This is a genomic window from Streptomyces sp. Y7 (assembly GCF_043195415.1).
In the GTDB taxonomy this organism is placed as follows: domain Bacteria; phylum Actinomycetota; class Actinomycetes; order Streptomycetales; family Streptomycetaceae; genus Streptomyces.
Map to the genome: position 1 here is coordinate 284244 of NZ_JBIDDQ010000002.1, position 114638 is coordinate 398881.

Annotated in this window: 103 protein-coding genes (1 of these 103 only partly in view); 51 read left to right on the forward strand and 52 right to left on the reverse strand. The window is 69.6% G+C overall.

The window, feature by feature from the left end; genetic code table 11:
• The first annotated feature begins 258 nt into the window (after positions 1-258).
• Positions 259-3033 (forward strand): glycosyl hydrolase, encoded by a 2775-nt coding sequence (locus ACGFW6_RS07240; protein ID WP_393505575.1) that lies wholly within the window; start codon positions 259-261, stop codon positions 3031-3033.
• Positions 3034-3268: 235 nt separating this feature from the next.
• Here ACGFW6_RS07240 and ACGFW6_RS07245 read toward each other — a convergent pair whose 3' ends face one another.
• Positions 3269-5536: a M4 family metallopeptidase gene (locus tag ACGFW6_RS07245; protein WP_393505577.1), complete on the reverse strand. Its 2268-nt coding sequence runs from the start codon at positions 5534-5536 to the stop codon at positions 3269-3271.
• 598 nt (positions 5537-6134) lie between these two features.
• Here ACGFW6_RS07245 and ACGFW6_RS07250 point away from each other — a divergent pair.
• The 8 genes from ACGFW6_RS07250 to ACGFW6_RS07285 all read left to right on the forward strand — a co-directional run bounded on the left by ACGFW6_RS07250 (position 6135) and on the right by ACGFW6_RS07285 (position 15929).
• A complete protein-coding gene (locus ACGFW6_RS07250) occupies positions 6135-6761 on the forward strand; it encodes a GyrI-like domain-containing protein (RefSeq protein WP_393505579.1) in 627 nt (208 codons plus the stop codon).
• A 300-nt stretch (positions 6762-7061) separates the two neighbouring features.
• Positions 7062-7613 (forward strand): RNA polymerase sigma factor, encoded by a 552-nt coding sequence (locus ACGFW6_RS07255; protein WP_393505581.1) that lies wholly within the window; start codon positions 7062-7064, stop codon positions 7611-7613.
• Positions 7610-8452 carry a zf-HC2 domain-containing protein gene (locus ACGFW6_RS07260; protein WP_393505583.1) on the forward strand — a complete coding sequence of 281 codons (843 nt, stop codon included), beginning with the start codon at positions 7610-7612 and terminating at the stop codon, positions 8450-8452. The genes ACGFW6_RS07255 and ACGFW6_RS07260 overlap by 4 nt, the downstream gene beginning before the upstream one ends.
• Complete coding sequence (locus ACGFW6_RS07265) at positions 8449-9282, forward strand: ABC transporter ATP-binding protein (protein WP_393505585.1); 834 nt, start codon at positions 8449-8451, stop codon at positions 9280-9282. Before ACGFW6_RS07260 ends, ACGFW6_RS07265 begins: the two co-directional genes overlap by 4 nt.
• Positions 9279-10676 carry a hypothetical protein gene (locus ACGFW6_RS07270; RefSeq protein WP_393505587.1) on the forward strand — a complete coding sequence of 466 codons (1398 nt, stop codon included), beginning with the start codon at positions 9279-9281 and terminating at the stop codon, positions 10674-10676. Before ACGFW6_RS07265 ends, ACGFW6_RS07270 begins: the two co-directional genes overlap by 4 nt.
• A complete protein-coding gene (locus ACGFW6_RS07275; RefSeq protein WP_393505589.1) occupies positions 10673-11248 on the forward strand; it encodes a hypothetical protein in 576 nt (191 codons plus the stop codon). Before ACGFW6_RS07270 ends, ACGFW6_RS07275 begins: the two co-directional genes overlap by 4 nt.
• Positions 11249-11523: 275 nt before the next feature.
• Positions 11524-11835: a trypco2 family protein gene (locus tag ACGFW6_RS07280; RefSeq protein ID WP_393505591.1), complete on the forward strand. Its 312-nt coding sequence runs from the start codon at positions 11524-11526 to the stop codon at positions 11833-11835.
• A gap of 5 nt (positions 11836-11840) precedes the next feature.
• Positions 11841-15929: a trypsin-like peptidase domain-containing protein gene (locus ACGFW6_RS07285; RefSeq protein ID WP_393505593.1), complete on the forward strand. Its 4089-nt coding sequence runs from the start codon at positions 11841-11843 to the stop codon at positions 15927-15929.
• 68 nt (positions 15930-15997) lie between these two features.
• Here the strand turns inward: ACGFW6_RS07285 and ACGFW6_RS07290 are convergent, their stop codons facing one another.
• Positions 15998-16984, reverse strand: coding sequence for a tetratricopeptide repeat protein (locus ACGFW6_RS07290; RefSeq protein WP_393505595.1), 987 nt, complete (start codon positions 16982-16984; stop codon positions 15998-16000).
• Between the two features lie 422 nt (positions 16985-17406).
• Here ACGFW6_RS07290 and ACGFW6_RS07295 point away from each other — a divergent pair, with 422 nt between their 5' ends.
• On the forward strand, positions 17407-18591 hold the full coding sequence (locus ACGFW6_RS07295) for a type III polyketide synthase (RefSeq protein ID WP_393505597.1): 1185 nt from the start codon (positions 17407-17409) through the stop codon (positions 18589-18591).
• A 74-nt stretch (positions 18592-18665) separates the two neighbouring features.
• Here the strand turns inward: ACGFW6_RS07295 and ACGFW6_RS07300 are convergent, their stop codons facing one another.
• Complete coding sequence (locus tag ACGFW6_RS07300) at positions 18666-20828, reverse strand: SpoIIE family protein phosphatase (protein ID WP_393505599.1); 2163 nt, start codon at positions 20826-20828, stop codon at positions 18666-18668.
• Positions 20829-21277: 449 nt separating this feature from the next.
• On the opposite strand from ACGFW6_RS07300, the gene ACGFW6_RS07305 reads away from it, so the two are divergent.
• Together ACGFW6_RS07305 and ACGFW6_RS07310 are read left to right on the forward strand one after the other, a co-directional pair.
• Positions 21278-23788 (forward strand): flippase-like domain-containing protein, encoded by a 2511-nt coding sequence (locus tag ACGFW6_RS07305; protein WP_393505601.1) that lies wholly within the window; start codon positions 21278-21280, stop codon positions 23786-23788.
• A 272-nt stretch (positions 23789-24060) separates the two neighbouring features.
• Positions 24061-25149 (forward strand): serine hydrolase domain-containing protein, encoded by a 1089-nt coding sequence (locus ACGFW6_RS07310; protein WP_393506948.1) that lies wholly within the window; start codon positions 24061-24063, stop codon positions 25147-25149.
• A gap of 78 nt (positions 25150-25227) precedes the next feature.
• Here ACGFW6_RS07310 and ACGFW6_RS07315 read toward each other — a convergent pair whose 3' ends face one another.
• Positions 25228-25488: a hypothetical protein gene (locus ACGFW6_RS07315; RefSeq protein WP_393505603.1), complete on the reverse strand. Its 261-nt coding sequence runs from the start codon at positions 25486-25488 to the stop codon at positions 25228-25230.
• 467 nt (positions 25489-25955) lie between these two features.
• Entirely contained in the window at positions 25956-27887 is a 1932-nt protein-coding gene (locus ACGFW6_RS07320) for a protein-arginine deiminase domain-containing protein (protein ID WP_393505605.1), read from the reverse strand.
• Positions 27888-28143: 256 nt separating this feature from the next.
• On the opposite strand from ACGFW6_RS07320, the gene ACGFW6_RS07325 reads away from it, so the two are divergent.
• Entirely contained in the window at positions 28144-28464 is a 321-nt protein-coding gene (locus ACGFW6_RS07325) for a hypothetical protein (protein ID WP_393505607.1), read from the forward strand.
• Positions 28465-28532: 68 nt separating this feature from the next.
• On the opposite strand, the gene ACGFW6_RS07330 is transcribed toward ACGFW6_RS07325, so the two are convergent.
• From ACGFW6_RS07330 to ACGFW6_RS07345, 4 genes are all read right to left on the reverse strand, one after another.
• Positions 28533-29504: a glycine betaine ABC transporter substrate-binding protein gene (locus ACGFW6_RS07330; protein ID WP_393505609.1), complete on the reverse strand. Its 972-nt coding sequence runs from the start codon at positions 29502-29504 to the stop codon at positions 28533-28535.
• Between the two features lie 59 nt (positions 29505-29563).
• Positions 29564-30442 carry a formylglycine-generating enzyme family protein gene (locus tag ACGFW6_RS07335; RefSeq protein WP_393505611.1) on the reverse strand — a complete coding sequence of 293 codons (879 nt, stop codon included), beginning with the start codon at positions 30440-30442 and terminating at the stop codon, positions 29564-29566.
• An 8-nt stretch (positions 30443-30450) separates the two neighbouring features.
• Positions 30451-32814, reverse strand: coding sequence for an arylsulfatase (locus ACGFW6_RS07340; protein WP_393505613.1), 2364 nt, complete (start codon positions 32812-32814; stop codon positions 30451-30453).
• 250 nt (positions 32815-33064) lie between these two features.
• The gene (locus ACGFW6_RS07345; RefSeq protein ID WP_393505615.1) at positions 33065-33958 is read right to left on the reverse strand and encodes a LysR family transcriptional regulator; all 894 of its coding nucleotides are present in this window, start codon (positions 33956-33958) and stop codon (positions 33065-33067) included.
• Positions 33959-34282: 324 nt separating this feature from the next.
• Here ACGFW6_RS07345 and ACGFW6_RS07350 point away from each other — a divergent pair, with 324 nt between their 5' ends.
• The 5 genes from ACGFW6_RS07350 (at position 34283) to ACGFW6_RS07370 (ending at position 40932) form a co-directional block, all read left to right on the forward strand.
• On the forward strand, positions 34283-37291 hold the full coding sequence (locus ACGFW6_RS07350; protein WP_393505617.1) for a family 16 glycoside hydrolase: 3009 nt from the start codon (positions 34283-34285) through the stop codon (positions 37289-37291).
• Between the two features lie 108 nt (positions 37292-37399).
• Complete coding sequence (locus tag ACGFW6_RS07355) at positions 37400-38911, forward strand: hypothetical protein (protein ID WP_393505619.1); 1512 nt, start codon at positions 37400-37402, stop codon at positions 38909-38911.
• 223 nt (positions 38912-39134) lie between these two features.
• Positions 39135-39755 (forward strand): hypothetical protein, encoded by a 621-nt coding sequence (locus ACGFW6_RS07360; RefSeq protein ID WP_393505621.1) that lies wholly within the window; start codon positions 39135-39137, stop codon positions 39753-39755.
• A gap of 224 nt (positions 39756-39979) precedes the next feature.
• Complete coding sequence (locus ACGFW6_RS07365; RefSeq protein WP_393505623.1) at positions 39980-40564, forward strand: hypothetical protein; 585 nt, start codon at positions 39980-39982, stop codon at positions 40562-40564.
• Positions 40561-40932: a peptidase inhibitor family I36 protein gene (locus ACGFW6_RS07370; protein ID WP_393505625.1), complete on the forward strand. Its 372-nt coding sequence runs from the start codon at positions 40561-40563 to the stop codon at positions 40930-40932. Before ACGFW6_RS07365 ends, ACGFW6_RS07370 begins: the two co-directional genes overlap by 4 nt.
• Before the next feature lie 326 nt (positions 40933-41258).
• On the opposite strand, the gene ACGFW6_RS07375 is transcribed toward ACGFW6_RS07370, so the two are convergent.
• The 3 genes from ACGFW6_RS07375 to ACGFW6_RS07385 form a co-directional block, all read right to left on the reverse strand.
• On the reverse strand, positions 41259-42179 hold the full coding sequence (locus tag ACGFW6_RS07375) for an NADP-dependent oxidoreductase (protein WP_393505627.1): 921 nt from the start codon (positions 42177-42179) through the stop codon (positions 41259-41261).
• Positions 42180-42506: 327 nt separating this feature from the next.
• Entirely contained in the window at positions 42507-42992 is a 486-nt protein-coding gene (locus ACGFW6_RS07380) for a pyridoxamine 5'-phosphate oxidase family protein (RefSeq protein WP_393505629.1), read from the reverse strand.
• A gap of 272 nt (positions 42993-43264) precedes the next feature.
• The gene (locus ACGFW6_RS07385) at positions 43265-43732 is read right to left on the reverse strand and encodes a hypothetical protein (RefSeq protein WP_393505630.1); all 468 of its coding nucleotides are present in this window, start codon (positions 43730-43732) and stop codon (positions 43265-43267) included.
• 356 nt (positions 43733-44088) lie between these two features.
• Here ACGFW6_RS07385 and ACGFW6_RS07390 point away from each other — a divergent pair, with 356 nt between their 5' ends.
• Positions 44089-44640, forward strand: coding sequence for a 2'-5' RNA ligase family protein (locus tag ACGFW6_RS07390; RefSeq protein ID WP_393505632.1), 552 nt, complete (start codon positions 44089-44091; stop codon positions 44638-44640).
• Between the two features lie 418 nt (positions 44641-45058).
• Here ACGFW6_RS07390 and ACGFW6_RS07395 read toward each other — a convergent pair whose 3' ends face one another.
• The 6 genes from ACGFW6_RS07395 to ACGFW6_RS07420 all read right to left on the reverse strand — a co-directional run bounded on the left by ACGFW6_RS07395 (position 45059) and on the right by ACGFW6_RS07420 (position 50841).
• Positions 45059-45469, reverse strand: a complete 411-nt coding sequence (locus ACGFW6_RS07395; protein ID WP_393505633.1) for a cupin domain-containing protein — start codon at positions 45467-45469, stop codon at positions 45059-45061.
• Positions 45470-45919: 450 nt separating this feature from the next.
• Positions 45920-46597, reverse strand: coding sequence for a hypothetical protein (locus ACGFW6_RS07400; protein ID WP_393505635.1), 678 nt, complete (start codon positions 46595-46597; stop codon positions 45920-45922).
• A 147-nt stretch (positions 46598-46744) separates the two neighbouring features.
• Positions 46745-47242: a DUF1877 family protein gene (locus tag ACGFW6_RS07405; protein ID WP_393505637.1), complete on the reverse strand. Its 498-nt coding sequence runs from the start codon at positions 47240-47242 to the stop codon at positions 46745-46747.
• Between the two features lie 216 nt (positions 47243-47458).
• The gene (locus tag ACGFW6_RS07410) at positions 47459-48340 is read right to left on the reverse strand and encodes a GNAT family N-acetyltransferase (RefSeq protein WP_393505639.1); all 882 of its coding nucleotides are present in this window, start codon (positions 48338-48340) and stop codon (positions 47459-47461) included.
• A 253-nt stretch (positions 48341-48593) separates the two neighbouring features.
• Positions 48594-49739 carry a serine hydrolase domain-containing protein gene (locus ACGFW6_RS07415; protein ID WP_393505641.1) on the reverse strand — a complete coding sequence of 382 codons (1146 nt, stop codon included), beginning with the start codon at positions 49737-49739 and terminating at the stop codon, positions 48594-48596.
• A gap of 58 nt (positions 49740-49797) precedes the next feature.
• Positions 49798-50841 carry a threonine/serine dehydratase gene (locus ACGFW6_RS07420; RefSeq protein WP_393505643.1) on the reverse strand — a complete coding sequence of 348 codons (1044 nt, stop codon included), beginning with the start codon at positions 50839-50841 and terminating at the stop codon, positions 49798-49800.
• A 149-nt stretch (positions 50842-50990) separates the two neighbouring features.
• Between ACGFW6_RS07420 and ACGFW6_RS07425 the strand changes: the two genes are divergently transcribed.
• Positions 50991-51203: a DUF4287 domain-containing protein gene (locus tag ACGFW6_RS07425; protein WP_393505645.1), complete on the forward strand. Its 213-nt coding sequence runs from the start codon at positions 50991-50993 to the stop codon at positions 51201-51203.
• 128 nt (positions 51204-51331) lie between these two features.
• Complete coding sequence (locus ACGFW6_RS07430; protein ID WP_393505647.1) at positions 51332-52072, forward strand: VOC family protein; 741 nt, start codon at positions 51332-51334, stop codon at positions 52070-52072.
• A gap of 18 nt (positions 52073-52090) precedes the next feature.
• Here ACGFW6_RS07430 and ACGFW6_RS07435 read toward each other — a convergent pair whose 3' ends face one another.
• Positions 52091-52402: a WhiB family transcriptional regulator gene (locus ACGFW6_RS07435; RefSeq protein WP_393505649.1), complete on the reverse strand. Its 312-nt coding sequence runs from the start codon at positions 52400-52402 to the stop codon at positions 52091-52093.
• Positions 52403-52782: 380 nt separating this feature from the next.
• Between ACGFW6_RS07435 and ACGFW6_RS07440 the strand changes: the two genes are divergently transcribed.
• Positions 52783-53601 (forward strand): SAM-dependent methyltransferase, encoded by an 819-nt coding sequence (locus tag ACGFW6_RS07440; RefSeq protein ID WP_393505651.1) that lies wholly within the window; start codon positions 52783-52785, stop codon positions 53599-53601.
• Positions 53602-53707: 106 nt separating this feature from the next.
• Here the strand turns inward: ACGFW6_RS07440 and ACGFW6_RS07445 are convergent, their stop codons facing one another.
• Positions 53708-54478 carry a methyltransferase domain-containing protein gene (locus ACGFW6_RS07445; RefSeq protein WP_393505653.1) on the reverse strand — a complete coding sequence of 257 codons (771 nt, stop codon included), beginning with the start codon at positions 54476-54478 and terminating at the stop codon, positions 53708-53710.
• A gap of 672 nt (positions 54479-55150) precedes the next feature.
• On the opposite strand from ACGFW6_RS07445, the gene ACGFW6_RS07450 reads away from it, so the two are divergent.
• Together ACGFW6_RS07450 and ACGFW6_RS07455 are read left to right on the forward strand one after the other, a co-directional pair.
• Complete coding sequence (locus ACGFW6_RS07450) at positions 55151-55372, forward strand: CbtB-domain containing protein (protein WP_030953008.1); 222 nt, start codon at positions 55151-55153, stop codon at positions 55370-55372.
• Positions 55373-55388: 16 nt separating this feature from the next.
• Positions 55389-56144 carry a CbtA family protein gene (locus tag ACGFW6_RS07455; protein WP_393505655.1) on the forward strand — a complete coding sequence of 252 codons (756 nt, stop codon included), beginning with the start codon at positions 55389-55391 and terminating at the stop codon, positions 56142-56144.
• A gap of 76 nt (positions 56145-56220) precedes the next feature.
• On the opposite strand, the gene ACGFW6_RS07460 is transcribed toward ACGFW6_RS07455, so the two are convergent.
• The 10 genes from ACGFW6_RS07460 to ACGFW6_RS07505 all read right to left on the reverse strand — a co-directional run bounded on the left by ACGFW6_RS07460 (position 56221) and on the right by ACGFW6_RS07505 (position 65418).
• A complete protein-coding gene (locus ACGFW6_RS07460) occupies positions 56221-57462 on the reverse strand; it encodes an MFS transporter (RefSeq protein WP_393505657.1) in 1242 nt (413 codons plus the stop codon).
• The gene (locus ACGFW6_RS07465) at positions 57459-58583 is read right to left on the reverse strand and encodes a PLP-dependent cysteine synthase family protein (RefSeq protein ID WP_393505659.1); all 1125 of its coding nucleotides are present in this window, start codon (positions 58581-58583) and stop codon (positions 57459-57461) included. The genes ACGFW6_RS07460 and ACGFW6_RS07465 overlap by 4 nt, the downstream gene beginning before the upstream one ends.
• 128 nt (positions 58584-58711) lie before the next feature.
• Positions 58712-59158 carry a hypothetical protein gene (locus ACGFW6_RS07470; RefSeq protein WP_393505661.1) on the reverse strand — a complete coding sequence of 149 codons (447 nt, stop codon included), beginning with the start codon at positions 59156-59158 and terminating at the stop codon, positions 58712-58714.
• A gap of 488 nt (positions 59159-59646) precedes the next feature.
• The gene (locus ACGFW6_RS07475) at positions 59647-59964 is read right to left on the reverse strand and encodes a hypothetical protein (RefSeq protein WP_393505663.1); all 318 of its coding nucleotides are present in this window, start codon (positions 59962-59964) and stop codon (positions 59647-59649) included.
• A 94-nt stretch (positions 59965-60058) separates the two neighbouring features.
• Positions 60059-60265, reverse strand: coding sequence for an alpha/beta hydrolase (locus ACGFW6_RS07480; RefSeq protein WP_393506951.1), 207 nt, complete (start codon positions 60263-60265; stop codon positions 60059-60061).
• Positions 60166-60717, reverse strand: coding sequence for an RBBP9/YdeN family alpha/beta hydrolase (locus ACGFW6_RS07485; protein WP_393505664.1), 552 nt, complete (start codon positions 60715-60717; stop codon positions 60166-60168). Before ACGFW6_RS07485 ends, ACGFW6_RS07480 begins: the two co-directional genes overlap by 100 nt.
• 255 nt (positions 60718-60972) lie before the next feature.
• Positions 60973-61923 (reverse strand): ThiF family adenylyltransferase, encoded by a 951-nt coding sequence (locus ACGFW6_RS07490; RefSeq protein ID WP_393505666.1) that lies wholly within the window; start codon positions 61921-61923, stop codon positions 60973-60975.
• 40 nt (positions 61924-61963) lie between these two features.
• Complete coding sequence (locus tag ACGFW6_RS07495; protein WP_393505668.1) at positions 61964-63202, reverse strand: ABC transporter substrate-binding protein; 1239 nt, start codon at positions 63200-63202, stop codon at positions 61964-61966.
• A gap of 2 nt (positions 63203-63204) precedes the next feature.
• Positions 63205-65166: a B12-binding domain-containing radical SAM protein gene (locus tag ACGFW6_RS07500; RefSeq protein WP_393505670.1), complete on the reverse strand. Its 1962-nt coding sequence runs from the start codon at positions 65164-65166 to the stop codon at positions 63205-63207.
• 90 nt (positions 65167-65256) lie between these two features.
• Positions 65257-65418, reverse strand: coding sequence for a hypothetical protein (locus ACGFW6_RS07505; RefSeq protein WP_227293201.1), 162 nt, complete (start codon positions 65416-65418; stop codon positions 65257-65259).
• A gap of 778 nt (positions 65419-66196) precedes the next feature.
• Between ACGFW6_RS07505 and ACGFW6_RS07510 the strand changes: the two genes are divergently transcribed.
• From ACGFW6_RS07510 to ACGFW6_RS07530, 5 genes are all read left to right on the forward strand, one after another.
• The gene (locus ACGFW6_RS07510) at positions 66197-67375 is read left to right on the forward strand and encodes a cytochrome P450 (RefSeq protein WP_393506953.1); all 1179 of its coding nucleotides are present in this window, start codon (positions 66197-66199) and stop codon (positions 67373-67375) included.
• Positions 67376-67644: 269 nt separating this feature from the next.
• The gene (locus tag ACGFW6_RS07515; protein ID WP_393505672.1) at positions 67645-68913 is read left to right on the forward strand and encodes an MFS transporter; all 1269 of its coding nucleotides are present in this window, start codon (positions 67645-67647) and stop codon (positions 68911-68913) included.
• A 34-nt stretch (positions 68914-68947) separates the two neighbouring features.
• Positions 68948-70864 (forward strand): RiPP maturation radical SAM C-methyltransferase, encoded by a 1917-nt coding sequence (locus ACGFW6_RS07520; protein WP_393506955.1) that lies wholly within the window; start codon positions 68948-68950, stop codon positions 70862-70864.
• Positions 70861-71433 carry a DUF5825 family protein gene (locus ACGFW6_RS07525; RefSeq protein ID WP_393505674.1) on the forward strand — a complete coding sequence of 191 codons (573 nt, stop codon included), beginning with the start codon at positions 70861-70863 and terminating at the stop codon, positions 71431-71433. The genes ACGFW6_RS07520 and ACGFW6_RS07525 overlap by 4 nt, the downstream gene beginning before the upstream one ends.
• Positions 71426-72607: a cytochrome P450 gene (locus tag ACGFW6_RS07530; RefSeq protein ID WP_393505676.1), complete on the forward strand. Its 1182-nt coding sequence runs from the start codon at positions 71426-71428 to the stop codon at positions 72605-72607. Before ACGFW6_RS07525 ends, ACGFW6_RS07530 begins: the two co-directional genes overlap by 8 nt.
• Positions 72608-72636: 29 nt before the next feature.
• Here the strand turns inward: ACGFW6_RS07530 and ACGFW6_RS07535 are convergent, their stop codons facing one another.
• The 9 genes from ACGFW6_RS07535 to ACGFW6_RS07575 are packed head-to-tail and all read right to left on the reverse strand — an operon-like array spanning position 72637 to position 76410.
• Complete coding sequence (locus ACGFW6_RS07535) at positions 72637-72918, reverse strand: gas vesicle protein K (protein ID WP_393505678.1); 282 nt, start codon at positions 72916-72918, stop codon at positions 72637-72639.
• A complete protein-coding gene (locus tag ACGFW6_RS07540) occupies positions 72915-73142 on the reverse strand; it encodes a gas vesicle protein (RefSeq protein WP_393505679.1) in 228 nt (75 codons plus the stop codon). The genes ACGFW6_RS07535 and ACGFW6_RS07540 overlap by 4 nt, the downstream gene beginning before the upstream one ends.
• Before the next feature lie 20 nt (positions 73143-73162).
• Positions 73163-74020 carry a GvpL/GvpF family gas vesicle protein gene (locus ACGFW6_RS07545; RefSeq protein ID WP_393505680.1) on the reverse strand — a complete coding sequence of 286 codons (858 nt, stop codon included), beginning with the start codon at positions 74018-74020 and terminating at the stop codon, positions 73163-73165.
• 17 nt (positions 74021-74037) lie between these two features.
• A complete protein-coding gene (locus tag ACGFW6_RS07550; protein ID WP_393505681.1) occupies positions 74038-74412 on the reverse strand; it encodes a gas vesicle protein in 375 nt (124 codons plus the stop codon).
• Positions 74405-74590: a hypothetical protein gene (locus ACGFW6_RS07555; RefSeq protein ID WP_393505682.1), complete on the reverse strand. Its 186-nt coding sequence runs from the start codon at positions 74588-74590 to the stop codon at positions 74405-74407. The genes ACGFW6_RS07550 and ACGFW6_RS07555 overlap by 8 nt, the downstream gene beginning before the upstream one ends.
• Before the next feature lie 7 nt (positions 74591-74597).
• Positions 74598-74855, reverse strand: a complete 258-nt coding sequence (locus ACGFW6_RS07560) for a gas vesicle protein GvpG (protein ID WP_393505683.1) — start codon at positions 74853-74855, stop codon at positions 74598-74600.
• A 1-nt stretch (position 74856) separates the two neighbouring features.
• Positions 74857-75606 (reverse strand): GvpL/GvpF family gas vesicle protein, encoded by a 750-nt coding sequence (locus ACGFW6_RS07565; protein ID WP_393505684.1) that lies wholly within the window; start codon positions 75604-75606, stop codon positions 74857-74859.
• Positions 75607-75609: 3 nt separating this feature from the next.
• Positions 75610-76056, reverse strand: a complete 447-nt coding sequence (gene gvpJ / locus ACGFW6_RS07570; RefSeq protein WP_393505685.1) for a gas vesicle protein GvpJ — start codon at positions 76054-76056, stop codon at positions 75610-75612.
• A gap of 33 nt (positions 76057-76089) precedes the next feature.
• Positions 76090-76410 (reverse strand): gas vesicle protein, encoded by a 321-nt coding sequence (locus ACGFW6_RS07575; RefSeq protein ID WP_393505686.1) that lies wholly within the window; start codon positions 76408-76410, stop codon positions 76090-76092.
• 456 nt (positions 76411-76866) lie between these two features.
• On the opposite strand from ACGFW6_RS07575, the gene ACGFW6_RS07580 reads away from it, so the two are divergent.
• Entirely contained in the window at positions 76867-77529 is a 663-nt protein-coding gene (locus tag ACGFW6_RS07580) for an NADPH-dependent F420 reductase (protein WP_393505687.1), read from the forward strand.
• Between the two features lie 78 nt (positions 77530-77607).
• On the opposite strand, the gene ACGFW6_RS07585 is transcribed toward ACGFW6_RS07580, so the two are convergent.
• Positions 77608-78633 carry a LacI family DNA-binding transcriptional regulator gene (locus tag ACGFW6_RS07585; RefSeq protein ID WP_393505688.1) on the reverse strand — a complete coding sequence of 342 codons (1026 nt, stop codon included), beginning with the start codon at positions 78631-78633 and terminating at the stop codon, positions 77608-77610.
• 298 nt (positions 78634-78931) lie between these two features.
• Here ACGFW6_RS07585 and ACGFW6_RS07590 point away from each other — a divergent pair, with 298 nt between their 5' ends.
• The 4 genes from ACGFW6_RS07590 (at position 78932) to ACGFW6_RS07605 (ending at position 83791) form a co-directional block, all read left to right on the forward strand.
• Positions 78932-80242 (forward strand): ABC transporter substrate-binding protein, encoded by a 1311-nt coding sequence (locus ACGFW6_RS07590; protein WP_393505689.1) that lies wholly within the window; start codon positions 78932-78934, stop codon positions 80240-80242.
• 90 nt (positions 80243-80332) lie between these two features.
• Complete coding sequence (locus tag ACGFW6_RS07595) at positions 80333-81328, forward strand: carbohydrate ABC transporter permease (protein WP_393505690.1); 996 nt, start codon at positions 80333-80335, stop codon at positions 81326-81328.
• Between the two features lie 12 nt (positions 81329-81340).
• A complete protein-coding gene (locus ACGFW6_RS07600) occupies positions 81341-82261 on the forward strand; it encodes a carbohydrate ABC transporter permease (protein ID WP_393505691.1) in 921 nt (306 codons plus the stop codon).
• A gap of 90 nt (positions 82262-82351) precedes the next feature.
• Complete coding sequence (locus ACGFW6_RS07605) at positions 82352-83791, forward strand: GH1 family beta-glucosidase (protein WP_393505692.1); 1440 nt, start codon at positions 82352-82354, stop codon at positions 83789-83791.
• Positions 83792-83907: 116 nt separating this feature from the next.
• Here the strand turns inward: ACGFW6_RS07605 and ACGFW6_RS07610 are convergent, their stop codons facing one another.
• From ACGFW6_RS07610 to ACGFW6_RS07620, 3 genes are all read right to left on the reverse strand, one after another.
• Positions 83908-84753, reverse strand: coding sequence for an RNA polymerase sigma factor SigF (locus tag ACGFW6_RS07610; protein WP_393505693.1), 846 nt, complete (start codon positions 84751-84753; stop codon positions 83908-83910).
• Positions 84754-84908: 155 nt separating this feature from the next.
• A complete protein-coding gene (locus tag ACGFW6_RS07615) occupies positions 84909-85079 on the reverse strand; it encodes a hydrophobic protein (RefSeq protein ID WP_393505694.1) in 171 nt (56 codons plus the stop codon).
• A 145-nt stretch (positions 85080-85224) separates the two neighbouring features.
• Positions 85225-86199, reverse strand: a complete 975-nt coding sequence (locus ACGFW6_RS07620) for a GlxA family transcriptional regulator (RefSeq protein ID WP_393505695.1) — start codon at positions 86197-86199, stop codon at positions 85225-85227.
• 135 nt (positions 86200-86334) lie between these two features.
• On the opposite strand from ACGFW6_RS07620, the gene ACGFW6_RS07625 reads away from it, so the two are divergent.
• The 3 genes from ACGFW6_RS07625 (at position 86335) to ACGFW6_RS07635 (ending at position 88879) form a co-directional block, all read left to right on the forward strand.
• Positions 86335-86973: an HD domain-containing protein gene (locus ACGFW6_RS07625; RefSeq protein WP_393505696.1), complete on the forward strand. Its 639-nt coding sequence runs from the start codon at positions 86335-86337 to the stop codon at positions 86971-86973.
• Between the two features lie 132 nt (positions 86974-87105).
• Positions 87106-88026 (forward strand): NADP-dependent oxidoreductase, encoded by a 921-nt coding sequence (locus tag ACGFW6_RS07630; RefSeq protein WP_393505697.1) that lies wholly within the window; start codon positions 87106-87108, stop codon positions 88024-88026.
• Between the two features lie 295 nt (positions 88027-88321).
• Complete coding sequence (locus ACGFW6_RS07635) at positions 88322-88879, forward strand: DUF3291 domain-containing protein (protein WP_393505699.1); 558 nt, start codon at positions 88322-88324, stop codon at positions 88877-88879.
• Between the two features lie 151 nt (positions 88880-89030).
• On the opposite strand, the gene ACGFW6_RS07640 is transcribed toward ACGFW6_RS07635, so the two are convergent.
• Both ACGFW6_RS07640 and ACGFW6_RS07645 read right to left on the reverse strand, forming a co-directional pair.
• Positions 89031-89492, reverse strand: coding sequence for a YncE family protein (locus ACGFW6_RS07640; RefSeq protein WP_393505701.1), 462 nt, complete (start codon positions 89490-89492; stop codon positions 89031-89033).
• Positions 89493-89555: 63 nt separating this feature from the next.
• Positions 89556-89996: a hypothetical protein gene (locus ACGFW6_RS07645; protein ID WP_393505703.1), complete on the reverse strand. Its 441-nt coding sequence runs from the start codon at positions 89994-89996 to the stop codon at positions 89556-89558.
• A 128-nt stretch (positions 89997-90124) separates the two neighbouring features.
• On the opposite strand from ACGFW6_RS07645, the gene ACGFW6_RS07650 reads away from it, so the two are divergent.
• The 6 genes from ACGFW6_RS07650 to ACGFW6_RS07675 all read left to right on the forward strand — a co-directional run bounded on the left by ACGFW6_RS07650 (position 90125) and on the right by ACGFW6_RS07675 (position 96230).
• The gene (locus ACGFW6_RS07650; protein WP_393505705.1) at positions 90125-91081 is read left to right on the forward strand and encodes an ArsR/SmtB family transcription factor; all 957 of its coding nucleotides are present in this window, start codon (positions 90125-90127) and stop codon (positions 91079-91081) included.
• 282 nt (positions 91082-91363) lie between these two features.
• Positions 91364-92617 (forward strand): low temperature requirement protein A, encoded by a 1254-nt coding sequence (locus tag ACGFW6_RS07655; protein ID WP_393505707.1) that lies wholly within the window; start codon positions 91364-91366, stop codon positions 92615-92617.
• A 179-nt stretch (positions 92618-92796) separates the two neighbouring features.
• Positions 92797-93198: an FhaA domain-containing protein gene (locus tag ACGFW6_RS07660; RefSeq protein ID WP_393505709.1), complete on the forward strand. Its 402-nt coding sequence runs from the start codon at positions 92797-92799 to the stop codon at positions 93196-93198.
• Between the two features lie 289 nt (positions 93199-93487).
• Positions 93488-94786 carry a Na+/H+ antiporter NhaA gene (gene nhaA / locus ACGFW6_RS07665; protein WP_393505711.1) on the forward strand — a complete coding sequence of 433 codons (1299 nt, stop codon included), beginning with the start codon at positions 93488-93490 and terminating at the stop codon, positions 94784-94786.
• 18 nt (positions 94787-94804) lie between these two features.
• Entirely contained in the window at positions 94805-95065 is a 261-nt protein-coding gene (locus ACGFW6_RS07670; protein WP_393505712.1) for a hypothetical protein, read from the forward strand.
• 202 nt (positions 95066-95267) lie between these two features.
• On the forward strand, positions 95268-96230 hold the full coding sequence (locus ACGFW6_RS07675; protein ID WP_393505714.1) for a DUF389 domain-containing protein: 963 nt from the start codon (positions 95268-95270) through the stop codon (positions 96228-96230).
• A 231-nt stretch (positions 96231-96461) separates the two neighbouring features.
• Here the strand turns inward: ACGFW6_RS07675 and ACGFW6_RS07680 are convergent, their stop codons facing one another.
• Complete coding sequence (locus tag ACGFW6_RS07680; protein ID WP_393505716.1) at positions 96462-97622, reverse strand: DUF6745 domain-containing protein; 1161 nt, start codon at positions 97620-97622, stop codon at positions 96462-96464.
• A 105-nt stretch (positions 97623-97727) separates the two neighbouring features.
• Positions 97728-98054 carry a hypothetical protein gene (locus ACGFW6_RS07685; RefSeq protein WP_107906371.1) on the reverse strand — a complete coding sequence of 109 codons (327 nt, stop codon included), beginning with the start codon at positions 98052-98054 and terminating at the stop codon, positions 97728-97730.
• 170 nt (positions 98055-98224) lie between these two features.
• Here ACGFW6_RS07685 and ACGFW6_RS07690 point away from each other — a divergent pair, with 170 nt between their 5' ends.
• From ACGFW6_RS07690 to ACGFW6_RS07720, 7 genes are all read left to right on the forward strand, one after another.
• The gene (locus ACGFW6_RS07690) at positions 98225-99184 is read left to right on the forward strand and encodes an STM4015 family protein (RefSeq protein WP_393505717.1); all 960 of its coding nucleotides are present in this window, start codon (positions 98225-98227) and stop codon (positions 99182-99184) included.
• Positions 99181-100350, forward strand: a complete 1170-nt coding sequence (locus ACGFW6_RS07695) for an STM4014 family protein (protein WP_393505719.1) — start codon at positions 99181-99183, stop codon at positions 100348-100350. Before ACGFW6_RS07690 ends, ACGFW6_RS07695 begins: the two co-directional genes overlap by 4 nt.
• Before the next feature lie 67 nt (positions 100351-100417).
• Positions 100418-101233, forward strand: a complete 816-nt coding sequence (locus tag ACGFW6_RS07700; RefSeq protein ID WP_393506957.1) for an STM4013/SEN3800 family hydrolase — start codon at positions 100418-100420, stop codon at positions 101231-101233.
• A complete protein-coding gene (locus tag ACGFW6_RS07705; RefSeq protein WP_393505721.1) occupies positions 101230-102570 on the forward strand; it encodes an STM4012 family radical SAM protein in 1341 nt (446 codons plus the stop codon). The genes ACGFW6_RS07700 and ACGFW6_RS07705 overlap by 4 nt, the downstream gene beginning before the upstream one ends.
• A 10-nt stretch (positions 102571-102580) precedes the next feature.
• On the forward strand, positions 102581-103483 hold the full coding sequence (locus ACGFW6_RS07710; protein ID WP_393505723.1) for an STM4011 family radical SAM protein: 903 nt from the start codon (positions 102581-102583) through the stop codon (positions 103481-103483).
• Between the two features lie 133 nt (positions 103484-103616).
• The gene (locus ACGFW6_RS07715; RefSeq protein WP_393506959.1) at positions 103617-104033 is read left to right on the forward strand and encodes a hypothetical protein; all 417 of its coding nucleotides are present in this window, start codon (positions 103617-103619) and stop codon (positions 104031-104033) included.
• Positions 104034-104228: 195 nt separating this feature from the next.
• Positions 104229-106628: a beta-L-arabinofuranosidase domain-containing protein gene (locus tag ACGFW6_RS07720; RefSeq protein WP_393505725.1), complete on the forward strand. Its 2400-nt coding sequence runs from the start codon at positions 104229-104231 to the stop codon at positions 106626-106628.
• A 30-nt stretch (positions 106629-106658) separates the two neighbouring features.
• On the opposite strand, the gene ACGFW6_RS07725 is transcribed toward ACGFW6_RS07720, so the two are convergent.
• The gene (locus ACGFW6_RS07725) at positions 106659-107180 is read right to left on the reverse strand and encodes a hypothetical protein (RefSeq protein WP_393505727.1); all 522 of its coding nucleotides are present in this window, start codon (positions 107178-107180) and stop codon (positions 106659-106661) included.
• A 440-nt stretch (positions 107181-107620) separates the two neighbouring features.
• Between ACGFW6_RS07725 and ACGFW6_RS07730 the strand changes: the two genes are divergently transcribed.
• A complete protein-coding gene (locus tag ACGFW6_RS07730) occupies positions 107621-108568 on the forward strand; it encodes a PLP-dependent cysteine synthase family protein (protein ID WP_393505729.1) in 948 nt (315 codons plus the stop codon).
• Positions 108569-108634: 66 nt separating this feature from the next.
• Here the strand turns inward: ACGFW6_RS07730 and ACGFW6_RS07735 are convergent, their stop codons facing one another.
• The 4 genes from ACGFW6_RS07735 to ACGFW6_RS07750 form a co-directional block, all read right to left on the reverse strand.
• Entirely contained in the window at positions 108635-109468 is an 834-nt protein-coding gene (locus tag ACGFW6_RS07735) for a MerR family transcriptional regulator (protein ID WP_393505731.1), read from the reverse strand.
• 35 nt (positions 109469-109503) lie between these two features.
• Positions 109504-109833 carry a nuclear transport factor 2 family protein gene (locus ACGFW6_RS07740; RefSeq protein ID WP_393505733.1) on the reverse strand — a complete coding sequence of 110 codons (330 nt, stop codon included), beginning with the start codon at positions 109831-109833 and terminating at the stop codon, positions 109504-109506.
• A gap of 29 nt (positions 109834-109862) precedes the next feature.
• Complete coding sequence (locus tag ACGFW6_RS07745; protein ID WP_393505734.1) at positions 109863-110636, reverse strand: SDR family oxidoreductase; 774 nt, start codon at positions 110634-110636, stop codon at positions 109863-109865.
• A 92-nt stretch (positions 110637-110728) separates the two neighbouring features.
• Positions 110729-114638 carry the 3' portion of a discoidin domain-containing protein gene (locus tag ACGFW6_RS07750; protein WP_393505736.1) on the reverse strand. It continues 176 nt past the right edge of the window, so only the last 3910 of its 4086 coding nucleotides appear in the window; the start codon falls outside the window, past its right edge; its stop codon occupies positions 110729-110731.

Genomic DNA, 114638 nt, shown 5'->3' on the forward strand with positions numbered 1-114638 from the left:
GCACCGCAGGGCCCACCGCGCCGGGGGCCCGCCCGCGCCGGCCTTCGACGAGCACCCAAGCAGCTCCTGAGCGCCGGTGCACGAGTCGGAAACCGACCTCGCCAGCTCGCACCATCAAGGGGCGAAGACATAACGGGCATCACACCTCGCCAACCGCGGGGCAGGTTCAAAGGATTGACACGTGCATTACAGAGGCTTTACGTTCCGGCCATCTGAGAGCGCTCTCAGACTCCCCTCCTGTGCAGACTTGAGGTGCGCATGCCATCCCCACGCAGACCGGCAGTCCTACTGCTTCTCGCCTCAGCGCTCACCATCGTCGGCCTGGTCCCGGCGGCCGTTCCGGCGGCCGCGGCCACCGTTCCCGTAGGCTCCGGCAGCTACTCCGACACCCGGCCTCCCGGCACATCGGGCCCCAGCACCAACACAGGAACACCCGTCACACCCAAGCTGACCACCGCCGCCCGGAACCGGCCCGTGCCCACCAACGACTGGTGGTCCTCCCTCGCCTTCCAGCGCTACGGCGACAATCCATGGTCGACCCCCATGTACGGTCACCCCCTCACCTACCAGGCCACATCCGGCGGGCTCGACGTCGGCTACCCGACGTCACCCGCGATCGTCGGTGACGGCCGACAGTACGAGTACGCCCACAAGCGCGACCTCACCATCGGACTCACCGGCCTCAACTCCCCCGACACCAAGGCCGATGACTGGTCCGACTGGACCGTCACCCCCCTGTGGTCCGACGGTGCCCGCACCCTGCGCACCACCATCGGTCACGGCTCCCCGTTCGTATACGCGAGGGGCTCCGGCGGCAACGCCCAGATCACCACCGCCGCCGCCCCCACCGTCTTCGCGGACCAGACGAACGTCCTCGGCATCACCGTCGGCGGGCACCACTACGCCCTCTTCGCCCCGACCGGCAGCGACTGGACCGTGGCGGGCTCCACCATCACCACCGGCCTCGGCTCCAAGGACTACTTCTCCGTCGCCGTACTGCCCAACACCGACGCGCTCGCGACGTTCAAGAAGTACGCCTACAGCTTCGTCACCGACTCCAAGGTCACCTGGAGCTACACCGGTGGCACCGTGAACGCCACCTACACCCTCACCACAGAGGCGAAGGAAGGCACCGAACGGGGCGCACTCCAGGCGCTCTACCGCCATCAGTGGCTGAACACCACGGACGCCCTCACCTCCTACACCTACGTCTCACCGCGCGGCACCATGAAGGTCCGCGAGTCGACCTCGTTCACCACGACCCAGAAGGCGGCTGCGGTACTGCCCGCCCTGCCGAAGTCGGACGGTGTGGACGCGGCCCGGCTACGCGGGTATCTGAACGAGGTCGTGAGTGCCGCCGACCCCTTCTCCGGGGCCACCGACACGTACTGGACCGGCAAAGCCCTCGGCCGCCTCGCCCAACTCGTACCGGTGGCCGAGCAGATCGGTGAGACCGGTATCCGCGACCGGCTTCTCGGCCTGATCAAGGGCAAGCTGCAGGAATGGTTCACGGCCGGCGGCGCCAACGAGTTCAGCTACGACCAGGACTGGAAGACCCTCACCGGCTATCCCGCGTCCTACGGCAGCGACACCGAGCTCAACGACCACCACTTCCACTACAGCTACTACGTCTACGCGGCGGCGATCGTCGCCCAGTACGACCAGGGATGGGCCGCCGACTCCGCATGGGGCAGCATGGTCAAGACCCTGGTGCGGGACACCGCCAACCCCAGCCGCACCGACAGCGCCTTCCCCTTCCTCCGCGGCTTCGACGTCTACGCCGGCCACAGCTGGGCGTCCGGCCATCAGGGCTTCGCCGCCGGCAACAACCAGGAGTCCTCCTCCGAGTCCACCAACCTCAGCGCGGCCCTCGTCCTGTGGGGCTCGGCCACCGGCGACACCTCGCTGCGTGACCTCGGCACCTACTTGCTGACCACCGAGTCGGAATCGATAGCCCAGTACTGGTTCGACGCCGACGAGCAGGTCTTCCCCTCCTCGTTCGGGCACGACACGGCAGGCATGGTCTGGGGCAGCGGCGCCGCCTACGCCACGTGGTGGACCGCCAACCCCGAGGAGATCCACGGAATCAATGTCCTGCCCGTCACCGGCGGATCACTCCACCTCGGCGGTGAGAAGGCCGCCATACGGCGCAACATCGCGGAGATGGAACGGGAGAACGGGGGCCCGGCCGTCGAATGGCGCGACATTCTCTGGGAGTTCCAGTCCCTGGCCGACCCGGCCACGGCCAAGGCCAAGTGGGACGCGGGTAACGCCGGATACACCCCGGAACAGGGAGAGTCCAAGGCCCATACCTATCACTGGATCAACACCCTCGACGCGCTCGGCGCCCCGGACGCGACGGTGACCGGTGACATACCCACCTCCGCCGTCCTCACCAAGGGGTCGACGCGCACATACGTTGCCCACAACCACGGATCGTCGGCCCGTACCGTCACCTTCTCGGACGGCAAGACCCTTTCCGTGCCGGCTCGTTCCACCGCGACCGGTACCGGTTCGGGGTCGCAGGATCCCGACCCCGACCCCGACCCGCCGACCGGGAACAGCTTCCAGCTGCGCAGCGGTGGCGTCCTGACCACGTCGACCGACGGCACCCTGGGCAGCGACACGATCGCCTCCGCGGGCGGCGCCAACCACGACGGCACCCCGAACCAGCCGCTCGTCTACGAAGTCCGCGGAGTCAACGGCACGCTCACCCAGGGCGTCGGAACCACGTTCCGGCTCCAGGTGGACGCCGGCACCACGGTCGGTCTCGGCCAACAGGCGCGCGTCAGCTACGACCTCACCGGTGACGGCACCTTCGACCGGACCGAGACCTACAACTACTTCGCCACCGACCCGGTCGCAGGATGGGAGGAGTACACGCAGACCCGCGGCCTCAAGGCGTCCACGGGCACCCTGGGCAACCTCAAGGGTGGAACCGTACGCCTCGAAGTCTGGAGCGCCATCGGCAACGGCACCGCCAGACTGCAGACGGGCACGGACAAGTCCGTGCTGGTGATCCCCTTCAGCTGATCCGCGAGAACCGTGCGGCGGGCAACGGCACAAGTCCATTGCCCGCCGCACCGCGACGTCCTCGAGCGGTGATCACTTCTCCCCGGCAACACTGACGTTCAGGAGAGCTCCGCTCCAACGAGCCTCGACTCTCGGACGCCGACTGGGATCCGAAGGGACAAAGCGCCGCCGCCCGGGCCCCGAGGTGGCTGGGTGGCGGCGCTGTCTTCTGTCGCCGTGTCAGGGCGTCAGGGGATCAAGGGGTCAGGGTCCAGTGGGCGATGTATCCGACGTCGATGGATGCCCGGTCCTGCACGCGCAGCTTCCACGTGCCGGTGAGCGGCTGGGCGGAGGCGTCGACCGTGAAGGTCTGGTCGACGTTGTCGGCGGAGCCGCCGGTGCGGTTGAGCAGGGAGTAGACGGTGCCGTTCGGGCCGACGAGGTCGACGGTCAGGTCACCGCGGTAGGTGTGGATGATGTTGACGTGGACCGTGGTGGTCGCCGAGGCGTTGCCGTCGCGGCCTGTGATGGTCACCGGCGATTCGACGGCAGCCCCGTTGTCGGGGATGTCCACGCGGGTGGCGTTGGAGTAGACGTAGGCGATCTGCCAGCTGAAGGCGTCTGTCGCGGTCGCTCCGGTGCTGTCGGTGACGGTGATGGTGACGTCGCTGGTGCCGAGGGTGGTCGGTGTGCCGCTGATCAGCCCGCTGGGGCTGACGCTGAGGCCCTCCGGCAGCCCGGTGGCCTCGTAGGTGAGGGAGGCTCCGGAGTTGGTGGTGTAGGCGTCCAGTTGGAGGTTGACCTCCTGGTTGACGCCGCTGATCTGGTCGGCGGTCGGGGCGAGGTTGACGCCGAGGGCGATGCGGTTGCCGACGTTGATGCCGGCCCAGGCGTCGGCGACGGCGAGGTAGGTCGGGCTGTAGGCGCCGAACAGGTCCGCGGCGGCCGACAGGGTGGCGGTGCGGGCGCCGGCGTAGTTGGTCGTGGAGGTCATGTACGTCGTCAGCGCGCGGTACCAGATCGCGGCGGCGTTCTGGATGCCGATGCCGGTGACGGGCTGTCCGTCGTACGTCGGGCTGTCGTAGGACACGCCGTTGACGGTCTTGGCGCCGCTGCCTTCGGAGAGCAGATAGAAGAAGTGGTTCGCGGGGCCCGAGGAGTAGTGGACGTCGATGCCGCCCAGGGTGGAGCTCCAACTGTCGCGGGAGGCCCCGTCCTTGGAGGGCTTGTCCATGTAGCGCAGCGGGGTGCCGTCACCGTTGATGTCGATCTTCTCGCCGACCAGGTAGTCCGCGGGGTCGGCGGACAGGTCCTCGTAGAACTCCACGGCGGCGGCGAAGATATCGGAGGTGGCCTCGTTGAGTCCGCCGGACTCGCCGGAGTACACCAGGCCCGCGGTGGCGGCGGTGACTCCGTGGCTCATCTCGTGGGCGGCCACGTCGAGTGCGGTCAGCGGGTGCGTGTTGCCCGAGCCGTCGCCGTACGTCATGCAGAAGCAGGAGTCCTGCCAGAAGGCGTTGACGTAGTTGTTTCCGTAGTGGGCGCGGCTGTAGGCGGCGGCACCGTCGTTGCGGATGCCGTTACGGCCGTGGGCCTCCTTGTAGTAGTCCCAGGTCGCCGCGGCGCCGAAGGCCACGTCGACGCCGGCGGTCTGACGGTTCGTGGGCCGGCCGTCACCCCAGACATCGTTGTCGTCCGTGAACAGCGTGCCCGTGCCCGAAGTGCCCTGGTTGAGGTCGTACGTCTTCTGCCCCGCGCGGTCGGGGTCGACGAGCTGGTACGTCGATCCGGACAGGGTGGTGCCGAGCGGGACCTCGCCGGCGTACTGGCCCGTGCCGGAGCCGGTGTGCACCTTCTCGGCGGCCAGGAGCTGCTTGCCGGTGGCGGCGTCGGTGACGACCTGGAGCTCGCTGGGCGTGCCGTCCTCCTGCGTGCCCTCGACGACGGTCTCCCAGGCCAGCACGGGCTTGCCGGAGCCGGCCCACACCACGAGCCGGGGCGCCCGCTCCGTACCGGAACCCTTGACCTCGGCCTTCTTCGACACGTCCAGTGCCTTGTCGGCGGCGCCGGCAGCCGTGATCTTCGGGGTGAGAGAGGACAGCGAGAGGTTGGCCTTGTTCGCCTTGGTGACGGTCGTACGACCGCTCTTGTCATGGACGACGAGGTCGCCGCCGAGGACGGGCAACCCGGCGTAGGTGCGCTCGTAGCGGGTGTGCGTGGTGCCGTCGGCGTCCTTGATGACGTCCTTGACGACGAGCTTCTCGTTGCCCCCGAGGCCGATCCGCTCCGCCGTGCCGGCCGCCGCGGACTGGGCGGTCTTGATCAGGGCGGTGCGGCGGGCGGGTGTCAGGGAAGTCTGGGCGGCGCCTGTGCGGGGTTTCGCGGTGATCTTCGCGGGGGCCTGGTCGGCCGGTACCGCGGCCGCGGGGCCGGGGGCGGCCAGGGCCAGCAGGGCCCCTACGGAGGTGAGGGCGACAGCGGCGGCGCGTCTGCGCCGGTTGGGAGTGCGGTGTCGCAGGGACAACGGGTTCTCCTTCAGTACGGCGGTGGCCCGTGGTGGGGGCCGTGGACGAGAGGGAGCGGCGGGGTACGCCGGTCCGATGCGCTGCACGGCATGCGGGTGGAAGGAGGTGGGGGGTGGAGGGAACGCGGTGGCACCATGTGGTGAACACGTCAAGGAACGGTGAACTTCTGCAGAAGAGTGGCACCATGACCGTCGAGTTGTCATGCGACTGCCAACTGCACGGCTCAAAATGACCAAGCAAGTCAGGCAAACTGGCACTGAGAGCGCAGATTTTCGGCCTCACCCGGACACGGCGGCCCTCCAGGACCGGGCGACTGGAGCGGAACAGGCCCCTCCCCCACGGCCTCGGCGAGCGCCCATCCGCGGGGCCGTATGCGGGAACTGGCCCGACCACGCCGGGGCCCCTCCTGGTACTCCTGCCGAGGGAACCGCCTGACCACCGTCAGCCGGCGGCCCGCATGGAATACTCGCCGACCCGCGAAGCCGTCCAGCAGTGGATGAGGACTTGGGGAAAGCGGGGCAAGCTCGTACGTCGTCATCCTCAACGGCGACTCCACCGATCCGCGAGGACCATCACTCACCAGGAAGACCCCTCGGCATGACCGCAAAGTACGACGTCAAGCGCGAGTTCAAGAAGTGCTATGCGCCCAGGAACACCGACTGGGAACTCGTGGACATTCCCGAGATGCGTTTCCTCGCCATCGACGGGCACGGCGACCCGAACACCAGCGCCACATATCGCCACGCGGTCGAAGCGCTCTACGCGGTCGCCTATACCGTCAAGTTCGCGAGCAAAGGCGACCTCGGCAAGGATTTCGTCGTCGGTCCGCTTGAGGGACTGTGGTGGGCGGACGACATGGACGACTTTCGGGCCAGGATCAAGGACAACTGGCTGTGGAGACTGCTCATCAACATCCCCGACTGGATCACTGGCGAGATGATCCAGGGGGCCAAGCAAGCCGCTATGGCGAAGAAGGCCCTCCCGGCTGTTCCGAAAGTTCGGTCGGAGGCCCTGCACGAAGGCATCAGCGCCCAGCTTCTCCACATCGGCTCGTACGACGACGAGACGCCGAAACTGACGAGGCTGCACCACGAGTTCCTGCCCGCCAACAAGCTCCGGGAGGTGGGGTTGCACCACGAGATCTATCTCAGCGACCCGCGTAGGACCGATCCCGCGAAGCTCAGGACGATTCTTCGGCAACCGGTAGAAGCGAAAACCGACTGAGCGACGTCGGCTGGACCGACCCCCACAACGCGGCGACTCCCTGGCCCCTCCGCCGGAGGGAAGCCCCCAACAGCGTCGTCCCGGCGGGGCGTTGGAGGCGGAGGCTTCGGACACGATGTCCGTGCGCTTGCTGGTGCGTCCCTGCCGGGGTGAAGCCGACAGCCGTGCACAGAGAAGTGCGGGCATCGGCGATACGAGCGCGCCGGCCGGTCGAGACCACAACCCTTCTCCCATGTGACGGGGATCACTGCAGGGCGAAAACCCGCGAGCCGACTCGGGCGTCTAGCGGGTGTGAGATCAGTGAGAGTGGCGCTGCACGAGTTGGACGAGGAGCGTCTTGTCCGGTTGGTGGCCAGGGGCGACCGTGCCGCGTTCGAGGAGTTGTACCGGCGCACGTCGCCCTGGATGGCGGTACGGCTGCGTCGCCGGTGTGGGGACGAGCAGATCGTCGCGGAGGTCATGCAGGAGACCTACCTGGCTGTGTGGCGCGCGGCGGACGCCTTCGCCGGGGCCGCGGTCGGAGGGACGGCCACCGGTTGGCTGTGGACGATCGCGGCACGCCGCATGGTCGACGCGTTCCGGCGCAGGGCCCATCACGCGGAGCCGCCTCCGTCCGCCGCCGTGCTCGACGCGGCGCCCGCCGCCGAGGACGAGGCACTCGCGGCGACGGTCGGCGGTGACGTCGGGGACGCGTTGCGATGCCTCGCGCCGGAACTGAGACAAGTACTGCAGGCCATGGTGCTCGACGGACTGTCCGTCCGGGAGACCGCGGTCCTGCTCGGGCTGCCCGAGGGCACGGTCAAGACCCGTGCGCGCCGGGCCCGGATCGCGATGCGGAGGGCGCTGGCATGAGTATGGAACACGCGTCGAGGCGGATCATCGAGGGGTATGCGCGTGGTGACGCGGGCCTCGCCGCCGACGAAGTGTGGGCCGTGGAGGCCCATTTGGAGACGTGCCGGGTGTGCCGTGACCGGCTGGCCGCCGTTGTCGATTCCGGGGTGCCCGCAGTGGCGGCGCTGGTGGACTCGGTGTGGTCCGGCCTCGAATCCCAGTTGGCGGTCACCGCCACGATGCCGCGCCGACGCCCCTGGTCGGCGCGCCTGTCCCGGTGGATGACGCCCACGATGGTGCCGTGGCTGGCCATGGTCGTGGGCGTGACGCTGCTCGCCCTGCTGCTCGACCTGGTCGCCTCCGATTCCGGTTTCGGTTCCGGTTCCGGTCCCGGCGAGGTGTCGCTGGTGCTGCTGTTCGCACCGGTTCTGCCCGTGCTCGGCGTCGCGGCGTCGTGGTCGCGCGGACTGGACCCGGCGTACGAACTGACGGCCTCGGTTCCCAGGGCCGGGCTCTATCTGGTGCTGCGGCGCACCGCGTCCGTGCTCGCCGTCGTGGTCCCCGCGCTGCTGGTGGGCGGATGGGCGACGGGGGTGATGGTGGCCCAGTGGCTGTTGCCCTGCCTGGCCTTCACTTCGACGACGCTGGCGCTCGGCGGTGTCGTCGGGGTCACCCGTGCCGCCACCGGACTGGCCGCTGTGTGGGCTGCCGTGGTCGTCGCGCCGACCCTGGCCACCAGCCGTACCACCTTCGCCCTGCAGACGGACGGTCTGCCCGTGTGGGCGCTGATTCTCGCGCTCGGCATCGGTGTCGTGATCGCCCGCAGGGGCGCCTACTCCGTGCTGGGAGCCCATCGATGACCATCGGAAAGGAACACCACATGATGCCCGCGGTGACCGCGGCCGACATCGCGCCGACGCCCTACGCCTGGGAGATCCGGGCCACCGGACTCAAGGTCAGGGTCGGCAGGAAACGGATGGCCGTCGACGGCCTCGACCTGTCGCTGGGCACCGGCGTACACGGTCTGCTCGGCCCCAACGGGGCGGGCAAGACCACTCTCATCCGGGCACTGGCCACCGTGCTGCGTCCGACCTCGGGCACCTTGGAGCTGCTCGGCGAGGCCGTCGGCGGCCGGGGCGAGCACCGTGCGCTGCGGCGCCGGATCGGCTATCTGCCGCAGGAGTTCGGCTACTACAAGCGCTTCACGGTACGCGAGTTCGTCGAGTACATGGCGTGGCTGAAGGAGGTGCCGAAGGCGGACATCCCCGCGGCGGTGCAGCGTGCCGTGGAGCGGGTCGGTCTGGCCGACCGTGCCGACGCGCGGATGAAGACCCTGTCCGGCGGGATGATCCGGCGGGCAGGCATCGCCCAGGCCATCGTCAACGACCCGACGATCCTGCTGCTGGACGAGCCGACGGTCGGCCTCGACCCGGCCCAGCGGCTGCGCTTCCGCGAGCTGCTGCAGGAGCTGGGAACGGACACCTGCGTGGTCGTCTCGACCCATCTGGTGGAGGACGTGGCCGCCGCCTGCACCGACGTGGTGCTGTTCGCCGAGGGGCGACTGGTCTTCCAGGGCCCGCCGGACGAACTGGCGTCCGTGGGCGGCCCGGAACACGAGGGCGACAGCCCGTTGGAGCGCGGCTACTCGGCCATGCTGCTCAACCCCCAGCAGGGAAGCGGCTCCTGGTGAACGTCCGTGTCCTGCGCATCGAGCTGCGGCGCTCCGTCGCCCCGTGGGCCGGCGCCGTCGTCCTGACGAGCGCGCTGGCGTTCCTGTACCTCCTGAACGCCGGATGGTGGAACGGCACCACAGCGTGGACAGCCCAGTGGACGTCCCTGGCGATGTGGACCCGCGCCCTGCTGTTCTATCTGTGGCCGCTGGCCGTGGGGTTCGGCGCTCTGCAGGGCCTGCGCGACCACCGTTCGAAGATGTCCGAGCTCCTGACGACCACACCCCGTCCCGCCTGGCACCGCGCGGCGAAGCCGGCGGGCGCGATGGCGATCACGTTGGCGTCGGCCTTCGCGCTGCTCGTCCTCGTGGGCGGGGTCCAGGTGTTCGCGCGCACCGAGTACACGCACCTCGGCTGGCTGCCGATCTCGCTGGTGGGGGCGCTGTTCCTGGTCGCGGGTGCCGTGCTGGGCATGGGCGCGGGACGGGCCCTGCCGTCCGTGCTCACCCCACCGGCGCTGGCCATGGCCGCCTTCGTGTTCACGGCGTTGATGCACATGTCGTTGGGCCGGACGCAGACGACCACGTCCGACGGGATGACGAACACGGATCCGAAGCAGATCTCCCTGCTGTCACCGGAGGTCGAAGAGGTGCGCAACGTGTTCGTCACGCTCTCCACCTCCGTGCACCTCGGGCAGACGATCTGGCTGCTCGGCATGGCCGCGACGGGCTTCGCGCTGCTGATCGCCGCGACGCCGCGCACCCGGCTGATCGCCCTCACGCCCGTCCTCGCGGGAGCGGCACTCGCCCTCCTCGTCCTCCCCTCCGACCCGCGCCGCATGTACGTCGTCGACGAGGCCGCCGCTGAGCTCGTGTGCGACGGCCCGGTGTGCGTGACCAAGACGCACGAAGACCGACTCGCCGACCTGACGGGCCCTGGCAAGGAGGCTCTACGCCTGCTGCACACCGCCCTGGGCGACCGGGCGCCGACCTCGGTCCGGGAGAACACGGCCGTACTGCCGCATGGCGCCACGCCGCAGTGGTCCAGCAAGACCGTGCTCCTCGACTTCGACGACGACATCATCGCCGACGCCGAGGGCGAGGAGCTGACCCGGGCGGTGATCGCCAAGGGCATGGTGCCGGGGTGCACTCCCGTCGGCTGGACCAGCGTGGGAGGGGACCTGTACGCACAGACGGTCGCGGCGAGTTGGGTCCTCGGCGACCTCAAGCCACTCCCCCGCTCTCTCCCGGCAGACCTGCGTCGCGAAGTCGACGCCGAGACCCGCGCGGCGTGGAAGGAATTCAAGGAGCTTCCGCGGACCGGCCAACGCGCGCGAATCGACTCGATGCGCGCAGTGGCGCACTCCTGCAAGGGCGACGCGTTCGACGCGCTGAGCGGCGGTGCGTCGCGGTGAGATGGCTGACGCTGTACGCCCGTTCGCGCCAGGTGCCCGCGTCGCTCGCCGCTGTGGTGATCAGCGCGGTCGCGGTGTGGGCACTCGCCCGGGACGGGTCCGAGGAACCCGTTGATCCCCGGCTGCCCGTACTCGTCCTCGCCGCGGGGGTGATGGCAGCCTCGACCGGCCTCAGCGGGCCGGACCACGCCCTGGACCGGACGGCCGCGATCCGCTGGGTCCCCCGCAGAGCAGCGCACGTGCTGCTCGCCGGCACGGTCGTCGCGGCGGTACTGCTGGCCGTGCAAGCGCTGGGCGAGGACATGGCCCCCACCACGTTCGTCGTCCGCAACAGCGCGGGCCTGACGGGACTTGCCGCCCTGGGCGCGGCACTCGCCGGCGGCCGGCACGCATGGACACTGCCGTTCGCCTGGCTGTCGTTCTCGTTCATCGCGCCACCGGCCACCAGTACGCCGATGCGGGTGGCCGGCTGGATGCTGCTGCCGCCGGACGCCGCAGCGGCCACCTGGACGGCCCTTGTCCTCGCGGCCGCGGGGACCGCCACGTACGCCGTCGCGGGGCCGAGACGCTAGCCGGGACCCCAGGACCTGGTCGAAATCCGATGCATCCGGTTCGCCATCGAGCGAGCCCGTCGACGCAGGTGGTGCACGTATCGACGAGCGGGCCGACGCATCCCGGTGCACGTACCAACGAGCCGGCCGACGCATCCCGGTGCACGTACCAACGAGCCGGCCGACGCAATCCCGTACACGTACGAACAACCCGGCGGACGCATCTCGGTTCGCGTACGAACGAGCCGGTCGCCTGGCAGACTCGTGGACATCGACGTACGTGGAGGCAGCATCTGATGAGCGATCCCGAGGGCGTTCCTCTCGCCGACTACATTCGCGTACTCCGCGATGAGTTGGAGACGGCGCAGCAGGAAGGGACGGGCCGCGGGGTCAAGTTCGGAGTCGGCGCTGTGGAGCTCGAGTTCGAGGTCACGATGACGCGGGAGGCAAGCGGCCGCGGGGGCCTCAAACTGTGGGTGGTCGAGGCGGGCACCGACGGCAAGCGCAGCGGCGGCCGGACACAGCGTGTGCGGATGACGCTGACACCCACCGACGACGCCGGCCGGCCGCTGTCGGTCGGCGACCGGCTACCCGAACTCCCGCGCTGAGGCCGGTGGTGAGGGACCCTCTCACCGGGCGGTGCGCCGAGGTCCTGGTCGAGCAGGACGGCGGCACCGGGTACGGCTCAGGGCTGCGGCTGGCCACGTCCTTGGTGGTGACGGCCCGCCATGTGGTCGAGGGCGGCGGCCCGGTCGGCGTGCGGCTGTCCGGTGGCGCCCCCGGCGAGATCGTCGTCACCGGGCGCACGGTGTGGCGGGGTGCCCGGCTGGACGTCGCGCTCGTCGAACTCCCCGCGGACGACCGCCTCGACGAGATCGCTCCGATGGCCATCGGAGTGGTACCGGACGAAGCTGACGGACGGCTACCGTTCACCGCGATCGGTTTTCCGCGCCATCAGAGCTGGACGGACACGGACAGCGCGACGTGGCGCGACAGCGACCAGATCGACGGGGTGATCCCGCTCGGGTCCAGTGTGAAGCGGGGCCGCCTGCTGCTGCACCGGTCGGATGGCCGCCGCCTGGAAGCGCGCGACTGGAGCGGTTTCTCGGGCGCGGGCGTCGTCTGTGAAGGGGCGGCTGTCGGCGTCGTCGTGGAGTCGGCGCACTCGGGCGGGCTGGAGGCCGTGCGCCTGGCTGCTGTGATCGGTGCGTACGAGCCGCGGGCGGAAGGCGAGCGCGAGCCCGAGCCGAGTGGCGCCGCCGCCCGTGCTCTGCTGGCCTCGCACGGCGTCGTGCCGGAAGCTCTGCACGGGCCGGAGCGGCGTCGCCCGGCCTACGAGGCGATGGTGCACCAGTACGCAGCCCGATGCGCCGAACTGACCGGCCGCGCCCAGGAGCTCGCCGACCTTCTGGCGTTCGCCACGGGCCCGGACCCCTACCTGATGCTCGTCGCCGGTCCTTGGGCCGGAAAGACCTCGCTGGTGACCCACTTCGCCACGAGGCCGCATCCCGGTTTGGACGTGGTGTCGTTCGTCATCTCCCGGCGCGACGGACAGATGCGCGTCCAGCAGTTCCATCGCGCCATGTGTGACCAACTCGCCACCCTGCTCGGCGAGTTCCCGCCCGCCGAACCGGACGCGGCCGCCTTCCTCAGCCTCTGGGACCGGGCGACGCGGATCACCGGCCGTTCCCTGCTGCTGCTCGTCGACGGCCTGGACGAGAACGACCACCGCGAGCTCGCTGAGCCCAGTATCGCCGCGCAGCTACCGACCTCGCTCGGTCCGACGGCCCACGTCCTGGTGACGAGCCGGCATTCCGAGGTGCCACTCGACGTGGACGGCAGCCACCCGCTGCGCACCTGCCGCCGTGAGGTGCTGACGCCGTTCCCCGCGGCGACGAGCCTGCTCCTTCGCGCTCGCCAGGAGCTGGATCACGTCCTCGCCGAGCCTGTGCCGCGCACCGTACTGACCACGATGACGGTCGCCGGCGGCGCGTTGAGCAGCAGAGACATCGCCCAGCTTGTCCACGAATCCCCGCTGGGTGTGCGCAGGACCCTGGAACGGGAGCTCTCCAGGGTCGTGGAGCCGCGTCCCGGTACGCCGACCCGGTACACCCTCGCCCACGACACCCTGGCCGTCGCCGTCCAGGAGGACCTGGAACGCGAGGAGTTCACCGATGCCCGCGCCGCCCTCGACGACTGGGCACTCGGTTTCGCGGCGGCCGGCTGGCCCGATGACTCCCCGGACTACCTGACCGATGCGTACCCGACCCTCCTGCTCACTGAAGGCGCCGGCCGGACGCTGGCAGCCATGTCCTCCGCCGGGCGCCGCGCTCTGCTGCGCCGCCGGACCGACGGCGAGCTGGCCGCCCTGTCCGAACTGTCGCACGCGGCAAGGCTCCTCGAGGCGGACCCCGACTGCGACCTCACTCTGCTGACGCGGGTGTCGCTGCTCCGCAAGCGCATCGAGGACGACAACTTCACCATGCCTGCCACGTATCCACTGTTGCTGGTACGCCTCGGCCGAACCGAGGAGGGCATTCAGTTCGCCCGTACGGCGCAGAACGTCTACGTGCGAGCCGACGCCCTGCTGGCGATCGGCGAGCACCTGCTGGACAGCCGGCGGACCGAGGCGCGGAACCTGATCCACGAAGCCATGGCCGTACCGGGGAGGTTGTCCCTGGAGCGGATGCTGCACACGGTGCGCGCGGCCCTCGCGTTGTCGCGGCACGGAGAACCAGGCGCCGCCGATCTGGCTCGGCAAGCGCTCACCGAGAGCGGCGACGAGCGTGGCTGGTCCCTCACCGACGCCGCCACCTCACTGGCCGAGATCGATCCCGCGCTGACACGGCTCCTGATCGGGGAGGCCATCGAACACGCCGATGCCGAGGACCGCCCCGACTTCGTCGGCCTCCTCGCGCCGGCGTTCGCCGCGCTCGGCGACCTCGACCGCCTCCTCCGGCACCTCGCCGAACTGGACCGGGACAGCAGAAAGCAAGCCCTCCTCACGGCTTGCGGCGTGCACTCCGCCAATGGAGGTCGTCGCAACGTGCCCGAGGTCCTCCTCACGGCTTTGAACCATGAGTTCGCCTTCTCCGAGGTCGTGGAATCGGCCGTCTACCAGGACAAGGACCGGACCCGCCACCTGCTGGCCCTGCCCGCCGCGGCCTCTCCCGATCTCGATCTTGTCGAGCTCGCCTACGCCGCCCTCGCCGCCCACGGCCTCGATCCTCGACAGCCCGGAGCGACCGACGAACTGCTCACCGACCCTCCGCTGCCCGGAGCGACCGACGAACTGCTCGGCGACGCCTCGAAGTCCGCGCGCGCCAACGGCCACCTTTCGCTGGCACTCTCACTGGCCCGGGACATCGCGACCCCCTCCACCCGTGCGGATCACCTCGCGGAGATCTCGCTGGCGCTGCTCGACTCCGACACGCGCCAGGACGCCGCTCCCGTGGTGCGCGAGGTGGAAGCTGCCCTCGACGAGACCAGGAACACTCCGCCACCCACCGTCCTGGCGGCCGTCGCCGAGGCCGCTTTCGCCGCCGGACGGACGGACCTGGCCACGCCGGCCCTGGAACTGGCCGTGCACACGGTGCTGCACGACAGCGACGACAGCGCCGCAACGGAAGCGCAAGCGGTGGCAAGCGCAGCCGCCGGGCTCGGTCACCTCGACCACGCCTTGCGGATCGCGGCTGGGTTCGGGGCGGATCAGCTCGGCCGTGTCGACATCCTGCTGAGCTCCGCCAGGGCTGTCGTCGCGCGCGGCGATCACCGCGCCGCAGATCTCGTTCTGTTCACCGCGCAGGTGGCGGAGGCCATCGAGGAGTCGACGGACGCGGGCGTCGCAGGGTGGCGCACCCGTGTCATGCGCGAACTCGCCTCCGTCCACCTCGACGCCGGACATACCGACGTTGCCCTCGATCTGGCACGCCGGCTCTCCGGGACCGACCTCCCCGGCGGCACACTCGAGCTGCGCGCGCACCTGCTGTCGGGCGACATCCCCTCGGCGATCTCCCTGATCCATGAAACGGCACTGACCACGTCTGCGAGTGCGGCGCAGGACCTTGCCCGCCGGCAGGAACTGGCAGCCTCGATGATCGTCGAAATGTGCGACGCCGGGCACGAGCGTCTGTGCCGCGACGTCACGGCTCAACTCGCCGAAGCCGCGGCCCTGGAGGCGCCCCGGAACAACGGCGTCTGGGCCCTTCCCTGGCTCACGGTGGCCTGCCAGGCCACCGGCCTCACCGAGGATTTCACCCGCCTCCTGGCCACGCTGGAGCAGGCCGCTCTGGTCACGGGCGCTCACTACGGGACCCAGACGGTGCCTCCCGAAGCAGTCGTCCGCCTTGGCCTCTGGGATCGCTACCACGCGGAAGCCCGTCGGCTGGGCGAAGTACTGGCCGAGGTCGTCCTCACCGACATGGTCAAAACCATGCTCGACGCAGGCCACCTGACCGAGGCTCTCCCCCTCATCGACGACCTCCATGAGGACGCCGCCTACTGCCTGGCCCTCGCCGCGGCCACCACCTCCCCGCCACTGGTCGAACTCGTCAAGCGCTCCCTGTCCCACGGCTTCGCCGCGGACGTGATCGCCCCACTTACCGCTCTGGAACCGGCGTGCCTGCAGGAGATCGCGGCCCAGCTCGGGGTGATCCAGCCGCCTGACGGACTGTTGACGCTTCCAGACCTCAGGCTTCGTTGACGTAGCAGAACGACCGCGGGGCGTTGGACTCCTGTCGCGCTCTGGGGCGCCCGCGGGAGACAGAAGCCTCAGGCGTTCTGGATGCGGCGCGCCTCGGTCACGAGTTCTGCGGGCAGGCCGGGGCCGGCACACGCGTGGTCGATCAGCAGGCCGCGGTAGGAGTCGTTCGGCAGATGTGCCGCCAGCTCGATGAGTGCGCGCATTTCGGTGGGCGAGCCGGTGAGGCGGGTCCGGTAGGCGGCGTCGGCCGCGCGGAAGGTGAGTTCGGTCGGGGGCGCGTACCGCCTTCCCCGGTCCATCAGCTGGACCGCCGCTGCGAAGTCGCCCTGCTCGGCGTGCACGTCGGCGAGGTCGAGATGGAGCGACCAGTTGGCGGGCTCCAGAGCAAGAGCGCGCTCGAACGCCGCGACAGTCTGTTCGGGGTCGCCCAGCTTGCGCCACGTTCCCGCGCGTACAACCTCCGTCAGCATGATCCGCTCGACGGAGTCCGCCTGGTCGCAGAGGGCGAAGGACGCGTCGGTGCGGCCGCATGCCCGCAGCAGGATGGCCATCTTGGCCAACGCGTCCGGAACCGGCCGGCGGGCGGAGACCGCGTCGATGGCGTCGAACCAGGGCCGGAACCGTTCGCGCATGCCGTCGGTGTCCAATTCATGGCCGTAGTCCATCGTCCGCATCGCGGCCTCGGCGAGCGCGTCGGCGCTCACCACACCGACGAATCGTTCCTCGCTGAACCAAGGGGCGTTCGCCCAGGCGATGTCGGGGCGCGCACCGGTGACGGATCCCATCGCCAGCGCCGCGTCGTCCATGTTGTTCTCAAGGAACCTGATGTACGCCAGCGCCAATACCGCTCTCAGGGAGTCGGCCCCCTCAACGACCTCGGCCAGTTCCGAAGGCCGGTCCTGCCACCACTCGGCGAGAACCGCATACGGCTCGGGGTCCTCGGGCGCGGAGGCGATGGCACCTGCCAAGTACTGCACGGCCGCCGCCGGGCTGCCCCCGCAGTGCGCCATGACCCGCGCGAGACCTACTCCAGCTGCCACTGCCCGATTCGACATTGTCCGAGCGTACCGCCGATCCGGACGCCTGTTCGGCCGTCCGCTATTGCACGGCGAAGGTGTTCCGTGATCCATCAGGTCGGGTGATCCAGCAAGTGGCATGAACCCACTCGGCGTTCTCCAGGTCCTCCGGAAGGATGCCGAGACCGTACCTCGCCGTCTCCGCGCCGGGCTGACGGCATCTCAGGTCGGCACGGCCACACGTCGGGCTCGAACCACACTGTGCGCCATGTCACGCATGGGAAAAGTTACCCGCGTTGCCCAGGTCACAGCGCAAATGTCCCATTAGCGCCCATGCTCGAACCGGACACAGAAGTCCGAAGTGGAGCGCATAGGCACCGACTTGGTTGCCCCGGGCTGAAGTGATTCAAGACACAGCGTTCGTGATGTTCTTCCTCGTTCCCTGACGAAAGGCGCTAATCATGCCTGCATACCTGTGCCCGCCTGCCGTGATACACGGCGAGCACACCGTGAAGACCAGCGAGATCGTGGCGGACGTACGCGGCCGGCACCCGAACGCGGCCTGGGCGCCGCGGATTGACGGGATCGCGGCCAGTACGGGCATCGAGTCCCGCGGCTGGATGCTGCCGCTGGAGACCGCCGTCGCGCCCGGCAGCGGGAACGGCGTGCCGGCCGCCGGCGTCGGGGCGACCCGGGAGGCAATGGCCGGTGACGGGTTCACCGAGCAGGACGTGGATCGCGTGATCGCGGCCCTTGAGTCGATACCCGCGCCGCAGACCGTCCAGGAACGCACCGCTCCGGCCTGGGCGGCGGTGCAGTCCTACGGTGAGCGCGCGGCGCGCGGGGCCCTGCAGAGCGCCGGGCTGGACGCCTCGGACGTCGACTGCGTGATCACCAGCCACTCCACCACCCCGGCGCTTCCGGGGCTGGACGTCGCCCTGGCCAACAAGCTCTCGCTGCGCAGCGACGTGATGCTGCTGCCGGCCACGCAGTGGGCCTGCATCGCCGGGACCCGCTCCCTGGCGCTGGCGGCGGATCTCGTGGCCGCGGAACCCGACCGGGTGGTCCTGGTCGTGATCGCGGAGGCGCTGAGCACCACCTACCAGCCCGCGGACGACACGCTGGAGTCCTTGATCGTCCGGCTGCTGTTCGCGGACACCGCGGTCGCCACGGTGGTCACGGGCCGCCCGAGGTCCGAGTCCATGCTGCGGCTGGACGCCGCCTGGAACCACACGCTGCCCGGCACCCAGGACCTCCACCGGCTGGAGACCCAGGCGGACGGCACCCACTTCGTGATGGACCGGCGCGGTCCGCGCGCCGTGCAGGAGACGGTCACCGCGATGTGGGAGTGGCTGCACGCCCGCTACCAGGACGACCCCGACGCCTGGCACCCCGACGTCCTGCTCGCGCACCCCGGCGGCACGCGTGTGCTGGAGTACATGGAGCAGACGATGCCCGAGGCCTGGCCCTCAGGGCTGCTGGACTACAGCCGGGACAGCTACACCACCGGCAACCGCGGCGGCGCCGCCGTGTTCGACATCATGCGCCGGGCGCACGACGCGGGGCAGGAACCGGGCAGCCGCGCCGTCCTGTACGCGGCTGCACCGGGCCTCACGGCCACCGCACTGCAAGGAGAGTGGCTGTAGCCACCCGTACCGGCGGTGGCCGCCGTTCCGCCGGTGGCATCACCTGACGAGTGCATGCCTCCCCCACGTGCGGGTCACCTGCCGACCGACGCCCAGACCACCTTGCCGGTGTCCGTCCACCGCACCCCCCACCGGGTCGTGAGTCCGTGCACCACGTGCAGGCCACGACCACCGTCCCCGAGGAGACCGCCGCGGCCCAGCCGCGGCCTGCCATTACCGGTGTCGCCCACTTCGCACAGCAGACCGTCACCGGTCCTGATCAGCCGTACCGTGATGGGGCCTGCCGCGAACCGGATCGCGTTGGCCACCAGCTCGCTGACCACCAGCAGCACGCTGTCGCGGGTGTCGTCCCGGGCGTCCCACCGCACCAGCAGCTCGGAGACGAGCGCGCGGGCCCTGGCCGCCGCGTCGGCGCGGGCGGGCAGACGCCACGTCGCGGTGTCCTCCTTGCGGTAGCCGATCATGCGCGCGAGCAGCAGGGTCATGTCGTCCCGCTGGCGAGCGGGGGCCAGAGCGGAGACTACGCGTCGCGCCGCCTGGTCGAGGTCGTCCCAGGGGTGCACCTTGGACACGGCGTCCGCCAGCCTGCCGATGCCCTCGTCGATCGACAGGGCGGGGTCCTCCACCAGGCCGTCGGTGTAGAGGGCGAGCAGCGAGCCGGGCGGCGCTGCGAACGCGTACACGTCGAACGGCTCCCGCAACGCGAACTCGGCGCCCAGCCCGGGGTGCGGGCGGGCCGCGACCGGGCCGCCGAGCCCGTCCGGGGGGACCAGGATCGGCGGGAGGTGGCCGGCGCTGGACAGCGTCACGCGGTGGCTGACCGGGTCGTACACGGCGATGCAGCAGGTCGACCCGAGGGCGCTGTATCCGGCCGCCAGCCCTGACTCCGCGTCGTCCAGCAGCGTCACCGTCTCGTCCAGGTGCTCCAGCACCTCGTCGGGCGCCAGCCCCGCGGACAGCAGCGCGCGGGCCTCCATGCTCAGCTGCCCCATGGTCGCCGCGGCCCCCAGCCCGTGCCCGACGACATCACCGACCACCAGCGCGGTACGGCCGTCCGGCAGCGGAAAGCTGTTCACCCAGTCACCGCCGACGCCCGCGCTGTCGGGGGTGGCCGGCTGGTAGATGCTGGCGGTCTCGATGGTGTCGCCGCCCGACCGGGGCAGCAGCCGGCGCTGCAACGCCAGCACCTGCGTGTGCTCGCGCTGGTGCTGCCGGGCCAGGTCCACGTGATGGGAGGTCCTGGCCACCAGTTCCTGCAGGTCGAGCAGCTCGCTGTCGTCGAAGGGACGGCCCGAGCGACGCCAGACCTCCGCCACTCCCAGAACCACGGGCGGCGCGCCGTCCAGGACCAGCGGGATGTACGCCACGCCCGCCGCCCGGTCACCGGGCACCAGGGCACGCACCAGCCGCGTACTGCCGAGTACCCGCTCGATCGCCGCCCGGTCGGACAGGACGATGGCCTGCGCGGCGTTGTCACGCCGAATCGCCTGTGACAGCAGACGACTCGCATCGGTGGGAAGATCGTCGCCCGGCGTCACATAGCCGTCCGGCCACGCCCGGTCCGGCACCAGAGCCGCTCGCCGCAGCCGGATCCGCCGCTGCGGCTGCTCGGTGACCACCTCGCCCGTCCACACGGCGAGGTCGAGGTCGATGGCGGCCACGTCTCCCCAGGCCAGCAGGGACTCCGCCAGCGACTGTGCGGTCTCGCCGATGTCCAACGAGGTGCCGATCGCGGTCTCGGCCGCGTACAGATGCAGCCTCCTGGCCATCGCGATCAGCGTGACGGTCAGCCCCTCCTGAGGGGCGGCGGCGGGCAGGATGCTCATCGAGACCACCAGCTCGGACCCGTCACCGCGCCGCAGGCGCTGGACCCGGGCGACGTGCGGCTCACCGGTCTCGAGGACCTGCCGCAACCTCCGGGTCACCGTCGGTACGTCCCAGGGCGGCAGCAGATCGACGAAAGGGCTGCCGGTCACGACCTCCACCCCCGCGAAAACCGGGGCGTCCAGGTTGCTGCGGGTGATCCTCAGTTCGCGGTCCAGATTGACCGCGCCCAGGATCTGCTCCTGACGGCCCGGCGCCGAGCCGGAGTGTGCGGAATTGCGGGATCCGTTGTCTCCCTGCACCTCGCCGGAACGGGCTGCCTTCGCCCCCGCACCGCGCGGGATGTACTGCCCCAGCGCGCCGCTGACCATGTCGAACGGCGACCGAGAGGGACGGGAGGGGGTGGAGTTCATGCGGCTCTCTCAGCTCGCTCGCCGACCTCGGCACAGCGCCGGGGCCGTACCGGAACCCCGGCGACAGGGTCCCGAGATTCCTGACCGCACACTTCATTCAATAACACCCGGCGCTGCTTCGCCTACGCCAGCTGAGCGCACGGCGCGACCCATCAGTGACGGCTGGCTACGTACGGTGACGGGTCGCAGGCGGGGGATCCGGAGCGACGCGGAGTGATTCCGTGACGAACATGGGCCGCTCCGCCCGTCGGAAGCGGCGAGCGCTCACCGGCGCCCGGCCCCCTGTCAGGCGCGATTCTCCGCAGGCGGCCGGGCCGGGAGTCCCACGGTGTCGTCCGGACGAGAGCCGCCGCCGCGTGGAAGCATGGACGCACGTCCGGTCGAGCCGGACCTGTGCAGCGAGGGAGTGAGCGCATGGGTCGTTCTCGCACCTCAGTCGGCGGCCCGACATGACCGAGCACCATCGCTCGCTGCTCCCCTCCGACCTCGTGGGCACCCCGAAGGACGGGGCCACGCCCGACGTCGAGGCTCCCGCGCCGCACGACGTGCGGCGAGCGGCCGACGTCCTGCGGCTGCTGGTGTCGCTGACCGCGCTCACTCTGACGGTCCTGCTCGCGGTCGCCGCCCGTGACTTCGCCCGCAAAGCCCAGCAGGGCCTGCTCTCCGCGGCCACCGCGCTGTCACCGGGGCTGCGTGACGGCCTCGTCGGCACGGTGCAGGTGATCGCCGTGCTGGCGCCGGTCACCGCCCTCGTCGTGCTCATCGTGAAGCGGCGTATGGACGCGGTGCTGCGGGTGCTGCCCGCCGCGGCACTGGGCGCCGGGATCGCCTGGGCGCTCACCCGGCTCGCGCTGGCCGACAGCCGCCCCGAGCAGTGGCCGGAAGTCCTGGTGGGTCGCGGCGGGCTGGTGGACGCGGGATGGCCGTCGGCGGTGTACCTGGCGGGCTGCGCCTCGGCGGTCGTCGCCGCGGGGCCCTGGCTGACCCGCCCGTGGCGGCTGGCCCTGTGGTCCCTGATCCTGGGTTGTGCGGCACTGGGCGCGCTGGCCGCCTCGCTCGTCGCGCTGGACGCGTTCGGCGCCCTCGCCGTGGGCGGTACCGCGGGCTCGGCCGTGCTGCTGATGGCCGGCGGCCCGTCCGACCGCCCTCCGCCCCAGGCCGTCGCGGACGCCCTCGTCGCCTGCGGCATCCCGCTCGCCGCCCTGCGCCAACTCACGCCCGAGCGGCAGCTCCCGGGCGAGGGCATCCTCTACGGCGCCGAGACCACCGAGGGCGCGGGGCTCACCGTGCGCGTCCTCGCCGCCGAGGACCGTAACCGCGACCTCTTCCACCGGCTCTCCCGGCGCCTGCTGCTGCGGCACCCCGCAGGTCCGGGCGAGCAGACGCCGCTCGGCGCGGCCGAGCACGAACTGCTCATGCTGGTGTTCGCCGGCCGCACCGGCGCCCGGGTCGCCGAACCCGTCATCGCCTATCCCGTGACCGGTTCGGGCGCGCTGCTGGTGACCGTCGGGCAGGACACCCGGCCGCTGGCGGGGCTCCGCGACGAGGAGTGGACCGACGCGCTCCTCGGCGCGGTGTGGACGTCGGTGGCACGCCTGCAGGAACATCGGCTGGCGCACCGGGCGTTGCGCCCCGAGCACATCATGGTCGACCCGGACGGCAAACCACGGTTGACCGCGTTCGCGCGGGCGCAGCTCAATGCGCCGCCCGAAGCCCTCGGGGCCGATCTGGCCGAACTCCTCGCCACGATCGCCGTACGACTCGGCCCGAGCCGCGCCGCGGCCTGCGCGCTGGCCGGTCTCGGCCCGAAGACTCTGGCGACGGCACTGCCGTATCTGCAACCGCTCGCCCTGGTCGGCCCCTCGAGGGGCGAGGTGGCCCGCTACGACCGGGGCCGCGCCCATGAGGCCGCGAAGAGCGGCCGGCGGCGCATCCTGCGTCCGGGCGGCCGACCGAACCTGATGCACGACCTCGCCGAGGAGGTGCGTACGGCGTGCGACGCGCCGGCGGCCAAGCCGGCCCAGCTCGCGCGATTCACCTGGAAGAGCGTCTTCGGGCTGGTGGGCGCGTTCCTGGTGCTCCACCTCGTGCTGCCGCAACTCGCCAACGCCCCCGCCGCGCTCGATGCCCTGCGCGACGCCGACTGGCGGTGGCTGCTCGCGGTCGTGCCCGTCACGTTCATCTCGCAGGGGTTCTCGACCTGTCTGCAGTTGGGCAGCGTCCCCGGGCGGCTGCCTTTCCGGCCCACGTATCAGGTGCAGTTCGCGAGCAGTTTCCTGAACCGGATCACCCCCGGCAACGTCGGAGGCATGGCACTGAACCTGCGCTATCTGCAGAAGACCGGGATCGAGACCGGCGCGGCCACCGCCTCCATCGGGGTGCAGAGCCTGGCCGGGGCGGTCTCCAACACCGTGATGGCCGCCGTGTTCTTCACTGCTGCCGGGCACCACGGCGGGGTGCATCTGGATGTGCCAGCCGGCAAGTACGTCCTGCCGGTGATCGCCCTCGTCCTGGCCGCCGGGGGGCTGCTCGCCCTCACCCCGCCGGGGCGCCGTTTCCTGCGCGAGAAGGTCTGGCCGTTCTTGCGCGCGGCCGGCTCCACGCTGACGAGCATCGCCACCAACCCCACCAAGCTCGCCCTGGGAGTCGTCGGCGCGCTCGGACTGCCGTTCATCCAGATCGTCGGCCTCGCGCTGAGCCTTCATGCGCTCGGCGGCGACCTCCCCTTCGTGCAGGTGGGCGCCGCCTACATGGCGGCCCGTCTGCTCGCCAACGCGGCCCCTGTTCCCGGCGGCCTCGGAGCCTTCGAGGCCGCCCTCATCGCCGCCCTGACGGCCCTCGGTGTCCCGGCCGGCCCGGCCACGTCCGCGGTCCTGGTCTACCGGCTGCTCACCTTCTGGCTGAACGTTCCACTGGGCGGCATCGCGCTGGGATTCGTACAGCGACGCGGGTACGTGTGAGACGTGCCGATGAAGTCCTGGGAGCGCGGTCACGGGCGGTGATCAGCCGCGTCCCGGGCCGGGACGACACGGCATGGCATGGCATGGCACCGACCGCGGCAACGGCCTGCCGGTCCGCGAGCGGACCGATGAGTTTCCCGGCGAGGTCGGGTCAGCACCAGGACGGCGCGTATCGCCCAACGCAAGGCCGGAGGAGATCCATGTCAGACGGGGAGCGACCGGCGCGGAATCTGCCGGAGGACTCACTGCACGAGGCCGAGCCGGTGACGACGATGCCGTCCCTGCAGCGGGAGGTCCAAGGTGTCCTCGACGAGCTCGTCGGCACCGGAGCGGAGACCGGCTTGCAGGTCGCCGTCCACCATCACGGTGTTCTTGTCGTCGACGCCGTCGCAGGAGTGGCCGACGGCCGGACGGGGCGCAGGGTGAGCCCGGAGACCCCGTTCTTCAGCTTCTCCGCAGGCAAGGCCGTGACGTCGCTGATCGCTCATCTGCTCGTCAGGAACGGTGCGGTCGCGTACGACACACCGGTGGTCGATCTCTGGCCGGAGTTCGGGACCCACGGCAAGGAGTCCGCGACCCTGCGCCACGTGCTGACCCACTCGGTCGGCGTGCCGGCGATGCCTCGTGACATCGGGCCCGCCGACCTGCCCGACCGGGCGCGGGTCTGCACAGCGATCGCCGCCGCCGAACCGCGGTGGCGACCCGGGACCGAGACGGGGTACCACTCGTTCACGTACGGCTTCCTCGTCGGCGAGATCGCACGCCGGGCCACAGGCAAGCCGATGCGGCAGCTCTTGCGCGAGTGGATCACCGAGCCTCTCGGCATCGAGGGTGACCTGTACTTCGGCGTGCCCCGTACCGACCTGGCCCGGCTGGCACGACTCGAAGACGCGGCACCCCGACCGGTCGCCCCACCCGACGGCGACGCCATCCTCGCGCCCTGGGAAATGCAGCCGACCGCCGCCCTGGGAAACAGTCCCGAGATCCTGCGGGCGGACATCCCCTCGGTGGGCACCTTCACCGCGCGGGCCGTCGCATCGATGAATGCCGCCGTGCTCGACGGTCGGCTGATCGATGCACACCAGCTCGAGGAGCTGACGGCAGTGGCCTTCGAGGGCACCGACCAAGTCTTCGGCAACCCTGCGCGCCTGGCTCTCGGCTATCCACTCGGCCGCCTCGGCTCCGACCCGGACGAGTCAGCCACCACGTTCGGCTGGGTCGGTGGCGGCGGTAGCTACGTCTACGCCGACCTCGCCACCGGCACGTCGTTCGCCATGACCAAGACCCGCCTGACCCCCCACTTCGATACAGCTCAACGGCTCGCGGACCTGACCACAGCCGCGATCGCCCGAGGTGCCTGAACATCGCCTACGGACATGCCCCTGCCCCGCAGCCAGAGCATGACAGTGCGGGGCAGGGAGTGAGAGCGCACCCAGTGGTCAGCCGAGGTCGAAGTCAGACCCACCTTCACCGAAACCGGACGCGTCCTGACCGAACCCGGACGCTTCCTCGCCGGTACCGGTCGCACCCTGGCCGGAGCCGAAGGCGCCCTCGTCGAACGTGGGCGCGGCCGGGGCGCTGTTGGAGAATCCAGCTCCGCCATTCGCCATCTCGTCATCGTCGGCGAGGGCCTGGCCCGCGCCCCCAAACAGAACGGTCCCGGCGAGCGCGACGGCGGCCAGCATGGATGGTGCACGCATGAGCGTCTCCTTCGGTCGTTGTGAGTTCGCCTCAGGTATGCCGCCGGCCCTCGGGTGAGAAGCGCCGATGCGCTGACAAGCACCCGAATAGGGGTGCAGATGGCGCCACCGGCAGCAGGCCCTCTGGTCCGATTGACAGCAGTTCCCGCAGCTGACCGCGGACCTCCTGGAGCGCTGCGTGCGGATGCTGACGCCACGTCAGGCAATGGGCAGCGCCGGTGCACACGAGCCGTGCCTGTGAACCGGCGCTGCCCAAGGCGCCGTGGGGTGAATGGGGTCGAACAGCGGGCACCGGCCCCGCAAGCCGTCGTAGCTGCCGCAACTCACCGCCCGTTCCCGCCACATACACGCCCCGTCGGCCGCTGGTCGTGCCGGCCGCCGTGTCACCCGGTCCCGCACTGAGGCGGTTGCGGGTGACACGGTCGGAATGACCTGGGTGGGCGCAGGCCGTTCCGAGGCTCGGACTGCTACGGAGTCGCGGTTGCGGCCGGCTTCCACCAGGCGGCGGACGCGTCCCGCAGGGTGTTGGTGCCGCAGTGCACTTCGCCCATGCCGAGGTGGTAGGTGTACCAGTCGTCGATGTAGGACACCTTCATGCCGGCCCGCGCATAGGCCGCCGTGACGGCCTGGGTGAAGATGTCCTTGCCGCCGATGACAGGGCCCCACTGACGGGGAGCGAGGTAGCGGTCGCGGCTGAGAAGGATGCCGTTGACCGCTCCGGGCACGTACGCGCTCGTCGCGACGGTCGCCGGTGCGGCCGCGGCGGGGCCGTTCCCGTCCCCGGCCAGCCACCTCTGCTGCCCGTGCTGCTTCACCGCGTCCGGCACGGGCGCGTTCCCGCCCATCCGGGTCAGTCGCGGGACGCGGACGTCCTCCCCGCTCTCCGTCCGGGCCATCGAGCCGCGGGTGTAGAGAGCCGGCACGCGCACGATCTCGTCGTCGGTCACGCCGGTCTCGCGCTTGAGAGTCTCAAGGTTGGCCGCGATCCGCTCGGCCGCCAGCTTGTTGTCGTCGACCAGGTGTCGCGAGGCGAGGGCCTGGTCGATGGTGTCCTCGAGCGGCGGGGATCCCCCCAGGCCCGGGACCGAGAACATCCTGGTGTTCCCGTGGCCCGCGCGCTGGGCGTCACGCAGAAGTTGCAGGCCCGCCTCCGGATCGGCGACGCCGATCCGCCAGCCGCGGGGGGTGTCGGCGGGCAGGAACTGCACGAACTCGTCGACGTGTCCGACTTCCAGCCAGGACGTGTCCAGCAGCAACGGGTCCTGCAGCCCTTGGGACTTCAGCAGCGTGCGCATCGTCGCCGAGGGGCGCTGGCCGCTGTCCTTGCGCCATCCCATGATGATCCGTCCGCCCGGGAAGGAGCGGCCGTTGTGCGCGTACGGCGGGATGGTCTCCAGGTTTCCCATGGAGTTGAGCGACCAGTCCGCCGGTGCCGAACTGTCGAAGGCCTGCACGACTCCGATGTCCCGTCCCCTGACCTTCTCGAACAGCTCCCGGCCGGCCTCCCGGTCGGGTTGCGCCGAGCGCAGCATCACGCGCATCACGTGACGGCGGCCGTCGGTACCGGTCATGCTGACGTAGGCAGGCTCGACGAAGTCCTGTGCCCAGGGGTCCTGGTACTTGTCGAACGTCACCAGCGGCCGGGTGATGCCGGCCCTCTCCGCTTCCTTCTTCAGATCGGTGACGAACTTGCCCTGAAGGCCGCTCCAGTCCGCGTCGCGGTTCAGCTTGGTGACCATCATCTGCTGGGTCTTCTGGAGATGGTGGTGGGTCAGGAGGGGAGCCACGCGCAAGGTGACCGAGTCGGACGTGCTCCGGCCGCCCGCGGTCACGGTCAGCCGGATGACCATCCTGCCGTCCCACTTCCTGGTGTCCCTGATGACGTCGGTGGCCTCGACGCCGAATTCCACGCCGGAGCGCAGCTCAGCGGCCGACAGGCTCGTACGCGTCGTGATCAGGACCCAGTCGCTCCCCCGCTTGAGATACACGCGGCTGTGGTCGGCACCGGTGGTCACCTTGACGCTGCCCTTGGCTCCCGCCGGCAGGTTCCGCATCGGCACGGAGCGGATACGGGCAAGGTCGGCGGCGTCGGCCGAACCGTTGACGCGGGTGTCGGAGGCGTCGTTGCACGCGGCCAACTTGGCGTCGGACAGCGGCCTGCCGCCGGGTCCGGTGACCGGGCAGCGCTTGGTGTCGTCGTCGATGTTGGGCAGGTAGACCGCACCCCTGCCCACGGACCAGGTGTCCTCGCCCGATGCGTCGGTGCCGCCACCGACGTCGACGCGTCCGTCGCGGTTCACATCGGCGCGCAGGTCGGCCCGTGCGGCCGGCTCGGCGGCCGAGGCAGGTGAGAGCGGCGCGGCCAGGGCGGTTCCGACCGCGGCGAGCGCGAGAGCCACGGGTCCGGCAGGGACCGTACGTATACGTCTGTGTGAACGCACAGGCGTTCCTCCTCAGTTGGGGGGTGCACCGTGCAAGAGATGAAAAGTGCGCATGTGCGTTCACTGTTCTGGGAGAAAGTCCTGCCGAGGTTGCGGTGAGGGGGTCCGTCCCGCGAACGCGATCGCGGGAGTTGCCCCTCCGTTTACGCAACCCGCTTGGATCTCTCAGCGTCCAACTTCACGACAGACAGCTGTCGATCAACCGGGAGAGCACGTGGCGAAGAAGGACCGGACGACGGACGCGGCACAGGACAAGGACCGCGAGAAGTGGATGGCACGGTTCCAGGTACGACTGGCCATGCAGCCCGGTGTGGACCGGGCGATCGTGCTCCAGGCCGTCAAGGAGGTCACCGCACACTGCGCCGAGACGGGAGAGCACCCACGGACCGCTTTCGGCGACCCTGACGCCTACGCCGTACAGGTCGCCGCGCAGCTGGTACCGGAGGACCGAGCGGCACGCGCGAGGCGGAAGAACGCCGTGGTGGACGCGTTCGACTCCGTACGTGACGCGGTCGGCAAGATCGGCGGCCTGTGACCCGTTGAACGGGCCCCGCACCGCGGGTCACGAAGTCGGCGGCCAACCGCAGCGTCAACCACCTTGCTCTACCCGAGCCAGGCCTTCACCTTGTCAGGGTGGGCCTCGATCCACTTCTTCGCTGCTGCCTGCGGTGTCATCTTGTCGAGGGCGATGTATTTGGCGACGGTGTTCTGGTCTTCGTTGGTCCAGGTGAAGTTCTTCACGAGGTCGTAGGCAGGACTGCCGGATTTGGCGAAGCGGGTGCTGACGATCTTGTCGAGGGCGAATACCGGGTAGTCGCAGTCGACCTTCGCGGGATCGGCGTCGCAGCCGGCCGTGTGCTTGGGCAGGTCGATGTGGACCAGCGGCACTTCGGAGAAGAGCCACTGTGGCTCGTAGAAGTAGCCGATCACCCACTTCTTGTTCTTCTCCGCGTCCCGGAACGCCTGGATCAGAGCGGTCTCACTGCCCGCGTAGACGACCTTGAAGTCCAGTCCCAGGTTCTTGACCAGGGCCTCGTCGTTGGTCTGGTACGACGGGTCGCCGTCGAGGAGTTGGCCCTTGCTGCCCGACTCGGAGGTCTTGAACTTCGTGGCGTACTTGTCGAGGTTCTGCCAGTCGGTGATGTCCGGGTGCTTCTTCGCGATCCACGGGGGGATGTACCAGCCGATGATGCCCTTGTTGCCGGTCGGGCCGAGGTTGACGGCGGTCTTCTGCTCGGTGATGTATTTCTTCTTCAGGTCGTCGTGACCCCAGTTCTCCACGATGGCGTCGACCTCGCCGGTCTCGAAGCCCTGCCAGCCGATCTCTGCCTTCAGATCCTTCTGGACGACGTTGCAGCCGAGTTCCTTCTCCGCGACGTGGGTGATGACCGCGGCGTTCGCCTCGTAGCCGACCCACGGGCTGACCGCGAGGTTGAGGGTGCCGCAGTCGCCCGGCCCACCGCCCGCCGCCGAGGTGTCCTCGCCGACCTTCGCCCCGCCGCACGCGGCCAGGGTGAGGCCGAGGACGGCCGTGGCCGCGGCGCCCGAGCGCCACCGTCGTGCTGGTTGTGCCATGGTCCTGCTCCTTGTGGGCCGGGCGTCTCACGCCGTGCGGATGGTGGGGTGAAGGGAGGTCAGGTCATGTCCAGGGCGCAGCGGAACCCGACGTTGCCGGTTGCCGAGTCCGTGAAGAGTCCCTGCCGCGCGGCGACCCGGTAGCGGCGGCAGTAGGAGGCGTGGCACAGGTAGGAGCCGCCCTTGGTGACGCGCTGTTGTCCGGTGTGGGCGGCGGAGAACGGGTCCGCACACCACTCCCAGACGTTGCCGGTGGTGTTGTACAAGCCGAAGGCGTTGGGCTCGAAGGCGTCGACGGGGCACGTGCCGTACCAGCCGTCGGCCGTGGGGTGCCGGTTCGGGAAGTCGCCCTGCCACACGTTCATCCGGGGGCGTCCGCCGGGCTCCAGCTCGTCGCCCCAGGGGAACACCTTCGCGTGCAGGCCGCCTCGGGCGGCGCGTTCCCACTCGGCCTCGGTGGGCAGGCGCTTGCCGGCCCAGGCGCAGTAGGCGCGGGCGTCGTCCCAGTCGACGTGGACGACCGGATGATCCGGCCGGGTCTCCCAGGCGGAGTGCGGTCCGTCGGGCCTACGCCAGTCGGCGCCCTCGACCTGGCGCCACCAGGGGGCGGCCGCCACCGCCCGGGTGGGCGGGAAGTCGTCCGGGAGCAGCCCGGCGAAGACGAACGACCAGCCGATGCGTTCGGCGGAGGTGCGGTACCCGGTCTCGGCGGCGAACTCGGCGAACCGCGCGTTGGACACCGTGCAGGCGTCGATCCAGAAGGCGTCGACGGACACCGTACGCACCGGGCCCTCCCCGTCGGCCGGGTAAGCGAGTTCGTCCTGGCTGCCCATGAGGAACGGGCCGGCGGGGACAGCCACCATGCCCTCGGGCGTCGCCTGCCGGACCGCGGACAGCGGCGGACGCGCTCGGTCCGTGTCGCCGCCGCCGGACGGCATGCAGCAGCTCACTGCGCCCCCATCACACGCCGGTGCAGTCCTCCGTCGAACTCGGACGCCGTGGCGGTGTTCCGGTCGTCCAGGTCGATGCGGACGGTGTGGATGGTGCCGGTGAACTCGTTGTCGAGGGCGGGGTAGTCGTCGGTGACCGGGGTGCTCAGGTCGACACCGATGTCGAGGGTCTCGTCGAAGGAGAAGTAGTACGGGATGGTGCGTGCGACCCGTCCCCTCGCGTGCTTCTCGCCGTCCACCAGGAGTACGGCGGTTCCGCCCTGGCCGAACCCGCCGCCGTCGTAGCCGAACTCGAGCCGGATCTCGTGCCGTCCCGGCGTCAGAGGCTTCTCGCCGCACACGGTGTACAGGCTCATGCCGAAGTAGTTGTAGGCGTAGGCCGGCCTGCCTCCGGTGAGGTACAGGCTCCAGCCGCCGAACCGTCCGCCCTGCGAGATGATCACGCCGTCGGCGTCCGTGCCCGGCAGGTCGACGTCCGCGGTGATGCTGTGCGAGCGGTTCTTGACGTTGAGGGTGGTCTCCTCGGTGAATCGCCGCATCCCCGCCCGGTAGGTGATGGACGTCCGCGCCCCGAGCAGATCGATGCGGCCCGCCACGGCGGGGTTCTCCCGTTCCGTGACCCGGTCGTCGAGCGGGAAGACCTGGTACTTCGCCGCCTCGATCAGGAACAGGTCCCGCAACCGGCGCAGTTGCTCGGGATGTTCGGCGGCGAGGTCGCGCGCCTGGCTCCAGTCGTGGTCGATGTCGTAGAGCTCCCAGACGTCGTCGGCGAACCGCCGGTCCTTGTCCGGGACCATCTCCCAGGGGACGCCGTGCCGGGTGACCGCCATCCAGCCGTGGTGGTAGATGCCCCGGTTGCCGCACATCTCGAAGTACTGGGTGCGGCGGTGCTCGCTCGCGTCGGGATCGGTGAGCGTGCGCCGCATGCTCGTGCCCTCGATGGGCTGCTGCGGCACACCGTCCACGCTGTACGGCGCCGGGATGCCCGCGCAGTCCAGGATCGTCGGCAGGATGTCGATGACGTGTGAGAACTGGTGGCGCAGTCCACCGCGCTCGGGAACTCCGCGCGGCCAGTGCACGATCATGCCGTCGCGGGTGCCGCCGAAGTGCGAGGCCACCTGCTTGGTCCACTGGTAGGGAGTGTTCAGGGCCAGCGCCCACCCCGCCGGTGCGATCGGGTAGCTGAGCGGGCCGCCGATCTCGTCGAGGTGGTCGATCATCTCGTCCGGGTCGTCCACCACGCCGTGACCGAGCCGGTGCTCGACGATCGTCCCTTCGATGCCGCCCTCGCCGGAGGCGCCGTTGTCCCCGAGGATGTACAGGAAGAGGGTGTTGTCGAGTTCGCCGAGTTCCTCCAGCGCCTCGACGAACCTGCCGACCTGGGTGTCGGCGTGTTCGGTGAAGGCGGCGAACGTCTCCATGAACCTGGCCGACAGCCGGCGCTGGTTGTCGCTGAGCTCGTCCCAGTGGGGCACGCCCTCGGCCCAGGGCGCGAGTTCGGCCTCCTGGGGAACGACGCCGAGTTCCCTCTGCCGTTGCAGGGTCAGTTCGCGCTGCCGGTCCCAGCCGTGGTCGAACCGGCCGCGGTACTTCTCCTGCCAGGCACGGCCGACGTGCAGCGGGGCGTGTGCGGCGCCCAGCGCCAGGTAGGTGAAGAAGGGCCGGTCCGGAGTCAGCGTGCGCTGGGTGCGCACCCAGTCGATGGCGTGATCGACCAGGTCCTCCGAGAGGTGGTACCCGTCCTCGGGCCGGCGGTCGGGCTCGACGGGGGTGGTGCCCTGGTACAGCAGCGGGTACCAGTGGTTCATCTCCGCGCCCATGAAGCCGTAGAAGGTGTCGAACCCCTCCCCCGTCGGCCAGCGGTCGAACGGGCCGACCGGGCTGATCTCGCGCGGCGGGGTCTGGTGCCACTTGCCGAAGGCGGCCGTGCTGTAGCCGTTGCCCTGCAGGACCTGGGCCATGGTCGCCGCGCTGCGCGGCCGGAATCCGTTGTATCCGGGGGCGGCGGTCGTCATCTCGGTGGTGCCGCCCATGCCGACCGAGTGGTGGTTGCGTCCGGTCAGCAGGGCCTGGCGGGTCGGCGAGCACAGGGCCGTGACATGGAAGCGGGTGTAGCGCAGTCCGTCGTCCGCGAGTCGCTCCGCGGCCGGCATCTCGCAGGGCCCGCCGAAGGCGCTGGAGGTGCCGAACCCGAGGTCGTCGACGAGCACGATCACCACGTTCGGGGCCTGCTCTGGGGCGGGCAGCGGGCCGACGGGAGTGAAGGCGGTCTCCTGGTCGTGCACGTCCATCGCGGCGGCCGGCGGTCGGCGGGTATCCGGTCGGGGAAGTATGTGCCGCCCCGCGTCGAACTCAGTCATTCAATTCTCCGATTCGATGGCCCGGTGAAAAAATCGCCCCTATTTCCGCGGCCTCAATACCGGAGCCTGACTACTGACTGCCTGAATACCGACAGCCTGAATACCGACGCCGCAGGGTGTTATTGATGGACCTTCAAAATGCCCTGAACTGCGATGCAGTCAAGGTGTCAGCCACTGCGGGGCCGGTCAACGAGCCGGCTTGGATTGACGTGAACCGGTTTTGAATGAAGGCGGTAGAGATTATCTATACCTACTGGACATGTCCGTCGGGGGCGGGCGCGGACGCCAGGTCCACGAACGCCTCCGCGGCCGGGGACAGTTGACCCGAGCGCCAGACCAGCCGGCCGTGACGCAGCAGGCGCGGTCGGTGGGACAGCATCCGGGCCCCGCGCAGAGCGGCGTCCTGGGCCATGGAAGCGGGCAGCACGGCGGCGCCGACGCCGGAGAGGACCAGCGGCACGATCATCGCGCGGTGGGCGGTCTCCACCGCTATGCGCGGTGCGACCCCCAGTGCGGTGCACACGTCGTCGACCGCCGCCCGTGTCTCGGTGCCCGGCGGTGTCACGATCAGGTCCAGCGCCGCCAGTTGACGCGAGGTGATGGTGTTCCCCGCCGGGTGGGGATGGTCGGCGGGCAGCACCACATGCATCTCCTGCTCCGGCAGATCGATCCCGCTGAGGTCCGCCGTCGGCACCGACGCGTCCACCAGTCCCAGTTCGCACTCCCCGGCCCCCACCATCTGCGCCACGGCAGGGCCCCGTTCCGGATCGACCACGCGGACGCTGACCTTCGGATGGGCGCGATGGAAGCGGCCCAGCATGTCGGCCAGCGGGTCCACCGACAGCGTCGTCTGCGACACGATGTCGAGCCGGCCGCCGCTGAGCCCGAGGACCTCCCGCACCAGGGAACCCGCCGTGACGAGGTCGCGCAGGACCTGGCGGGCCGGCCGTACCAGCGCCTCACCGGCCGGGGTGAGAGAGACACCCTGCGCGAGCCGGTGAAACAGCTTCCCGCCGCATTCACGCTCCAGGGACCGGATGGCGTGCGACAGCGAAGGCTGCGCGACATGGAGCGCGTTGGCCGCGGCCGTGAACCCGCCGTGTTCGACGACCGCGATGAAGTACTCCAGTTGTCGTCGTTCCATCGCTTCTCCGTCGGATCCGTGCGCGTCCAGGGGCCACCGCACCCGCCGGCGCGCGAACGGCAGGCACAGTCTGCACCCGGCGACGCTCCGGCGCAGAGCCTCGTCCCCGGCTCCTGGCGACCCTCCGGTGCAGGACCTGCCCCCAAGCGACTTTGAACTCGCTGCAGGGACTTTGAACTCGCTGATGACAAAGTATGGACGGGCTCAACGAAAGTCCCCTACGGTATCGGCGCAACCGCACGAGTAACACCACTGCGCTCCCCGCACAGTGGGTAACTCGACCGGAGTGCGATCCGGCGGCCTCCGGTCCGTTCTGGAGGACCGATGCATCAACGGTGGTTCCGCCATGCCCGAAGACGACTCACCCCCCTGCTTCTCGCAAGCTTCCTCGTCGGAGGCGTGTGGACAGCTCCCCCGTCCGCCGCAGCGCCCGATGACATCCCGCCCCAGGAACCGGGCGTGACCCTGCGGGTGTTCGACACGCAGGTCCCGCTGAGCAAGCTGTGCACGCTCAAGCCGGGTCAGACGCCCAACCACGACAAGCTGATGCCGACCGTGGACTGGTCCACGACCGGCGATTTCGGCGGCTTCGCCGACAACTTCTCGGCCGAAGTGTCCGGCTACCTCGTCATCCCCGACGACGGCTCCTACACCTTTCGCCTGACCAGCGACGACGGCTCCCGTCTGACCATCGACGACCGGACGGTCATCGACCACGACGGGCTGCACGGGGCCGAGCCCAAGGACGGATCCGTCCAACTCACCGCCGGATCACACCCGTTCCGCATCGACTACTTCGAACGCGGCGGTGAGCAGCGCCTCGCGCTGGCCTGGAAGCCGCCGTCCGCGAGCGACTTCACCACCGTGCCGAGCGAGGCGCTGAGCACGGACGCCGGAGTGGTCCGGGTCACCGCTCCGGGGCGCAAGGAGTGCGAGTCGGGAGCGGACAGCCCGGGTGACGGACTGCCGCTGACCGACGTACGTCCCGACCTCACCCTCACCGACCTCCGACCGGACGGCTTCGAGCCCCAGGTCACCGGCATGGACTGGCTGCCCGACGGACGGCTGGCCATCACCACCTGGGGCGGCTCACAGACCACCACCGGCGAGGCGTACCTCCTCGACAACGTCACCGGCGACACCAGCCGCGACAAGGTGACCGTGAAGAAGGTGGCGAGCGGGCTGCGCGAGCCCATGGGCATCAAGTACGTCGACGGCTCCCTGTACGTCTCGCAGAAGCACGAGCTGACCCAACTGGTCGACACGAACCGGGACTTCGTCACGGACGAGTACCGCACCCTCGCCACCTGGCCGTACGGCGGCAACTTCCACGAGTTCGCGTTCGGGCTGCTCTACCGCGACGGCTACTTCTACGTGAACCTGTCCGTCGCCATCAACTACGGCGGCGCGACCACGACTCCGCAGCCGGCGCCCGGCCGCGGGACCACGTACAAGATCAGCAGGAAGTCGGGGAAGATCCAGCCGATCGCGGGCGGCCTGCGCACCCCCAACGGCATCGGCTGGGGCCCCGGCGGCGACATCTTCACCACCGACAACCAGGGCGGCTGGCTGCCCGCCTCCAAGCTCGTCCACATCAAGCAGGACCGCTTCTTCAACCACTACACCGAGCCGTCGGGCCCCTTCGACGACCGCCCGGTGACCGAACCGGTGCTGTGGCTGCCGCAGAACGAGATCGCCAACTCCCCCAGCACACCGCTGTATTTGACCAAGGGCCGGTTCGCCGGGCAGATGCTGCTCGGGGACGTGACCTACGGCGGGCTCCAGCGGGCCTACCTGGAGAAGGTGAAGGGCCAGTACCAGGGCGCCGTGTTCCGCTACACGCAAGGACTCGAAGCCGGCGTCAACCGCATCACGATGGGCCCCGACGGTGCCGTCTACGCGGGCGGGCTCGGCGCCGACGGCAACTGGGGCCAGGAAGGAAAACTGAAGTTCGGCCTCCAGAAGCTGACGCCCAACGGCGGCAACACCTTCGACATCAAGGAGATGCGCGCCGTCCCCGGCGGCTACGACCTCGAGTACACCCAGCCCTTGTCCCAGGCCACCGCGGAGAAGCTGGCCTCCCGCTACCAGGCCGAACAGTGGCGCTACACCCCCACCACGGACTACGGCGGACCCAAGATCGCCGAGGAACGGCTCAACGTCCGCTCGGCGACCCTTGCCGACGACGGCCGCACGGTCGCCCTGCGCCTGGACGGCCTCAAGCCCGGCCGCGTCGTGCACGTCCGCTCACCGCGCCCCTTCGCTTCCACGTCCGGTGAGACGCTGTGGAGCACGGAGGCCTGGTACACCCTCAACGCCGTGCCGGGCCAGCAGCCCCCGCCCGCCACGCTGTACGAGGCCGAGGAAGCCCGGCTGACGGGCACCGCCGGAATCAACAGGGACCACACCGGCTACTCGGGCAGCGGCTTCGTCGATCGCTACGGCACCGAGGGCAAGGCCGCCACCACCTTCGACGTCACCGTCCCGAAGGCCGGCGACTACGACGTGAACCTGCGCTACTCCAACGGCCCCAACCCCTTCCAGGGCACCAAGTCCCTCTCCCTGTACGCCAACGGCCAGAAGCTCGGACAGACCAAGCTCGCCTCGACCGGCGACTGGGACACGTGGTCGACCCAGACCGAACGGGTCACCCTGCGCGAGGGCAGGAACACCCTCGCCTACCGCTTCGACGCCGGTGACACCGGCCACGTCAACCTGGACCTGATCACCGTCCGCCCGCACGGCACCCGCGTCACCCTCTTCGACGGCACCGCCGCGTCACAGAGTCAGTGGCAGCACACGGACGGACGCGCCGTGGAATGGCCGCTGACCGACGAGCAGTCGATGGAGGTGTGCTGCGGCGACCTCCGTACGAAGGACGCCTACCAGGACTTCACACTGCACGTGGAGTTCCGCGTCCCACTCCTGCCGGACGACGTGACGGGCCAGGACCGGGGCAACAGCGGCGTCTACTTCCAGGACCGCTACGAGCTGCAGATCCTCGACTCCTTCGGTGACACGACCCTCGACACGAACGAGGCGGGCGCCATCTATCTCAAGAAGGCTCCGGACACCAACGCGGCCACCGCACCGGAGACCTGGCAGACGTACGACATCACCTTCCGAGCGGCCCGCTTCGACGCCGACGGCAACAAGACGGCCGACGCTCGGCTCACCGTCGTCTGGAACGGCCAGAAGGTCCACGACGACATCACGGTCGACGGCCCGACCGGCGGCGGCCGGCCGGAGGGCCCGTCGGCCGGGGCCATCCGCCTCCAGGACCACGGCAACAAGGTGCGGTTCCGCAACATCTGGGTGGAACCGCTGAGTTGAAGTGAGCCATGACCGCGACGAACGAGGGCGCGCCCACGAGGCTGTGGGCGCGCCTTCGCCGCGGAAAACCCACGAGCCATCTCATCCGAAGCCGACGAGGATGTGCCCGTGAACCCTGTGCTGTGCGGACTCGCCGCCAACCCGTCTCTGCCGCCCGAGCTGCTGGACCGTCTCATCGTGATCGCGGACACCGAACTCAGCGGCGAACTCGCCGCACGCACGGACCTCACACCGGCACAAGTGATCACCCTGGCCGCCCGCGGCGAGGAGATCGCCGTCCAACTGGCGTACGCGGGCCTGCTGACCGCCGACGCCATCGACCTCGCGACGCAGCCGTACGCCGCGCTCGCCCTTCTCGACGAGGGGACCGGCCGGCAGGAGTGGACGCGCCTCCTCGCGGCCCACCCGACCACCCGGTGCCGGGAGAAACTCGCCGCCTGCCCCGACCTCCCGCGCGACGTCGTACAGACACTCGCCGCCGACGAAGACATACAGGTGGTCGCGGAACTCGCGCTGTGGACCGGGCCGGACACGGCCTCCAAGCTCGCGCGACACCCGCACGCCGAGGTCCGGCGCGCGGTGGCAGCCAACGAATCGACGCCACCGGACGTACTGGAGATGCTGATCGCCGGCGCAGGGCTCACGCCGCCGCGGCGCTGCCTGGTGTGCGACGTGGAGGAGACGCCGTTCGTGCACGAGCCGTTCTGTCCACGGCCGCACTGTGACCTGCCCGCGGGCGCCGCCTGCGACGGCTCGCACCAGTCCACCGTGCACGAGATCCAGCGGATGGCGCTGCTCAACCCCGCCACCCCCGTGGACGCCGTCGTCCACTTCGCCGACCACCCTTCGATGCTGCTGCGCAGCGCCCTGGCAGCCCGGCCCGACCTGCCCGCATCCGTGAGCGCACGGCTCGCCGAGGACCCCCTCCCCGGGGTCCGGGCCGACCTCGCCGAGAACCCCGCCATCGACGACACCCTGATCCGGACGCTGGCCACCGATCGTGGCCACGACGTGCAGCGCGGCCTGGCCCACAACCCGAACGTGCCGCTGGAGGTCCTGGCCGACCTGGCGCACGCGACCAAGATCGGCCCCACGTTGGTGCCACGGATCGCCGCAGCCTCCCCGGAGGAGACCGCACAGCTGGCCGCATCGCCGGACCCTGCCGTACGGATGCTGGTGGCCCAACGACGTGACCTGCCGGCCGCGCTCCGCGACACACTGGCCGCCGACCCCGACGCCAAGGTGGCCAAGTCCATCGCGCCCCACCCGGGGCTCTCCGACACCCACCTGCGCGCCATGGTCGACCGTCACAAGGTCCAGGTGATCGCCAAAGTGGCGGCCAATCCGGACGCCTCTCCCGCCCTGCTGGAGGAACTGACGCGACACCAGCCACCAGTACGCCGGGTGTTCCGCGAAGTCGCCCGCCACCCGCACGCCACAGCCACCGCGCTCCTGACCTGCCTGACCGACCAGCGTGCCCGCCCCCTGGCCGCCGCCCACCCGAACCTGCCCCCAACCGTCATCACGGAGCTCCTCACCGATGCCGACGACCACGTGGCGGAGGCGGCAGCCGCGAACGCCTCGCTGCCCGCCGCTGTCATGGCAAAACTGGTGCCCTGAACAGGACGTGCAGCATTTATCCGTGGGACCGCTCGCTTACAGCAGCCATCCGTTGACCGGTCGCTTACAGCAGCCATCCGTTGACCGGTCGCTTACAGCAGCCATCCGTGTGACCGCTCGACGGACCGGATCACCTGCTGGAGCACGCCCAGCGGGCCGTGGCGAAGGGGGTGGGCGCCATGGACGAACCGGGAGTGTCAGTGGCACCCCTTAGGTTCATCCCATGAGTTCTTCCCTGAGTGTCTACCTGCTCGACGTGGCCGCGACGCGCGCCCTGGTCGGATCCCGTGACGATCAACTGCTGGAAGTGATCAGTGACCGCTTCGGGGACGACCTGGCGCGCGACGACGAGTACTTCAGCCACGAGATCGAGCAAGGCGCCCCCACGGCGTACGAGGCACTGCGCGCGGTCGTGCACGGCGGGCCCTTCAGCGACAACGAGGACCACGCCTTTCAGTACGGCTACGCCTACCGGCGCTTGTGCTCCCTCACGGGGTCGTTCCTGGACAACAGCAGCTTCACGCCGCATCGCGGGGACTGGCTGTCGGAGGTCGACCGGGGTCTGAAGGCTCTGGGCATCACCGCTGTCTCCGTGGAGGAGTTCGGCTACAGCGGTCTCCCCTCCCCTCTTCCCTACTCCTTCACGCCGGGCTGCGGTGAGTGGACGCCCTCTCAGATCGCGCAGGCGCTGGAACAGTTCGAGGCCACCAAGCGCGCGGTCGACGCGTCGGGCGAGGCCCCGCCCTTGGACTCGGAAGTCGTGGAGGCCGTCATGCAGTGCCTCGGCTGGATGAGGCACGCCCAGGAGCGACCTGGCTTCGGGGTCATCGGCTTCCGTTTCTGAGGCACCGGGGCGAAGAGCACCATCTGATGCCCGCGCTCAACTGCCATTGGTCCCAGTGGCACTGCACGTCAGGCGCCGACGCGACGCGGGATGGGCATCAACCCGGCACAGCACCGTCTGACCCTTTCGGGTGGTCTGGCGCCCAGCAGCGCAGGGGAGGACTTCCGGGACCGACCGCCGAACACCACGGCGACCGCACATTCACCCTGGAAGTCCCGATCCCCATGCCCTCCGGCACGCGCGTCACCGAGCCGCTCATCGCGGCGGCTGCGGCCCTGGCCTGCTGCCTCATGACCGGTTGCGACGTACCGCGCGCCCCAGACGCGGCGTCCTCAGCCGACGAACCCGACCCGACCGACGAGATCATCAAGGCAGCCACCCAGCACCTCACCGACGGGTGCCTGACACGGCTCGGCCTCACGCCGCCGAGCCCTCGCACCAGCGCGGCCCCGGGCAGCAAAGAGGAACAACAGCGCGTCGACGCAGCCTTGTTCGGCGCCGGCCCGACGGAGCTGTCCCTCGCCCTGCCCACCGGGTACGTCGTACGTGCTCACACCGATGGCTGTCTGGCCGCCGCCCAGCGGCGCCTGTACGGCGACCAACGCCGCTGGTTCGAGGCATCGGTGGTCGTCAACAACCTCGAACCCGAGGCCGCGCACACCCACCGCGACCTCGCGGAGATCCGCGCACGCCACCGCACCGAGATCGCCGACTGGCAACGGCTGCGCGCACGCGCCCTCTCCGAAGCGACCACCTTGCTCGACCGATGGCATCGCACGCCCGATCCGATGGGAGAACCACCCGCATGAAGCGCCTGACCACCGCTCTCGCCGCCGCCCTGCTCAGCGCCGGCACCGTCCTGGGCGGATCGGCCACAGCCGAGGCGGCCGACTGCCGCAGCGGCTACTTCTGCGTCTGGACCGACGCGAACTTCGACGGCCTCAAGATCGAGCACAGTGGCGACGACCACTGGTGGGAGGGCGACATGTCCAACTACGACTCCTCATGGGCCAACCACGGCATCTCCGGCCCCGGGGTCAAGGACCACGTCAAGGTGTACGACGGTCGGGAACTGCTCGGATCAGTGACCCTCTGCCTCGCCCCCGGCCAGGAGGTCGGCCACAACGCGAACGCCAACGACCGGGGCAGCTCACACACCTGGTCCAGCGGCTGCTGACACACCAGGGCTGACCACCGAGACTCATTTCGCTGACGAGCAGGGCCCGCGGGGCCCTGCTCACCTCCGACACCGCAATCGCGGACATCGCCGACGCCTGCGGCTTCGCCGATCAGGGCCACCTCACCCGCACCATGCGCCGCCACCCCGGCCTGCCCCCCCAGCGCCGCGCGTACGGATCGCACGCGACCAGCTACCCCTGGCAACGACGACAACCGCGCATTCGAAGCCTGAGCTGGTCCCCGGTGTTGTGGGGCCTGTCCGACCGCGTGGCACACGAGGCACACACACCTGGATTTGCGTCGCCGCCTTCGGCCCCTTCCGGCTCAGGCTTCTGTGACGCGGATGATCGTCTTGCCGGGGGTGCGCTTGTCCGGCGTGAACGCGGAGGCTGCTTCGGCGAGGGGGCGGACGGCGCCGATGATCGGCTTGAGGCGGCCGTCCCGCAGGCGCTGGGCGAGGTCGGCCAGCCGGGCCCGGTCGGGTTCGACGACGAAGAAGATCGCTCGTCCGTCGTGGGGGTGGACGGTGACCGGTTCGGCGATGGTGACAAGCGTGCCGCCGGGGCGGACCAGTGCGGTGGAACGTTCGAGGATCTCGCCGCCGATCACGTCGAACACCACGTCGACCTCGCCGGTGTCCTCCAGTTTCTCGGCCTGGAGGTCGATGAAGGTGTCCGCGCCCAGGCCGAGGGCGGTCTCGCGGTCGGCGGCCCGGCCGGTGGCGATGACCCGGGCGCCGGCCTCGCGGGCCAGTTGTACGGCGATGGAGCCGACGCCGCCTGCGGCGCCGTGGATGAGCACGCTCTGGCCGGTGGTCAGGTGGGCGTGGTCGAACAGGGCCTGCCAGGCGGTGAGGCCGGAGATCGGCAGTGCGGCGGCCGTGACGTGGTCGACGTCGGCCGGCAGCGGGGTGAGGTTGCGGGCCTCGACCGCGGTGTACTGGGCCAGCGAGCCGTTGCGGGTCCAGTCGGTCAGGCCGAACACGCGCTGCCCGACGGTCAGGCCGGTGGTGCCGTAGCCGAGCTCGGTGACCACGCCGGACAGCTCGTGGCCGGGCACGGACGGGGTACGGTCACGACCGGCCCGGTCGGTCCAGGTGCTGGGCCAGTCCAGCTCGCCGGGGGTGAATCCGGCGGCGTGGACCTCCACGATCACGTCGTTCTCGGCGGCGCGCGGGTGGGGTACCTCGGTGAGAGTCAGGCCGCTGACACCGGCGTCACGGTCTTTGACGGTGATGGCTTGCATGAGGGGTTCCTCTGCATCGGGGGACGTCCAGGGAGCGGGCATCGCGCCTGGGAGGCGCAGGCATCGGCGCATAGAAGCCGGCCGGCCGCCCGCCCGCCATGACCAGTCCCAGCGCCCGTACGCCCCGCTGCCGCAGACCGCTGCGGACACAGCACGGCAAACAGGAGCTGTCGTGATCACGCTTCCGACACTAGGAGGAAAGCAGCCCAAACATCTGGGCCACTTGCATTCACTTCCAGTGGGCCACTTACCCTCAGAGCTGCAGGTGTCGACGCTGGAGGCAGAAGCGGTCTGGGCGAGACCGCACGCCATGCCAAGCCGAAATGGTCAGCTCGACTTCTTGGCGAGTTCGGCGAGGAACTGCGGCATTCGGCCGGCGCCGAAGTCGTAGAACCGCGCCCACTGCGGCTCGAGCGCGATACGCGCCATCTGGTCGTACATGGCCCGGCAGTTCCGCTCGAACTCGGCCGCGTACTCGGCGCCGAAGTTCTTTCGAGCGGCCGCGAGGTATTCCGGCACCACGCCGTCGACGATGGTCAGGTGCACCACGCCGCGCACGGACAGCGCCTTGGCCGTGCCCGGGCTGTCGCCTGCGTCGATGGTCAGGGCGACCTCGGGACGGACGGACAGCGCCTTTACCTTGGGCGCTGTGGCCGCGGTGGACATGACGATCTCCTCGCCGGTCCAGAAGATGGCGATCGGGATGACACGCGGCAACCCGTCGAGTCCGTTGTATGCCAGCCGCGCCATGGACGCCTGGTCCAACAGCTCATGTGCGTCGGCCAGTTCCTGCTCGATCTGCCAGGGATCCATGATCGTCTTCCTTTACTGCGGCGCGGCCCTTCGCGGCCGCTCATGCCCCTGGGACGGAGCCGTCGAGCCGTTCTAGACACGGCACCGGAACACGGCGCTCGCCGCCCCCTGACACCGGGGCGATGGTCAGCCACCTCTTGGTGGTGCACCTCGCTGGTGGAAGACCACAACCTCACCACGGAACGGAACCGGGCATCGGCCGCGGTCCTTGGGCGAACAGCTGCTGGTACTGCTGGCGTAGCGGCGGAGGCAGGCACGGCTTCGGAGCCGGGTCAACCCAGCTGCCCGTGGGCGGCATTGAGGAAGCTGTTCATGGGTTCGCGCACGTGGTCCCACGCGGCTTGGGGCCCGCTGAGTTCCTCCCACAAGACGTGGTTCACCGCACCCGCGTAGTTCCATGCGAGTTGGTGGAGCTCCGGGCCGATGAGGACCAGGATCATCCGCTCGCAGATCCAGAGGCGTTCGATCAGGGCCCGCGCGGAGCTGAGCCACTCAGGCGTGCCGCCGGAGGTCCAGTCAGGTGCCTCGTAGCGGTCCTCGGCGAGGCGTATACCTTCCTGCGTGAGCTGGATGAATTCCCTTATCACGTCGAGTCGTTCGGCACGGCGCGCCTCGGCCAGTTGCGTGGCCTGGCGCTTGTCCTCAGTGCGGGCGGCCTGGCGGGCAGTGGTGAACTGGGCCAGATAGGACATGCCTCCGCCGAGTACGACACCGATCAACGACGCCCAGAGCTGATTCACCCGTTCACGTTAGCCGCAGGACTGTGTCGGACTCGGCACAGGACCGGTGATCTGGTGATGGCCAGGGTGGTGAACAGGTCCGGGACCCCAGGTACATCTCGGACGCTTCCCTGCCGTGGTGCGGCCAAAATCGAAGCAAGTTGCCCTGGAGCCTGCTGCGTCACGAAGCCCCATGGCTTCGGCAACGTGGGTTAGCCCCGTTCGACAGCAAGGTTCGGCGCCACTTGACGATCTGTTGGGCATGATCTGTCACTGTGATGTGGCCGCACCTGTGTGCTCGGGTGATGCCGGTCCTGCTGGGCATGGCGGTGATAATCGGGTCGCTCGCTGTCGTGCCCCGCTGATAGACAGTTGCGATGGAGGACGACGACTCGCACGTGTTCCAGGCAGGGCAGTCGGGGCTGATCGTGAGGATCCCGGAGGCGGAGCCTGCGGTGCGCGCATGGCGTGAGCGGCTCGACCCCTCGGCCCGTGCCGGAGTTCCGGCCCATGTCACCGTGCTCTTCCCGTTCCTCGATGCCAGCCGGATCGACCGAAGGGCCTGCGCCGCGATCGGCGAGGTGGTCGGCCGGCATCGGGCATTTCAGGCCCGGTTCGACCATTGCGGCCGGTTCCCCGGAGTGCTGTATCTCGCCCCCGATCCAGATACCCCCTTCAGGCGTCTCACCGAGGCGATGGCGGAGAGATGGCCGGAGAACCCGCCGTTCGGAGGGCAGTTCGACGACGTCGTCCCGCATCTGACGGTCGCCCAGGGCCAGGACGAGGCTCTCGTGCAGAAGGCCGAGGCCGATTTGCTCACCGCCCTTCCCATCGTCACGCAAGTCTCGACGGTCGACTTGCTGATCCACGATGGGACGCGTTGGCGGCAGCGGGCCTCTTTCCCGCTGGGACAGACCCGGTTGCGGTGATCGGTCAGCCGTTGCCCAGTTGGGTCGTGGAAGCGAGGAGCTCCACTCGCCCGTAACGGGCGCTGGTCGCGGGCGGCCGCAGCGGCGACGTCGGGAAACCGGGCCCGGATCGTGGGCAGCCGCAGCATCCGGCAGAAGGACAGGGCTGCCGCTGCTGGCCTCCGCTCCGCGCTCCCGGGGGTAGCGGGAATTTCGGGAGGACGGCTCCGAGCATCCCGGTCGCCGTCATGTGTGCGGGCGCAGCCGTAGCCGCGCCCGCACACCCGGGATCACGCCGTACCACCGGCAGTCGGCCGGCGGACACGGTGAATCAGGCACCAGCCTGAGCCGGAGAGTCACCGCCGCGCCGACAGGGTCCGTTCCGTACGGCCCGAAAAGACCGCCAGTGGCGAAGAACCATCCGCAGAAGTGCGGATCGTCACGACGAGGCTGCCCGTAGGTGCCGTCGCTCCTCCAACTCCTGTGCGCTCACCACGGTCAGAATCGGTGTACCAGGCGGAGCGAACATGGTGACCACCAACTGCGACTGCGCATCAGGGAGATGGTTGGCGCCCTGGTAGTGGATCACGTCGCCGCCGGGCTCGAACAGAGCGTCACCGGCCTTGAGCACCCGGGGTGCCTGCCCCTCGAGTTCGAAGAGGATCTCGCCCTCGGTGACGTAGCCGAAAACCGGCCCGGGGTGCCGGTGCGGCGGCGCACCGGGGTCGCCCGGCGCCAGAGTGACCCGGATCGTCCTGGCCTCCGCACCGTCCGGAATCCAGGCCGCAGCCTCAGACAGTGTCGCGACCACCTCGACACCCGGCGGCAACTGCACGTGGTCCGTACTCATCTCTCGCCTCCAAAACAGGGACTGTCCACAGCTACGACAAGACAGCCTCCCCGTCTGTGACAGCAGGGCCCGGCAGACCGGCGCGACAGACAGGTCATGACCTCTAGTCGCTCTTCAGGCGGTGGCCGCCCTGACACAAGGGTGTGCTGATGAGCAGCAGACGGCGCCTGTGATTGACCTTGCCGAGCCTCTCGCGGCCTCTGCGCAACGCACACGAACCTCACACTGCTGCAATTGGCCGCGCTGTTCGGGATGCCGAAGCCCGCAGCCGATCCTTGGGGACCCCATACCGCGCGCCCGCGCCGTCCGTGCACCTTGTGGCCACCATCGCCGACCCAGCCGTCCTTCGCCTGACCGGCTGAACTGCCGCGGGCATTGCTCCTCGTCGCCGTCGATCCGGCGCACGCGTCCCCGCTCGGCTGTCCGCACTTGCCCTGGTTCCGTGCCCGGTCATGTGGGTATCCCGCTCGGCGCATAGTGGCGCAAGTAGTCACGCTCCTGCGACGCGAGCCCGGACAGGTCATTCCCGTTGAGGGCATGCCAGAGGCGGTTCTCGATCCAGAACCGATAGGCGAACTCCTCGAACGAGGGCGCGCACCAGAGGATCGCGGCTGCCTGCTCCTCCGGATCGTCGAGGTTGCTCGCCGACTCTTCCCCGTCGCGCCGTGCCTCGTACTCGTATTCGTAGTCGAGAGAGGAATGCACGACGGATACCTCTCCCGACGGACGCAGGTAGAGGTACCAGATGACGCAGTCCTGTTGATCCCGCAGGAATCGCACGAGGAAGGCACCGGGCTCAACCGGACTGGGCAGGGGCTCTGAAATATTGGTCCAACAGCCGGTCGCCGAGACCTCATCCAATGAACTGTGCAGCTTCGAGTCGCTGTGGAAGGTGACGAAGTCCCCAGGCAGCGTCAAGCCCTCGGCCGCAAGGTTCTCTGCCAAGCGACTGAGCGCCGTGACCTTTCGGGGATCGGCTTCACTGGTTCCGCCGAGCCATTGAAAGGCGCCCCTGAACTCGGTGGAGTCGATCGGTGGCAGGCTCTCGCAGGGGTAGTGCTCATAGGTGTAGCGGCAGGGCCGGTATTCACCCAGGTCGGTGGCACACCAAGCGGAGTCGAAGTCCATTGAGGACGCGTCAGACCCTGATCGTTCACTGGACATGGGCCCCCCATTGATCACCGTGAGCGGAGTTGTCGGCGCCAGCATCGCACCGCCCACTGACACTCCCTACGACAGGTGCACAGGCGGGGTCCGCCTGCTGAGGCCGACGTCTCAAGCCCACACCGCCCTGACCACTGCGTGGCCTGCTGTGGCCGCCCGCCCGTAGAACTCTTGGAGGCCCCTGTGATGGTCGAGGAACTCCTGCCTGACCTGTGCCTCGTCCGAGCCGGCCCCTACGAACTTGGCGCCGACGACGTGCCACAACTCGTCGAACGAGACACGTGCGAGGAAGCCTGCGGCCTGTGACACCCCAGGCGGCTCCAGAATCCCGAGGGGAGGGTTGGAGGGGTCGGCATCGGCGCTGTGTGCCACTGGCCGCCCGCCGTAGATCGGCAGCTCCCAAGAGCCGTCGGCAGCCGCATCGAGGACTTCGGTAGCGGCATAGAGGTCATGGACTGACCCCCAGACCTTGTCGATCGACTCGGCAATGCCCGCTGCGTACTCGTCGGGGTGGTTCTCCCAGGCCTCCCACATGAACGCTGCGAGCCAGGTGTGGTCGTCCCGGATCTCGGATTCCGCGACGGCGCGCATGTGCATGTGGATGCTCACGGCGACGAGTCCTCCCCGTTCGGTGGGCCCGCCTGTCGGGCCGAACGGAGAGAACCTACTCGTCGGCACTGACAGCGCGATGCCCGGCTCTGCGAGCGGCGAACCGCTCCCTGGGCTTCGTGGACCGCGACCTCGGCAAGCTTGGCGCGGAGCGCTGCGTCGAAGGCGTTGACGGGCCGGCCAGGTGACGGCCTGGTCCGGCCCGTCCGGCTACCTCTAGAGGTCGAGTTGGTGCTGGTGTGTCGTGTGTGTAGGCGTGTAGCCGAGGCCGTCGTTGATGTGTCTCATGTGGGTGTTGCTGTCGGCGGTGTCGGTCAGGAGGCCGGCGAGGTCCGGATGGTCCCTGCTGGCCCGGCGGATCGATTCGGCCTTCATCCAGCGGCCGAGGTCGTGTCCGCGGTGTTCGGGCAGTACGCCGGTGCCGTAGTGCTGGCCGTCGCCCGTGCCGCTGCCGGGGATGACCAGTTCGGTGAATCCGGCGATGGAGCCGTCGGAGGTGTCGATGGCGACGACGGTGTGCAGCAGGTCGCCGCGCTGTTCGACGGCCTTGGCAGCGGCTCGGACCCGGTCCACGTCCCAGGTCACGGTGCCGTAGTCGGTGTCGTCCATGGGCATGTCGTCCATGGCACGGCGTGAGGCGGCGAAGGTGTGGGCGAGGTCGTCGGGAACGGTTCCCTGCCAGTGCGCCAGCCTGTACCCGGGATGTGGCTGCTCGATGATCTCGGTGAGGGCGTCGGTGTCGACGCCGGCCAGGGACAGGCGGACGTACCGCAGCGTGAGGACCTTGCGGAAACCGCGCGCCGTCAGGAAGCCGTCGCCGGGCGAGCCGGCCTCGCTCTGGGCCACGACACAGCGCCGCGTGTTGTCCCGAGCGGCGGCCACCGCAGCATCGAGGAGTCGGGAGCCGACACCCTTGCGTCGCTCCGTGGGATGGACGTGCACGGTCAGTTCGGCCAGGTGCTGCTGTCCGGGATCCGTGAACAGCCGCAGGAAGGCCGTCCCCAGCGGGATGGAAGCGGCGTCGGACGCCAGCCAGACAAGGGACCGGCTGCGTGGTCCGTGCTCGGGGTCGGTCAGAGGGGTGATGCGAAGCGACAAGGTGTCTCCGTCGTGAGGAGGTGGGAAAGGTGACTACGCGCGCTCAACACCTGGGCACTCCTGCGCATGTGCTCCACACCTCCTCGTCGACAGCCCGTCCGGATCAAGGCGGACGGCTCGGAGAATCTAGTGGGCCCGTCCTTCCTCGGCAACGTATTTAGCGGCAGGCCAACGCGGGCGTGCGGTCACAGCCACGCGCTGAGGCCGTAATCAGCCGTGTCCCGCACGGGACCGCCTCACGCGAACAGCGTCCCTAGTTCCCTGCCGTAGTCCGCCAGAAGTCCCGCATGAGCGGCGTCGGCGTAGGGCTCGTCATTCCCACCTGCGTCAACAGGATCGAGATCGTTCCGGTGGTCGGGACGATGTGTGCCGTCGTGCCCGTGCCGCCGACCCAGCCGTAGCGGCCCGGCACGTTCCACGGGTCGGCCGGGGTGACGTCGACCTGGCCGCCGTAGCCCCAGCCCTGGCCCTCCAGGAACAGGGTGGCGTCGGCGCGCTGTTCGGCCGTGAGGTGGTTGGTGGTCATGCGGCTGACCGAGGTGGGGGTGAGCAGGCGCTGGCCGTTGCTCTCGCCGCCGTTCAGGAGCATGCGAGCGAAGGCCAGCCAGTCGTCGGCGGTGGAGACGAGGCCTCCGCCGCCCGAGTGGAAGCGCGGGACGCGGCTCCACAGCCCATCGGGTGTGTCGGTCAGTTCCGGAGCGCCGTCCGGGGTCGGGGCGTAGAGCGAGGTGAAGCGGTGCCGCTTCGACTCGGGTACCGAGAAGGCCGTGTCCTGCATGCCGAGCGGTTCGAAGATCCGTTCCGCGAGGAAGTCGGGGAAGGTGCGGCCCGAGGCACGGGCGACCAGGATCCCCTGCAGGTCGGACGAAGTGCCGTACAGCCATGCGTCTCCCGGCTGGTGAAGCATCGGTACCTGGGCGAGGAGGCCGAGCCAGGTGTCCGCGTCGGGCCAGTCCTGGAGGGCGCGGCCGTCCTTCTGCACGGTGAACAGGGACTGCACCGCCGGGAGTGAGAAGTCGGAGGGAAAGCCCCAGCCGGTGCGGAAGCTGAGCAGGTCCTCGACGGTGATCGGACGGGCCGCGGGGACGACGTCGTCGACCGGGGCGTCCGGCGTGCGCACCACGCTCGGCTTCGCCAGCTCCGGCAGCCATTCCTCGACCGGTGACTCCAGAGCGAGGCGCCCCTCCTCCACCAGCATCAGCACCGCGGCCGACGTGATCGGCTTGGTGATGGACGCGATGCGGAAGATCGAGTCCCTGGCCATGGGCGCGGTGCCGTCGAGGTCCGCCGCGCCGACGGTCACGACCTCGACCTCGTCGTCGCGGGCCACGAGACCCACGGCGCCGGGCACCGTCCCGTCGTCGACGTACCGGTGCAGGGTGGCGTGCAGCGCGTTCATCGGGCGGCCTTCCGGTCGAGGGGGTCGTAGCGGGTACGACTGCCCGGGCGCCGGAAAGTCATCGGCCGACCCAGCGGTGGTAGGCGTCCATGTCGACGTTGCCGCCGCACACGATGGTGACGACGTGTCGGCCGGCGAAGCGGCCACGGTCTTCGAGGATCGCCGCGATTCCGAGTGCGGCGGATGGTTCGACGACGAGGCCCGCGTGCTCCAGGAGCATCCGCATGCCGGTGATGATCGACGCCTCCTGGACCAGTACGGCGTCGTCGGCGACCACGAGGAGGTCGTCCAGGACGGCCGGAATGGGGTATCGGCCGGCCACGCCGTCGGCGATGGTGTCGGTCGAGTCCGTGGTGACGATCCGTCGGCTGTGCCACGAGAGTGTCATCGCCGGTGCGCCCTGCGGTTGGACGCAGACGACCTCGACTTCGGGTGCCAAAGCCTTCATCACGTGCCCGACGCCGGTGGCCAGCGCCCCGCCGCCGAGAGCGATCAGCACCGTGTCGAAGGACGGCGCGGTGTCCACCAGCTCCAGCCCGATGGTGGCCGCGCCCTCGCAGGTCTCGATGTCCAAGCTGTCCTCGACCAGCCGCATGCCGTCGTGGCGAGCGATGGCCGCCGCCCGCTCGCGGGCCATCTCGTGGTCGCCGTCGACCAGTTCCAGCGTGGCGTCCAGTGCACGAATGCGGTCGAGCTTGGCCGCGGTCGCGAAGCGGGAGGCCACGACGGTGACGTCGAGCCCTCGGCCGCGGCCGGACCAGGCGAGGGCCTGGCCGAGGTTGCCGGCGCTGGCGCACACCACGGATTGCGGGCCCTTGGCGGCGTTGTTGGCGGTTTCGGCGTTGCCGGCGCTCCCGGCGCTCCCGACGCTCCCGACGCTCCCGACGCTCCCGACATTGTCGGCGAGCAGGTTAGCGACCACCTCGGTGCCGCGGCCCTTGAAACTGCGGACCGGATTCGCCGTTTCGAGCTTGATGCTCACCGCACAGCCGAGAACGGGCTCCAGCGCCTCGCAACGGTACAGCGGAGTGTCGAGAAAGACCGGGTCGATCAACCGGCGGGCGGCCCGGATCCGGGCAGTGTTCAGGCGCGTCTCCTGCACGACACAGCAGCCTAGCGCCGCCGGTACACGGGGTTCATGACGTCGGCCGGGGAAGCGTGATCCAGCCCACACCGCAGCCGCGATGACTTCGGCAGTCGGCATCGGTCGAATGATCGGCAGCACATCAACGCACAGGAACGAGGACACCCATGGCAGCCGAAGTGAAGGGTCCCGCCGCCTACTTCCCCTCGATCGAGAAGAAGTACGGCCGCCCGATCGCCGAATGGAAGGAGCTCATCCGGACGTCCCCGCTCACCAAGCACATGGAGCTCGTCGGCTGGCTCAAGTCGGAGCACGATCTCGGCCACGGCCACGCCAACGCCCTCGTCGCCCACACGCTCGCCGAGGACGCCGGCAAGTAGTCGCGCGGTGGGAGCCGCTGTCCGGCCGTCGTCAGACCCTCAGGGTTCCTGGCGGTCGCGAGAACGACGCGCCGTAGCGGATGCGAGGGGCAGCGGGCGGCCGCCGGCGGGCCCATAGGATCGCCCGCATGGCACTGCGAGTCGCTCACGTGAACATCAAGGCACTTGATGCCGCGGCGGTCGGCCGGTTCTGGGCGGAGGCGCTCGGCTGGAGCGCCTACAGCTCCGGCGTCACCACGTACGTCGGACCGGCCGGGGGCCTCGTATGGCCGGACCGGGTCTTCGTCGGCCTCGACGTCGTGCCCGTGCCGGAGCCCAAGACAGCCACGAAGAACCGTGTGCACCTCGATCTCGCCACGACGTCCTCGGCGCATCAGACGGAGCTCGTCGCGCGTTTGCAGGCTCTCGGCGCGACGCCCGTCGACGTGGGGCAGGGCGACGTGCCGTGGACCGTCCTCGCCGACCCCGAGGGCAACGAGTTCTGTGTGCTGGAGCCCCGGGAGGTCTACCGGGACACCGGGCCGATCGCAGCGATCGTGATCGACTGCGCGGACCCGCGGTCCATGGCCCGCTTCTGGAGCGAGGCCATGGACTGGTCCCTGCACGAAGTGAGCGACGATCAGGCGGCGTTGCGCTCCGCCGACGGCGTGGGGCCGTATCTGGAGTTCCTCCGCACGCCCGACGTGAAGACGGTGCCGGACCGCGTCCATCTCGACCTGCTGCCGTACCCCGGTGACGACAAGGCAGCGGAGGTGGCCCGGTTGCGGGCCCTGGGTGCGACGGACCTCGATCTCGGCCAGGGCGACGTTCCATGGACGTGCCTGAACGACCCGGAGGGTCACGAGTTCTGCGTCCTCGCCCCGTCCTGATGCGGAACCCTTCGAGCGTCAGCTCGCCTTGAGGGTGACAGCCGTTGCCCCGGCGGTGCGCTCGTGTGCGGCGCGGGCCGTTTCCAGCAGGCGCCGCCAGGAGCTGACCGTCGGCCGCCGTCGCAGCAGTGCTCGGCGTTCCCGTTCGGTCATGCCACCCCACACGCCGTACTCGATGCGCTCGTCCAAGGCATGGGCGAGGCACTCGGTTCGTACGCCGCAGCCGCCGCAGAGTGCCTTGGCTCGGTTTTGTGCCGCCCCTTCGACGAACAGGTCGTCAGGGTCGGCCGTCCGACACAGTCCACGTTCACTCCAGTCGGTGCCCGCCATCTGTGATGCCGTCCTCTCCCCTGGACTGGTGATGCCGGTTGCCTCTTTGCTGCAGGCAACCGGCATATGACAGTACGCCGTTCAGCGGCTTCTGCCGAGTCTGCCGTACGTTGTCACACCTTCGGGTGAGCAGTGCTTGCCTGGTGCACGCGGTAGCGCTATGGACGCATCTGCGCTGGCGGCACGGCCGAGTCCCGGTGAGGGAAGGGATAACGCTCGGCGTATGGCGCGTGGGCAGTCGCAACGAGAGCGGCTGGCCGATCAGGACGTCATGAGCCGCTCGTCCGGAGGCACCGACGGCCGGCGCGCCCTGACGGCGCGCTCGTTCCCGCTCCCGTTCGGCTGGTCAGGAGGGCCTGTCCCAGGCGAAGATGGTGGTCATGACGGATGAGGGCATCTCGATCGACTCCACCACGCCCAGTATCGCGCGTGTCTACGACTACCTGCTGGGCGGCAAGGACAACTACGCCGTGGACAGGGAGATCGGCGATGTGTTCAAACGGGACCTTCCCGGCTCGGTGGGAATTGCCTTCGCCAACCGCGCGGCGCTGACGCGGGCAGTGAGGGAGATCGTGACGACGACCGACGTGCGGCAGTTCATCGACCTGGGCAGCGGCCTGCCGACGGCCGACAACGTCCACCAGGTAGCGCAGCGCCACGCGCCGGAGTCCCGCATCGTCTACGTCGACATCGATCCCCAAGTGCTGGTCTACGGGCGCGCGTTGCTGGAGCAGAACGACCGGACCCGCGTCGTCGCAGCCGACGTACGCAATCCCGAGGGCGTCTACGAACACCCCGACACCCGAGAGCTGATCGACTTCGACCGGCCGGTGGCCGTGATGTTCAGCGCCATCCTTCACCACGTCAACGACGACGAGGACCCGGCACGGATCGTCCGCTACTGGCGCGACCGTGTGCCGTCCGGGAGTTGCTTCTTCGTCAGTCACTTCCGTTCCGGCGACAACGCGGAGACGCGGGAGGCCGAGAAGGTCCTGCAACAGACCTTCGGCCGCGGCCGGTGGCGCAGCGACGAGGAGATCGAGCACCTGCTGGACGGCCTGGAGATCCTCGACCCCGGCATCGTTCCCGCGCCCCTGTGGCGTCCTGAAGCGGTCGACAACCAGTGGGCCGACGCCGGCGAACGGGAACTCACCGTCTGGGAGCACCTCATCACGGCCGGGCTGGCCCGCAAGCCCTGACACGATCGAGAGACCGACGCGTTCGGGGGACCCCGGGCGCGGAAACCTCCGTCCGGCTTCCTCCGTTCAGTCGTGCGGAGCCTGCCCGCTCATCCGGTGTGAGGGTTCAGTCCCCCTTCCTGAAGACCAACACTTCGGTGGAGGCGACGCCCATGGGAGCAAGGAAGTCGGCCTCGAGGCTGCAGCCGAGTGTCGCGAAGAGGTCCACGCACATCCGGCGAGGCAGGGCCGCCGGGAAGGAGCCGTGCCCCTCGCCGCCCTTCGTCGCCCACGTACGCACCGTGGCCGGATCCAGGCAGGTCTCCGTCATCGCGTCGAAGACGATCCGGCCACCGGGTCGCACGACACGTGCCATCTCGAAGAAGTAGCGGGACGCGCAGAGAAAGGTCACCGTGTTGAAGACCTTGTGAGCCTGAACGAGGTCAACGCTTCCGTCGGGTGTCGGGGCGAGACTGCATCCTGCGGTCGGATGGGCCACTACGCCGAATGTGTCCACGAGGTAGTCGGCCCAGGGCGCCGCGGTCTCGTAGATCTCGTATCGGCCGGGTGAACACTCCTTCAGCGTCTTCTCCAGATAGCGTCCGGATCCGGGGCCGATCTCCAGCACCGTGTTCGGGGCGGCGGCGAAGACGCCCAGCGCGCGCAGTTCGTCGATGGTGGACTGGGTGGCACCTGGCGTCCCGTTCATGACCTCGTCGATGTAGTCACCGACCGACATATCGGCCGCCCGCGCGGCCCTCATCGTCGCCTCGAACGGGATGAAGTCGTCCACTCCACCCTGGATTCTGGTGCTGCGCACGATGTCGAATCCGGCACGTCCCAGGAGCCGCTTGGCCCCTGCCTTCAGTACGGACTTTCCCTTACCTGCTGCGTTCATCAGGCATTCCCCCCAGGGTCGTTGGATCGCGGACGAGCAGTCGTGGCAGCCGCATTCACTGTGCGAGGGTCAGCCCGCGCAAAACATGACGCAACGCCCGGCATGACCCCATTCCCCACGAGACCGGGCGCGTGCACGACGACGCCCATGATTCCTCGATACCGCACGTTCCAACACCAGTTGACTTCATTTGTCGGGAAATCTCCGTATCGGTGGATGTGGCAGGGCACCGACGTGCCCGATCACCGTCAGCCGATGACCACCGTGGTCGTCCGTGTCACCAGGGCCCGCCCCGGGTCCGTCTCGCACCGCCGGCCCACGTTCTCCGTCCTGGCTGTCGCGCGTCATCGGCGAGCGTGTTCTTTCAGACGGTCACCACCGCTGCGGCGGCGCACACCCGCGTGAGCACGGTGGGAATGCGCGCCCCTTCGCCCAATTCACCACGGCTCGCCCACCGTGGGTGGCGTACGCCATGTTGGCTGATCCTTATCCGGCCCTTACCCTTTGGGGCGACAAGGACGACGGCGCCACGGAAGTCCGGTGCAACTCCGGCACGGTCGCGCCACTGTGTGCCACCCCCTCCACCAGGGAGGTGGTGGTGAGTCAGACCCAATGCCGTCGTCGAGTGCTCCACACGATCGCGGGACGCGTTGTTCCCGAGGAGGTCTCGCCATGGCGCAGTCCACTGCCGCCCCTGCCCCCACGACCAAGGTCGCCGTCGCACCCCTGCCGCTGAAGGCGGTCGTCCCGTGGGCGGTGTTCTTCGGCGTGCTGATGCTGGTCCTGCTGTACTTCGTCGGCGCCGAACAGGGCGCCACGGCCGTCGTCTCCGGCGAGGGCGTGCACGAGTGGGTGCACGACGCCCGCCACCTGCTCGGCTTCCCCTGCCACTGAGACGGGCGGAACACCTGTGAATTCCGCCATCGTGCGTGCCCTTCTGGTGCGCGGCATGCTCGCCGGGCTGGGTGCGGGGATACCCGCCCTGCTCTTCGCCTATCTCGTCGGCGAAGGACCTGTGGACGCGGCGATCGCGTTCGAGTCCGCCCACTCCGCCCACTCCGGCGGGCACGCCGAGGAGGAGTTGGTCAGCCGGACGGTGCAGTCGACCGCCGGTCTGGCCACCGGAGTCCTGGTCTTCGGCGTCGCAGTCGGCGGTATCGCCGCCCTCGCCTTCTGCTTCGCCCTGGGCCGCATCGGCCGCTTCTCGGCCCGGGCCACCGCGGTCCTGACCGCACTGGCCGCATTCCTGCTGGCGTACCTGGTCCCGATGCTGAAGTACCCGGCCAGCCCACCGGCGGTCGGCAACCCTGACACCATCGGCAAGCGCACCGCGTTGTTCTTCCTGATGATCGTGCTCACCGTACTGCTGGGCGTGGCGGCCATCCTGCTCGGCCGCCGCCTCGCCCCGCAGTTGGGCAACTGGAACGCCTCCGTCACCGCCGGCCTGGCGTTCGTGGCGGCGGTGACCGTGGCCATGGTGTTCCTGCCGTCCGGGGACAACATCCCGCACGGCTTCCCCGCCACCGACCTGTGGGAGTTCCGGCTCGCGGCGCTCGGCGTACAGGCGGTGCTGTGGACCGGGTTCGGCCTGCTCTTCGGACACCTGGCCGAACGCGTCCTGGAGCCGCAGACGGCGGAACGCCGTGAGTCGGTGCCGGTCGCCTGACCCGCACGAAGCAATGACGGGACCCGCCGGGGGCGCGACCGGCGGGTCCCGTCGTTCATCCGCCAGCCGGGTTCCGTCACCCGGGCACCCGAACCGGCGGAGGCGTCAGATGTCCGGCCCGGTGCAGCCGCACCACCAGCCCCGCGCAGACGAATCCCGTGACGGCCAGCACCGCCCACGGGAGCCACCGCACTCCGGTGTCGAACAGCGCCCCGACCGCCAGGTTCCCCAACGAGATCGCGATGCCGGAAGCGGTGTTGCAGGCGCCGTAGTGCGTCGCGACGAGACGGTCGCCGGACAGCCGTACGACGGTGTCCATCTCGAAGGGGTAGAGCAGCGCCCCGCCCCACGCGAGAAGCGCGGCACACAGCGTCAGGGCGCCCACGCCGGCCACAGTGCCGTACGAGCCGGGCAGCAGCGGCAGGAAGGCCGCGCCCATGAGCGCCAGGCCGTACGCGATCGCCTGCGGCCCGGACAGCTGCCGCTTCGCCCATGCGGTGAGTTTCAGCTGCCCCGACAGGGCCGCGGCCGCGGAGACGGAGAAGATCACGCCGGTCACCAACCCGGTCTGCGCACCGAAGAGTTCACGCGCCTTCAGCGGCAGCGCGAGGTAGACCTGGAAGGCCAGGAGGTACGAGCCGCTCATCGCGGCGGCGAAGAGGAGGAAGGGCCGGTTGGACGCGACGGTGCGCCAGTCGGCGGCGACCGCCCGCCACGCCGGCTCGGTGCCGCGGGCGACCGGCGGGCGTGCGGGCAGGGCGCGGGCCTGGAGGACGGCCAGCGCGCCGAAGATGAGTCCGGCGACCGCACAGACGGCGCTGAAGTCCCAGGCCAGCAGGGCGAGTCCGGCGAGCGGGCCGACCAGGATGCCCGCCTGGTAGAAGACGTTGAACGCGGCGAACGCTTCCACCCGCCGCCCCTCCCCCGCCTCCGCCGCGAGATACGCGCGCACGGCGGGGTTGAACAGCGCACCCGCCAGGCCCGTCAGCGCCGAGGCCACGATCAGCACCGGCAGGCTGCCCGCCAGCGCGAGCAGCCCGAAGGCGACCGTCCGCAGGGCGCACCCCGCCAGGATCATCGGCTTGCAGCCGTAGCGGTCGGCAAGTGTTCCGCCGACGAGGAACATGCCCTGTTGGGAGAGGTTGCGCACGCCCAGCACCAGCCCGACGGCCCAGGCAGCGAGGCCCAGGCCGTGGGCGAGGTGGTCGGCGAGGTAGGGCATCAGCATGTAGAAGCCGAGGTTGATGGCGAACTGGTTCACCATCAGCAGCCGGGCGGGCCGGTCGAAGGACGTCAGCTGGGCTCGCAGCCGCCTCATCGGACGACCTCCTTGGCCGCCTCGCGCCCCAGCGGATCGCGGACCTGGCTGCACCGGGTCCAGCTGGTGACGACGCATTCGTCCTGTTCGGCGATCTCGTCGGGTTCCGTCGGCGGTTCAAGGCCGAGGATCCCGTGCTCCCGGCACCAGGAGTCGTTGTAGACGGTCTCCAGGTAACGGTGCGGCCCGTCGGGGAAGACCGCGGCGATCCGCGTGCCGGCCGGGTACGTCCGGGCCGCCCACCCGGCCACCATCGCGACCGCCCCGACGCTCCAGCCGCCGGACGCGTAGTACCGGCGGGCCAGTTGCCGGCAGACCCACACCGCCTCGGCCGGCGCCACCCAGTGGACCTCGGCGAAGGCGCCGTAGTGGACGTTGGAGGGGTGGATGCTGGAGCCCAGGCCCCGCATGAGGCGTGGCCCGGCGGGCTGACCGAAGATGGTCGAGCCCACCGTGTCGACGCCGATCAGCTTCAGCTCGGGGCAGTGCTCACGCAGTCCCGCCGCGATGCCGGCCGAGTGCCCCCCGGTGCCCACCGCGGCCACCAGGACGTCGATACGGCCCAGTTGGGCGAGGAGTTCGGCGGCCAGTGGGAGGTAGGACGCCGAATTGTCGGGGTTGTGGTACTGGTCGGGGCAGTACGCGCCCGGGGTGCGGGCCAGCAGTTCGGCCACCCGCTCCCGGCGGGCCTCCTGCCAACCACCCTCCGGATGCGGTGCGGTGACCGCATCGACCTGTGCGCCGAGTGCGGTGAGCATCCGCACCATCGACGCCTCCATGCCGGGGTCCGTGACGACGGTGACCGGATGGCCGTACGTCAGTCCGGCCAGGGCCAGTCCGAGGCCGAGGGTGCCGCTGGAGGACTCGACGATCGGCGCACCGGGCGCCAGTTCACCGCGGCGCCGCGCTTCTCGGACCATGTGCAGGCCGGGGCGGTCCTTGATACCGCCCGGGTTGGCCCCTTCGAGCTTGGCGTGGAAGCCACGCCCTGGCGGGGCGAACGGCTCGTCGATCCACAGGACAGGGGTGTTGCCCACCAGATGGGAGGGCCGGCGGGCGAGAAGGGGGACGGGGGCGGCCGCGCCGGCGGACACGAGGGATTCGAGCAGGGAGAGGTGCATGGACGTACGGCTCCTTCGCGCCCGCTGGTCGGGCGGGCGCGGTGCAGGCGGTGCAGGGACGCGTGAGCACGCCGAAGGCCGGTCCGTCGCCGTCGCGGCGTGGACTCGGTGGGGCGTGCGCGTCGTGCCTACTGGCGCCAGACGCAGTGCCGCACGCCGGCGGATCGACCGCCACCTGGGGAGGGACCACCCTCTGCGGGGGCGGCTCTGTCGGCCGACGCGCTCATGACCGGGCGTTCGGCCGCCGGCTCGACGAGCTGTGGTGCCCGGACCGGATGGTCGGACGTGTCCCGGACGCGGTCCACCGCGTGTTCCACGGTGTCCTCGAGGATGTTGTGATCCTGGCCGCGTCCGTGGCCCTGACCGTGGCCGCCATGGTCGGCCCCGAGTGCCGTCGGCTCCGTGGCTGCCGGTGCGGCCATCGCAGTCGTGAAGAGCGGCTGGTGGGGGCCGATGAAGCCCGGCCCGTGGAGGGCGCCCAGCAGGTGGGATCCCACCAGCAGGATCAGACCGATGAGAAGGAGTGACGGCGCGGTACGCCGCTGGATGCGGCTGCCGACCATCGCATGGATCACGCACACAACGTAGTGGATCAGTAACGTACGATCGCTATTCGACGCGGTGCAGTTCGCGCCTCCGTCCCCGACTCAGAGTCTCTGGACACCCCAGAAGGCGGCGTCCAACAGAACAGGCGTCGCCGTCGCCACGACGCGCCCACGGGCTCATGCTCCACCGCTGCCCGGGGGTGGGACCCCGTATCGTGCGGAGGAGGGGCCCTACGGGAGCGGGAAAAGTCCGACAGCCGCGAACGCATCGGCCTCGCTGCACACGCACACCACCACGGCCAGGACGGCAAGCAGCAGCACCGACGGCCGTCGCGAAACGACGTACACGAGGGTGCGCACGGCGAGCCGTACCCTATCGACGACGGAGCCCGACCGGCTCCCCCCGTATTCCCGCTTCTCCACGCCCCTCGTTCCCCACCCTCGGCGCCACTCCGTTGGCCTGGTGGCGGATGCGCGCCCCGCCTGCCTGGGCCGGCACTTGTGTCGGGCCTGACCGCTCAGGGGCAGTCGCAGGACCATGCGTAGGCGACAAGTCCGGCTGCCACGGCGAACGTGGCAGCCGCCGCGCCGGCCAGTCGCCCACGCTTTCCTGGCCGGGAGGGACGAAAGAACTCCCAGGCGCCATAACCCAGGAAGGCCAGCGAGGGACCACCCACAGCCATGGTGACCAGCGAGTTGCGCTCCCATCCCCAGATGAACGCCAGAGCCAGCCCCAGCACAGCGACGCAGGCGAGCAGCGTCAGCACTGCCTCTCCGACAAGCTCCTCCACGAGTTCTTTCAAGAACGAGCCGACACCGCGGATCACACGAACCACACGGCTCCGAGCCACAGGCACACCCACACGCCCCCCAAGGGCCAGTCGCGATGGAACGGACCTTACGAAGTCCCGTTCCGTCGGTAAAGAACGATCAAGGACATCTGTGCGGGAACATGAGCCATGACGACGCGATGGCTTCACGAACGACGGGCAGCGAAGTGACGCCGTCAGAAGCGAGGAAATGCCCCGCTCCGGGGACTACCTGTGCGGAGACTCCGAGCAGGTCGGCAAGGCGGTCGGTGTGACCAGGCGGTACGTACGGGTCTGCGTCTGACCGGATGATCGTGAGTCGATCGATGTGGTCGCTGAGTCCGTCACATCGCAGCCGTGTCCGATGTGGGCGTTCAGGTGCGGGAGCGCGGGCAGTTGGTCGACGAAGCCGGACACCAGCACGAGGGTGCCAAGGCGCCATGGGCTCGGCAGGGAGCCCAGATGGCGCAGCACGGTAAGGCAGCCCAGGCTGTGCGCGACCACCATCGAGTGCTCGTCAAGCGTGCCCAGTTCGGTGCGTACGACGTCCAACCACCGTCCGGGATCTGGGGCTTGTGGAGTCGGAAGGGCCGGGATCGTGGTCGGGATGCCGTCCGCTCGGAGCTGCTCGGCCAGCCAGCCGAACCAGTGGTCCTCGGGGGTCGCTCCGTAGCCGTGGATGATCGAGGCGCGCTGCTGGGTTGTTCCAGGTGTGACGCCGCAGGCTTGGGAGCCTCGGCCATCCAGCGGTATCTTGACTGCGCTCGCGCCGGCGATCACGGCATTTCGCTGGAGATGTGCCCCGATCTGCGGGCTGAGCTGAATTCCCTGGCCGGGCGCCTGAAGGCCAGGCAGGACGAACTCCGCCAGACGCAGCGGCGATTGAGTGAGCTCGCATCAGTCGGCTGAGGTGTGTCTGCGATGTCACGGCTCGCCACACCGAGTGCCCTGGCCTCACCGATTGACGGCATGACATTTCAGCATGGCCTGGGCATCCCATGCGCACTCTCCCTCACGAAACGTCGAGGCGCGTTCTCAGGTCAAACCCGTGCCCAGCAGCTCGACGCGATGCGAAGTCGTTCGGGTGCTCACTCCGAGGATGCCGAAGATGAGATCGCGGCCCATCGTCGCGCCCACCAGCGTATTGACGGGGCCGAACGAGGCGGCCATCGGTGTGACCGCGGCTCCGGCCGTGGCCCTTGCCTGTTGGCGTGACGTGATGAAGGCCGGGACATCGGCGGGCCGGATCAGCGGGCCACTCGACCCTACTCGGAGGCCGCAGCCTCCCGTGATCATCGACGCTCCGCGCTCAAGACAGGCTTGAGCGCACAGTTCCGGCAGGGATGCGGGACGGTCGGCCGCGACCACGAGGAAGCCGCCTTCGCGCAGGTATGGCACCAACGCCTCGCTGGTCGTGATGGTTTCCATGACAGCGGTCGGCTCCGCTTCGGGGAGGCGCTCACGCACCCACTCGCGGGCCACATCGACCTTTGCCCGTCCGACGTCACAACGCCGGTAGAGATACTGGCGGTTCAGGTTCTCCAGCGCGACCCGGTCGCCGTCCACGAGCGTGAGTCCGCCGACGCCCGCACCCACGATCTCAGCCAGCACCGCGCCGCCGATGCCGCCGACGCCGAGCACGGTCACGTGTGCCGCGCGCAGCCGATCCTGTGCCGCGCCGGCGTCCAGGCCCAGGGCAGCGAAGTACTCGACCTGGTTCCTCCAGGCGGACGAGTGCCACGAACGGTCGAACGGTGCGACTACGAGGCGACGCCGAAGCAGCGTACGCACGATGGCGTCCACTGTGCCTCCGCTCGGCGCCGGGAGGCCGGCCGGCTCGTCGGTGACCGCTTCGAGCCATGCGAACATCGATTCGGGGCAGCGTCGGACCAGCAGTACCTCGTCGGAGAAGACGCGCAGCTCGTCGCCGTCGCGGGACCAGGTCGCGGCGGGCGAGAGAACGTAGCGGTCGCTTCCGTCAGCCATCCCTGGCCTTCCTTCGTAGCGAGATCACCGTTGGGGAAGATCATGAGGAATCGGCGGTCCAGCTGAACCGGGGGAAGCGCACGGCGCCCATCGGTGGCCAGGGCAGACCTGCCAGTGCCTCGCGTTGCAGCCAGTGGCCCCGCAGACGCAGGAGCGGCAGGACCGGACACTGCTCGCGGACCGCTCGACGCAGCTCGTCGTACGCCGCATCGTCGTCCGGGACTTCGGACAGCCGGTGCAGCAGCGGCGCGAGGACGGGGTCACGGCGCGCCGGGTCGAGCAGGTCCAGAGCACAGATCGGATCCTCGAAGAGCGGGCCCCGCAGCGCGAGGAGCACGTCGCAGGACTGCGCCGAGCCCGAGACGAAGTCGGTGGGTGTCAGCTCGACCTCGACGCCGAGGTTCTCGGTCAGCTGGGCCGCCACTTCTTCGGCCACGTCCCGGTTGGGGTAGTAGTCCCAGTACCCCAGGCGCAGCCGTACGCCGGAGTCGGCTGTGCTGGGCGGTGCCTCGACGTGGTGGTCGGGCGCTGCCGACTCCACACCGTTCCAGCACCGTGCGACGAGGCGGTCGTAACGGATCGCGCCGAGGAGCCGGCGACGGAATGCCGCGTCGCCCACCGCTGACGGGCTGTCAGGGTTGAACTCCAGAAGCATCTCGATCGCGGTCGGTGCCGTGTGGAACACCTGACTGTCCGCGAAGTCCGGGACGCGGTCGAGCGGAAACGCCGTCGAGCACGTCACATCGACCTCACCCCGCCGGAACCTCTCCGGGGCGTCGTGCGGATCGCGGCGGACGAGCACCCGCACAGGTGGCGTGCCGGCCCTGACGGGTTCGAGCCAGTACTCGTCATCGGCGGTGCGCACGGCACGCTCGTACGGACCGGACGACAGTTGCCCGCACGACGAGATGGGAGCGAGATCGACGCTCCGCAGCAGGCTGGGAAGGTGCGGCGCCTGGCGGCGGAGCTCGATGACGAGAGCGTCCTTCGATGTGCGGACCGCGCGGATGTCGCGCAGGAACCGCTGGAGCGACGGAACGGTGAGCGCGGTCTTGATCGCCCGGGCGTGATCGCGCGCACGCACCGGGCTCCCGTCGGAGAAGGACGCGCCCTGCTGGACGCGGTAGTGCTGGCTCAGCCCGTCGTCCTCGATCCACATGAGGTCGAGCCGGCTGCGTTGGCTCGCCGCGGCGAACCAGCGGCTCAGGTAGTCGCCTCCCGTGGGCCCGTGCCATCGAATCGGGTCGTCGTCCACCTCGACGACTACGGGGCGTGTCACGGTCACGTGGTCACGAGGGTGCTGTCGGCCACCGGAGGAGTCCGTCCGGGGGCGTCCGGCGAGGCGTCGATCTGCGCGCACAGCCCTGCCACCGCCGTCGCGACCTCACGCAACCGCCCTGGGGCGATGTTCGCGAGGAGAGCTTCGCGTTCCTCCCGCCCGCGTGGCATGAGGGCCTTGAACACCTTGGCCTGCGCCGGCGTCAGGCGGAGAGTCGACACCTCCGCCTCACTCGCGCGGTACACGACCACGACGGTCGGACGGTTCAGCTCCGGTTTCCAGGTGATGTCGCGCGGGTCGGAAATCATCGTGACGACGTCGACATCGAAGTCCGTGATCAGGAAGTGCGGCTTCTCCTCCACGGTGGCGGGCCGCCGGTATACGTTGACGAGCTCCTCCTCGACCTCGTCCCCCCGGAACTCCGCGAGCATCGAGTCGTAGGCGAACAGGGCCCTGGCGGCCTGCGCCGGCGCGCCCTCCAGGTGCGCCAGAATCTCAGCGAGCGCTTCCTCGATGGGCATTGAGGCCCGTTCGAGCAGTGCGTCGATGAGTTCGACGTACGTGTGTCCTGCACCTTGCTTGAGGAATCTCAGCAGGTGGTAATAGCGGCGCGTGAAGTAGCGCGAAAGGCGCAACACGTCCTGGTAGTACTCGTACTCCCGGTTCCCGCTGCGAATGAAGTTGAATCCGGTGAAGGTCGCCAGTTCGTCCTTGATGAGCGCGCGGACGTCCGACGGCAGGAAGGTGCCCATGACGTCGAGTCCGCTTTCGAGCGGTTCGAGATCGGCCCGGTACTCGTCCGTGATCTCAGCGCCGGGAAGCGGCTGAAGCACACTGAGGTCACTGTTGACGGCTCCGTAGGCGATCGCGTCGAAGACGACCTCCAGCGCCTTCTCGAGGTCGTCGGCGCTTTCGTCCGGGTATCCCACGATCGTGTTCGTCTCGAACTGGATTCCGACTTCCTGGGCGGACCGGAAGAACTCGTAGGTCCGCTTCGTCGAGGGCATCTTCAGCATGGCTTTGAGGATCTTCTCCGACCCCGCGTCCGTGCCGCAGAAGATGTTGAAGCATCCCGCGTCGGCCATGCGCCGCAGAAGGGACGGATTGACGTTGTCCGGTCGGACCGCGCATCCCCACTCGAACATGTCGTTGTGTTCGGAGAAGTAGGACACGAACTCGTCAAGGTACGTGCGCTTGTTGGCGAAGTTGTCGTGCAGGAAGTTGAACTGGGTCACCCCGTACGTGCGGTGCAGGAAGCGCAGCTCATCGAGGATGACCGCGGGATCCTTGATCCGGAAGTCGCGGTCCCAGAACGTCGACGTCATGCAGAACTTGCACGAGTAGGTGCACCCGGAGCCGATGTGCACGTCGAAGATGTGCGGGGTCGACAGCCGGATGTAGTCGCCCATCGGGACGGCGTCGTACGCGGGCATCGGCACGAGGTTCAGGTTCGTGGTCGGCTGGGGCCCGCTGGAGACGACCTGGCCGTTCCTGCACGACCAGAAGCCGCGCACCTCGGCGGGATCAGCCCCGTCGGCGATGGCGTCCGCGAGGGCGGTGATCGCGAGTTCTCCCTCGCCGCGGCACACGAAGTCGACGCAGTCGGCGAAGCGCGGGAGGGCATCGGGGAAGACCCCGAACGTCCCGGGTCCACCGAGAACCACCGTGACATCGGGCCGGCGCCGCTTGACCTCACGCCCGATGAGAAGGCATGTCGGCAGGGTGTCCGCGAGACAGGTGAGGCCGAGAATGTCCGGATCGTCGGCGAGGAAGCGAGCGCAGGTCTGGTCGAGCCAGTCGGCATCACTGGGCTCGAAGGCACCGATCCGGTGCTCGTACTCCAGGTCGACGACGACGGCGGGATGACGGTGTGCCGTCAGTGGTGAGGCAATGCAGAGCAGTCCGAGAGGAACAAAGAAGGGAGAATTGACATCGGAATTGATCAGGGGCCGGCCGAGTGTCACGCGAGCATGCCGCGTGGACGTTCGAACCGACACCTGGCCCTCCCCAGAAAACGAGAGGGCCAGTCGTTTCTGAGTCGGCATCAGATGCGATCAGCAGCGCCGCGCAACGATGGCACCCAAAGTAGCCGATGACAGGGCGATCAACTCGACGTCGTCGTCGAGGTCGAGACCTTCCTCGTCGGTGAAGAGCACCATGTCCGGCTCCGCCTCGTCCATCGCGGTCACCGAACGCTCCGTCACTGCCTGCGCCATTTTTGACCTCTCTTTACCTTGACTGGCTCCAACATCCTTATCTCATACAGTCTTTGGCGTCTCGTCAATGGGCAGTGCACACGTTTAACCGAGCCACACCTGGTCCCGGATGCCTCGGCCGTTGTACCGCTGCGATGCCCCCAGGAATGAGGAAGTGCCGTGTGGCCTGCGACGATGGGAGTTGCTTCAGGCCTCCAACACGCAGGATCGCTGGGGCACTTCCAAGACGGGAGGCCCTGCAGGTGGGGACTTCTGTCCTGTTCGAGTCCTTCATCGCGCCAGTGGTGGAGTGGTACTTCACCGTTCCGGTTGAGGGCATTTCGTGAGTCAGGAACTGCCGAGGGCCCGTGCGGTTCGGGCGCATCGCGCACGTGCGCCGATGTCCGCCGCCCGACGGATGCCAGGCCTTTCCCGCCTCTTGTAGGGCTTGATCGAATCTGGGTAGGCTGCAGCCGGTCCGGAACAGTGCCAAGCGGAGAGGGCGCCGTTGGATGCTGCTCACCTTCTGCGGACAAGGGCTGCACATGGATCGTTTCGCGCCACGTGGCGCGAAAGAGCAAAGACCGGAATCCGCAGGTCGTGGAAGCCGATTCGGCGATCATTCCATTCAGCGAGCCCAGGCCCATGGTGCCTGCATCAGCTTGGAGAGTGTGGGTGCCATCGACCCTCACTTCTCATGTGTCTTCCGTTATGTGACATTCGGGACGGAGCTAGGATTGTGACGTCTTCGCAGGCCAACGTTCCTGATCTGGAATCCACGGCAGTCCCGCTCTTTCCGATTCCCAGGGCGCATGGTTGTCCACTGGATCCGGCACCTGAGCTCGCCGAGCTGCAGGAACGGGCGCCGCTGGTCCGAGTCCGGCTGTGGGACGACAGCACTCCGTGGCTGGTGACGAGGCATGCCGAGCAGTGCGCTCTCCTGTCGGACCGCCGGGTCAGCGCCGACTGGATGCAGCCGGGCTACCCGTTCCACAGCCAGTTCCTGCGGGACCACCATGAAGAAGGCCAGTTCCTGACCGCCATGGAAGGCCCCGAGCATCTCCGGCTGCGCCGGATGATCGCCCGGCCGTTCACCCCCCGCAAGGTCGAGCAACTGCGGCCCACAGTCCAGCAAGTCGTCGACGACCACATCGACGCTCTGCTGGCCGGCCCGAAGCCGGCGGATTTCGTGTCGGACTTCGCCCTGCCGATTCCGTCCATCACCATCTGCCACGTGCTCGGCGTCCCTTACGAGGACCACGACTTCTTCCAGCACGCCATCAGGACGATGACCGGCAGCGACGTCCCGGACGACGCCGTGGACAAGTCCCAACGCGAGCTGTACCAGTACCTGGCGAAGCTGATCGGCCGCAAGCTCGCGGTTCCCGAAGACGACCTGCTGTCCCAGCTGGCCACCGAACGGCTGGCCACCGGTCAGCTGAACCGGCATCAGCTGGTGATGCTGGTCCTGTTCCTGCTGATCTCGGGACATGAGACCACCGCCAGCATGATTGCGCTGGGCACGCTGGCCCTGCTGCAACACCCCGATCAGATCACCGTCCTGAAGGACTCCGACGGACCCGAGGTCGCCGCGGCCGTCGACGAGCTGCTGCGGTACCTGACCACCGTCCAGCCCGGCCGTCGCCGCGTGGCCGTGGAGGACATCGAGATCGCCGGGCAGGTGATCCGCGCCGGCGAGGGTCTGATCCTCCCGGAGGAGATCGGCAACCGCGACGAAAGCGTCTTCCCCGACGCCGGGGAGCTGGACCTGCGCCGCGACGCCAGCCAGCAGCTCGCCTTCGGGCACGGCGTGCACAAGTGCACCGGCCAACCGCTGGCCCGCCTGGAGCTCCAGGTCGTGTTCGCCGCCGTGTTCCGGCGCATTCCGACACTGGCCCTGGCCGCCGACCTCGGCGACCTGCCGTTCATGGACGACGGACTCGGATACGGCGTCAAGAAGATGCCCGTGAGCTGGTAAGTGAACGAGGCCGAGCCGGCGACAGGAGCCGGAGTGGACCTGATGCGGATCGGGAACGGCCGGCCGGAGCCGGAACTGCCGGTGGTGGAGGGGTACAAGGTGCTGCACGGTTGCAGCACTCGGCATCTCCACCGAGGATCGCCGCGGCGCCTGCAACGGGTCCCCGAGGGTGGGCCTGCTGTCCTGCGCGCAGTGAGGACTGTAGGTTCCGGTCCACGGCGCAGGCCTGACAGCAATGATCACCGGAGTCACCAGGGGGATCCCGCAGCATGACCACCACGGAGGCCCTCGACGGGTCGGCCGCAGTCGACGATGCAGCACGAAGCGTCGCGCGCCCGTTCTACGTCTACGCCGTGCTCGCCAACTCGATGTTCCAGCGGGGCGTATTCGTCATCTTCCTGTATGAGCGAGGCTTCTCCGCCGGCCAAGTGGCCATCCTTCAGACACTGATCTACCTGGTCAGCGGGCTTGCGGAGATGCCGACGGGAATCATCGCCGACCGGATCGGCAGGCGTGCCAGCATCGTGATCGGCCAGGTGCTGATCGCTGGATGCCTGCTCGGTCAGGCGGCGTCCTCCAACTACTGGGCATTCCTGGCGCTGTTCATCGGCCAGGGCGTGGGCATGGCATGCGTATCCGGTTCGGACACCGCCCTGCTGTACGACCTGCTCGTGCGTCGTGGCGCAACGGCCGGATACGTCAAGATCAAGTCCCGGTTCACCATGCTGGGGACGGTCACCTCGGGAGTCGCCATCGTCCTCGGCGGCCAACTGCAGCACTTCTCCTGGGGAATCGTCTACCTCGGTTCGGCGTCGTGCCTCGTCCTGGCCGTGGTGGTGCTGATGTCACGGGTGCCCGAGATCCGCGGCGCGGACGCGGTGGACGAGCAGGACGGAGCCGAGAAGCAGCACGTCGACGCCACCGCATGGCGGGCGATGCTTCGCGTCGCCACGCCCGCGCTCGTGACGCTTGTCGTGGTGTCCGGATTGATGCACGCGACGTTGACGCCGTACATCATCTTCACGCAGAAGACCCTCTCCGATCAGGGAGCGGGCACCGCATTGGTCAGCGTGGTCATTTCGGCGGGATTCTTCGTCGGCGGACTCGTTCCCCTGCTGTCGGACCGCGCGAACAAGCGCATCGGGTATCGGATCGTCATCCCGATCTCCCTCGTGACGCTCGCCGCGGCACTCGGGCTCAGCGGCCTCGGCCTCGTCTGGGTCACCATCGCCGCGTTCCTGATCCTGGTCGGAATTCCCGAGATCACCGCGGTGCTCGTGGACAACGTGCTCAACGAGGCAGTGCCGTCGCGCCACCGGGCGAGCCTGCTCTCGATGATCGCATTCGTGGAGTCGGTGCTCATCGGCACTGGCTATCTGGTCCTCGGCACGCTCATGGACGGGTTGGGATCCAGCGTGGGCATGGCCACCTACGCCGCGGTCCCCCTGCTGGCATGTCTCCTGTGGCTCCCGGTGCTCTTCCGGGGCGCGCGGGTGACCACCGAGACCGAGAAGCCCGCCGACCAGAAGGCATCCTGAACCAGGCTGACGACGAGGAGCCGAAGTGGAATTGATGCAGATCGGGCACAAACGACCGGTACTGGATCTCAACCCGCCGGTCGTGCACGAGGACGCCCTTTCGGTTGCGTTGGTCTGCATGCCCTGGGCCGTGGTGGACATGCCCTCGCTGGCGCTGAGCACGATCGCTCCGCTGTTCGAGCAGCGCGGAGAAGTGGAGAAGCTCGACGTCGTCTATGGCAATATTCGGTGGCTCGACTTCCTGGTCCGAGAGGTGGGCCTCGAGCGTGAGCACTACGAACTGATCGTCGATGCCGAGGTGTTCGGGGTCGGCGAATGGGTCTTCTCCAGCTGCTTCCGCCCCGGTACCGACCCACGCCACACGAGTTTCTACGACCTCGTGAGCGGCAGTGAGCACGTTGACGCCTACTGTGCGATGTTCCGCGCGGCACCCGCCTTCGTCGACGGGTTGGCCCGAGATCTCGTGACGTCAGGCGTCGATGTCCTGGGGTTGACGACGACGTTCGATCAGAACATTGCCTCGTTCGCGCTCGCGCACCGCGTCAAGGAGTTGTCCCCGAGCATCGTCACGATGCTCGGCGGGGCGAACTGCGACGGCGTTCAAGGTACGGCAGTCCACCGCGCCCGCACGGAGTTCGACTACGTGATCCGGGGCGAGGCGGAGCGCTCGATCGCGCCACTCGTCGCCCATGTCGCAGCATGCCGGAGTGGTGACGAGAACGGACATGACGAACTGCTGCGTACGGTGCCCGGCCTGTGCTGGCGATCCGACAGCGATGGAGCCACGGTAAGCAACCCGATCGGACCGACACCCGTCTCGATGAACGTGGTGCCGGAGCCCGTCTACGATCACTATTTCCGCGATCTGCGGAAATCTCCGGCCGCTCGACTCATCGACGTCAAGATTCCTCTGGAGGCCAGCCGCGGATGCTGGTGGGGTGCGAAGCACCATTGCACATTCTGCGGCTTGAACGGGTCGGCCATGGCCCATCGCGCAAAGCCTGCCGAGCGCGTGCAAGCCGAGGCCAGCCGAGCTGTGCGTCGGCACAACGTGCTCGACCTGGTGTTCGCTGACAACATTTTGGCGCCCGACCATGTCGTTCGACTGACCACAGACATGGCGCTGCCCGCTGAATGGGACGTCCGGCTGTTCGCCGAGGTGAAGTCGAACCTCAATTTCAGCCAACTCGAGTCCCTTGCGCGCGCCGGTTTCACTCAACTGCAACCGGGTGTCGAGAGCCTCTGCACCCCCATTTTGCGCATCATGCGCAAGGGGGTGACCGGGTGGCAGAACGTGCGCTTCCTCCGCGACTGTGCCACCTGCAGGATCTATCCGTCGTGGAACATCCTCGTGGGCTTCCCCGGGGAGCACGACAGCGAGTATGCGGCGTTGATCGACTCGCTCCCATCCCTCCATCATCTGACGCCGCCCGCCGGGGTGTTCCCCATCAAACTGGAACGCTTCAGCCCCTACTTCGACGACCCGGACCTCGGCCTCCGGGTGCTCGGTCCCTCGCGCAACCTGGTGAGCGCTTACGAGGGGGTGGTGGATGCCCTCGATGACTTCGTCTACGTGTTTGAGTCCGAGCCCGCCGGCATCTCACCTGAGACGTATGACAGGTTGAGCGAAGCAGTCGCGAACTGGAGGGCCAACGCATCCCTTTCTCGGCTGGTCGCCCTGCCGGCGCCGGACGACTCGCTCATCATCGTCGACGACCGGGCCACCTGGCCCTCCCGTGAAGTGGTGCTTCATCCAGGTCTCGAGGCCGAGGCCTACCGTGCGCTGGCCAAGGGCAAAACCCTTCCCGCACTCGCTTCCGCGATGTCCTCGCTCGGGATGGCAGTGCCGGAAGGCCGGCTCGAAGAGCTCATCAAGAATTGGCTGGAGCTCGGAATCATTTTTCATGAGGATGCCACCTATTTGGCGCTCGCGACAGGATTGCGCTGGTGACGAAGCAGACAGCAGAACGGCGGTCGAACCGACGAAGGCTCTTCGCGGCGGTCCATCTCCACTCGATGCAGAGCAGGGAGGATCTCGTCACCCTGACCCGGTCGGGATACGCCGGGGTTCGACTGGCTGGTCATTTCGCCCTGTCGGAGATGGGCGATCGCGAACTCGTCTCCTTGATCGCGCTCCTCCGCGACGCGCGCGGCGTTGGATTGCGGGTTTCATGGAGCGGCGACCGTGGTGCCCTCGAGATCGGATGCCTTCGACACCTCGACCCGCCACGGCAGTCGGACGGCACCTTCGCGTGGTCGGCGCAGCAGGGAGCGTCCCTTGTCGTCCGGCGCGGTCCGGCGTTCCTGGCCGTTGAGGACACACGGTACGGGGAGCGTCGCCGCTTCGATATCGACCGCTCCGAACCGGCGGCAGCCGTTCTTGACGCAAGCCGTTGGGGACACACGATCACCCCGGAAGAGGCGGCCAGTATCCACGCCCTTGAATTGCACGACCTCGTCTTTCGTTCCGGCGACCACGGTGTGGGTATTGCCGTAAGGCAAGGAGTCTGGTGTGTCTGACGGCAACATCCAATTCCGCAAGACACTCGATGACCGGACCATCTCGCGCGAGCCGGCGGATCCGGCAGCCACCATCGTTCCGATGCGCATGGGAACGGCAGGAGTGGGGCTGCTCGTCAACGATCACGGCGAAGCCACCCGCATCTTGTCCGACGTCGAAACCTACGGCAGTGCGGGCGAACTCATGGCCAGCGTCTTCGACGAGCCGCTCGAATCGCATGCGGACTCGACGGCCGAGATGGTCTTCGCCGTCAACCAAACCGATGGGGAAGAGCATCGTCGCGTACGGCGCGCACTTCGGCGCGTCATCGACACGCGCGTGCGCGATGTCTCGGACCAGCTGATTCAGGATGTCCGAGAGTCGATCGCGAACGCTCTCACCCTGGGGAGGCTCGACGCGGTCGCCTCGATCGGCGCGCCCATCGCCGACAGCGTCATGTCGCGATTGCTCGGACTCGACGCAACCCTCGTCTCGGCCCTGAGGACCGCGGTGTACCAGGGATACCCGGTGCGCGAACTCGACGCCACGCTCGTCGACTGGGTGCGCGACAGGCGTGCCGACCCCGCCGATGACCTCGTGTCGGACCTGATGGCGGAACTGCCGTCCCTCGACGATCGACAAGTTGCGGCGAACACTCGACTGCTCGCGCTGTCGGGTGTCGAGGTGCTGGCGGCACTGATCACGAATGGAATCCTCTGCCTGGCGCAGGATCCGAGTACGCAGAGTCTCGTACGCGATGACGAGACGCTGCTGCCCGGCCTCGTCCAGGAGGTGCAGCGGTACGCGAGCCCGATTGCGCGGGGGATCTATCGGATGACGAAGGAGTCGTCCGTGATAGGCCAGTACACAGTTCCCGCAGGCACTTTGCTCGTCATCGGGGTGGACGTCTGCAACAGGGACACGTCGGCATTTCCCGATGCTCACAGGTTCGACCCCGCGCGCGGCCGGGATTTCGAGCATCTGACGTTCGGTCGTGGACGGCATTCATGCCTCGGTATTCCCGTCACACGCCTGATCGCGGCGGAGGCGCTGCGCGCGTTCCTCTCGGGAACAACGAGTTTCGGCCTGACCGTGGAACCGTCAGAGCTGAATTTCCACGATACTTCGGTCATGAACGGCCTTGTGGAACTCCCGATCTGGGTGGAGTGCGCGAACCAGGGTTCCGTGGCGTGAGCTGCCCGGTTCTTCGCTTCGCGGTCACCTCAGTCGCGAGGCAGCAAGGTCCCGAGTGGCCCGAGGTCGAGGTTCAGGTCCTCCGGGCGCAAGCCGTGCTGCTCGCACAGTTCCGTCATCCGCTCGTCGAGCAGCATCAGGGTCGTTCCGATCTCGTCGATCTGTTGCTCGCTCAGATCGCCCTGCTCCACCCGCCGAATCGCCTGGCGCTCCATCAGCTGGCGAAGGAGTTCCACCACGGTCAGGACGAGTGCCACGAGGTCGCGGCCCACCCGGTCGCGGTCCAGGTCGAGGCGTCCGCCGTCGGTCACAGGGGTCCCCCGTCCGCCCAGGGGGCCGGCACCCGCTCGTTCACCGAGGACAGCAAGGCGTGCAGCGACAGCCGGACCAGCGGTACCTCGGCGATCGCGATGACCAGGTCGCCGCTGATGACCACACCCGTTGCCAGGACCCGGTCCAGGAGGTCCACGAGTGGCACTCCCACGGGGCCGCTGAGCGGCTCGGCGCTGTCCCAGGGCACCACCGCGTGCGTCATCGACCGTACCTCGCCATCGCCTATACCTCGCCGACGAATGAATAGGGGACCCACGGCCCGGACAGTTCGATCCGCGCTCCGGTCCGCTCCCGCAGCGTCCGGGTCAGCTGGACGAGCTCGGGGGCCCGATGGTCCGCGATGAGATACGTGGCGTTGAGGACCTGGACATCCCGATCCCCGGAATGCTGGGCTCCGTGAGGCCGGAGCCTGCGGAACGCGGTCGCCAGGCGGCTGACTTCGGCGTCCACGACCTCGGCCGTACGCAGGGCGTCGTCGTGGCGCCGCTCCCGACGTTGCTGCATCCCCCGCTTGCGCTCCAGATAGGCGAGTCCCGCCCCGGGGGCCGGACGCGTCCGGGCGGATACGGCCGTCGGCGACGGCGCGACGGCGTCCGGGGCTGCCTGCGCCTCCGTCGGCAACGGCGCGACCGGGTCCGAGGCTGCCTGTGCCTCCGTCGGCGCGTAGACCTTCACCCCCCACTCGGCGTGGCGTGCGGTGCGCCTCAGTGCCGTATGGAATCGGTCCGCCTGCTCGGCCAGCGCCAGTCGCGCGCGCTCGTCATTGAGATACAGCGTGGCCAGTGGCAACGGGACGGTGGGCGCGGCGGCGGCCGCCGCGGACACCACCTCGTGATGGGCACGCGCGTAGCGTTCCAGCTCGCGCTGGTCGGACAGGCGTGACTGCCAGGCCTCATCGGTGAAGTCCGCCGCCGGGACGGACTGGACGACCGCCGTCAGTGTCCCGAGCGGCAGCGCGCGCACGGGCTCCGCGTCGTCGACGCCGGGCAGATCACGGACGGCTGCCGGGTCCACGTCACGGCAGACGGCGAAGACATAGGTGGCCTGAGCCTCCGGAACCGCAGGGCCGCGATCCGTCATACGTCTGTGCTCCCCTTCTATTTCCGCTGTGTGGACGTGCGTTCCGCGTCGGGCGCGTCAACCGCTCTCGGCGCCTCGTCCTCCCCGGCCGCCTGTGCCTCCAGGCGACGCCGCAACTCGTCGTTCTCTTCCCGCAGGGCGTCGCGGGCCGCACGCGAACTGAGCGCCGGATCGGTCTCCCACCAGTCGATGCCGGCCTTCTTCGCGGTGTCCACGGAGGCCACGAACAGCCTGAGCCGGATGGTGAGCAGTTCGATGTCGAGGAGATCGATCTTGATGTCACCGGCGATGACGATGCCCTTGTCGAGGACGCGTTCAAGGATGTCGGCGAGGCTGGCGGCCGGGGGGCCCGCAACCGGCTGGGCCGTCCCTCGGAAGTCCACTTCACCCACGGCGCCACCCGCTCGCTCCGCGCCCGCCCTGCGGCGCATCCGCGTGCTCCCCGTGGCCGAACCGTATGCCCGCCAGCCGGGTCGCGGCGGTCAGAGAGCGCCGGCCGTTCTGGGTCCGCTCCGGGGCGTGCCTCGCCAAGAGCGTGGCTCCGGGGGCGAGTTCGGCCTGGTCATCCATGGGTCTGTCACCTTCGGTCTCTTGGCGCGGAACGGGCTGCCGTGGCGGCGTCGAGTCGGTCGAGCAGCCGTTCCTCTTCCCGTTCGAACTCCTCCAGGCTGATGAAGCCGTCTTCGAGTTCCCTGTTGAGCACGGCCAGTTGGGAGCGGAGGACGGCCGGGTCGTGCAGTTCACGCTCGGCGGCCTCCTGGAGCTTCTCGGCGACCCAGACCACGCCGCGCACCGGGGCGATGGGCAGCGTGAGCAGCCCTGTGAGCAGCCCCATGTCAGACTCCTGCCGTCCGAGCCGGCCCGCTCGCGCCGGCGACGAAGCTGTAGCAGGGCAGAGGGCTCACGAGGCGCAGTTCCACGTGCTCGCGGTGTCCGTCGGCGAACCGCTGGGCCGTGGCGCGGAAGCGTTCGTGCGCGCCTCGGTCGACCAGGAACGACACATTGAGCGCACAGCCCTCGACGTCCGGCCCCGCAGCCACCTCGCGGGCCAGGGGCGTCAGTTCCCGCAGAACACGGCGACCCGCCTCGGCGGCGCGGGCGGCCAAGGCGTAGGCCACCGCCTCGCCCAGGCGCAGACTGGCCTCGTAGCCGGGGCGACGACGCGCCTCGTCACGCAGCCGGCGGACCTTCCCGTCCTCCGCGACGAGGGTGGCGAGGGCGTTCTGAGCCGGGAACGCTTTCAGATTGGCCTCGACGCCGCCGGCGATCCGCTCCAGGGCAGCGATGTGGCCCCTGCCGGGATCGGCGAGCTGCCGGCTCACCGTCTCCTCGTCCGGTGCGACCATGCCGAAGCGCATGGGCAGGACCGGCCCGTCGTCCGCGAGGCGCTGCAGAAGGCCCTGGTGGGCCAGCAGATCGCGTCGCCGGGCGCGCAGTTTCTGCGGCGCGTCGCTGACGACGGCGGCGACACGCCCTTGTCTGATCGTCCGCAGCGCAGCGGCCGGTCCGCCCACGCCGCCCGCATCGGCGGGCAAAACCGCATCGGCCGGAACGATCGCGTAGACGTACACACCAGCGGTGGACACGGCTCATCCCTCCGCGCGTCGTCGGCTCGTACCGCTGCTCGAGGAAGTACGCCGCTTGCTCGGCCGTTCCTCCTCTTCCTCCTCGGACTCCTCGTCCCGGCCGCCGACCGCCCTGCGTACGGTGTCGCCCACCGCTTCCGCGGCCTTGCGCACCTTGCGTTTCCCAACTGCCTTGGCGGCGCTGCCGCCGAACAGTTCGGGAACAGTGGTGCTCCGGGAATCCCGTTCCAGGTCGAGCCGGTTGCAGGCCTCGGCGAAGCGCAGATAGGTGTCCACGCTGGCCACGACGATGCGTGCGTCTATCTTGAGGATCTCGATGCCGACCAGGGAGACCCGGACGAACACGTCGATCACCATGCCCCGATCGAGGATGAGTTCCATGACGTCGTACAACGTGCCGGCGCGCGGGGGGCACGCCACTACCTCGTCGGAGTAGGTGGTCGCAGGCATGGGGCGTCCTTCCAGTCGTCAGGTGAACCGGGATCACTCGTCGGCGGAGCCACGCCGATAGCGGCGGACCCTGCGGTATTCCATGAGTTCGCCGTTCCGGTCGACCTGCACCTCGTAGGAGGCGAGGAGACTCGTCGTGTCCGGGATCCGGGGCAGTTCCAGGACGTCCACGACGACGCACCATCCGTCGTCCTTCCGGGTGACGGCCGACACGCCCTCGGCGGGATGGTCGATCAGTCCCTGAAGGCTGCGGCAGGCGGCACGCGCGGCGTACTCGGGTCCGCGGGAGGGTGACGTGCGGCGGGTGGATGCGGTCGAGGTCTTCTTCGCCTGCGAGCGACGCTCTTCTGCCATGACGTCAGGCTGGTCGCTGCGGGGAGCCTCCGCATCCCGGCGGGAGCCATCGGGGTGCCTGGGGACATTCGCCTGGCAGAGCAACGCAGCGAGAGAGCCGCCGTGCCCCTGCACGGCATCCGGGCGTCGACCCGAGTCATCGCCCGATCAGCCCAAAGTGATCACAGGTCCCCGGGCCCAGGTCGCTCTTGGCGATCTCCGTGTCGGAGCGGGCGAAAGTCGGTGTCGGCGACCGCCGCGGACAACCGGATGGGTGGGGCGGAGCGCCATGACGGCGTTGCGCGGTGCGGGGTACCGCACGTGGATGGATCTTCGAGCGGGAGGGCCTGATGCGCGGTCCGAGCCGGCCCGCCCGATGGCGAGAAAGCACTCCCGCCCAGTGCCCGGTTCGGAATAGCCCTCCGCGCGGGCGGGTTGCAGCCGTGGTCATGAGCTCACTGATCGGAAAGGCCTGTCATGAAGATTGGCATCATCGGTGCCGGCAATATCGGCGGTAACCTCACGCGTCGCCTCACCTCGCTCGGGCACGACGTGTCGGTGGCCAACTCGCGAGGTCCGCAGACCCTGACACAACTGGCCGAGGAAACGGGCGCCACCGCGGTCCGAGCGGAGGACGCGGCCCGCGATGCCGAGATCGTCGTCGTCACCGTCCCCGTGAAGGCCGTGCCGAACCTGCCGTCCGGGCTGCTCGACGGAGCGGCCGAGGGAGTCGCGGTCATCGATACCGGCAACTACTACCCGAAGCAGCGGGACGGGAGGATCGCCGGGATCGAGGACGAGGGCCTGACCGAGAGCCGCTGGACGGAGCGCCAGATCGGACACCCCGTCATCAAGGCGTTCAACGGCACCTTCGCTCACGACCTCCTGGATCGCGCACGGCCGGCGGGCTCCCCCGACCGTCTGGCTCTGCCCGTGGCGGGCGACGATCAGGCGGCCAAGCGCAAGGTGAGGGCCCTGATCGAGGAGCTGGGCTTCGACACCGTCGACGCGGGCGGACTCGATGACTCCTGGCGTCAGCAGCCCGGCAGCCCGGTGTACGGCATGCGCGGCAACGCCGCAGAAATCACCGAGGCGCTGGCGGCTGCCACACCGGAACGCGAGCCGGAGTTCCGCGGATAAGCAACTCGCTTCCTTCCAGGGCGTACGGGCCCTTCACCGCGTGCGAGCGCGCGACGCCGTATCAGGTGCCCTCCACACCTACGCGCGCTCCCCCGAAGACTCCCGCACCACCAGTTCCGTCGGCAACATCAACTGCTGCCGCTCCGCGCCCGGTTCGATGATGTCCGCGAGGATGCGGACCATGGTGCTGCCCAGTTCCTCCACCGGCTGACGCACCGTCGTCAGCGGCGGATTGGTCCAGCGTGCGTGCGGGGAGTCCTCGAATCCGACGACCGCCACGTCGCCGGGGACCTGCCGCTTCTGGCGGCGCAGTTCCTCCAGTGCGCCGATCGCCATGAGGTCGGAGGCGGCGAACACGGCGTCCAGATCGGGGACCCGTTCAAGAAGCGAACGCATCGCGTGGCTCCCACTCTCCCAGCTGAAGTCGCCGACCTCGAAAAGAGTCTCGGGCGCCGGCAGGCCGGCCTCCTCATGGGCCGTGCGCCAGCCCTCGAGGCGGCTGCGGCCGACGTCCATGTCCAGCGGTCCGGCGATGGTGGCGACCTTCTGCCGTCCGCCGCGCAGCAGGTGGCGGACGGCCTCGGTCGCCCCGCCGGTGTTGTCGGCATGCACGTAGCTCAGTCGCTCGTCCGCGTCGCGGCGACCGGCCAGGACGGTGGGCAGGCCCATCTCCTCCAGCATGGCGGGCAGCGGGTCGTCGGAGTGGACGGACACCAGCAGGACCCCGTCCACCCGGCGCTCGGCCACCGACTCGGTCAGCTGCTCGCGCTCGGCCTGGTCGCGGACGAGCATCAGCTGGAGCTGGGTGCGGCGGTCGGCGAGGGCTTGGCTGACGCCCCGGATCAGGGCGGCGAAGAAGGGTTCGGAGCCGAGTCGGCTCGCCGATTCCGGGATGACCAGGGCCACCGCGTCGGTGCGGCTGGTCACGAGGCCGCGGGCGACCGAGTTGGGGACGTAGTTGAGCTCCTTGATCGCGGCCAGGACCCTGGACCGCGCGTCGGCACTGACCAGATGCGAGCCGTTCACGACACGGGAGACCGTCGTCCGGCCCACGCCGGCACGGGCGGCGACCGTCTTGATCGTCGGACGGCGGTTTCCAGCCATGGACTCCCCTCCCTGAAGCCGCGGCAGCCTCGACCGCGTTGGTGACCAGCACCAATTCTGGCAGACAGCGAGGTCGGCCAGGCGGTCCGTCTGCCACGAAAGATGAACGCAAGGGCCCCGAATCGGACGGCCCTTGCGTTCAAGTCATTGACAGATCTGCTCGCTGCAGTGAGTCTGCTTCCCGTCGATGGGAACGTGCCCACCCAGGAGTGGGCACGTTCCCACTACTCACCGGAGCCGCTGGGTTACCGCTTTCGTGTCCGCCGATACGTCTGCGCCGGCCGTTGGGAGGAGATTCATGAGCAGTCTCGGTACGTTGCGCGGGAAGAGGCTGGCGGCAGCAGCTGCCGCCGTCGGCGCGTTGGCACTGGTCGTCGGGTGCAGCAGTGGCGACGGCTCGGTCACGGGCGGCGGCAAGAAGGACGGCAAGGTCGTCATCACCATGGGCATGTACGGGGTGATGGGCTTCAAGGAGTCGGGCCTGCTGGAGCAGTACGAGAAGGAGAATCCCGACGTCGACATCCAGGCCGAGATAGCCGGTGACGAGCAGACGTACTACACCGCGCTGCAGACCCATCTCGCCGCGGGCAACGGTCTGAAGGACATCCAGGGCATCGAGGTCGGCCGTGCGAAGGAGGTGACGGAGACCCAGTCCGCCAAGTTCGCGGACTTCGCCGGCATCGCGGGCACGGACCACTTCCTGCCCTGGAAGCAGTCCCAGATCACCACCAAGGACGGCAAGGTCCTGGGCCTCGGGACCGACAGCGGCCCGATGGCCGTGTGTTACCGCAAGGACTACTTCGAGGAGGCCGGCCTGCCGACCGACCGGGAGGCGGTGGGCAAGCTGTGGTCGGGTGACTGGAAGAAGTACGTCGAGGTCGGCCGCACCTTCGAGAAGAACCACAAGGGCGACAAGGTCGCCTTCATGGACTCGGCCAGCGGCCTGTTCAACGCCATGGTCTACGGCTACCCCGAGCAGTACTACGGCGAGGACGGCGGCCTCATCTACGCCAAGAACCCGGTCGTCAAGGAGGCGTGGAACCTCGCCGCCGGCGCCGCGGACGACGGCCTGAGCGCCAAGCTCCGTCAGTTCCAGCCGGGTTGGGACCCGGGACTGGCCAACGGGACCTTCGCCACCGCCGTGTGCCCGGCGTGGATGCTGAGTCACATCAGCGAGAAGGCCGGTCCGAACAACGCGGGCAAGTGGGACGTCGCCAACGCCCCCAAGGGCGCCAACTGGGGCGGCTCCTTCCTCGGCGTGGTGGAGAAGAGCCCGGTCAAGGCGGAGGCGCAGAAGCTCGTCGCGTGGCTGACCGCACCGGAGCAGCAGGCCCACATCTTCGAGAAGCTGGGCAACTTCCCCTCCTCTCGCACCTCGCTGGAGCAGGACGAGGTCAAGAACGTCACCTCCGAGTACTTCAGCGACGCCCCGATCGGCCAGATCTTCGGAACCGCCGCGCAGGAGATCCCGGACAAGCAGGTCCTCGGGCGCAAGGACGGCACGATCAAGGACACCTTCTCCCAGGGTCTCGCCCTGGTCGAGCAGGGCACCGCGCGTGACAAGGCGTGGAAGACCACTTCGGAGCGCATCGAGAAGGCGGTCGGCTGACCTTCGAGCCTCCCGCTCCCCGGGCGCGCCGCCTCTCCGTCGGCACGCCCGGGGCCCGGCTCGGACCTCCGCTGTCAGGAAGGAAATCCGGTGGCCACCTCCACCACGAACGCCTTGGCCGGCGAGGAGCCTCCAGGCCCGTCGCCCAGGACGAGCTCCTGTCGCACGGGTCAGCGACGCAGTGCCCTGCTGCACCGGCTGGACCTCAAGGGCGCGCCGTACGCGTTCGTCGCGCCGTTCTTCGTCGTGTTCGCCGCGTTCAGCTTCTACCCCCTCATCTATACGGCGTGGATCTCCCTGCACAGGGTGGAGCTCGCCACCCTCGACGTCATGGAGTGGGTGGCGTGGGACAACTACGTCGACCTCGTCAACGACTCACGGTTCTGGAACGCGCTGCAGAACACGTTCACCATCGGCGTCATCTCGACGGTCCCGCAGCTGCTGATGGCCCTCGGCATGGCGCACCTGCTCAACTACCGGATGCGCGCCTCGCTGTTCTTCCGCGTGGCGTCCCTGGTCCCCTACGCCACGTCCGTCGGCGCGGCCGCTCTCGTGTTCACGATGCTCTTCGAACGCGACTTCGGCATGATCAACTGGGCGCTCGGCGTGATCGGTATCGACCCGCTGGACTGGGAGGCCGACAAGTGGCCCGCCCAGGCCGCCATCTCGACCATCGTGATCTGGCGCTGGACCGGCTACAACGCGCTGCTGTACCTGGCCGCGATGCAGGCCATCCCCGCCGAGCGGTACGAGGCCGCCTCCCTCGACGGGGCTTCGCGGTGGAAGCAGTTCACCCACGTCACCGTGCCCGGGATCCGCTCCACCATCGTCTTCACCATCGTGCTCTCCACCATCGGTGCCACCCAGCTCTTCGGTGAGCCGCTCATCTTCGGGCAGGGACCGAACGGCGTCACCGGCGGCGCGGACAACCAGTACCAGACGCTCGGGCTGCTGCTGTACGAGGAGGGCTGGAAGAACTACCAGATGGGCCGCGCGGCGACCGTCGCCTGGGCGATGTTCCTGCTGCTCATCCTCGTCTTCGTGGTGCAGCGCCTGATCCGACGCCTGCGTTCCCGCACGCCCTGACCTGGAGCCCTCATGACCGTCAACAGTCTCCCGGTCCGCACCGACGTCCCGGTCCGGACGGACACCGAAAAGCCCCGCCGCCCCGTTCGGCGGCTGCTGCGCCCGGGTGCCGGCCGCCAGCACCACGCGGGACCGCTCGCCTACGTCCTGCTCGCCGTCATGGCGATCCTGTCGATCTTCCCGCTGTACTGGACGATGGTGGCGGCGTCCACGGACAACACCCGTGTCAGCCAGTCTCCGCCCCCGTTCCTGCCCGGCCCCAACCTGTTCAGCAATCTCGCCCGCGCCTGGGACGAGGCGGCCATGGGCAAGGCCATGGTCAACAGCCTGATCGTGGCCGGCGTGATCGCCCTGTCCACGGTGATGTTCGCGACCCTCGCGGGCTTCGCCTTCGCCAAGTTGCGCTTCAAAGGCCGCAATGTCCTGCTCATGCTGGTGATCGGCACCATGATGGTGCCGCCCCAACTCGGCGTCGTACCGCTGTTCATGATGATGTCCGAACTCGGCCTGGCCCAGCAGCTGCCCGCCGTCATCTTCCCCACGCTGGTGAGCGCGGTCGGGGTGTTCTTCATGCGGCAGTACCTCTCGGAGGCGCTGCCGGACGAACTGGTGGAGGCCGGACGCGTCGACGGAGCGCATTCGCTGCGCATCTTCTGGAGCATCGTGCTCCCGGTGGCGCGGCCCGCGATGGCGGTCCTGTTCATGATCACGTTCGTGCACGCCTGGAACGACTTCTTCTGGCCGTTCGTGGTCCTCGACATGACCAACCCGACCGTCCCCGTCGCCCTCACCCAGCTCAGCGCCGGCTACGTCCGCGACCAGTCGCTGATCATGGCGGGCGCGCTGCTGGGCACCCTTCCGCTCCTGGCGATGTTCATCGTCTTCGGACGCCAGATCGTCAGCGGCATCATGGCCGGCGCCGTCAAGGGCTGACCCGCACACCGGCCCGGGCGACCAGCGCCGGGCCCGTACGACCGTGTCCTTCGCGTCCTCGCGAACGGCACCATTCTGGAAAGGACTTACGTGGTCACCGCTGCACAGCAGAGCAAGTCCGGCATGGACGGCGCCCGCACCTTCCCCAAGGACTTCCTCTGGGGCTCCGCGACCGCCTCGTACCAGATCGAGGGCGCCGCCGCCGAGGACGGCCGTACGCCGTCGATCTGGGACACGTACGCCAGGACGCCGGGCCGGGTCCGCAACGGCGACACCGGCGACATCGCCACCGACCACTACCACCGCTGGCGCGAGGACGTCGCTCTGATGGCCGACCTCGGCCTCGGTGCCTACCGCTTCTCCCTTGCCTGGCCCAGGATCCAGCCCACCGGACGCGGCCCCGCCGTCCAGAAGGGCCTCGACTTCTACCGGCGCCTGGTCGACGAACTCCTGGCCAAGGGCATCAAGCCGGTCGCCACGCTGTATCACTGGGATCTGCCGCAGGAGCTGGAGGACGGCGGAGGCTGGCCCGAACGGGCCACGGCCGAGCGGTTCGCCGAGTACGCGGCGCTGGCCGCCGACGCCCTGGGCGACCGGGTGACGACCTGGACCACCCTCAACGAGCCCTGGTGCAGCGCCTTTCTGGGCTACGGCTCCGGTGTGCACGCCCCCGGCCGCACGGATCCGGTCGCTGCCCTGCGCGCCGCCCACCACCTCAACCTGGGCCACGGCATGGCGGTCGAGGCCCTGCGCGACCGGCTTCCCACCGGTGGCCAGTGCTCGGTCACCCTCAACATCCACCACGTCCGGCCGCTGACCGACGACCCGGCCGACGCCGACGCCGTCCGGCGGATCGACGCGCTCGCCAACCGGGTCTTCACCGGTCCGATGCTGCAGGGTGAGTACCCGGAGGACCTGCTCAAGGACACCGCCCCCCTCACCGACTGGAGCTTCGTCCGCGACGGCGACCTGCGGCGGATCAACCAGCCGCTGGACTTCCTCGGCGTCAACTACTACACGCCCACCCTCGTCTCGGAGGCCGGCAGCACGGGCAGCCACACCTCGGACGGACACGGCAACAGCGCGCACAGCCCGTGGCCCGGGGCGGAGAAGGTCGCCTTCCACCAGCCGCCCGGCGACACCACCGCCATGGGCTGGGCGGTCGATCCCACGGGTCTGTACGACCTGCTGCGCCGGCTGTCGTCCGACTTCCCGCGCCTGCCGCTGGTCATCACGGAGAACGGGGCGGCGTTCGACGACTACGCCGGCCCCGACGGCCAGGTCAACGACCCAGGACGGATCGCCTACCTGCGCGGCCACCTCGCGGCGGTCCATCAGGCCCTCGCCGACGGCGCCGACGTGCGCGGCTACTTCCTGTGGTCGCTGCTGGACAACTTCGAGTGGGCGCACGGCTACAGCAAGCGCTTCGGGACGGTCTACGTCGACTACCCGACCGGCACCCGCATCCCGAAGGCCAGCGCCCGCTGGTACTCGGCGGTGGCCCGTACCGGCGTTCTGCCCGACGCCTGATCCCTCGCGTCTTCATCGCTGAACCGTGGTGCTGCCGGCCCGGCGGCAACGCCTGGCCGGCAGCACCCCAGGTGGCGGGTGCTGCCGGGAAGGGGCGAGGAGCACCGGCCCGCAGCTCAGGCCGTGCTGAGCATGCCTTCGCGCAGGCGGGCCAGGAGCCTGGCGATGAGGCGGGAGACGTGCATCTGGGAGACGCCGAGGTGTTCGCCGATCTGGGCCTGGCTGAGTTCCTCCACGAACCGCATGTGGATGATCTGCCGGTCGCGTTCGTCGAGCCCGGCGATCAGCGGGGCCAGCGCGTGCACGTTCTCCACGAGCTCCAGGGCCGCGTCCTCGGACCCGATGAAGTCCTGCAGGGCGCTTTCGCCGTCGTCGCTGGTGCTGATGGCGGCGTCCAGGGAGGAGGAGTTGTAGCCGTTGGAGGCCAGTTGGGCCTCCACGACCTCTTCCTCCGCGAGGCTCATCAGTTCGGACAGTTCCTTGACGGTCGGTGTCCGGCCCAGTCGGCTGTGCAGTTCCTCGTTGGCGCGGGCGAGTTGAAGTCGGGCCTCCTGGAGCCGCCGGGGCACGTGCACCGCCCAGGACGTGTCCCGGAAGAACCTCTTGATCTCGCCCACGATGTACGGGACGGCGAAGGAGGTGAACTCGACCTCGCGCGACAGCTCGAAGCGGTCGATGGCCTTGATCAGACCGATCATGCCGACCTGGACGATGTCCTCCATCTCCTCCGGCCCGCGGCTGCGGAACCGGCCGGCCGCGTAGCGGACCAGGGACATGTTCATCTCGATAAGCGTGTTCCGGGCGTAGGCGTGTTCGGCCGTGCCCTCTTCCAACTGCGCCAGTCGGTCGAAGAACGCCCGCGACAGCTCCCGGGCGTCCCGGGGCGTCACCTGGGAAGGCTCTTCGACCTCAGCCGGCATGCCTGTGTGAGTGCGCGCAGTCGTCGCGTGTGTGAGCACCATGACCCTTCCCTCTCCCTATGCCGTCGACGGCCGCCCGCGACCGCCGACGGCACACCGTCTACCCCGTCGACGAACTTCCATTCCTGCAGCTCCGCAGGCATGCGTGAAGGGCCCGGCGGAGCCGGGCCCTTCAGGAAACGCACGGTGCGCTCAGGTCACCATCGATACCAGCGGCCTCGGCCACCACCTGTCGTGGTGGACCGCATCACGAAGCCGAGGAGCCACACCACCAGGACGGCGATGGCGACCCACCACAGCACCTTGAGTGCGAAGCCGGCACCGAAAAGGAGCAGGGCCAGAAGCAGAACCAGAAGAAGCGGAACCATAGTTATCAACCTCCCGCACTCCGAATGCCCTACGATCTCCAAATCACTCACTCAAAATGGCTTGTTTATCAAGGCAAGGGTGGGGCACCAGGATGGATTGCTAATCGCAGCTTGATACCCCCGCGCAGGCGGCGCCCACCGGGCGCTACTCGGTCTGTTCGCGGCGGGCCGTGGCGAAGCGGCGCTGGTAGGCGGCGGGGCTCGTGGACAACTCGCGCGCGAAGACGCGGCGCAGGCTCTCGTAGCTCGGGAAGCCGGCCATGGCTGCTGCCTGCGTCGCGGTGTATCCCTGGTCGAGCAGCGACTTCGCGATGTCGAACCGGATCGACTCGACGTACCGGGCCGGGGTGGTGCCCAGCTCCTCCTGGAACAGCCTGGTCAGGTGACGCGTACTGACGTTGAGTCGCCCGGCGAGTTCGGGAAGGGAGTAGCTGCCGGCCGGGTCCGCGGTGACCAGGTCGACGACCCTGCGCAGGGCGGGTGATCGGGGCGGCGGGCCCTGCAGAGGCGCGGAGAACTGCGACTGGCCACCGGCGCGGTGCAGGTAGACCACCAGGGAGCGGGCCACCTCCCGGCTGACGTCGGGGCCGTGGTCCTCCTCGACGAGGGCGAGCGCGAGGTCGATGCCCGCGGTGACACCCGCCGACGTGTAGGTCGACCCGTCGCGCACGTAGAGGGCGTCGGGCTCGACGTGTGCCTTCGGGTGGCGGGCGGCGAGTTCGCTCGCGATCTTCCAGTGGGTGGTCGCCCGTTTGCCGTCCAGGAGGCCCGTGGCGCCGAGGACGAAGGCGCCGGAGCACACGGACGCGATCCGCCCGGCCCGACCCGCCAGGTTCCCGGCCGCGTCGGCCAGGTCGTGCGGGACGGGGGTTCTGGGATGGACGTCTCCGCCCGGCATCAGGAACGTGTCGGGGTCCGGCTCGGTGGCGGCGCTGCCGTCGACGGCGATGCGCATCCCGATCGAGGAGGTGACGTCGTCGCCCGTCGTCGACACCAGGACGATCCGGTAGTCGGCGCCGAGCAGGTTCGCCTCACCGAACACCTCGGCCGGGCCGGCGACGTCCAGCAGCTTGACCCCGTCGTAGACGAGGATCGCCACCCGATGCGTGCGGGAGCTCACAGGCCCATCCTGGGATGACTCGATTCGAGTGGTTCATGGCCGTTCCGAGGCGGCACCGGAGGCCGTGCGGTCGGCACCCTGGAGAAAGAACGCCCGGTCCACTCGGAGCGCATAACACCGGAAAGCACGGACATCATGACCGACATCATCGCAGGGGTGGAAATCCCCGAGACCTCGGCCGTCGCCGAGGCCACCGACTTTCTCCGGGAGAGGACGAGCCCGCTCATCTTCCACCACTCCCGGCGAGTCTTTCTCTTCGGATCCCTGCACGCGCGGGAACGAAGTCTCCGGCCCGATCCCGAGTTGCTCTACATCTCGGCGATGTTCCATGACGCGGGACTTTCGATCCCGTTCTCCGACACACAGCAGCGCTTCGAGCTGGACGGCGCCGACCACGCGCGCGCATTCCTGCTCGACCGCGGTTTCTCCGAGAACGCGGCCGACGTGGTGTGGCGGGCGATCGCGCTGCACACGACGCCGGGTATTCCCGGCCGGATGGAACCCGAGGTCGCCGCCACGAACTACGGCGTGCTGACCGACGCGGTCGGCTGGGGACTGGACAGCCTGGATCGCGGCCGGCTGGACGAGATCGTGGCCGCCCATCCGCGTGGCGATTTCAAGAGGGAATTCCTGCAGGCATTCGTCGACGGCCTCAAGGAACGCCCGGACACGACCTACGGAACCCTCAACGCGGACGTCCTGGAGCACTTCGTTCCCGGCTTCCGCCGTACCTCCATGGTGGAGCGCATCCTCGACGCTCCCTGGCCCCGGTGAGACCGGCAGCAGCCAGGACCGCCACGGACACACTTCTCGCGCCCTCAAGCGGTGACGGCTCCCGGTCGAAGATCCACTGAGGCGTCCGTTTCCTGCATCTCTCATTTCCACACGTCATTGAAAGGAATACTCGTGCGAGCCATCACTGTCCGGGATCGCGAGTCCGGGGTCACGGGGCTTACTCTCGAAGACCTCCCCCATCCCCACGCCGCCGAGAACGACGTCATCGTGCGGGTGCACGCCGCGGGCTTCACCCGAGGCGAGCTCGACTGGCCGGCCACCTGGTCCGATCGCGCCGGGCGCGACCGTACGCCGAGCGTGCCCGGCCACGAGGTCTCAGGCGTGGTGACGGAACTCGGTTACGGAACCAGCGGCCTCACCGTCGGCCAGCGAGTCTTCGGACCGACCGACTGGGCCCGCGACGGCTCGCTCGCCGAGTACGTCGCGGTGGAGGCCCGCAACCTCGCCCCGCTCCCCGCCGACATCGACCACACCGTCGCGGCCGCACTGCCGATCTCCGGACTGACCGCCTGGCAGGGCCTGTTCGACCACGCCCGCCTCACCGCCGGCCAGACCGTCCTGGTGCACGGCGCCGCCGGTGCCGTCGGCTCGATCGCCGTGCAGCTCGCACACGAGGTGGGAGCCCACGTGATCGGCACGGGCCGCGACGCCGACCGGAGCACCGTCCTCGACCTGGGCGCCCACGCCTTCCTCGACCTGGAGGCCGACCGATGGGAGGACGCCGGCCAGGTCGACGTCGTGTTCGACGTGATCGGCGGCGACATCCTCGACCGCTCGGCCGCCCTCGTACGCCCCGGAGGCACGCTCGTCACCATCGCCCAACCTCCGACCGTGCGCCCCGACGAGGGGAGGGCCCTGTTCTTCGTCGTGGAGCCCGACCGCGCGTGCCTCGCCGAACTGGCCCGGCGTCTGCGCGACGGCCGCCTCCGGGTGCGGGTCGGCGCGGTCAGGCCGCTGGCCGAGGCAGCCGATGCCTTCGCCTCGAAGGAGCGCGTCCCCGGCCGCACGATCATTCGCGTCGCCGAGGACTGAGGCAGCGCGCGGAGGGCCGACCGACCACACATGGTCGCACCGGCCGCTCCGGCGGCGCACGGGGTCCCCATGGTGCAAGAGGCCACGTGGACAGGGAAAACGCAACTTCGACATGGCCCGCGCAGGCGGCTACCTTCACCTGGTCTTCGGCGATCGACCACGGTCGCACAGGAGCCCCCAAGGCTGAACCACCGGGCGCGACGGATGAGTTGGTCATGCTCCACGCATCCTCGTCCCCACGCATCAGCCACCGAGCCGGGCTCCGCACCGGGTACCCCCGACCAGGGAGAGACGCATGCCGCATCTTGCGCTGTACACCTTCGGCGTCCTGAAAACACCTCTCGCCGATCCCGCACCTCTCACGCGGGAGTTCTACGCCATGGGTGAGGCCGTCTACCGGAGGATCGGTCAGCACCCCGGATACCTGGGGCGGGCCGAAGCGGCGGACGGTGACCAGGGCGTGCTCTTCGAGGCGGACTGGGGTGCCTGGGGAGAGTTCGCCGTACCGCCCTGGTACGGCAAGGGTCGTACCAGGGAGACCACCGCCCTGGCCGCGACCCTCTCACTCTGGACCGACCTGCGTTCCGCCGTCGACGCCGTCTACACCGGTCTGCACCGTGAGGCGCTGAACAGGCGTTACGACTGGTTCGAGAGGACAGGCCACCCGAACTACGTGTTCTGGTGGGTCTCCGACGGCGTGATACCCACCTGGCGGGACGGGGTTTCCAGGCTGGAGCACCTCCACGACCACGGCTCCGCGCCGCACGCCTTCACCTTCCACCACTCGTTCACCCCGGAAGGAACTCCGACCGCGAGCAAAGGCACCGGGCCGAAGAGCGACCAGGTTCGCTGACACGGGAGCCTGAACGGTGGGCTTCTCTGTCGACCGCCTTCGACTGGCACCCGGCACACCAGCGAATGTGCGGAGCCGGCCACTGCCCGACGGCGCGCAGGAGCCGTCCGCTCCCCCGCGGAGGGCGACTCCTGCGCGCCGTCTGCGTGGTTCAGCCCCTCTGCTGACACACCGGGTCGTCCAGGGCGGTCACGGTGTACGGCGGAGTGCCGGGTGGCTCGTCGTTCTGGCTGTTGACGACATACAGGCGGCAGTCGTGTCGGGCCAGCGTGGTGGGCAGATCGAAGCGGTCACCGGTGACGCGGTGGACGACCGTTCCGCTGCGAAGCCGCGCGTCGAGCCGGGCGACGTACACGCCGTGCGGCGCTCCGTAGTTGAGGACGGCGTACAGGTTGCGGCCGTGGAGCACCATGCCGTCCGCGCCGAATGAGGCATCCCCCAGGTCGAGTCGGCTCACCTCGCGCGTGGAAGCGTCGATGCGCCAGACGGCCTCGGTGCCGTTGGAGGCGACGAGGAGGGTGCGTCCGGCCGGATCGGCCACTATTCCGTTGAGCAGCCAGTAGCGGTCGGGAAAGCCGGGGAGGGCCCCGCGCAGATCTGCCCACGGCTCCAACGGGCCGACTCTGCCCTGCTCCAGCGGTGCGCGCAGGACCACCGGGTTCGCCCAGTCGGTGACTTAGACGGCGTCGGGTGTGAGGACCAGGTCGTTGAGATCGGGGGCGCCGAGGGGACCGTCCGGCGCGTCCACGGCGGCGAGGAGCTGCCCGTCCGGGGCGTGCACGGTGAGCCGTCCGCCACCGACGGAGAAGACCCGGCCCGAACGGTCGGTGTGGATTCCCCGCGAGCTGCCGCGGGCGGTCGCCCCCTCGGCGCGGAACGGTCGCAGCTGCGGCGACGTCACCCGGCCCTGGTACAGCGCACCCGTGCCGTCGGAGGACACGTACATCGTCCCGTCGGGCCGGACGTCTATGCCCTCGGGGAGCACACCTTCCGTCCGGGAGACGACGTAGCGGTCGGGGAGCGGTCTGCAGGCGCCCTCCGCGGGCACGGCCGCGGCACAGATCAGCAGTGTCGCGGTCGCGAGGGCCGGTGCGACGAGTCGGCGGGGTACGGACATCTGGCCTCCAGTGGGCGGTGGCACCGGCGGGCGCCGGTTCCGCACCCGAGCATGGCCGTCCGCCCGCACCGCGCACCCGTCCTTTCGGGCAGGCCCGAAAGGACGGTCCCTCCGGTACTCTGCACCGCGTGTTACGGATACGGTTCAGCCCGGCCGACCTCGCCCGCGTCACCGTCGCCGCCGCACCCGACGTACTGCTGGAGACGGCTCTGAGTGTCCGTCATCTGGCGGCCCCGCCCTCGGGCCCCGCAGCGCACCGGGGTGAACTCGCGGCCTGGCGGCGGGCCGTCAAGCCGGGGCTCGCGGCTCGCGCGGGGATCCTGGCCCGGCTGGTGCCGGCCACCGGCTATCTGCCGGACTTCCTGTACCAGCCGACGGCCCGCGACGCCGTCACCGCCGCCGCACTTGCGGCGCAGACCCCCACGCACCAGCTGGCCGCCGACCTCGACCCGCTGCACAGAGCGCCCGGCGAATCCGCGACACGGGAGCTGGCGCAGGGCTCTACCGCCGCGCGGCGCAGGCTCCTCGATGACCTGACGCGCTATCACCGGACGTCGCTCGCCCCTCTGTGGCCCGCCGTACTGAACGTTGCCGCGGCCGACCGAGCGCTGCGCTCGGAGACCCTGCTGCGCGGCGGCGTCGAGGCGCTGCTCGCAACCTTGCAGCCGGGTTGGCGATGGGCTCCTCCTGAGCTGCTCGTCCCTTTTCCCACCTCCCACACCGTCGAACTGTGCGGGCGGGGACTGCACCTGATGCCCTCCTACTTCGCCTCGTCCGCGATGCTGATCTACGACCCGGCGGCGCCGACCGTCCTCGTCCGCCCGCTGCCGGTCACCGACCTCGCGGTTCCTCCGGGCGACGTCCTGGGGGCACTGCTGGGACGCACCCGCGCCGGGGTACTGACATCCCTGACCACCCCGGCCGGAACCACGGCTCTGGCCGCACGGGCCGGAGTCTCTGCGGCCACGGCCAGCGAGCACGCCACCGTGCTCCGTGCGGCGGGCCTGATCACGACGGTGCGCGACGGCAGTCGAGTGCTCCACGCCCTGACCCCGCTCGGCGAGGCCCTCCTGGCCGGAGGGTGAGGCCCCAGGGTCGGCAGAGATCCAGTGGCCACCACGGGCGACTGAGATCCTGTGGCCACCAGGGGCGACAGAGGTCCCGTGGCCACCAGGGACGGCAGAGGTCCAGTGGCAGCTACGGCCGCCTGTGCGGCCGTCGAGCCCGCAGGGTGCCTCCGCGCTGCTCCGCTCCGCCGAATCGCCGGCAGCTGTGCGACCTACTGCGGCGCGCCCGTGGCCACCACGGCCATACAGCCGTCACGATCGCTTCGTCACACGTTCGGCCGCGCCCAACAGGAGGCTCGCATGTCCGACAGTGCCCCCGAGCCCCGACCCGTCACCGCCGAGGCGGTCCCCCTGGGTGCCGGCACCCGCCGATGGCTCTTCCGCCCGCCCCGCCGCCACGGCGAGGTCGACACCGGTCGAAGCGTCAGCTTCCTCGAGCTCTTCTACGACCTCGTCTACGTGGTCCTGGTGGGGCAGGCGGCCCACACCCTCGCGGAGCACTTCACCTGGCGGGGCACGGCCACCTTCGCGGTGGTCTTCGGGCTGATCTGGATCGCCTGGCTGAACGGCACGCTCTTCTACGAACTGCACGGCCGCGAGGACGGCCACACCCGGTCGCTGATCTTCGTGCAGATGCTGCTGCTGTCCCTCATGGCGGTCTACGTCGGCCACGCCGACGGCGACGACGGCCGCACCCTGGCGGTCCTCTACGCACTGCTGCTGGCCTTGCTGACCTACCAGTGGTTCTCCGTCTACCGGCAGGACGCACCGGAGCTGCGCAAGACGCCGCGACGGTATCTGATCGTCATGGTCGCGGGCATCATCGTGATCGCGGCCTCGGTGCCGCTGTCCGCCGACGCCCGTCTGGTCCTGTGGGCGGTGTTCGTCGTCGCGTGGTGTGCCGTGGAGTGCGTCATTCTCATTTCCTGGCGCAGGATGCCGAGCTATGACGTGGTGACCGAACCCATGGTCGAGCGCTTCGGACTCTTCATCATCATCGTGCTCGGCGAGGTCGTCATCGGTGTCGTGAACGGCCTCACGGACACCGAGCGCAGCACCCTGGTCACCACCACCGGTCTCCTCGGCCTCGCCGTCGGTTTCGGGTTCTGGTGGAACTACGCCGACCTGGTGTCCCGGCGCATGCCACGCGAGACCGGCCACTCCCTGGCGACGTGGATCTTCGTCCACCTGCCCCTGTCCATGGCCGTGGCCGCAGCCGGCGCGGGCATGGTCGGGCTGGTGGAGCACGCCACCGAACACCGGACACCGACCGCGGTGAGCTGGCTGATGGGCGGATCCGTGGCCGTCATGCTGATCACCACTGTGGTGCTGCTGGCGACCCTGACGGACTACGACCGCATTCCCGCCGTCTACAAGTCGGTGCAAACGGTGCTCGTCACGGCAGCCGTCGGCGCCCTCGTCGCCGGCTGGTCCCGCCCCGCGCCATGGCTCCTCGCTCTCATCCTGCTGCTCCTCCTCTCCGCGACCTGGCTGTTCGCCTTCATCCGATGGATGAGCCAAGGCTCCCTCATCAACGAGAGACCGGCCGACTGACACCGCACGCCCTCCTCGGCCTCCGCTGACGGCAGCATCCGGAAGCCGGCAGCATCCGGAACAGGAGCCATGCGGAACCCCGTCCTGGGCACTCGGCCTGTCAAGGAGGGCATCCTCCTGGCCGCGGCCGTCCGGCGCCGCGGCGACAGTGCCGACGAGACAGAAGGAGCCGCAAGCAGATGAGCACGCTCACCGGATGGGAACGGGCTCTTGAGCGCGCCGAGGGGGCACTCTGGGGACGCTTCTTCCGCAGGGAGCCCGTCGATGTGGTGGCTGCGCTGAGGCGCGAATGTGACAGCAGTGCCGTGGTGTGCAGCAGCAGCCGCGTCGTCGTCCCGAACGCGTACGACGTGACCCTCGCGGAACACGTCCACGACGAACTCACCCGCAGCGGCAGCCATGTGGGGCAGGCCCTCACCGACAAGCTGGCACAACACGGCGAACATCAGGGTTACGAATGGGCCGGACCACTGGCCGTGCATGTCACCAAGGCCCGCGAAGTCCCCAACGGCCGCTATCAGGTGACGAGCAGGGCGATGCCCCACGTCAGCGCCGCCGGTTTCCAGTCCGACAGCCGCTGAACACCGACCGTGGTGATCGCGGGCGCTCCCTGCCTGGCTTTGCGTCCGCCGAGGCAGTCCGTGTCGACGCCTCTCCTTCCTGGGTTCGTCCGCGCCCCCAAGGCCGGCGGATCCTTGCATTTCCGCAGGTGATGGGGCACCTGGCGAAACGTGGTAACGCTGGTTAGGGTGTAAAGAACGCGTCAACATGCGGCCCGCAGGGGCTGGTGGCCGACGCGCGGTGTGCCGGGAAGTCTGGTCGGCGTCAGGGGCTCGTACGCCCGAAAGACGATCCCCGAAGGACTCCTTCATGGCTGCCGAGCCGCGTATACGTTCCCCCTTTCTCGGTCTCCTGCCGCTGCCCGAGCGCACGGCCATCACCCAGGCCCTGAGAACGGAGACCGTCGGCGGGCTGGTCCTCCTGGGGGCCGCAGTGGTGGCGCTGGTGTGGGCGAACACTCCGTGGTCCGCCGCCTACGAGCGCATACGCGACTTCCACTTCGGCATTCCGGCGCTCGGCCTGGACCTCTCCGTCGGGCACTGGACCGCCGACGGCCTGCTCACGCTCTTCTTCCTCGTCGCCGGCATCGAGCTCAAGCGCGAACTGGTCGTCGGTGAGCTCCGCACCCCCGCCACCGCAGCCCTGCCGGTCATCGCCGCCATCTCCGGCATGATCGTGCCCGCCGCGTTCTACGCGATCACCGCGTCCGCGGGAGACGGCGATCTGGACGGCTGGGCCGTGCCCATGGCCACCGACATCGCGTTCGCGCTGGCCGTGCTCGCGGTACTGAGCACGCACCTGCCCGCGGCGCTGCGCGCCTTCCTGCTCACCCTCGCCGTCGTCGACGACCTCGGCGGCATCCTCGTCATCGCCGTCTTCTTCACCAGCGACCTGAACTTCGCCGCTCTCGGCGGCGCGTTCGCCGGTCTGGTCGTCTTCTACCTCCTCCAGCGCTTCCGCGTCCGGGGATGGTGGTGGTACGCCCCGCTCGGGCTCACGATCTGGGCCCTGATGTACAACGGCGGCGTCCACGCCACCGTCGCCGGCGTGGCCATGGGCCTCATCCTGCGCACCACCCGCGACAAGGACGAGGACCGCTCTCCCGGCGAACGCACCTCCTACCTCCTGCACCCCGTCTCCGCCGGGGTCGCGGTCCCCCTCTTCGCGCTCTTCGCCGCCGGCGTCAGCATCTCGGCCGCGTCACTGAACGACGTGTTCACCACGCCCGAACCGCTCGGCGTGGTGCTCGGCCTCGTCCTCGGCAAGACGGTCGGTATCTTCGCCGGGACCTACCTGGCCGCTCGCTTCACCCGGGCCCGGCTCAATCCGGACCTGGCCTGGGCCGACGTCTTCGCCCTCTCCTCACTGGCCGGGATCGGCTTCACCGTCGCCCTGCTGATCGGCGAACTCGCCTTCCCGGACCCTGCGACCGCCGGACCCGTCAAGGCCGCGGTCCTCATCGGCTCACTGACCGCGGCCGCGCTGGCGGCCATACTGATCAAACGCCGCAATGGTGTCTACCGGCGCCTGTACGAGGAGGAGAACCGCGACGACGACCACGACGGCATCCCCGACATCTACCAAGTCGAGGCCACCAGCCAACGCTGACGTGGAGAGAGGTGGACAGTGGAACCTACGCTCGCCACAGCCCTGATCCTCATCGCGGCCCTCGTCATCAAGACCGCGGTGCTGCAACTGCGCGACCCCGGCAGCGCACGACGGGAGTGGGCCTTCGTCAACGACACGGGCGCACTGGCCGGCGGCGCGTTGACGGCCATTGCCGTAGGCGCCCTGGGCTGGTCCTACGGAGGGTACGGCGTGCTGGCGTGGGCCCTGCTCGCCGGCCTCCTGGTCGCCCAGGTCATGGGCCGACGCCCGGAGCGCTGACACCCCGCGGACTGCCGTCGACGTGCCGGATCCCGGCGGATCCCTGTCCCGCTCGGCGCCCCCGCGAGAAGGCTCGTCAGCAGTGCCTCTCTCCAGGGTGCCGCCCCGCCGCATGGCGGGGCGCGGACTCAACGGTGCTGGTGACCGCGGCGGGCTCACCAGGTGGTACGAGAACTGGGCAGCAGCGTGCACAATGCGGGTCGTGCTGCATGTACGAGTGATCAGCCCCGCCCACCGGACGGCAGAGGTGCACCAGATCGCCTTGGAATGTCCAGGTGCCGCCAACGTCGTGAAGTTCCTCGGCGCTGCCTCTTCGCCCGAGGGCGACGTGGTCGAGTTCAGTCTCACCAGGGAGGCTGCCAACGCGGTCCTGGAGCAGTTGCGAGGACTCGGGCTCAAGGACAGCGGTTCCATCACGGTCGAGCAGATCGACCTCTCCATCTCGTCAGCGGCGGAACAGGCCGAGGCCGCTGCGCCCGGCGACCCCCAAGACGCCGTGGTCTGGGACGAGTTGGCTGCCCGCGTCACGGCTGATACTCGGTTGAGCTGGTCCTATCTGGCGTTTCTGGCACTGGCCACGCAGATTGCCGGAATCGGCGTGCTCCTGGATCAGCCGATTCTGATCGTTGGGGCCATGGTGCTCGGCCCGGAGTTCGGCCCGGTCGCCGCGCTGTGCTTCGGCATGTTGCGGCGCCGGCCGGCTCTGATGGGCACCGCCGCGCGCGCATTGGTGGCCGGCTTCGCGGTCGCGATCGCCGTCACCGCGGCCTGCGCCGGAGTGAGCCGCCTCCTCGGCTGGATCACGCCGGCCATGCTGGACAACAGGCCGATGACGGAGTTCATCGCGCACCCCGACCGCTGGTCCTTCATCGTGGCGCTCCTGGCAGGCATCGCCGGGATTCTGTCGTTGACCGCGGGCAAGTCCTCCGCACTGGTCGGAGTGTTCATCTCCGTCACCACCGTACCGGCGGCGGGCAACATCGCTGTTGCCATCCCCCTGGCGCATTGGGGAGAAGTGGGGGCGTCGCTCCAGCAACTCGGCGTGAACCTTGCGGGCATGACCATCGCCGGCTTCTTCACGCTGCTCGTTCAACGGTTGCTCTGGGCGCGCTTCGGCCTGCGTATCGCGCCTGCCGCAGGAACACATTCCGCGTCGAGCCCCTGACAGTCGAATCCATGACATTCGGGCACGGGGAGTTCCACGGGCCAGCGAGTGGCGGCGTCCGGCGTCAGCGCGTCGCCACCGCCGGAAGCGGCACAGCCCTCACCATCGGACTGACACACCGCGAGCCGGTGGAAGTCTGCGCCCGGGGCCGGTGCGATCGGCCCCTTCGTCAACCGCTGGACCGAAGACTCGCCACCCGGTTGGCAATGGGCGGCAGCCCGGGGCCTCCCCTCACGTTTCCGCCGCCGGAGCGTACGCCTCCGCATCGAGCCCGAAGGTCCATGCCACGCCCTCTCGTGCCGTCCGCGTCGTGGGCGGGACCCGCAGCCAGTAGGTACGCCGCGTCCCGTCCGGTTCCGGGGTGGAGTTGAGGACCTCCACCATCACCACCGGCTCGTCGTCGACCAGGTCGATGCGCCACAGGGTGCCGGTCTCGTCCTGGTGGAGGGGGCGGGCACCCGAGTCGGTGAGGTAGCGGTCGTAGCCGTAGTACTCCAGCATCACGCGCCGGAGTTCGGCGTTCTCCTCGGCGCGGATGCGCTCCGGTGTGAGGGTGCGCAGCTCGGCGAGGAACGCGGCAGGGACGGGCATGCCGCGCCACGCGTGCAGGGCGAAGCCGTCGGGGTAGGCCAGGGCCGGGCCGTCGCCGTGGTCGAGTCGGCCGGCTTCGTCGCGGTGCAGGGCCACGGGCCGCTCGGAGAGGACCGCCACGCGGGCGTAGGGCCACCACCAGCCGGCGTTGCGGCAGACCGCCCTCAGTGCGTCGAGCGGGCCGTTGTCCGCGGGGAAGGCGGCCAGCCACGGCGCGTCATGCTGTCCGAGCACGGCGTCCAGGAGGTGCAGCCGGATCTCGGCGGCCTCCTTGCCGGTGTCCCGACCCGCGATGTCCTCGATGACGCCGATGCGGATCCGGTCCACGAGGGCCTGGGTGGAGTCCCAGAGCCGTCCGCCCGTCGCCGCCCAGTGCGCGGACCAGCCCGCGGCACCCAACTCGGTGTGCAGGGAACGCCTTTGCCGTGCCCAGGGTGCGTTGCGCACCGCGTCCCGTACGCTCGGGCCGCGGTCCGGGAGCTCGTCCCGGATCAGGGTGACCGCCGCCCGCGGGGAACCCACCCACACCACGCGCTCCGGTTCGGCGAGTCCCGCCAGCCGGTAGGCCCGTCGGACGCCCGCTTCGGCGGCCGCGCGCCCGGCGGGACCCGTCGCCGAGGCCCACGCACGCCACGGCCCCAGTTCGCCGGACGCCAGGTTCTCCCCCTGGATCGCCTCGATGGCGGTCCCGGATCCGAAGGCCGTCGCGGCCACGTGCCCCTCCGTCTTCTGCCCCACGGCGCCTTGCCCTTCCACGTCGTGCCTCACCACGCCCTGCCCCTCCACGCCCTGCCCCTCCATGCCTTGCCCCTCCACGCCTTGCCTATCCGCCACTCGCCCCTCCACGCCTCGCCCCTCCACGCCTCGCCGCTCCGCCCGTCGTCCCTCGGCCTTCGGCCTTCGCTGTCAGTCCGCCACGATCCGCACGGATCCGGGCACGTACTCCCGCTGCCGGATCACCCGGTACCAGCCCTTGGGCAGCGCGATCGCCGCGTGTTCCTCGTGCACGACCCGGCCGCCCTGGGGAAGGCGCAGCAGCAGAGGGCCGAACGGCCCCGGCTCACGTATCAGTTCGCCCGGACCGACGATCGCGTGAGCGTGGCCGGTGACCTCGCCCAGCGCCAGCACGAGCCGCCCCCGCCCGTCGCGCTGCTCCCTCGGGGCGTGTGCCACGTGTGCCGGAACGGCCTCCTCCGTCACCGGCACGATCAACACGTCTCCCTGTCGGTACATGGCTGTCCCCTCACCGCCGGGTGCACCGCGCACCGGCCTCATGACCACGACGTTAGGCGGCACCACTGACAACGCCCCGAACCCCGCCCCGCCGTGCGCCGTTGTCAGTGGCTGTTGGTAGAACTGCCGACATCACAGACCGCACACTCTTTCTCCTCGGGAGCGGCCCCATGACCATCGGTGACCACCTCGACCAGTTCCACGGGTTGCCCGCGCTCACCTTTCAGGGCCCGGACGTACCGACCGACGCCCTGCCCGAGCCGGACTCCGTCGCCTGGCGGATCGGCAGTGACGTGTACGACGCCGACGAGGAGTGGCAGAAGGCGTTCTCCCGGTTCTGCGCCGCCGTCGACACCACCAGGGTGCGGGCGCTGATCGTCGGGGCCTGGCAGGAGGCGTACGATTCCGACCCCTCCCCCGTCATCGAGGCCCTGCTGGCCGCACGGGACCGCTTCCCCGCGCTGCGCGCGCTGTTCCTGGGGGACATGGTGATGGAGGAGTGCGAGATCTCCTGGATCAACCAGACCGACGTGTCCCCGCTTCTCGCCGGGTTCGAGGCGCTGGAGGAGTTCGGTGTGCGGGGCGGGTCGGGGCTGGAGTTCACGGCACTGAGCCACAGCGCGCTGCGCAAGCTGGTCGTGGAGACCGGCGGTATGCCGGCGGAGGTGGTGCGCGGAATCGGCGCGAGCGACCTGCCCGCCCTGGAGTTCCTCGACCTGTGGCTCGGCACGCCCGACTACGGCGGCGACAGCGAGGCGTCCGACCTGGAGCCGATCCTGTCCGGGGCGCGGCTGCCGCGCCTGCGCCATCTGGCGCTGCGCAACAGTGAGATGCAGGACGCGGTGGCCGCGGCGGTGGCCTCCGCACCCGTGGTGGAGCGTCTGGATGTGCTGGATCTGTCCATGGGCGTGCTCACCGACGAGGGCGCCGGCGCGCTGCTGAGCGGTCAGCCTCTGACCCATCTGAGGAAGCTCGACCTGCACCACCACTACCTCAGCCAGGCCGTCGAGGAGCGGGTGCGTGAGACGTTCGAGGCCGCGGGCGTGGAGGTCGATCTCGACCGCGACGACGCGGAGGAGGACACGGAGGACGACGGCACGGTCTGGCGTTACGTCGCGGTGGGCGAGTGAGCACACCCTCCCAGGCCCCGCCGGCTTCCCGTCCCGCCGGGTCACGGTTCGCCGTGATCGGCAATCCCGAGAACCGGCGGGTGTCCCTCTTCGCGGACGCGGTGCGCGCGGCCGGCCTGCCCGGCCCGCGGGTCGTCGCCTGGAGGGACGTTCTGCGTGACGGCGGAGCCGACTTCGCCCCGGACGAGATCGTGCGGGTCGACTCCCCCGGCGAGAATCCCGAGGTCGACCGGTTGCTGCGAGGCACCACGGATCCCACCCGGGTCGAGGGCTCGGCGCGCTGGTACGCCCGCTTCACCACCGCGCTGCACACCCTGCGCGGCGGTATCCGACTCGACGACCCCGACGATCTCGCCGTGCTGTTCGACAAACGCGCCTGCCACGGCGTGCTCGACGCGGCGGGCGTGCCGGTACCCGTCTCGCCCACGTCGGGCCCGGCCGGGGCACCGGTGCGCGGCTGGGACGACGTACGGGCGCTGATGCGCGAGCACCGGATGCCCCGCCTGTTCGTCAAGCTCGCGCACGGGTCGTCGGCGTCCGGAGTCCTGGCCGTGGAGTCGGGCGGCGGCGGCCGGATCAGGGCCACCACGTCCGTCGAGCTCGCCCCGGACGGGACGCTGCACAACTCCCTCCGGGTGCGTCGCTACGACAGCGAGCGCGACATCGCCGCCATCGTCGACGCGCTCGCGCCCGACGGGCTGCACCTGGAGCGCTGGGTGCCCAAGGCCTCCCAGCGGGGACGGGCCGCCGACCTGCGTGTGGTCGTGGTGGCCGGCCGGGCCACCCACGCCGTGGTGCGCACCAGCCGCACGCCCCTGACCAATCTGCACCTCGGCGGCACCCGCGGCGACCTCGCCACCGCCCGGCACGCCGTCGGCGGAGCGGGCGGCCGCTGGACCGACGTACTGGAGGTGTGTGAACGGGCCGCCTCCTGCTTCCCACGGACCCTGTGCGTCGGCGTCGACCTGCTCCCCGCGATCGGCTGGCGCAGGGCCTTCGTCGGCGAGGTCAACGCCTTCGGGGACCTACTGCCCCGGCTGACCGGACTGCCCGGCAGCGGTGCGGAGGGCATGGACACGTATGCCGCGCAGGTGACGGCCGCCCTGCGTGAACCGGCCCCGTCCGGCCCGCTCGACCCGTACAGAACAGGAACATCCCATGCCTGAGCGCGACGTGCAGACACGTCCCACGCCTGAGCCTCGCCCGCGGGAGAACCCCATGTCCGAGCCGGACATGAACGAGGTCGTCGGCCGCCACGACATCCTTCTGGTCACGCTCGACACGCTGCGCCACGACGTGGCGGTCGAGCTCGCGGCCGAGGGGCGCATCCCGAACCTCGCCCGCCACCTGCCCGGCGGCCGCTGGGAGAAGCGTCACGCGCCGGGCAGCTTCACCTACGCGTCGCACCAGGCGATCTTCGCGGGGTTCCTGCCCACACCGGCCGAACCGGGCCCGCACCCGCGGCTGTTCGCGGCGAGCTTCGCGGGCAGCGAGACCACCGCGGAGGGCACGTTCGTCTACGACACCCCGGAGTTCGTCTCCGGGCTCGCCCGGCAGGGCTACCGGACCGTCTGCATCGGAGGCGTCGGCTTCTTCAACCAGCAGGGCCCGCTCGGGACCGTACTTCCCGGACTGTTCCAGGAGGCGCACTGGGAGCGGGAGTTCGGCGTGACCTCGCCGCACTCCTTCGAGAACCAGGTCGCCCGCGCCGAGCAGGTGGTCGCCGGACTCCCCGCGGAGCAGCGGCTGTTCCTCTTCGTCAACGTCTCCGCCCTGCACCAGCCCAACTGGTTCCACCTGCCCGGCGCGACCCGCGAGGCCGGAGACACCCGCGAGACGCACGCCGCCGCGCTGGAGTACGTCGACCGGCACATCGGCCGGCTCTTCGCCGCCGCGAGCTCCCGGCGCCGCTGCTTCGCGATCGTCTGCTCCGACCACGGCACCGCCTACGGCGACGACGGCTACACCGGCCACCGCCTCGGCCACGAGTCCGTGTGGACCGTGCCGTACGCCCACTTCTTCCTCGACCCAGCCAAGGCCCCGCGATGACCACCGCCCAGCTCGCCAGCCCGTACCAGCACTATGTGTACGCCTACCCGCACAAGACGGCCTACCGCCGGCTGCCCGACCGGCCGGCGCTGAGCTCGCTGTGGGCGGCGCAGGACAAGAGCGCCCTCGCCCTCTACCTGCACATACCGTTCTGCGAGGTCCGCTGCGGCTTCTGCAACCTGTTCACCCGCATCGGCGCCCCGGACGGCCTGACCGGCGCCTACCTCGACGCCCTGCGGCGCCAGGCCGACGCCGTACGCGAGGCGCTCGACGGCAGCGAGCCGGTGCGGTTCGCCACCGCCGCCTTCGGCGGAGGCACCCCCACCTTCCTCACCGCGGCCGAGCTGGAACGCCTCTGCGACATCGCCGAGCAGGGCATGGGCGCCGACCTCCGGGCGATCCCGCTGTCCGTCGAGGCCTCCCCCGCCACGGCGACCGCGGACCGGCTCGCGGTCCTGGCCGAGCGCGGCACCACCCGGCTCAGCCTCGGCATCCAGAGCTTCATCGACTCCGAGGCAAGGGCCGCCGTACGCCCGCAGCGCCGCGCCGACGTCGAGGACGCGCTCGCCCGGATCCGCGACGCGGCCATCCCGGTCCTGAACATCGACCTCATCTACGGCATCGACGGCCAGACCGAGCGGACCTGGCTGCGGTCTCTCGAAGCCGCACTGGCCTGGCAGCCGGAGGAGTTGTACCTCTACCCGCTGTATGTGCGGCCCCTGACCGGACTCGACCGCCACCGCGCGGACGCTCAAGGCCCCGATCCGGCCTGGGACGCCCAGAGGCTGCGCCTGTACCGCGCGGGCCGCGACCATCTCCTCGCCCGCGGCTACACCCAGCAGTCGATGCGGATGTTCCGCCGCACCGACGCTCCGCGGCAGGGCGCCGACGACTACGCCTGCCAGAGCGACGGCATGATCGGGCTGGGCTGCGGCGCCCGCTCGTACACCTCCGACCTGCACTACTCCTTCGACTACGCGGTCGGCATGCACGAGATCCGCGGGATCATCGACGACTACGTCGCCACCACCGACTTCGCCCGCGCCGAGGTCGGCTACCGCATGGACCCGCACGAGGCGCGCCGCCGCCACCTCCTGCAGTCCCTCCTCCAGGCCGAGGGCCTGCCCGTCGACGACTACCGGGCACGCTTCGGCACCACTCCCCTCGACGACTTCGGAGCGGAGCTCCACCGCCTGGCCGACCGGGGCTGGCTCGCCGAGCCCACCTCCGCGCACCTGCGGCTCACCCCGGAGGGACTCGCCCACTCCGACGCCGTCGGACCCGACCTCTTCTCCCCCGCCGTCCGGGCCGCCATGGCCGCCTACGAAAGGAAGTGACCGGCCCGCCATGGATCTGACCGTCCTCTACCGCGGCCCGCTCGCCTCCTGCGACTACGACTGCCCCTACTGCCCGTTCGCCAAGCGGCGCGACTCCACCGCTCAACTGCGCGCCGACCGCTCCGCCCTGGAACGCTTCGCCCGCTGGGCGGCGGACAGCGACGACCAGTTGTCCCTGCTGTTCACCCCATGGGGCGAAGGCCTGGTCCGCTCCTGGTACCGACGCACCCTGGCCGAGTTGTCGCATCTCCCGCACATCCGCCGCGTCGCCATCCAGACCAACCTCAGCTGCCGCACCGACTGGCTCGCCGACGCCGACCCGGAGACCCTCGCCCTGTGGTGCACCTACCACCCGGGCCAGACCCCCTACGACCGCTTCCTCGCCAAGTGCCGCGACCTCGGCGACCGCGGGATCCGGTTCAGCGTGGGCGTCGTCGGCCTGCCCGAGCATCTGGAGGCGGCCCGCCGACTGCGCGCAGAGCTCCCTGAACACGTATACCTCTGGATCAACGCGGCCGAGGGCCACAGCTATCAGGACGCCGAGGCGGACGACTGGACCGCGCTCGATCCCCTCTTCCCCTACAGCCGCCACCCGCATGCCAGCGCCGGTCTGCCCTGCCGCACCGGGGAGTCCGTGATCTCGGTCGACGGTGACGGCACCGTCCGCCGCTGCCACTTCGTCCGAGCCGAACTGGGCAACCTCTACGACGGTTCCTACCGCACCGCGCTGCGCCCACGCCCCTGCCCGCTGCAGGTCTGCGACTGCCACATCGGCTACGTCCACCTCGAAACCCTCCCGCTCTACGACGTGTTCGCCGGCGGGGTCCTGGAACGCATCCCGGCGCGCCCGGCCGAGCCACAGCCAGCCCGGGCCCTGACCATCACGCCCCGAGGCGGCCGCGACGCTGGCTGACCCGTGCGATCGCTCGGGGATCCGCCATGGTCGCGTTCGGCTCGTTCCGTAGGATCACCGCATGTCCGCTGCCGAACGCATAACCCGGTCGATGCTCTCCCGTCGCCTCAAGCCGATCTCCACCCCTCAGCCGATGCCGCGACTGCCCCCGCGGATCTGGTCGGACGAGGACTGGGAGCGTATCCAGCGCGGCTACGCGGCACGGGACATGGACGAGAAGTGGAACGTCTTCGCGGAGGGCGAGGTTGTCTTCCTGCACCGGAGCTGGACCGGTCGCGGAGTCTTCGAGGCGACCTTCGCGCCGGTGGACGACGGTGGTTGGCGGATCGCCTCGGCGGTCGTGGAACGCGACCCCCAGCGCTACCGACGCACGGACGACGACTACGACCGCCTCATGCTCGAACTCGTGCTCAGCGCCATCGTGCTGGGCGAACCGGCGCAGGACCTCCGCTCGGCACTGGTCGAGGCGACGCGCCGGGAGTCCGGGGCGGCCGATGCGTCCGGCGGGGTGATTCAGCACAGCGCGTTGGGACTTCGCTCGGATACGTAGGGAGCGGTTCGCCGCCACATCCTTCCGTGCGCTACCCCTGGACAGGCCCCTGCGAGCGTGCTGTCATGCCAACGACCGGAATTTCCAACGTTGTAGAGACTCCTTGCTCACGCCGGAGAACCGTTGCTCACGCGTTTGGAGTCGAGACAACGTTGTCCCCCCGATCGGCTCACTTCCGGAAGGCAGGTCATCCCCATGTCCATCAGCAGACGGGTGCTGCTCGGCGCGGGCTCGTTCTCGTTGGGAGCCGCGGCTCTCGGCACCTCGTTCGCGGGAGTCGCGGCGGCAGCGCCCTCTCTGTCGGCCGAGACACGCGTCCCCGACAAGTTCCGCAAGCTCCGGCCCGGCAGCGTCACCGCCCGTGGCTGGCTCGCCGGGCAGCTCCGGTTGCAACTCGACGGTCTCTGCGGTCGCTTCGAGGCCGGCTCCCACTTCCTCGACTTCTCCGCGACCGGCTGGGTGCACCCCGAGCGCAACGCCTGGGAGGAGGTGCCGTACTGGCTGCGGGGCTACATCCCGCTGGCCATCGCCACGCGCGACCCCGCGGCGCTGGCCAGGTCGCGCGAGTGGGTGGACGCCATCCTCACCACACAGCAGAGCGACGGGTTCTTCGGTCCGCGCGCCCTGCGCACCTCCCTCAACGGCGGGCCCGACTTCTGGCCCTTCCTGCCGCTGCTGCAAGCCCTGCGCAGCCACGAGGAGTACACCGGCGATCAGCGTGTGGTGCCCTTCCTCGTCCGCTTCCTGCGCTTCATGAACGCCCAGGGGCCGGGCACCTTCAACACCAGTTGGGTGTCCTATCGCTGGGGCGACGGCCTCGACATCGCCGTATGGCTCTACCGCCGTACCGGGGAGACGTTCCTGCTCGACCTCGCGGCGAAGATGCACACCCACGGAGCCGACTGGACCGGCGCCTCACCGAGCCGGCACAACGTCAACATCGCCCAGGGCTTCCGTGAACCCGCCCAGTACGCGCAGCTGATCGACTCGGCCGACCTCACCCGGGCGACGTACCGGGCCTACGACGCCGTCATGGCCGAGTACGGCAGGTTCCCCGGCGGCGGGATGGCCGGGGACGAGAACTACCGGCCCGGTTTCACGGACCCCCGCCAGGGCTTCGAGACCTGCGGCATCGTCGAGTTCATGGCCAGCCACGAGCTGCTGACGCGGATCACCGGCGATCCCGTGTGGGCGGACCGCTGCGAGGACCTGGCGTTCAACATGCTCCCCGCGTCCCTCGACCCGCGCGGCACCTCCATCCACTACATCACCAGCGCGAACAGCATCGACCTCGACAACCGGACCAAGACGCAGGGGCAGTTCCAGAACGGCTTCGCCATGCAGGCCTTCCAGGCCGGTGTCGACCAGTACCGCTGCTGCCCCCACAACTACGGCATGGGATGGCCGTACTTCACCGAGGAGCTCTGGCTCGGCACCCCCGACGGCGGACTCGCCGCCGCGCTCTACGCGCCCAACACGGTCCGCACCCAGGTCGCCGGCGGCACGACCGTGACGATCACCAAGACCACGGACTACCCGTTCGGGGACACGGTCACCCTCACCGTCTCCACGCCCCGCCCGGTGCGGTTCCCGCTGCACCTGCGCATCCCCGGCTGGTGCCGCGGCCCCGAGCTCCACGTGAACGGCGCCACGGTCGCCTCCTCGGACGGTCCTTCGTGGGCACGGGTGGAACGCACCTGGCGCGAGGGCGACGTCGTCCGCGTCCGCTTCCCGCAGCAGACCCGGCTGCGCACCTGGCCCGGTCAGCGCGGTGCCGTGAGCGTCGAGAGGGGGCCGCTGACGTACTCCCTGGACCTCGGGGAACGCTACGAACGCGTGGGCGGAACCGACACCTTCCCCGCCTACGAGGTCCACGCCACCGCCCCGTGGAACTACGGTCTGGCCCCGGACACGCAGCTCACCTTCACCCGGACCGGTTCCGCCGTACCGGACCAGCCGTTCACTCCGCAGGCAGCGCCGGTGCGGATCTCGGCGCGGGCGCGGCGCATACCGGAGTGGATCGCGGACGACGAACATGTCGTCGCTCCGCTCCAGGACAGCCCGGCCCGCGGCTCCGCGGCCGTGGAGACCGTCACCCTCATCCCCGCGGGAGCGGCCCGACTTCGTATCACCTCCTTCCCCACGGCAACCCCCGACGGCAGGCGGTGGACCCCGGAACCGCCCTTCCGCCGGCTGGCCAACCAGCACAGCGGCAAGGTCCTCGCCGTGGACGGCATGTCCACGGAGAACAGCGCCCGTGTCGTGCAGTTCGCCAACACCGGTACCGGCGACCACGCCTGGCAGCTCGTCGACAAGGGCGACGGCTGGAATCTGATCCGCAACGGCCACAGCGGCAAGGTCCTCGGCGTCGACCGCATGTCGACGGAGAACAGCGCTCTCGTCGTGCAGTTCGAGGACAACGGCACGCCCGATCACCTCTGGAAGCTGATCGACAACGGCGACGGCTGGTACCGCGTCCTCAACAAGAACAGCAACAAGGTGCTGGGCGTGGACCGCATGTCGACCGCCGACAGCGCGCAAGTGGTCCAGTTCGACGACAACGGCACGGCCGATCACCTGTGGCGTTTCGTGTGAGTTCGAAACGGCCGTCACGGGCCACGGAAATCACCTGCCGCAGTTGCCCCAAGTCTCGGACAGGGCGTCGGGAATCTGCGGGATGTCGCCGCATCCGTGTGCGCCGCGAGGGAATCCGTCGCTGGTGAGATAGTTCCAGCCGCCCCCGGACGTGCTCCGGAAGTACTTGGTGACGCTGCCCTCGTCCTGCATGGCCACGAGTTCCTCCTGGGTGGCACCGGAGGTGGCCTCGAAGCGGGTGGCGGCGTACCGGACGCCGTCGCACTGCCCGTAGTAGAACTGGTCCGGAGCAGGCTGGACATGGACGAAGCGGGGAAAGGCACTCCGGTACGCCCCCGTGACGGCCGCCTTCACCTCACTGGTTGCGGCCAGGTTGCCGCAGCCCGGGGCGGTGCGAAGGGTCGCCGCGGGGGTCGGGGATGCGGTCCTGGTCGGCGCGGCAGAAGCGGGCACCGGTGCGGGGGTGGTGGCGACGGGACTCGTCGAGGGTGCCGTGGGCGTGGCGCTGTCGGCGGCCCGCGTCGAGGCGTCGGCAGACAGAGAGGCGCTCACGGACGAGCCGGAGGGCGAGGGGGCGCCCGAGTCGACACGTGAAGCCGACCCGTCCTGGCACCCTGTCACCAGCAGGATCCCACCCATCACCAATGTCACCGACGTACCTCTGAGACCGGGCACGGCAAGTCCTCTCCACGTACGTTGCAGCCGGGGGCGTGACGCATGACCACGCTGACCTCCGGGCGCGAGGTCAGGACGTTCCCGTGATCACGAGTCGTTCCTAGACAAGCGGGCCCACGCCTGGGTTGTGGGCGATGCGGTGCGGGACGGTCTCGATTCCATAACCCCACGAGCGGAGGGAGCACGCCCGCCGCGGCACGGCGCGTATCCCTCGATCTCTGCGGGACGGTTTTAGCCTTGGCTCAGTCAGCCGCCGCCGAGATGGCCGGTCCGGGCTTCCGGATCGCGAGGTGAGCGAGGAGTCCTGGAGGAGTCCCATGGGTCTGCCCGGTATTCGGTCCTCGTCCCTTCAGACCATCGGCGGGACTCCGCTGGTGCGCCTGAGCCGTGTCGTGTCCGACGGGGCGGCCGACGTCCTGGTGAAGGTGGAGGGGAGCAATCCGACCGGCAGCTACAAGGACCGGATGGCGCTCGCCATGATCGAGGGCGCGGAACGTCGCGGTGCACTGCGGCCGGGCCAGCGCGTCGTGGAGTTCACCGGCGGCAGTACGGGCTCCTCCTTGGCCTTCGTCTGCGCGGTGAAGGGGTACGCGCTGTCGGTCGTGTCCTCGGACGCGTTCGCACCGGAGAAGCTGCGCACGATGCGGGCCTTCGGTGCGGACGTGACCGTGGTGCCCAGCGACGGGGGTCGGATCACGCCCGAACTCTTCGTGCGGATGCGGGAAGAGGTCGACCGGATCATCGAGCGCGACGGCGCCTTCTGGACCGACCAGTTCCATAATGTCGACGCCCTCACCGGCTACGCCGAACTCGGTCGCGAGATCCTTCAGCAGGCCGGTGGCGACGGGGTGACGGTCGACGTCTTCTGTGCCGCCGTCGGCACGGCCGGGATGTTCGCCGGGGTGGCCGCGGCGTTGCGCGAGGGCGGTGCGGTCCGCGCCGTGGCTCTTGAGCCGACCTCCTCGCCGATGCTGACCGCCGGCACAGCCGGGCCGCACCGGGTGGAGGGAATCGCCACCGGGATCGTCCCACCGCTGCTCACGCCCGGCTCGTACGACGAGGCCCGCGCCCTCGACGAGCAGGAGGCCCGTCGGCTGGCCTTGCCGCTCGCTCGGCGGGAAGGCGTCTTCACGGGCACCTCCGGCGCGCTCAACGTCGCCGGCGCGCTGCGTCTGGCCGGCGAGATCGGAGAAGGACACGTCGTCGTGACCGTCGCTCCTGACACTGGGCTCAAGTACCTCACGGGCGATCTGTTCACCGACTGACCATGCGCTCCGCACACCGCAGTGCCCGGTCCGAGTCGAACGCGGCCCGTTCCGCCGGCCGGCCGGTCAGTCGGTGTCGGACTCGACCAGCCACGCCACGAGCGTGCGCCAGCGATCGGGCTCGTCGGTGTCGCGCGGACCGACGAGATAGACCTCCTCGACGATGTTCTGGGCGCGCAGGCCGTTGCGGGCGGCGTAGGTGCCCACCGCGCCGTAGGTGAGGTCGAGGTCGTCGTGCGCGCCGATATGGGTGGCGACGGCGGCGGTCCGGCGCGGCAGTCGCTGTTCGTGCACGGTGCCCGGTGCGCCCGGTGGCAGCGGCGCCTCCGCGGGGAGGTAGACGGTGGCGCGGCCGTGGCCCTCGGTGAACAGCTCGTGTTCGTACCGGCCGCCCGGCGGGAGCACCGGGCGTCGGCCGGCCGCTGTGTCCAGGTCGCGCATCGCGGTGTCGTACCAGGTCAGGTCGGCTCCCTGCGGAACGTCGAGGGACACGGCGAAGACGTGCTGCGACGCCAGGACTTCCAGCGTCACCGTCCGCTCGGCCTCCGGATCGAGGAGCTCCCGGAGTGCTTCGACCGCCCGCTGGGTGCGGCCGAGCCGGTCCTCGAGACGGCGGAGGTGGGCTGCGACCACCTGTTGCGCGGCGTCATGGCTCGCACCGCTCCCGCCCGCCGACTCGGCCTGCAGGAAGCGACGGACGTCCGCCAGCGGAAGGTCGAGATCACGGAACCGTCTGATGGTCAACGCCGACCGGACCTGGGCGGGTGAGTAGTAGCGGTAGCCCGTGACCGGGTCGATCTCCGCGGGGACGAGGAGGTCCTGCTCGTGGTAGCGGCGGAGCGCGCGGATGCTCAGGTGCGTGATGCGGGAGAACTCCCCGATCGTCAGCCGCTCGGCCACGGTGCCCTCCTCGTCGTAGGCGTCGCGTCGTGGTGTCAGGGTGCGATGTCCAGCCGGGTGATCTTTCCCTGCGTGTCGCGCTCGAAAGTGAAGCACAGGGTGACCGGGCTGCCGGGGAAGTCACCGGCGACGTCGGCGACGGCCCGGCAGGCGGTGGGGGTGCCGGTGACCTCGCGCAGGTCGTACTGCACGGACGGGACCTCGTCCCGCCAGCGCCGCACCGCGGCGAGTCCTTGGTGGCTGCGGCCGTCGTCGTGTACGACCACTCCGTCGCCGAACAGTGAGAAGTAGCGCTCACGGTCCTGAGCCGTGGCCGCGGCGAAGTACTTCTCGACGAACTCGTGGATCTCGTGGTTCTGCCGCATGGTGTTCTCCGATGTCTGGGAGGGGCGGGTCACAGGGCGCGGACGGTGCCGCCGTCGATCACGTGCTCGGCGCCGGTGACCGCGCCGGCCCGGTCCGAGGCCAGGAAGGCGATGACCTCGGCCACCTCTGCCGGCTCCGCGGGCCGCCCCAGCGGGATGCCGCCCAGGGATTGCTTCAGCTCATCGAGCGCGGCGTCTCGGGTGATGCCGCCCTCCCGCATACGCCGGGCCAGGAGGCGCTCGGCGCCGTCGGTGCGAATGAAGCCGGGCGCGACCGAGTTGACCCGGACACCGTGCGGGGCGACCTCGTTCGCCAGCCCTTTGCTGTAAGTGGCCAGCGCGCTCTTGGCGGCGGCGTACGCCAGGGTCGACTCGTGCAGCGGCATCCGGCGCTGGATCGAGGTCACGTGCACGACGGCGCCCGTGCCACGGGTGACCATCGCGGGCACGAGCGCCCGGTCCAACCGGACCGCCGGAAGCAGATTGAGCGCCAGTTCCTCCGCCCAGAGCTCTTCGGTGAGCACCGCGTACCCGCCGGCCGGGGCACGGGAGCCCCCCACGACGTGCACCAGGATGTCCGGTACGCCGAAGTGCTCGGAGACGTGCGTCGCTGCCGACGCGACGCCTTCGTGCGTGCTCAGGTCGGCCTGCACGAAGAGCGGGTCGGGTGTCTCCGGTGGGGTGCGGGCGATGGTGACGACCCGTGCTCCGGCCTCGCCCAGCCGGTGGGCCGTCGCCAGCCCGGTTCCCTTGCTCCCGCCCGCCACCACGGCGAGACGTCCGTCGAGATCGTTGCTGTTCATGAACGCAACGGTGGACCCTCTCCCCGGGAGAGACTCAAGCCCGCGGTGAACCGTGTCCTGGCCCGGGGGGGGCGGGCCAGGACACGGGGTCCTCAGCCGCGCAGCGTCGTCACCGCGCTGTTGTACGCCTGAGCGGTCAGCACCGGGTGCCGTGACGAGCTGGCCTCCGCCGGCCAGGAGAGGGTGACGCGGCGGGATTCGCCGGGCAGCAGCCACAGATAGTTGTCGCTGTACAGCGTCGGCAGCACACGGCGGCCGTGGGCTTCCTCCAGCAGGGACAGCCGGACCATGGCGGCGACCGCCGATCCGCGGTTGTGGATCGTCGCCGTGAGCTCGTGACGGTCCCCGGAGCGCGACACCTTGGTGATGTCGCCGGTCAGCTTCACCTGCTTGGCCTTGTTGAGGTTCCGCAGGGCCGAGGCGTCGCGATAGCGCCAGTAGGTGTTCCGTGACACCTCCCTGCCCTTGGCGTCCGTCAGCGTGAGCCGCAGCAGGTGCAGGTCGGGAAGGTCGTCCGTCCACTCCGCGGTGAACGCCTTCTCGGTGGCGGCCCGCCGGACGTCCAGCCGCGCCGTCCTGGTCGTGCCGAGCTGCCGGCCGGTCAGGTCGAACAGCCGGGCGGTGACGGTGGCTCCGCGCAGGTCGGTCGAGGTGTGGTTGACCGCGAGGACCTGCCACTTCACCGGGTCGGCCTGGACGTGCAGGGGCTCGCAGGCCGAACGGGCGCCGAAGTACGTGCCGTTGACGTCGAAGTCGTAGTCGTAGGTCTGCCAGACCGTGCTGTGCCAGGCCGGGTGGGACATCCACAGCATCAGGCCGGAGGCGTTGTCCCACAGGTTGGCGTTCCACGCCTCGAACATGGCGCGGGTGTTCTCGTAGTTGACGAACTGCGCCTTGCGGGCGAAGTCGTCGAGGTCTCCGGCCTCGCCGAGGCGTGCCTCGATGGCCGCCTTGTAGTTCTGCGGTGCCTGGTTCCCGCGCTCGCTCCAGTCGTGGTGGTACCAGGCGCCCCCGATCGGCCACTCGGGTTCGTCACCCGTCAGGTTGCGGACGCTGGCCGCCGTGGAGACCACGGGCATGCCGATCTCGGTGTGGAAGCCGAAGTCCTTGCTGCCGTACGTCATGGGGTCGAAGTACTTCTCCGGCTCCACCCAGCCGTAGGGGCCGCCGCCGGTGACGATTCCGCCGGCCGAGTTGTTCTGGTAGAGCAGGCCGGGGACCTGCTCCTGGACGGCCTCGCGCATGCCCTTGTCGATGGCGGCCGGGGGGTTGCCCTCGTTGGCGCCGCACCAGACGGCCACGCTCGGGTGGATGCGGTAGCGCAGCACGGTGTCGCGGGCGAGCGAGATGAACGCCTCGCGCTCCGGCGGGTCCATGCCCCACGCGTTGGGGAAGTCGTTCCACACCAGGATGCCGTGCCGGTCGCAGGCGGCGAAGAACTCCTCCCGGTCGCTGCTGCCGACCCAGTTGCGGATCATGGTGAAGTTCATGTCGCGGTGCATGCGCACGGCCGCGTCCATGCGGTCGGCGGGCATCCGGCGCAGCAGTTCGTCCCAGCCCCAGTTGCCGCCGCGGGCCAGCACGCGCACACCGTTGACGCTGATCTTCAGCGGATCGGGAGTGTTGGACACGGACTTGACGTCGGTCCACGTCTCGCCGTCGTCGGACACCTGGATGACGTACGTCTTCGGGTACGCGCTCTCCCAGACGACGACCACGCGGTCGAAGGTCCGCGAGGATCCGAGGTCGACGCGTATCCACTGGTGGTCCTCGTAGGCGGAGGACCAGCGGGTGCCGGCATCTCCGTCGGTGGCGTGGGACGCGGGGTGGTCGGACTCCTCGGTGGAGGCGGTGGCCTTCTGACGCAGGGCGAGATCGGTGCCCGGGTCACTCCGGTCGATGACGCTCAAGGTCCACAGGGAGTTGCCCCAACTGGTGTTGCGCAGGCCGCAGTCGAGGCGGACGTAGCGTGCGGTGCGCCGGTCGAAGTCCTCGACCTGAAGGCTGGCGTTGCCGTTGTTGAACGGCAGCGGCACGGCCCCGTTGTCCACGGACGCGACGTCCGTCCAGTCCGAGCCGTTCGCCGAGACCTGGACCACGAAGGTCTTCGCGTACGCCTGCTCCCAGGTGAGGTCGACACGGTCGAAGGACTGGGTGGAACCCAGGTCGACGCGTATCCACTGGTCGTCCTCGAAGGCGGAGGACCAGCGGGTGCCGGCGTCGCCGTCGGTGGCGTTGCCCGCGCCGTGGTCGTCCTGGTCGGTGGTGGACGCCTCGGCGGGCGCGTGCAGGGCCAGGTCGACGCCCGGCCGGGTGCTGTCGCCGACGGAGAGCGCCCACAGGGAGCTGCCCCAGGAGGTCGCGCGGGTGAGGCATCGGATGCGGACGTGCTGGGCCTGCTGCCGGTCGAAGGTCACCGTCTGCGTGTAGGCGTCGCCGGACGCGGTGAACGGGAGCGGCGTGTCGTACTCGTAGCCGAACTGACGGATACCGAAGCGCGTGGTGCGCCGGTCGCTCTCCTGGCCGTCGACGGAGGCCGTCAACGTGAGGTCGTGGAGGTGGGGTTCGCCCAGGCCGTTGGGCCACCAGAGCCTGGGGTCGCGCACCTTCAGCTGGTTGAAGGCGTCGGGCGCGAAGACGACGTCGACGCTCTCGCCCGCCTTCACGGTGACGCTCCTGGACACCCGCACCCCGTCGAAGGCCGCGGTGACCGTCGCCCGGTGGTCGGTGTCGTCGGCGTTGCGGACCGGCACGACGACGGTCACCTCGGCGACCGACACGTCGGGCAGCTTCGGCAGAACGGTGTCCACACGCGGGTCGCCGATGACGACGTGACCGGTCGACCGGAGCCTCACGTGGTTCCAGATGCCGGCCGCGCGGTCGCGTACGGCGGGCATCCAGTCCCAGCCCGAGGAGGCGAGGTAAGTCGGGGAGTTGAGGTTCATCTGCTGGGCGCCGGCGTCGACCCAGGCCTCGCCCGCGGGGCCCTTGTCCCCCGGGCTGCCGGGCACGGGCATCGGTGTGATCCGTACGGCGAGCGCGTTCTCGTCGTGTGCGTCGAGGTGACGGGTGACGTCGAAGGCGGAGCGGGCGAACGGGTACGTCAGGTCACCGACCTGCTTGCCGTTGAGCCACACGTCGGCCTTGTGGTTGATGCCGTCGAACTCCAGCCAGACGTGCCGGCCGGCGCCGGTCCGCAGCCCCCTCGGCAGCGCGAAGTCCCGCTTGTACCACCACGAGTGGCGTGAGAGCGCCTCCGGGATGTGCAGGTTGTTCAGGCCCGCCACCGGGTCGGGCAGCTTGCCCTGCTCCACGAGGGAGCCGAGCACCGTGCCGGGAACGGTCGCGGGGAGCCAGCCGCTGGTGTCCACGGAGGTCTTCGACAGGCCGGCGCCGTCCGCGTCGGCCCAGTCGTCCATGGTCAGCCGCCAGCCCGACTCCACGGGCACGGTCCCGTCGTCCGCGACCGTCAGCTTGGGCGCCTTGCCGGGGTGGGAGCCCCAGTCCGTCCAGCCGGTGGCCGAAGGGCGATGGCCCTTGGCGGTGCCGTACACCTCGAAGCCGTTGAGGCCGAGGGGCAGCGGGCTGGAGCGCTTCTGGGAGGTCATGCGCACCCAGTGGGCCTTGGTGGGGCGCGGGAGCTGGACGTTCACCACGCCGCCGGTGCCCGCCGTGGTGCGGTACACGGTGGTCCACGACTTGTTGTCGAGAGAGGTCTCGACCGCGAAGACCAGCGAGTAGCTCGACTGGATCTCCTTGCCGGTGGTGCCGCTGTGCACGTTGCCGGAGGTGGGGGGCGTGTACACCGGGTCGGAGGCATCGGCCTCGAAGGTCAGACGGATGTGGGTGACCTCGCAGGTCTCCTGCAGGTCGACGGCGATCCACTGCGGGTCACCTCCCTCGGCACGCCATCCGCTGCCCTTGACGCCCGGGGAGACGAGGCGGTCGACGACGAACGAGCCGGGCGTGGCGGCGTAGGCGGTGGAGGAGACCGAGACGGGT

Excerpts from the sequence above, each read along its gene's own strand:
- ACGFW6_RS07240 (WP_393505575.1), top strand. The coding sequence starts at position 259 with ATGCCATCCCCACGCAGACCGGCAGTCCTACTGCTTCTCGCCTCAGCG.
- ACGFW6_RS07250 (WP_393505579.1), top strand. The coding sequence starts at position 6,135 with ATGACCGCAAAGTACGACGTCAAGCGCGAGTTCAAGAAGTGCTATGCG.
- ACGFW6_RS07260 (WP_393505583.1), top strand. The coding sequence starts at position 7,610 with ATGAGTATGGAACACGCGTCGAGGCGGATCATCGAGGGGTATGCGCGT.
- ACGFW6_RS07265 (WP_393505585.1), top strand. The coding sequence starts at position 8,449 with ATGACCATCGGAAAGGAACACCACATGATGCCCGCGGTGACCGCGGCC.
- ACGFW6_RS07280 (WP_393505591.1), top strand. The coding sequence starts at position 11,524 with ATGAGCGATCCCGAGGGCGTTCCTCTCGCCGACTACATTCGCGTACTC.
- ACGFW6_RS07290 (WP_393505595.1), bottom strand. The coding sequence starts at position 16,984 with ATGTCGAATCGGGCAGTGGCAGCTGGAGTAGGTCTCGCGCGGGTCATG.
- ACGFW6_RS07295 (WP_393505597.1), top strand. The coding sequence starts at position 17,407 with ATGCCTGCATACCTGTGCCCGCCTGCCGTGATACACGGCGAGCACACC.
- ACGFW6_RS07300 (WP_393505599.1), bottom strand. The coding sequence starts at position 20,828 with ATGAACTCCACCCCCTCCCGTCCCTCTCGGTCGCCGTTCGACATGGTC.
- ACGFW6_RS07305 (WP_393505601.1), top strand. The coding sequence starts at position 21,278 with ATGACCGAGCACCATCGCTCGCTGCTCCCCTCCGACCTCGTGGGCACC.
- ACGFW6_RS07310 (WP_393506948.1), top strand. The coding sequence starts at position 24,061 with ATGCCGTCCCTGCAGCGGGAGGTCCAAGGTGTCCTCGACGAGCTCGTC.
- ACGFW6_RS07315 (WP_393505603.1), bottom strand. The coding sequence starts at position 25,488 with ATGCGTGCACCATCCATGCTGGCCGCCGTCGCGCTCGCCGGGACCGTT.
- ACGFW6_RS07330 (WP_393505609.1), bottom strand. The coding sequence starts at position 29,504 with ATGGCACAACCAGCACGACGGTGGCGCTCGGGCGCCGCGGCCACGGCC.
- ACGFW6_RS07335 (WP_393505611.1), bottom strand. The coding sequence starts at position 30,442 with ATGCCGTCCGGCGGCGGCGACACGGACCGAGCGCGTCCGCCGCTGTCC.
- ACGFW6_RS07340 (WP_393505613.1), bottom strand. The coding sequence starts at position 32,814 with ATGACTGAGTTCGACGCGGGGCGGCACATACTTCCCCGACCGGATACC.
- ACGFW6_RS07345 (WP_393505615.1), bottom strand. The coding sequence starts at position 33,958 with ATGGAACGACGACAACTGGAGTACTTCATCGCGGTCGTCGAACACGGC.
- ACGFW6_RS07350 (WP_393505617.1), top strand. The coding sequence starts at position 34,283 with ATGCATCAACGGTGGTTCCGCCATGCCCGAAGACGACTCACCCCCCTG.
- ACGFW6_RS07360 (WP_393505621.1), top strand. The coding sequence starts at position 39,135 with ATGAGTTCTTCCCTGAGTGTCTACCTGCTCGACGTGGCCGCGACGCGC.
- ACGFW6_RS07365 (WP_393505623.1), top strand. The coding sequence starts at position 39,980 with ATGCCCTCCGGCACGCGCGTCACCGAGCCGCTCATCGCGGCGGCTGCG.
- ACGFW6_RS07370 (WP_393505625.1), top strand. The coding sequence starts at position 40,561 with ATGAAGCGCCTGACCACCGCTCTCGCCGCCGCCCTGCTCAGCGCCGGC.
- ACGFW6_RS07375 (WP_393505627.1), bottom strand. The coding sequence starts at position 42,179 with ATGCAAGCCATCACCGTCAAAGACCGTGACGCCGGTGTCAGCGGCCTG.
- ACGFW6_RS07380 (WP_393505629.1), bottom strand. The coding sequence starts at position 42,992 with ATGGATCCCTGGCAGATCGAGCAGGAACTGGCCGACGCACATGAGCTG.
- ACGFW6_RS07390 (WP_393505632.1), top strand. The coding sequence starts at position 44,089 with ATGGAGGACGACGACTCGCACGTGTTCCAGGCAGGGCAGTCGGGGCTG.
- ACGFW6_RS07395 (WP_393505633.1), bottom strand. The coding sequence starts at position 45,469 with ATGAGTACGGACCACGTGCAGTTGCCGCCGGGTGTCGAGGTGGTCGCG.
- ACGFW6_RS07400 (WP_393505635.1), bottom strand. The coding sequence starts at position 46,597 with ATGGACTTCGACTCCGCTTGGTGTGCCACCGACCTGGGTGAATACCGG.
- ACGFW6_RS07415 (WP_393505641.1), bottom strand. The coding sequence starts at position 49,739 with ATGAACGCGCTGCACGCCACCCTGCACCGGTACGTCGACGACGGGACG.
- ACGFW6_RS07425 (WP_393505645.1), top strand. The coding sequence starts at position 50,991 with ATGGCAGCCGAAGTGAAGGGTCCCGCCGCCTACTTCCCCTCGATCGAG.
- ACGFW6_RS07430 (WP_393505647.1), top strand. The coding sequence starts at position 51,332 with ATGGCACTGCGAGTCGCTCACGTGAACATCAAGGCACTTGATGCCGCG.
- ACGFW6_RS07435 (WP_393505649.1), bottom strand. The coding sequence starts at position 52,402 with ATGGCGGGCACCGACTGGAGTGAACGTGGACTGTGTCGGACGGCCGAC.
- ACGFW6_RS07440 (WP_393505651.1), top strand. The coding sequence starts at position 52,783 with ATGACGGATGAGGGCATCTCGATCGACTCCACCACGCCCAGTATCGCG.
- ACGFW6_RS07445 (WP_393505653.1), bottom strand. The coding sequence starts at position 54,478 with ATGAACGCAGCAGGTAAGGGAAAGTCCGTACTGAAGGCAGGGGCCAAG.
- ACGFW6_RS07450 (WP_030953008.1), top strand. The coding sequence starts at position 55,151 with ATGGCGCAGTCCACTGCCGCCCCTGCCCCCACGACCAAGGTCGCCGTC.
- ACGFW6_RS07460 (WP_393505657.1), bottom strand. The coding sequence starts at position 57,462 with ATGAGGCGGCTGCGAGCCCAGCTGACGTCCTTCGACCGGCCCGCCCGG.
- ACGFW6_RS07465 (WP_393505659.1), bottom strand. The coding sequence starts at position 58,583 with ATGCACCTCTCCCTGCTCGAATCCCTCGTGTCCGCCGGCGCGGCCGCC.
- ACGFW6_RS07490 (WP_393505666.1), bottom strand. The coding sequence starts at position 61,923 with ATGGCTGACGGAAGCGACCGCTACGTTCTCTCGCCCGCCGCGACCTGG.
- ACGFW6_RS07505 (WP_227293201.1), bottom strand. The coding sequence starts at position 65,418 with ATGGCGCAGGCAGTGACGGAGCGTTCGGTGACCGCGATGGACGAGGCG.
- ACGFW6_RS07515 (WP_393505672.1), top strand. The coding sequence starts at position 67,645 with ATGACCACCACGGAGGCCCTCGACGGGTCGGCCGCAGTCGACGATGCA.
- ACGFW6_RS07520 (WP_393506955.1), top strand. The coding sequence starts at position 68,948 with ATGCAGATCGGGCACAAACGACCGGTACTGGATCTCAACCCGCCGGTC.
- ACGFW6_RS07540 (WP_393505679.1), bottom strand. The coding sequence starts at position 73,142 with ATGACGCACGCGGTGGTGCCCTGGGACAGCGCCGAGCCGCTCAGCGGC.
- ACGFW6_RS07545 (WP_393505680.1), bottom strand. The coding sequence starts at position 74,020 with ATGACGGATCGCGGCCCTGCGGTTCCGGAGGCTCAGGCCACCTATGTC.
- ACGFW6_RS07555 (WP_393505682.1), bottom strand. The coding sequence starts at position 74,590 with ATGGATGACCAGGCCGAACTCGCCCCCGGAGCCACGCTCTTGGCGAGG.
- ACGFW6_RS07560 (WP_393505683.1), bottom strand. The coding sequence starts at position 74,855 with ATGGGGCTGCTCACAGGGCTGCTCACGCTGCCCATCGCCCCGGTGCGC.
- gvpJ (WP_393505685.1), bottom strand. The coding sequence starts at position 76,056 with ATGCCTGCGACCACCTACTCCGACGAGGTAGTGGCGTGCCCCCCGCGC.
- ACGFW6_RS07575 (WP_393505686.1), bottom strand. The coding sequence starts at position 76,410 with ATGGCAGAAGAGCGTCGCTCGCAGGCGAAGAAGACCTCGACCGCATCC.
- ACGFW6_RS07580 (WP_393505687.1), top strand. The coding sequence starts at position 76,867 with ATGAAGATTGGCATCATCGGTGCCGGCAATATCGGCGGTAACCTCACG.
- ACGFW6_RS07585 (WP_393505688.1), bottom strand. The coding sequence starts at position 78,633 with ATGGCTGGAAACCGCCGTCCGACGATCAAGACGGTCGCCGCCCGTGCC.
- ACGFW6_RS07590 (WP_393505689.1), top strand. The coding sequence starts at position 78,932 with ATGAGCAGTCTCGGTACGTTGCGCGGGAAGAGGCTGGCGGCAGCAGCT.
- ACGFW6_RS07600 (WP_393505691.1), top strand. The coding sequence starts at position 81,341 with ATGACCGTCAACAGTCTCCCGGTCCGCACCGACGTCCCGGTCCGGACG.
- ACGFW6_RS07610 (WP_393505693.1), bottom strand. The coding sequence starts at position 84,753 with ATGGTGCTCACACACGCGACGACTGCGCGCACTCACACAGGCATGCCG.
- ACGFW6_RS07615 (WP_393505694.1), bottom strand. The coding sequence starts at position 85,079 with ATGGTTCCGCTTCTTCTGGTTCTGCTTCTGGCCCTGCTCCTTTTCGGT.
- ACGFW6_RS07625 (WP_393505696.1), top strand. The coding sequence starts at position 86,335 with ATGACCGACATCATCGCAGGGGTGGAAATCCCCGAGACCTCGGCCGTC.
- ACGFW6_RS07635 (WP_393505699.1), top strand. The coding sequence starts at position 88,322 with ATGCCGCATCTTGCGCTGTACACCTTCGGCGTCCTGAAAACACCTCTC.
- ACGFW6_RS07645 (WP_393505703.1), bottom strand. The coding sequence starts at position 89,996 with ATGTCCGTACCCCGCCGACTCGTCGCACCGGCCCTCGCGACCGCGACA.
- ACGFW6_RS07655 (WP_393505707.1), top strand. The coding sequence starts at position 91,364 with ATGTCCGACAGTGCCCCCGAGCCCCGACCCGTCACCGCCGAGGCGGTC.
- ACGFW6_RS07660 (WP_393505709.1), top strand. The coding sequence starts at position 92,797 with ATGAGCACGCTCACCGGATGGGAACGGGCTCTTGAGCGCGCCGAGGGG.
- nhaA (WP_393505711.1), top strand. The coding sequence starts at position 93,488 with ATGGCTGCCGAGCCGCGTATACGTTCCCCCTTTCTCGGTCTCCTGCCG.
- ACGFW6_RS07680 (WP_393505716.1), bottom strand. The coding sequence starts at position 97,622 with ATGGAGGGGCAGGGCGTGGAGGGGCAGGGCGTGGTGAGGCACGACGTG.
- ACGFW6_RS07685 (WP_107906371.1), bottom strand. The coding sequence starts at position 98,054 with ATGTACCGACAGGGAGACGTGTTGATCGTGCCGGTGACGGAGGAGGCC.
- ACGFW6_RS07690 (WP_393505717.1), top strand. The coding sequence starts at position 98,225 with ATGACCATCGGTGACCACCTCGACCAGTTCCACGGGTTGCCCGCGCTC.
- ACGFW6_RS07700 (WP_393506957.1), top strand. The coding sequence starts at position 100,418 with ATGAACGAGGTCGTCGGCCGCCACGACATCCTTCTGGTCACGCTCGAC.
- ACGFW6_RS07705 (WP_393505721.1), top strand. The coding sequence starts at position 101,230 with ATGACCACCGCCCAGCTCGCCAGCCCGTACCAGCACTATGTGTACGCC.
- ACGFW6_RS07710 (WP_393505723.1), top strand. The coding sequence starts at position 102,581 with ATGGATCTGACCGTCCTCTACCGCGGCCCGCTCGCCTCCTGCGACTAC.
- ACGFW6_RS07715 (WP_393506959.1), top strand. The coding sequence starts at position 103,617 with ATGCCGCGACTGCCCCCGCGGATCTGGTCGGACGAGGACTGGGAGCGT.
- ACGFW6_RS07720 (WP_393505725.1), top strand. The coding sequence starts at position 104,229 with ATGTCCATCAGCAGACGGGTGCTGCTCGGCGCGGGCTCGTTCTCGTTG.
- ACGFW6_RS07730 (WP_393505729.1), top strand. The coding sequence starts at position 107,621 with ATGGGTCTGCCCGGTATTCGGTCCTCGTCCCTTCAGACCATCGGCGGG.
- ACGFW6_RS07740 (WP_393505733.1), bottom strand. The coding sequence starts at position 109,833 with ATGCGGCAGAACCACGAGATCCACGAGTTCGTCGAGAAGTACTTCGCC.
- ACGFW6_RS07745 (WP_393505734.1), bottom strand. The coding sequence starts at position 110,636 with ATGAACAGCAACGATCTCGACGGACGTCTCGCCGTGGTGGCGGGCGGG.